This window comes from Mesorhizobium sp. P2_C7 (genome assembly GCF_056404515.1).
The window spans coordinates 389,781-505,123 of the sequence record NZ_JBFUDW010000001.1; the positions used below are offsets into that span (position 1 = coordinate 389,781).

Here is a 115,343-nt window from a genome sequence, read left to right on the forward strand (position 1 = left end):
AACAGGAACAATTGTGAGTGGAAGCTGACCGTCATGGCGATGACCGCCGTGGCGCGGGAGACTGTTTTTGCCCTGCGCCGCCAGATCGCGAAGATCGAGGGAACGCTACCCGAGCGCCTGCAGGCGCCGGCCGCCGCGGCCCCCGATGTTCGTGTCGACGTCGGTCCCAGCATCGATGTGACAATTGTCCGCCGTGGCATTGCCGCGGCGCTGCCGGATGCGTTCCTGTCCACCGGTGTCGAGCGGCTCGATGCCGCCCTGAGCGGCGGCCTGCCGAAAGCCGCCTTGAGCGAAATCCATGGCATTGAAACCCGCGATGCCGGAGCCGTCGCCGGTTTCGCTCTGTCGCTCACAAGCCTGATCCTCAAGCAGACGCAAGGGTTGCCGGTGCTGTGGATCGGCACATCGGAGATTTTTCGCGAGGCCGGCTTTCCCTATGCCAGGGGGCTTCATGCCTCGTTCGGCATCGAACCCGAGCAATTGCTGTTTTCCGAGACGGCAAAACTTGTCGATGCGCTGTGGGTCGCCGAGGAGGCCGCCCGGATGACGGCGCTCGCCGCCGTCATCCTTGAGATCCGCGGCAATCCGCAGCGGCTCGACCTGACCGCGACGCGCCGGTTGCATGCCCGGGCACAGAGTGCCGGCCGCCCGGTGTTCCTGCTGCGGCAGGCCGCCGAGCCCGAACCGACGGCCGCACCCGTTCGTCTCATCGTCGCGTCGGCACCGGCGGTGCCGCGCGACACCATCGCCGGGCCGCTCGCCGGCTCGATCGGCCGCCCAGCCTTCACCCTCACCATCGGCAAGAGCCGCACGGCCCTGCCTGGACAATTCACACTGGAGTGGAACCCCGATGAACGCGCATTCGAGGAAAGATGGGGCGAGGAAAGAGCAAAGAATCCTGTCGCTGTGGTTTCCCTATCTCGCGGCCGAAAGGATCCTGCGGCAGCGTCTGGGGCGGTCCTGGCGTTCCCGGCCGTCGGATCACCTGCCGCTGGTGATCAGCCACCGCAAGGGCAACGCGCAGCGCATCTCAGCCCTCGACGAGCGGGCTGAGGCACTGCACCTGAAGCGCGACATGGGCATCGCCGATGCGCGCGCCATGCATCCGTCGATCGACATCGTCGAGGCCGATCCGCAGGCCGATCGCCGCCTGCTCGAAGGCCTTGCCGACTGGTGCGACCGCTACACCCCGCTGGTGGCGCTGGACGCAACGGACGGCCTGTTTCTCGACGTCACCGGCTGCACCCATCTTTTCGGCGGCGAACGCGCCATGCTGGACGACATCCTGTCGCGCTTCTTCCATCAGGGTTTCGATGTCCGCGCCGGGCTTGCCGCGACACCAGGGGCGGCCTGGGCGGCGGCACGCTTTGCCAGTGACCGCATCGTCGCAGGCGGCGAGGAGGAGGCGCTGCTCGCACCCTTGCCGCTGGCAGCCCTGCGCATCGAGCCCGCGACCCGCACCAGCCTGGAAAGCGTCGGCCTGCGCACGGCGGGCGCCGTCATGGCGGCACCGCGCGCGCCGCTTGCCCGCCGCTTCGGCGCCTCGTTGCTTTTGCGCCTCGACCAGGCGCTTGGCCGTCTCGACGAGGCGGTGTCGCCGCGCCTTCCCGTCGCGCCGCTTTCGGTCGAACGTCACCTCAGCGAGCCCGTCACCCTGACCGAGGACATCGAGCGGCTGGTGGGCATGCTGGCGGCGGCATTGAAGACCGACCTCGAGCGCCGTGGCGAGGGCGCCAGGATGCTGGCGCTGCTTTTGTTTCGCGTCGACGGCGCCGTCAGCCGCATCGCCATCGGCACCTCGCGGCCGATGCGCGAACCCCCGCTGATCCAGAAATTGTTCCATGAAAGGCTGGCCGCGCTCGAACAGGATATCGATGCCGGCTATGGCTTCGATCTCGTGCGGCTCTCGGTGCTGTCGGCCGCCGCCTTCGACATGCAGCAGGCCGACCTTGCTGGCGAAGGGACCGATGACGGCGCCGATATCGCGCTGTTCGCCGACCGTATCCGCGCCCGGCTCGGCGAGGGCGCGGTCCTGCAACCGGTCACTGTGGAAAGCCATCTGCCGGAGCGCGCCGTCGCCACGATCCCCTTCACCGAGGCCCCGCGCCGGACCACGCCGCCGAAGAAGCCGGACCGGATGCAGGCGCCGATGACCATCTTCCCGCCGGAACGGCCGATCCGGCTGTTCCGCTCGCCCGAGCCCATCGAGGTGCCGGCCACCGAAATGCCGGAGGGCCCGCCGCTGAACTTCCGCTGGCGGCGCGCGCTCTACAGGGTGACGCGTGCCGAGGGACCGGAACGCATCGCGGCGGAATGGTGGCGCGAGGCCGCTAGCGACGAGGCGGCATCGACACGCGACTATTTTCGCATCGAGGATGCCGACGGCCGCCGCTACTGGCTCTACCGGCAAGGCCTCTATGGCGGCTCCCAGGTGCCGCCACGCTGGTTCCTGCATGGGGTCTTCGCATGAATGCGCTGACCGTCATTCCCTATGCCGAATTCGGCATCCAGTCGAATTTCTCCTTCCTGCGCGGCGCCTCCAAGCCGGAGGAACTGGTGGTCGCCGCCAAGCTTTTCGGCTTTTCCGCGATCGGACTTGCCGACCGCAACACGGTGGCCGGCGTGGTGCGCGCCTGGCAACAGGCCAAGGTCGAGACGCTCTCCTACCATCCCGGCTGCCGGCTGGTTTTCGGTGACGGCACCCCTGACATTCTCGCCTATCCGCAGGACCGCAAGGGCTGGGGGCATCTCTGCCGCATGCTGACGCAAGCCAATCTGCGCGACGAGAACGAGAAGGGCGCCACTCTTCTCCAGCGCAGCGACTTGCTCGAATGGGGGGACCTGATGTCGCTGGCGGTCCTGCCCGATCTGACGGCAGGGGCGGAAGACAGTCTCGCCTTGCTTCGCCAGCTCAAGGATCGTTTCGGAAGAAATCTCCGTCTGGCCGTTTCGCCGGACTATGCTGGCAATGACCGTTTCCGGATCGAGCAGGCAGCGGCGTTTGCCGAGAATGCCGGCATCCCGCTGATGGCGACCAACGACGTTCTCTATCACACGACTGAGCGGCGCCCGCTGCAGGATGTGCTGACCGCGATCCGCCTCAACACGCCCGTCGCCGAGGTGGGGCTGCAGCTGGCCGCCAATGCCGAGCGCCATCTGAAGCCGCCGATGGAGATGGCGCGCCTGTTCCGCAGGCATCCGCAGGCGCTGGCCGAGACCTTGCGCTTTGCGCAGGAGCTGACCTTCTCGCTGAGCGACCTCCAGTACAACTACCCCGACGAGCCGACGGAGTCCGGTCTCGGACCGCAGGCCGAGCTGAAACGGCTGGCGCGGGAGGGGGCAGCCAATCGTTATCCGGCGGGGGTGCCTGCGTCCGTGACCAAGCGCATAGAGGAAGAGCTCGCTCTGATCGAGCGGCTGAACTACGCCCGCTATTTCCTGACGGTCTACGACATCGTCAAGTTCGCCCGCAACCAGGACATCCTCTGCCAGGGGCGCGGTTCGGCCGCCAATTCGATCGTCTGTTTCTGCATCGGCATCACCGAGGTCGGGCCGGACAGGATCGACACGCTGTTCGAGCGCTTCATTTCCGAGGAGAGGAACGAGCCGCCCGACATCGACGTCGACTTCGAGCATGAGAAACGGGAGACCGTCATCCAGTACATCTATACGAAATACAGCGCCAAGCGCACCGCACTCGCCGCCGCCGTCATCAGCTATCGCGGCCGCTCGGCCTTGCGCGAAGTGGCGAAGGCCATGGGCCTCTCCGAGGATGTCAGAAGCGCATTGTCGAGCACGATCTGGGGCTGGTCGACCTCGGAACTTGGCGAGAAGGAGGCGCACGCTGGCGGCATCAACCGCGCCGACCCGCTGGCAAGACTGGTGATTGAGCGCTCCAACGAGATCATGGGCTTTCCCCGCCATTTGTCGCAGCATGTCGGTGGCTTCGTCATCACCAGGGACCGACTCGACGAGATCGTGCCCATCGTCAAGACGGCGATGGACGAGCGCAAGATGGTCGAATGGGACAAGGACGATCTCGACGCGGTGAAGATCCTGAAAGTGGATGTGCTGGCGCTCGGCATGCTGACCTGCCTGCAGCGTGCCTTCGCCCTGCTTAAGGATCACTATCCAAACGCGCGAGATAAATATGGCCAACCCTATGTGCTGGCCACCCTGCCGCCGGAGGATAAGCAGGTCTACGACATGATCTGCCGCGCCGACACGCTCGGCGTTTTCCAGATCGAATCCCGCGCCCAGATGTCGATGCTGCCGCGTCTCCAGCCACGGGATTTCTATGACCTTGTCATCGAGGTGGCGATCGTGCGGCCGGGTCCGATCCAGGGCGACATGGTTCACCCTTACCTGCGCCGACGGCAAGGCAAGGAAAAGGCCGAGTATCAAAAGCCGGAGCTGGAGGCGATCCTCAGCAAGACACTTGGTGTGCCCCTGTTTCAGGAACAGGCCATGAAGATCGCCATCGTCGCGGGCGGTTTCAAGCCGGGGGAGGCCGACGAACTGCGCCGCGCCATGGCCACCTTCAAGCGCACCGGCACCATCGGCAATTACCGCCAGCGCATGATCGACGGCATGATTGGTAAGGGCTACACGAAGGACTTCGCCGAGCGCTGTTTCAAGCAGATCGAGGGTTTTGGCGAATACGGCTTTCCCGAAAGCCACGCCGCGTCCTTCGCCCTGCTCGTCTATGCCTCCTGCTGGTTCAAGACCTTCTACCCCGACGTGTTCTGCGCCGCGATCCTGAATTCGCAGCCGATGGGGTTTTACCAGCCGGCCCAGCTCGTCCGCGACGCGCGCGACCATGGCGTCGACATCCGCGACGTCGACGTCAATTTCTCGGTCTGGGACTCCACTCTGGAGAAAGCATCCTTCGATCCGGACCGCATCCTCCCACGCCATGCCGAAATGCGTGGTGTCATCAAGACAAATCATGCGCTGCGGCTCGGCTTGCGCCAGATCAAGGGCCTGTCGGAGGAGCGCATGGACGCTTTCGTCAAGCAGCGCGGTTCAGGCTACGAGTCGGTCAGGGATGTCTGGCTGCGCTCCGGCCTCGATGTCGACGAGATCGAAAAGCTGGCGCAGGCCGACGCCTTCCGTTCGCTTGGCCTCGATCGTCGTGAAGCCTTGTGGGCGGTGCGCGCGCTCGACGGCAAGAGTGCTGCCGAAAAGCTGCCGCTGTTCGACCAGCCGGCGATCCGTCTGCGCGAGCTGGAGCCGGAGACGAAGCTGCCCAAAATGCCGCTCGGCGAGCATGTCATCCATGACTACCGTTCGCTCGGCCTGTCGCTGAAGGCGCATCCGGTCGCCTTCCTGCGCGAGCGGCTCGACCGGGCCGGCGTCACGCCCAATGCCGAATTGCCATCCGTGCGCGATGGCAGGCGTGTCTCGGTCGCCGGCCTCGTGCTGGTGCGGCAGCGCCCCGGCAAGGGCAACGCGATCTTCCTGACGCTGGAGGACGACAAGGCCGTCGCCAACATCATCATCTGGCAGAGAACCTTCGACCGCTACCGGCCCGTCATCATGGGCGCCAGGTTCGTCCGCGTCACCGGCAAATTGCAGTCGGAATCGGATGTCATCCATATCGTCGCCGAGAAGATCGAGGATTTGACCCCCTGGCTGACCGTGCTCCTGGAAAAGGTCAGCCAAGCCAACCTGACAGTCGCCGGCCCTGCGGAACACCCCGTCAGCGGTACGGATCGCGACCCCGCGCCACGCAACGCGGCGATCCGACCGGACCTCGCAACGCTATCGGAAGAGGCGGAAAGTGTCATGCCCAAGGGACGCAATTTTCAGTAGCACAGGGGGGCGTTGTCCCGCCAGCCGCTGCCAATCTCGCCACCTATCAAGACGGCCCACTCAAGCGTGGCGGCGACAACACATCCTCCACGGAGAGCGTCCGCGCTTCCGAAGGCAGCATGATCGGGATGCCATCGCGCACCGGATAGGCGAGCTTGGCGACCCGGGAGACCAGTTCGCCGCGCTCCGGATCCCAAGTCAGCGGCCCCTTGGTCAGCGGGCAGGCAAGCAGCTCCAGCAGCTTGGGGTCGACATTGACCTTCTTCCCGTCACGCCCATCCGCCGCCATCGTGTCCTCTTCTCAGTGTCCGACCCAAGATGTGTCGAGAGAAAGGTCAGGCCGCCAACGCAGGAAATTTGTCGTTTGCAGGCCGGCTAGGTATCGACGCATCTCATTGCAGGCTCGAACCAAAATCCTCATTCTCGCGCGCCAGCGCCATTTCGGTGATGGCGATAAGCGTTTCGGCCCGTGTCTTCAGATCCGCCGCCTCGAGCAGCGCCTGTTTCTCGGCCGGCCCATAGGGCGCCATCATCGACAGCGCGTTGACCAACATGGCGTTTTCGGCCCGGCTGACGCTTTCCCAATCGGCTTCGAGGTCATTGGCCTGCAGATAGGCGCGGAACGCCTTGAGCAGCGATGGCCGGTCGATCTCGTTCGCCGCCTGGTCCTCGTCGAGATCGGCCAGGAAGGGCGCCAGCTTGCACTGGCGAAACGGCGTCTTGACCGTCAGCTCGTGGGCGATGCGGAACCGGCAAACGCCTTGCAGCGAAATCAGATAGCGGCCGTCGCCGGTTTCGGAAAAGGCGATGATGCGCCCGGCGCAGCCGACATTGCAGAGCTCCGGCTCGCCGTCGTCGCGCAAGGCGCCGTCGAGGCTGGGCTGGATGATGCCGATGAGCCGCGAGCCGGCAATGGCCTCGTCCACCATCTGCAGGTAGCGCGGCTCGAAGACGTTGAGCGGCATGCGGCCTCCCGGCAGCAAAAGCGCACCCTCGAGCGGAAAGATCGGGATCGTCGACGGCAAATTCTTGGCGAGCCGGTAATGCGCGTTTCCCGCTTGCACCTCAATCCTCCGATCGCTTCCATAGGGAAGCGGGTGTTGCTTCTATGCATATCCCTTTCGCAGAGCCGGGGCCACTTTTGCGCGACATGCATGGGTCACTGGTAATGTGGCGCGATGGCCGCCGGCCGCAAGCCTGCGCGACCAAAACAATCGCTAACCGGCTCAGGAAAACAGCAGCGACGACAATTTGCGGCGCGCCGCAAGCGTCGCCTCGTCGGTCATGCCCCAGGCCTCGAACAACTGCAGCAATTGCGTCTTGGCGCCGTCCTCGTTCCAGGCGCGGTCGGCCTTGATGATGGCCAGCAGATTGTCGGCCGCCGCCGTGCGATCGCCATTGGCGTTCTGGATCATGGCCAGATCGAAACGCGCCTGATGATCGCCGGGGTTCTCGGCCAGGCGCCGTTCGAACTCGGCCGGGTTGCCAAGTGCTGCCGCTTGCGCCGCCAGCGCCATCTTGGCGCGCAGGGCGGCCAGCGGCGGCGCATCCTTCTTGGCCTCGGGCGCCGTTGCCAGCAAGGACTCGGCGCCCTCGATGTCACCAGCCTCGAACAACAGGTCGCCCAGCCCGCCAATCGCCTCGACCGTCTCCGGCGCCTGCGCCAGGATGGCATCGTAGATATCGGCCGCCGTCTGCATGTCGCCGGCCGCGCGCGCCTCGTTTGCCGCGGCCAGGGCCTCGGCCACCGGCGGCGCACCATTGCCCTTGCCGCCCACCTTGGTGATGAATTCGGCGATCTGGCTCTCGGGGATCGCGCCCATGAAGCCATCGACCGGCTGGCCGTCCTTGAAGGCGATGACCGCGGGGATCGACTGGATGCCGAGCTGGCCGGCGATCGAGGGATGGTCGTCGATGTTCATCTTGACCAGCTTGACCCTGCCGCCGGCGGCCTTGACGGCCTTCTCCAGCTGCGGCGTCAGCTGCTTGCACGGCCCGCACCAGGGTGCCCAGAAATCGACCAGCACCGGCTGGCGGCGCGATTCCTGGATGACGTCGGCGGCAAAGGCGGCAGTCGTCGTGTCCCTGATGACATCGGTGGCCCCTGGGGCGGCCGGCGGCGCCTCGCCAAGCGCGACTTTCGCGCGCGGAGCCTCGGTTCCACCATATTGCACGGTGGTGGAATATTGGCCGCCATGGCTTCCAAACGGATTGTTGTCGCTCATCTCTTTACCCTTCCGTGGCGCGGCCGCCGGCGGCCAGGCGCTTTCAGACAATCTGACTTAGGCCATCCATGTGGCGATCACGCGGAGACTTTCAAGATAGCAGCATCGTGGCCGGTTGCCTCGACGAATCTGATCAGGTCCGCCGCTGCGACCGACGTCGTCGCCTCATTGGTCAGCGGATGCGCGTTGATCACCGCATGGTCCATCAACGCCTTGTCGAGAACCACCTTGACCCGGCCCGCAACGTCGTTGATCAGGCCGAAGACCGTGACCGCCCCCGGCGTCACGCCGAGCAGCTCCATCAGCATCTCCGGCTTGCCGAAGGAAACGCGGCCGGCAGCGCCGATGACCTGGTGGATCTGCTTCAGGTCGACGACCGCGTCCTCGCCGACGCTGACCAGGAAAAAATTGTCCTTCTTGTCCTTCAGGAACAGGTTTTTGGTGTGGCCACCGGCGATTTCGCCGCGCAGCGCCTGCGAATCGGCAACCGTGAACAGCGGCGGATGGCGCCGCGTCGAGGCAGCGATCCCGAGTTCGGCAAGAAATTCCATCAGCTCAGCTTCGGTCTTCGGCATCGGTTTTGTCTTCGTCCCGTTTCCTGCCAAGCCGTTTACGGCCAATGGGGCAGCCGACACAAGACCGTCATGCGACATCGCGGCGAGCGCGCCCGCCGCATAGCAAAATGCCTGACATTTCCCTGTTGCAATCGCCGCGCTCTTCAGCCATATAGGCCCGGCTTGCGGCCAAGACGCCGTGTGAGCGGGTGTAGCTCAGGGGTAGAGCACAACCTTGCCAAGGTTGGGGTCGAGCGTTCGAATCGCTTCACCCGCTCCAGTTTCCTTCGGGAAATCAAGCGACTAAAAGGCGCCCTTTGGGGCGCCTTTTGCTTACATGGCCTTGCCAACCGGCAATGCAGCGGCGCAGGTCTATTGGGCGACTTGGGACACGGCTGACATCAGCTCCTGCGGGCTTGGCGCCCCAAACATGTATCGCCCACCCTCTGGAACCTCCGTGAAGCTCCAGCGGACGATCCCTTGCCGGTCCAGCAGGAACTGACCGACCAGTTGTCCGTGCCCGGTTGCCAACATCTGCTCATCGGCTTCGGTCAGTTCGTAATGGTCCCTCTTGTCGAGGATTTCGCCGGCCGCCAAAGGATCCAAAGGACCAGGCAACTCGCCTGGCATCTCAATCCGCATATCCTTTACCGCTGCCATCGAGACCTTGTACGGCCAGTTCGTCTCGTTTTGGGTGAATTCGAGATTGGGCAGTCCAAAAGCACGATGTGAAGCGCGTTCAGGGTCGGAGGCCGCAAGCAGATTCGGCATCGGGTGGTAGCGGAAATAGAGGCGCGCCCGTTCGATCGGCGTGTTGACCACCGTCAGGCTCTCCACGCCCTTTTCGCGCAGCTCCGGATCAAGCCGCGCCTGGGCGGCGATATGGCGCCGGCAAAACGCACAATGCAGACCTCGAAACAAGCCGACCAGCACCGGTTTTTGTCCGCGGAAGTCGTCTAGCGCGATCTTGCCTTCCTGGGTAATGGCGTCGAGTACCACGTTCGGCGCGCGGTCGCCCGGTTGAAGCGGTACCAAGTCACGAGGCGCGGACATTTCAACCTCCCACCCGGCTAGTCGAGAAAAGGCAGCACCACAAGCGCTTCCGGGTCGAGCCCGTGCTGGGCGCATATACCCTGCGCCAGGGAAAAGTAGCGTTCGGCCTCGGCCAGATTGTCGATGTCGAGATTAAGCGTTGCGAGACCATCATAGCACGGAAACAGCAGTTGGGGTTCGCCCGTTTCGCGGGCTACGTCCAGGGCTTCGTGGAACAAGCCGACCGCCAGTTCCGGACGGCCGTTGCACTGGTGGATCTGCCCAAGCACGATCAACGGCACCGGCAGGTGCTCGCGCTGGTCGAGCGCCCGGTCGATCTCGATGGCCTTCTCGGCAGCAGGGACGCCCTCCGTTGGACAGCGATCCGTGAAGGTACAACAAGCGACCGCCAGATTGGCGAGGAGGCGCGCCTGGAAACCCAGGTCACCAATATGGCGCGCCACTTCGAGACCGCGCCGACAGACCGCCATCGCCTGTGTCGGATCGATGGTCGTGTAAAGCACGCCGAGATTGGTGTAGCCGCGGCAGGCCGCCCCCAGCAGACCGGCGGCTTCGGCCAATTCGATGCTACGCTCGACCTGACCCACGGCTTCCCGGTTTCGCCCAAGGCGAGCCAGCGCGACTGCCTTGGTATTGAGGGCCTCGGCGGTCACAAGAGTGGCATCACGCCCGGCCTCGGAGACATGCTCCGTTGTCAGGGTACGCACGCAATCCAGCGCCGCGTCCGCCCATTTTGCCGCGAGAGCGTGATCCCCGCTACGGAACGCCTGCCGGCCACGCTCTTGCCACAGATGCGCCTGCTCGATCGGGGCATCCGCTCCATCGAGGAGCGCTGCCGCTTCGGCATAGCGCGATTCTGCGTTGTCGCGCTTGCCGACGTCCCAGAGCAGCCGACCGATCTTGCGCAAAACGCGCGCCGAAGCGACCCGATCGGCTGACTCGCGGTATGCCTGCAACACCGTCTCGTAGTGGTGGTGCGCGATCTCGCGGCGGCCTGCTGGGCCGCTCAAATCGGCAATGCGCTCTGCAATCGCCAGTTTGAGCTGTGTTTGCCCGGTCGCACCCAACGCAGTCAGTGCCCGCTCGTAGAAACGAAGGGCGTCGTCGTTGGCGTAGATCATGCGAGCGCGATCGCCCGCCGCCTGCAGATAGTGCGCGCCCTTCTCCCGCTCGGCGCTCTGTGCGAAATGATGACCGAGCACGGTCAAATCCTCAAGCCGTTCCGGTCTGGCGCCGCACAATTGCTCCAAGGCAGCACCGACCCGCCCGTGGATGTCGGTCCGGCGCTGCAGAAGCAGATTCTGGTAGATCACGTCCTGCAGCAAAGTTTGCGTAAAACGGTAGCTTTGCGACGAGACCGAGCCTGATCCGGCAACTTCCTCGATGATTTCCGCATCGCAAAGCAGTTCGCAGCCGGCTTCCAGCCGGCCGGGGTCGGCTGTCACGGCTTTCAGAAGTGTGGCATCGAAGCGCGGGCCGATCACCGCGGCTTCCTGGGCCAAACGGCGCACCTCCTGGGGCAGCCGGTCGACGCGAGCAAGCAACATTGCCTGGATGGTGGCGGGAATGCCGGTTGCGGCTTCGCCTGCCACAGTGCGCCATTGCTGGCCCTCGCGCACCAGGACACCGCGATCGATAAGGCCGCGAACGATCTCCTCTATAAAAAGGGGGTTGCCGCCCGCGCGCTCGAGGATCTGGTCAAGAAGCGTTCCTGCTGAGTTTACCCAGCTCTCGCCGAAAAGCGCCGCCAGCAGGCTGCGTCCGTCATCGCGGCTGAGCGGCGAAAGCCTGAGCGCGGTGTGACTGACCCGACTTGAGTCGAGCTGGCCGTGGTCCGGCTCCGGACGATGCGTGACCAGCAACATCAACCGCGTGCGTTCCAACCTGTCCATCACGAAACGCAGTGCTTCGAGCGACACGGCGTCGGCCCAATGCAGGTCTTCGACGACGATCAACAGCGGCGACAACGCAAGCCGCCGTTCGATGATCGTGCGGACTGCGTAGAGAATTTGCCGCCGCAACTGCTCGGGCTCGACATGCTGCAAGGTGGCATCGGGGTCGCCAAGGCCAAGCACATGATAGAGCAGAGGCATTAGCCGCTTCGCCTCCTCGCCCTGCAGGCCAAGATCGGTCAACAAGCCAGCGAGCTTGCCCCGCATTTCGTCTCCAGTGTCGTTCTGCATCATCCCGGCAGCGCTGCGCACCACCGCGCCCAAGGCGCCAAATGATCGTTCGCCCAGCGGTGAGCACGTGGCCTGCCGCACGGCGAGGTTGCGAAAACGATCCTCATCGCCGACGCGGGCGACGAACTCCTTCACCAGCCGCGATTTCCCGATACCGGCTTCTCCAACGAGGCGGACAAGTTGGGCCGAGCCGCCGCACGCCTGGTCAAGGCTCGCCAGCATTCTATGCAGCTCCGCATCACGGCCTATCATCGGTGCGCTGAGGCCGAGCGCCTCAAGCCCACGTGCCGCACGCGGCGCCGCGAGCGGTGCATCCAGACGATGGACGAGCACACTGCCAGCCTTGCCGCGAAGCACGACATCACCCAGCGGCTCGTAAGAGAAGGCATGCCGGGTCAGCCTGTGAGTGAGCTCGCCCACCAGCACCTCACCCGGTGCAGCCAGTGATTGCAGGCGTTGCGCCGTATTCACGGTGTCGCCGGTCACCGAATAGGATTTGGCGGTGCCGATGCCCAATCCGCCAGTGACGACCGGGCCGGTGTTTATGCCGATGTGGAGCAACAGGGGCGAGCCGGAGTGGGGGGCGCTTTCGCCCAGCCGCGCCGTCCGGGCGATCATGTCGAGAGCGGCGCGAAGCGCACGTTCCGGATCGTCCTCATGCGCGACCGGCGCACCGAACAGAGCGAGCAGTGCATCGCCGATGAATTTGTCGACGAAACCACCGAAGTTTCGCACGGCCGCCGTCAATTCCTTGAACAGTTCGTTCTGCAGTGCTTGCATCACCTCGGGGTCGAGCTGCTCGCTGAGTGTCGTGAAGCCGCAAAGGTCGGCGAAGAGGACCGTCACCGTCCGGCGATCGGCGTCGGAGACGGGATGCAGCCCATCGTCGCTCTCGATGTTCGCAAGCAGCGACGGCGTTCGAGAAGGCGGCACGATGGTCCGGCTCTGTGTCGGAGCAGGCCGTTCGACAGCTTTTGCGGCCGCACCGACGCTTGCCCCGCATTTCGGACAGAACTCGAAATCAGGTGCGCAGGGGTAACCGCAACTGGCGCATGGCACGGGCTGGCGCTTGCCACACCTCGGACAGAAAGCGAATCCGCTCTCAACCTCGAAACCGCAGCCCGAGCAGTCCATCGACAAGACCTCACCAATGCATGTCGCCCAAAAGTGGACCCGGTTTTGGGACAACGACATGCATAAAAACAAAGACCTAAAGCGGCCGCGGCGGCGTGATTCCCCACGCACGTCACGGCCAGGGTATTCACAAGGATGAACCGTTAGTCGTCGACCAGCAAGCGGCAGCGCAAATCGGCATCGAGCGATCCGGGTGGATCCCGGGCGGAGCGCTGGCGATTCGGGCGGCTGCATAGCCGTCGTTTGCGAAAGTTCCCTCCTACCCTCCGTCTTCCTGCTATTGTGGGGACGAGGAGACGGACCGATGAGCGAGAATCGCAAGCTGGCCGCAATCCTGGCAGCGGATGTCGTCGGATACAGCCGGCTCGCGAGCGCGGACGAAGATCGTACCTTGGCGAGGTTGCGAGCCCTGCGCAGCGACCTGATCGACCCAATCATCGCCGTGCACAACGGGCGGGTGATCAAGCGCACCGGGGATGGGGCGCTGGTTGAGTTCCGTAGCGTGGTGGATGCCGTGCGCTGCGCCGTTGAGGTTCAGAATGGCATGGTCGAGCGCAATGCCGGCGTGCCGCAGGACCGCCGCATCGAGTTCAGGATCGGCATCCATCTGGGGGATGTGGTCGAGGAAAGCGACGGCGACCTGATGGGCGACGGCGTCAACATCGCCTCGCGTTTGGAGGGCGTCGCGGCACCCGGCGCCATCTGCCTGTCCGAGGATGCCTATCGCCAGGTCAAGGCGAGGCTCGACCTCTCGGTCAGCGATCTGGGCAGCACCCAGCTCAAGAACATCGCCGAGCCGATCAGGGTCTATTCGCTGCAAGTCGGCAGCGCCGGGACCAGGGCGGCCGCGACCTCGGAAACCGCGAGCCGACCGGCGACGGCAGCGCCGCCGAAGCTGTCGATCGCCGTCCTGCCGTTCGCCAACATGAGCGGTGACGCCGAACAGGACTATTTCGCCGACGGCATCTCCGAGGACATCATCACGGCGCTGTCCAAACTGTCGCAGCTCTTCGTCATCGCACGCAATTCGTCGTTCACCTTCAAGGGCCAGAACGTCCAGGTGCAGGAGGTGGGCACGAAGCTCGGCGTGCGGCATGTGCTTGAGGGCAGCGTACGCAAGTCGGGGAACAGGGTGCGCATCACCGCGCAGCTCATCGATGCAACCTCGGGCGGCCATCTTTGGGCGGAGCGGTTCGATCGCGAGCTGACCGACATATTCGCCGTGCAGGACGACGTGACACAGCAGATCGTCGGTGCGCTGGCGCTCAATCTGACTGAGGGTGACCGTCAGCGGCTGGCGCCTGAGCACCCGCGCAACGCGGAGGCGTATGACTGTTTCCTGCGGGGCCGGGAGCTGTGGCACCGGCTGACAAAGGAGACCAACGTCGCAGCCCGTGACGTCTTGCAACGTGCCATCGACCTGGACCCGAACTTTGCCGCTGCCCATGCTTTCCTCGCCCTCACGCACGGCCTCGATTACCTGAACAGGTGGAGTGCCTCGCCACCGGAATCGATGGCGCAAGCGGAAGAGGTCGCAACGCAAGCTGTAACGCTCGATGGCAGCGATCCCTGGGCGCACTGGGCGTTGGCTATAGCCAAGCTGTACACACGACGGCACGATGGGGCCATCGACGAGGCCGAGCACGCGATCGCCCTCAATCCGAACTTCGCCGAAGGGCACGTCATTCTCGGCGAGGCGCTGTACTATTCGGGCAGACCCGAGGAGGCGCTTGAGAGTTTCGCCCGGGGCAAGACCTTGAATCCGTACTTTCCCGATGTGCTTCTGCACTTCCAGGCTTTGGCCGCGTTTCATCTGGGAAGGTACGAAGAGGCCGTCGACCTCTTGCAGCAACGGCTGGCTCGCAACGCTGTCACCGACGTCTCGCGTGCGCTTCTGGCCGCCTGCTACGGCCATCTCAGCCGTTTCGCCGAGGCCCGCGCGGCATGGCAGGAGGTGCTTCGCCTCAATCCCGACTATTCGCTGGAATACCGTCGCAAGGTCTTGCCCTACAAGAATCCTGCCGATTTCGAACTCGTGGTGGATGGGCTCCGCAAGGCCGGGGTCGTGCAATGACATTTGCGGCGATGTCAGGTCGCCCTGATGCCTGCCTGGCCGATCTTGCGCCATCGGGCGTTTTCGCGAACCAGTTTCAGGTCGTCGGTCGTCTCGGCAAAGGTCCGCAATCGGTATTGCCGCAGCAGGTCCGGGAAAAGCGCCCCTTCCGGCAGGCCGGCGAGTTGCTCGCGGACCGAGATCTTTTCATCGATGACCCGCATGCCCCAGGCATTTTCCCGAACCTGCAGCTCCGCAGCCAGATCGCGCTCCTCCGGCGCGTTTTCGTCTAACGCTGCCAGCAGGATCGAGTGGAAAAGCGCTACATAGCCGATCTGCCTCAGGCCGCCCACGACCCGCACGCGCGGCAAGATGGCAAGGACGAGGAACATCAGCAACAGGTTCGGCAGCAGCACGCCGTCCAGCAGCGCCTGCCTGAGATACGGCCGTTCGAACGGGATGGAGAGACCATGCGGCCTGTCAGGCTCGATCAACTGCCCGTTCTCGAGCACGAGCTTGCGCACGCGTTCCTCGCGGATGCCCCAGAAATAGGCCGTGCTATTAGGCAGGAATCTGCCAAATGGGCCCGATGCCGCCTCTTGCAAGGCACGGTCGAGACGCTGGCGCCTTGCCGGCTCGACGAGCAGCCTGCAAAGAAGGTTGCCGTCGTGTTCCAGATGCCGCGCCATGGCGGCCGCGGCGAGCCGATCATCGATGAAGACCGGCCGGGCCATACCGGAACGATCCCAATCGGCGACCAGATCCTCGTTGAGGGCGGTCAGCGCATCGGCGGCGGTCCCAAATGCCTTGTCCTGGCTGGCAAGCAGCGTGCCCAGCCAACGGCTGGCATCCGTTTCATCGCCCACCGCCTCGAGCGCGCGCGTGTTGAGAGAGACGGGACCGGCCACGCAGGCGCTCTTGCGGCACAGTTTGTGGCGCCCCATGCCAAACAAATTGACCTTGTCGTCGCCGACATCGAGCCACCCCGGCCCCTCCCGGCCGTTTGTCTCCATGGTCATCGTTGTTCCCATGAAGCCGACGAAGGCCGACAGACCGTTTTCCACCGCGCCGAGCCAGGCAAGCAGGAGGGCATCGAAGGTGATCCGGTCCATCAGCAGCAGGCAGTGCAGGCCGGACTGGATCACTGGTCTGCGCTCGAACTCTTCGAGGGCCTTGCCGATCTCTTGAGGCTGCATGATCGCACCAAGGCGCTGATGCAGGACGTCGCGCAGGATCGAGCGGGCAGCGATCGCCGGACCCGACGCAGGCCTCGCCACCGGCCGCCACAGATGGCGGGCGTATTCGGAAACCGGTGCATTCCAGTTCTGCTCGATGTCACGCACGACTTCCGGGCAGAGCAGCGACAGCACAGCTAGAATTTCCGCCGGAGGCGTAGCAGTTGGGTCAGAGACGGCGGTCATTGATCCCGTCTAGCCGCTCGCGGTGCAAACGCCAAGGGAGACCCGACTTGCTGGACACGGCCGGCCCACACATAGATCGTCAACTCGACCAAAACGGATAAGTCTCCAAACAGCGGATCTCAAAACCGCAGTCGGGCCATGCTCAGCAGGTCGTGGTACTGCCCGTCGGTAAAACCCGCCTTCACATGCCGACCTTCGACCTCGAAGCCATGGCTTGTGTAGAGACGGACGGCCGGTTCGTTGTCGGCATAGACGGTCAATTCGACCCGCTTCAGGGCGCGCCAGTTGTCGGCCACGTCAAGCAGGGCGCCAAGGATGGCAGAGCCGATGCCCTCGCCGACAAAGCCATCGTCAAGGCCGATATTGATCTCGCCGATATGCGACCGGCGTGGCGACCCCTGCACGACCAGGCTGCCATGGCCGACGACCTTGCCGTCCAGCTCCGCGACGATCCAGGTGGTTTCCTGGCCGGCCTTGGCGATGCGCCGCTCCACCTGCTCCACCATCTCGAAGGGCATCCTGAGCGTGCCCCAGCGGAAGCCCGGCATGTTGAAGATAGCGCAAAGCGCCTCCGCGTCGCTTGGCCGGACGGCGCGGAGCTGCGGCTGGATTTTCTCGGAGGATGGCGAGGTCGTGCTGGTCATGGCGTTCCCGGCGAAGGCAATAGGCCCGGCACGATGCACCGGACGTCACCTGAAAATCCAGCTATCTCTGCAAGCTATGCTGCCGATTGCGCGCTGAAATAGCGGGAGGCGGCGGAGAGTTTGAAGACGCCGCTGATGCCGATCCAGCCGAAAAGGGCAAGCCAGCACAATGTTTTGGGCGCCGTCCAGTCGATCCGATGCACCGCAGCGTCGGTGATGACGAGACCAAGGATGGAAAGCAGGCCAACCAGAAACTGCGCCAGGCCAAGCACCAGCAGTTCCTCGCGCGGCGCGCTCTTCCAGACCAGATATGCGCCGCTAGCGCCAGCGAGGAAGATGGCGCTGTAGACTTGGGCGTGGAAAGGATCGACCGGCCATGGCCAAGTGCTGCTGACCATCACGGGAAACAGCAACATGCCGACGCCATAGAGCCCAAGGATCGCCGTTTCCGCCAACATGTAGCCGCGCCATGCGGGGTTTAGGGTCACGCCTCTTGCTGAAGGACGGGCCCTGGCCCGCCACAGGAACAGCCCGGATACCGCGGCCGAGGCAAGATAGACCAGGAACCAGAGCCAGGCCGCTTTGCGCTCGAAATTGAAATAGCCGAGATTGATCAACGAAACCGCCGACACGATGACGGTGAAGATGAAGGCCATGACGAGCACCAGCCTGCCGGGCGACCAGCGATTCCAGAACAAGAGCGCCGCCATCACCGCCATTTCGGCGGTGTAGAAGCCGCCGAGGAAGCGGGCACTGAATGGCGTGACGGGCCAGGGCCAGCGCGGCTTGACCAGTGCCGGTGCGAAAAACAGGCCGGCGCCTACGATCAGGACGATGATAACCCCTGCGGAGAAAAGGCGCAGAGCCGCGGGAAATGGCGGATTGTCGGATGTCGGCACGGGAGAAGCCCCAAAAATGAATGCCCAATGTACCATCATAGTGCCGCTTGCGGCCGGTGAAAATCTGGTGAATGGAAATTAGACTGTCACCAGTCTTGTCTATTCGAATGGCCGTACGGTCAGTTTCGCAGTAAAATGGCGACTCGGACCAAAGAGCGGTCCGGATCAACACGCCTCGGGGGCGCATTTTCCGGAGCCTGCACGATGAACGAAGCTCAGGATCTGTTCTCGCTTCTGCGGCAATCGACCGATGTCGATCCGCAGGCAATCGACGCGATCAAGCAAACTATCGCAGAGGGCCAGGACCGCGAACTTTGCCGCATCAATGCGCCAGCCTTCGCCGGCAAGCTTGGCCTCGACGAGGAACGCACCATAGGCGCCTTTCTCCACGCGGCACGGGTGGGCATCTTCGACATTTCCTGGAATGTTCTGTGCCCCGGCTGTGGCGGCGTGCTCGACACCAATGCCACGCTGAAAACCCTGCAGAAGGACGAATACACATGCGCGTTGTGCGCCGAGGGCTATCCGCCGACCCTCGACGAGATGGTCGAGGTGACATTCACCGTCAGTCCCCGCGTGCGTAGGATTGCTGCCCACAATCCACACGAACTGCCGTTGCTGGAATATTTCCGCCAAATCTACTGGGCGTCCGGCGTCGATCTGCCGGAAGAAGATTTCGCCAAAAAGATGGAAGCGTTCTTGCTGGAAGGTATCGAGCTTGCGCCCGGTGAAAAGGCGGTTCTGCCCATACGGCTTCCGCCCGAGTTCATTATCGTCTTCGAGCCAGTCACCCATTCAGCGCAGTTCATCGACGCGAAGGGCGAACCAACAAAGGAGCGCCGAAGCCTCTCCTTGGTCTTCGACCGCGACCATGTCCAGAGCCAGACGCTGGAGATGCAACCCGGCCCGATGCGCATTTCGCTGGAAAACAGGACCGACACCCGCGTGCTGCCGACGGTGTTCATTGCCGGACCGGCATTGCATGATTTGCTGAGCAAACGCCGGCCCTTCCTGACGGCCAAGCGCCTGCTCACCAACCAGACGTTCCGCAATCTCTATCGCGCGGACACGCTCGACATCGACCAGCGCCTGAAGATCACCAGCCTGACCTTCCTGTTCACCGACCTACGCGGATCGACCGCGCTCTACGAGCGGGTGGGCGACCTTTCAGCCTTCGATCTCGTGCGCGAGCATTTCCAGGTTCTGCACGAGATCGTCGCGGCGGAGGCAGGCGCGGTGGTGAAGACGATCGGTGATGCGGTGATGGCGACCTTCGCGACGCCCGATCGTGCGATTGCCGCGGCCCTCAGGATGCGCGATGCCATGCGTGCGCTCAACGACAAGAGCGGGCGCGAAGATCTGCTGCTCAAGATCGGGGTCCATGCGGGCCCCTGCATCGCCGTGTCCATGAACGAGCGCCAGGACTATTTCGGCCAGACGGTCAACATTGCTTCGCGGGTCCAGAACCTTGCCACCGCACAGGCGATCTTCGCCACTCGTGCGGTGGTCGACGACAATCTGACAGCCGATCTGTTGCACAGGAAAGCGCTGACGCCCGTGCCCCACGAGGTCTCGCTGCGCGGCATTGAGCGCGAGATAGCAGTCTATACGATCCCCTGAATACTTGCAGCAATTCCAGGAAAAGTGTGAAACGGTTTTCCCGGGAGAGGCGCGTGGCGCTTTCCCTGGAGAATTGCGTTAAAACAAAGAGATAGAGCGGGTTCGGCGTTTCCGTGAAACGGTGAACCGCTGCACTGCATGTCGCCCAAAAGTGGCCCCGGTTTTGGGGCAACGACATGCATACAAACAAAGACTTAAAGCGCGTCGTCTGAATCCGTTCAACGCGACGCGCTTTGGGTCGTCTCGGCCCCTCACACACGCCTATAGACAAATAGACGATCGGTGGGTACCGAAGGCGGCGGCGGAAGGCGTTGCAACTGCGGGTGATGGAGCGGTATGCCGCTGACCGCGAAGCCACCGACGCGAAGCAGGCGCGCGATCAGATCGGGAAGCCAGCTAAGGGTCACCACATCGCGATCTTCATGGCCGGTTCCGAGGTCGGCATTGACAAGAGCGGCATCGATGCCAATGAACCTGGGCGCCGTCTCGCTTATCTCGCCGAGCACGAGGTTTTCAGCGTCGGGAATTGAGCTGTCGTGTGCGGCAAGTGCGCGGTCGAACGCCACGATCCGGCGTCCGGGCAGGCGCTCGCGCAGGTGGTGGAACGTCCGGCCATTGCCGAGGCCGAGTTCGAGCACGGGGCCCTCGATCTTCGCCACCTCGACACAGACTTGATCGAGAATGTCGCGCTGTGCGGTCATCCTGCGGATGAAACTCTCGAGGCGACTCATATGAAATTGTACGTCCTGAACCAGCCCAAGAAATCGGCGACGCCCGCGACCAGGGCGGTTCGCGGCTGAAACCCGAGGGCACCTGCCAAACCCCGATCGAATTTCGCCGCGTATAGAGGCGAACGGTAGACATTGCAACAACCGGACAGGCCGCCTGCAAGGGTCATACCGGGGTGGCGCAGGCGGCACGAAGCGCGGTGGGATAGCGATCTCACTTGTAGGGGTCCGCGGCGTCCCGCAAGCCATCGCCGAGGAAGTTGAACGCCATGATGACGAGAACGACGGGGAGCATCGGCAAAAGCAGCCATGGATAGAACGCGATCACGTTGACGCTGCGCGCCTCGGTGAGCAGGATGCCCCAGCTGGTTATCGGCGCCCTCAGGCCAAGCCCAAGGAAGCTCAGTGCCGTCTCGCCCAGGATCATGCTGGGTATGGAGAGCGTCGCCGTTGCGATCAGATGCGACATGAAGCCGGGAATGAGGTGCCGCCCGATGATGCGGCTGCTGTTGGCCCCCATCAATTGCGCGGCTAGAACGTAATCCTCCTCGCGCAACGCCAGAAGTTTTGAACGCACTGCCCGCGCCAGTCCGGTCCAGTCGAGCAGCCCGAGGATGACGGTGATGCCGAAATAGATCACCGCCGGACTCCAGGTGATCGGCATGATCGCCGCCAGAGCCAGCCATAGCGGAATGCTGGGGATCGATTGCAGAACTTCGATGATGCGTTGAACGATCAGGTCGAAGATACCGCCGTGATAGCCGGCCAGTCCGCCGATGACGATGCCGAGCAGGAAGCTGAAACTGATGCCGACGAGGCCGATCGTCAGCGAAATGCGTGCGCCATAAATGATGCGCGAGAGCACATCGCGCCCCAGCCTGTCGGTGCCGGCCAGGAAGAGCTGGCCGTTTTCGGCAGGGCAGACCAAATGCCTGTCACCTTCGATCAGGCCCCAGAATAGGTAACTGTCGCCCCTGCAGAAGAAACGGAGCCGCTGAACATCGTCGTGGTTCTCAATGTAGTTCCGCTTGAGCGTGTCCATATCCAGCGTCATCTCGCGGCCATAGACGAACGGCCCGACGAACTCGCCGTTGTGGAACAGGCGCACCCGCTGCGGCGGCGCATAGATGAAGTCCATGTTGCGCGTGTGCAGATTGTAGGGCGCCAGGAACTCGCAGATCAGTATCCCGGAATAAAGCACTGCCAGGAATATGCCGGATACAAGGGCAAGCCGGTGTTTTCGGAATTTCCACCACATCAACCGCAACTGCGACGCCTGGAAGACCTTCGACTGCTCCGGCGTCATCGCCTCGACCGACTGCAGGTCAAGGGGCGCGGTGGAAACGTAGTGTTGCAGTGGAGCACCCGGAGCGGGCAGCGGCGAATGCGTGTTCATTTGGTGCTACCGCCCTGCAAACGAATTCGTGGATCAAGCAGCGCCAGCGCCAGGTCGGAAATCAGGACGCCGATGACCGTCAGGAAGGCCAGGAACATCAGGAACGACCCTGCCAGATACATGTCCTGGCTTTGCAGCGCCTTGATCAGCATCGGCCCGGTCGTTTCCAAAGACAGCACGATCGCCGTTATTTCGGCGCCGGAGATGATGGCCGGCAGGATAGAGCCGATGTCGGAAATGAAGAAATTGAGCGCCATGCGCAGCGGATATTTGACCAGCGCCTTGAAGGGATGAAGGCCTTTGGCGCGCGCGGTGACGACATATTGCTTGTGTAGCTCATCGAGCAGATTGGCGCGCAGCCGCCGGATCATGCTTGCCGTGCCCCCGGTGCCGATGATCAGGACCGGGATCCAGAGATGGGCGAGGATCGACTTCGCCTTGGCCCAGCTCATCGGCTCGCCGAGATACTGCTGGTCCATGAGATGGCCGATGGATGTGCCGAACCAGATGTTGGCGAAATACATCAGGATCAGCGCCAGCATGAAATTCGGAATGGCAAGGCCGAGAAGGCCGAAGAAAGTCAGGCCGTAGTCGCCCCAGCTGTATTGATGCGTGGCGGAGTACATGCCGATCGGAAAGGCGATGAGCCAGGTGAAGATGATCGTGACGAAGGAAACCAGCACGGTCAGCCACATTCGGTCCCCGACGACATCGCGAACCGGCAGCTCATATTCGAAGGAATAGCCGAAATCGCCCTGCAGCATCCCGCCGACCCAGTAGAAGTAGCGAACGACCACCGGTTTGTCGAAACCATATTCCTTGCGCATCATCTCGATGCGGTCGGAATCTACCGCTTCGCCCTGAGCCCGAAGCTCGGCAACATAGCTGTCGAAATAGTCGCCTGGGGGAAGTTCGATGATCGTGAACACCAGCGCCGATATGATCAGCAGCGTTGGAACCATCACAGCGATACGCCAGACAAGATATCGAAACACGCTCAGGACTCTCCAAGCCAGAATGTATCCGGCATATAGACACCGAAATAGGAAGTCGGGTCGTAGCCGTAGAGCGCCTTGTCAGGCAGATTGCGCAGCCGCGAGGATGCCAGAACCGGCTGATGCGTTCCGTTCACCGTGCCGATCGAAAACACCTGATCGGTATAGATCGACAGCATTGAAGTCCAGATTTCGGCGCGCTCCGTGCTTTCGGTCGATGCGTTCCAGCGCGCGAGTAAAGCCATCAACTCGACCACAGGCGGAAGATCGGGCGCCTCACCCATCTTGCCATGAGACAAGTAGTGAGCACCCCAGAGCGGCCATTGCAGCTGGTCATCCATGGTGGGGGCCAACTGGTACGGGTTCATATCGGGGGTCGGCACGCCATTGTCGATGCCCGACCACATCGACATCATGATCTGGCCGCCAACCGCGCGGCTACGGAAGATGTCGCGCTGCGAAGTCCGGATGAACAGGGCGATGCCGATCTTGCGCCAGTGATCGGTGATGAGTTCGAGCGCGTCGGTTTCCAGCGTGCTTTCGCCGGCCGTTTCCACGATGATTTGCGCCGGGCGTCCATCGGGAAGTATCCGCACCCCGTCATCGCCACGCTGCTGAAGCCCGGCCTCGTCGAGCAGGGCATTGGCCTGGTCGGGATCATGGGCGACCCAGGCTTTCGCGAATTCCGGCCGGAAGAGCGGGCTCTCCGGCAGCACCGTATCGGCACTTTCCTGCGCCAACCCGTAGAACACGGCCAAATTGATCTCGCGCCTGTCCACAGCCAGCGAAAGTGCGCGGCGCACGCGCACGTCACGGAAAAGGCCACGCCACACCAGGTCGGCACAATTCAGATTGGGCAGCAGCGCCAGCCGCGAACCCTGTGTGCGTTTCCACAGATGCATCTTCACCGGGTAGCGCTTCTCCGCATCCTTCAGGAAGGAGTAATCGGTGAAGTCAATTCCCAGGCTTTGCAGGTCGCTCTCGCCCGCACCGGTCTTGGCGGAAATGATCGTCGACGAGCTGACATTCATGACAATCCGGTCGACATAGGGCAGTTGCCGGCCATTCTCGTCTATTCGATGAAAGAACGGGTTGCGCTCGAAGACGAACTGCTCAGCCGGCGGCTTGGTCCGGTTCTGCCAGGGATCGAGCGTCGGCAGGTCCGGGTTCTCCGGGCGATACTGCCGCGACATGCGGATATGCAGGAGCGTCCATTTCCGGGCCCGGTTCTCCTTCATGAGGCCGGCGAGCCGGAACGGATCCTGGTATTTCTTGTGGAACTGCTTGAGGTAGGCGGCCGGCAGGACAAGCGATAGCGGCGCAGCAGCGGCGAGCTTGGGCAGGAAGTCGGGATTGGGCGCATCCCAACTATAGCGGACCGTCAACGGATCGACGATCTCGAAGCGTGGCGGCTTGCCGTCCGCCAGCAGGGCCGGGGCGAGCCCGCCTTGCGAAAGCTCATCGTTGAGCCAGACATCTTCCCAGCAATAACGAAAATCCTCCGGCGTCAGCAGGCTACCGTCAGACCATTTGTGCCCTTCCCGTATCTTGAAAGTGAAGACGCGATCATCCGCCACGTCGAAACTCTCGAGAATGTCGGCTTGCATGTTGAGCTTTTCGTCATAGCCGACCAGGCGGGCATACCCGTAGATCGTCATCATCCGGATATCTTTCTGGCTGCCGATGATCGTACGCAGCGTGCCGCCATACTGGCCTGGCTGTCGGCCCATCGCAGCGAGATTCACCGCGCGTGGGCTCTTGGGCAGGCGTTCGGCGAGTGCCGGCAGCGCCCTGGCCTTCAGCTCCGGCTGAAGAAATTCCGGCTCCAGATCGCCGGCGCGCGACGTGCCCGGCAGAAATGCCGAAGCCATGAGGCCAAGGATGGTGCGCCGGCTGATCAATGGCGTAGCTCGCTGACATCGGCCGAACGTCTGGCCAGCACCAAGTGGCCGCCGCCAAGATCGAGCGGCGACAGCACATCCTCTTCGCCCTCGTCGCGGAACTGCGGTCCCCATGCGCTGGTGTCGGAAGCACCGCTGAGCTTCAGCGTCTTGAAATCCATCGGCCTGTCGAGATCGGGGAAAGGCACTGCGGCGACCAGTGAGCGCGTGTAGGGGTGGACTGGTTTCCGAAGCAGAATTTCGCGCGGCGCAAGCTCGACGATACGCCCGCCGCACATCACCGCGATGCGGTCCGCCATGTAGTCCACCACTGCCAGATTGTGGGATATGAACAGGTAGGTCAGGCCCAGCTCCTTCTGCAGGTCCTTCAGAAGGTTCAGGATCTGTGCCTGGACAGAGACATCGAGCGCCGAAACCGGCTCGTCGCAGATAAGGAGTTCAGGCCCCAGCGCCAACGCCCGCGCGATGCCGATACGCTGGCGCTGCCCGCCGGAGAAACTGTGCGGATAACGCTTGATGAAGCGCGGATCGAGCCCGATTGCCTGCATCAGGCTCTTGACCATGGCGAGCCGCGACGCGGCATTGCCACGTTGATGGATTTCGAGCGGCTCGCTCAAGATGTTCTCCACCGTCATGCGCGGTGAAAGCGACGAAACCGGATCCTGGAAGACCATTTGGATTTTCGCGCGCAGCATGCGCAGGGCGTTTCCCTCGGCTTCCAGGACCTCGATCGGTCCATCGCGGCCGTTGAAGATCACCGAGCCGCCGCTGGGGGTGACAGCCCGCATGAGGATCTTGCTGACGGTGGTTTTGCCGGAGCCGCTTTCGCCGACCAGACCCAGGCACTCACCCCGCCTGATATCGAAGCTCACGCCGTCCACGGCGCGAACGGAGGTTTGATGACCCCCGCTGAACCATCCGGACTTGCGGGTGGTGAAAGTCTTCGTGAGATCCCTGACCGACAGCAGGATGTCGTCCGGCCCCTTCGACGTCGGCGCCGTCTGCTTGCCAAGCAGGTTCTCGACATTCACCGGCACCTCGCGGAGCGCCTTTAGCCTTTCGCCAGGCTTCAGGTCGAAATGCGGAACGGCTGCCATCAGGCCCTTCAGGTAAGGGTGACCTGGCCGGCGGAATATCGCCTCGACAGGTCCCGCTTCCATGATCTCGCCATGGTAGATGACCACCACCTCGTCGGCGACATTGGCGACCACGCCGAGGTCGTGCGTGATCAGCAGCATCGCCATGTTCAGCTTGGTCTGAAGCTCGCGCAGCAACTGCAGGATTTGCGCTTGGATGGTGACGTCCAACGCCGTCGTCGGCTCGTCGGCGATCAGCAAGGCCGGCCGGCAGATAAGCGCCATGGCGATCATGGCGCGCTGACGCAATCCTCCCGAAAGTTCAAACGGATACATGTCATAGGCGCGCTTGGGATTGGGAAACCCGACAAGGCCGAGCATTTCCTCGGTCCGCGCCTTGCGCTCCGCCCGAGCCATGGGCGTATGAATCTGCAGGGATTCGCTGACCTGGTTGCCGATCGTGTGCAGCGGCGACAGCGACGTCATCGGCTCCTGGAAGATCTTGCCGATGCGGCTGCCTCTCAATGCCCGGATTTCAGGTCCGTCACGCGGCATCTGCAGGATATCCTGCGTCGTGCCGGGCTTTTCAGGATCCGAAAACAGGATACGTCCGCGAACATGGGCAGTCTTCGGCAAGATGCCCATCACGGCCTGGCTGAGAACCGATTTTCCCGAACCGGACTCGCCCACAAGCGCTGTAACCTTGCCTGGTAGGACGCGGAGATTCGCACGCCTGACGGCATGCAACGGTCCCCCGACAATGGCAAAAGAGATGCCAACATCTTCGATCCGCAGCAGGTCAAAACCCGAATTCATACCCGAATTCATTCTCACACCAGCCCCACTCTGGCGGCCTGCCTGGCGACAGGCCCAGAAAAGCGAGACTAGCGCATTGCCAGCCTAGAGCAACTTGGATTCTAAATAGTCGCCAGTTCCCTGACGGAACCGGCGACCGGACTGCAGACCAAAAGCGTTCGGATCAGATCGTGGCGGTTACTGGAGCTTCCGCCGGTCGCCCGCCGACAGCCGGGCGGCATCGCGATGAAGCAGCATGACCTGCTCGGCGTCCGATATCCGATCGTGAATCGGCTCCATCGCACCGTCTTCATCAAGCGCGAGAGCGCCCGACAGATCGGGTGAAAGCACCGTCAGCTTCTTGATGCCCGCCAGTTCCTCGTTGCCGAGCGTCAGCCAGCTGTTGGTGCCGCAATAGCTGGCGAAGTCTTTGCTGGCGAGAACGCTGTGCGGATATTTCTTGGTCAGCGTCTGGAGGCGCTGGACCTCGTTTACAGCAGAGCCGAAGACAGAGAATGTCAGCCGGTCGGTAAGGCCGACATTGCCGAACATCACATTGCCGACATGCAGGCCGATACCAAAGCCGATGTCGCTCAACCCTTGCTGCTTCCTGCGCAGATTGAGATCCATCATGCGCGCGCTGGCCTTGTGCGCCGCCGCAAGAGCAGCCTGGCAGGCGATCTCGGACTGCGAGCGGTGCCTTTCGCAAGGGTAGACGGCAATGAAGCCATCTCCAATGAAACTCATGATCTGCCCGCCTTTGCGATTGAAAGGTGCGGCAACGGCGTCAAAAAACTGGTTCAGGGTATCGATATAGATTTCGCGGCCGGAGGTTTCGGCAAGCCTTGACGACCCGCGCATATCGGCCATGACCAGTGCGGCCCGGATTGTATCACCCTCACCACGCTTGATCTGGCCGTCCAGCACGCGCCTGCCGGCGTCGCCGCCGAGATAAGTGGTCATCATGTTGTCGGCGAGCTTGGTGAGGACCGCCATCTTGGTTGCGATAGCGAGATGGTTCTGGATGCGCAGCAGCGCCGAAATCATGCTGTCGCTGAAGCCTGCGGCACTGTCGGTCGACCAAGACCCCATCATGCCCTGCGTGGTGTTGCCGCTGAAGGGATGGACGAAAGCCATGTAATCGGTGACGCCCATAAGCCTGAGTTCATCGAAAACAGGAAACTCCGACGGCACCGACGGGTCGAACCGGCGCCGCAGATGGTCGAGCTTGTTGCTGAGCAGATGGTAATATGGGCTGGTCACGAACCTGTCGGACGGCACGCCGCCCTCGTTGCGGAAGCCTTCTACTTCGAGGCCCTGGCCGCGAAACCAGGTGAAGCCAAGCGCGTCATAAAGCGGATGAAGCATCGAAAAGCTCAAATGCACCCGCTTCAGTGGCAGGCCGGCGGCAGCCAGCCGCTCACAAAAGCCTTTTACCAACGTTTCCAGGTCGTTGCCCTCGAGCGCCGATTGGGTCAGCCAATCGGCAACCTTATCCACGAGAATGGTGGAAATTTCTGTGCTCATGCTATCTCCAAACCCGTCCAAGATGGGCCACCCCTTTGATCCGCCACAACACAGTCCGCCAACGATCCAAGGATAAGGCCCTCGAAGTCAATGAAGCCGGCTTCGGCGGAAAAAGCCGGCGAAGAATTTCCCGAATGACTGTCGTTGCAGGCAAGGAGCGGGCGTAACTGCGTTTGTCTGTTGCGCCATCATGTGGCGAGGCTGCCGGCGGAGTGCAACCACGATCCTGACATCGGTCGAAAAAATTCGCCGGCAAGACGTCGTCAGGCCTTCACCACCGTTTCCCGGGCTAGTCCGAGACGGCCAAAAACATTGCGCGTGTCGACGATCAGATAAGCGTGATCGGCGATCGCCTGATAGTCGATCGCGTCGTGGTCGGTTGCAACGACCACAGCATCGAAATCCTTCAAGGCCGCCTCGGTCAATTCGACCGAGCGACGCCCCTTGATCGCCATATGCTCCCGTGTGCTGGGAATCTCAGCCACATGCGGATCGTGGAATTCCGCCTTGCCGCCCCATTCCTCGATGAGTTCAATGAGCCGCAATGACGGGCTTTCTCGGATGTCGGGCACATTCTTCTTATAAGCGAGCCCGATGACGAGAATGCGCGAGCGGCTGAGCGCCTTGCCGCAGCGCCGGTCCAGTGCCTTCGCCAGTTCATCGACCACATGACGCGGCATGGCCGTGTTGATCTCCGCCGCCAGTTCGATGAAGCGGGTCGGCAGTTCGTATTCCCGCGCCTTCCATGTCAGGTAGAAGGGATCGATCGGAACGCAGTGCCCGCCAAGTCCGGGGCCAGGATAGAAAGGCATGTAACCGAAGGGCTTGCTCTTTGCCGCCTCGATCACCTCCCAGATGTCGATGCCCATCGCACCGAACACGACCTTCAACTCGTTGACCAGGGCTATGTTGACCGAGCGGAAGATGTTTTCCGTCAGCTTGACTGCCTCTGCGGTCGCCGTGGTGGAAACCGGAACGACGGTCTTGACCACGCCCTGGTAGAAAGCCTGCACGAGCGTCGCCGCTTCAATGCCGTCGCCTGCCACGACCTTGGGGATCGTCGCGACTTCAAAGCTGCGGTTGCCGGGATCCTCTCGTTCGGGCGAGAAGCCGAGGAAGAAGTCTGTCTTCGACAGCAACCCGGTTTCTTCCAATATGGGCTTGATCACGTCGTCGGTGGTGCCGGGATAGGTGGTCGATTCCAGCACGATCAGCTGGCCGAGACGCAGGTGCTTGGCGATGGTGGCTGCCGTGTCCCTGACGAAGGAGAGGTCCGGCTCGCGGTGTTTCGTCAGCGGTGTCGGGACGCAGATAATGATAACATCGCAGACCGCCAGTTCGGCAAAATCCGCAGTGGCCCGGAACCGTCCGCTTGCCACCTGGCCGGCGAGGGCTGTCGACGTCACCGCCTCGATGTAGGATTGGCCGGCGTTCAGGCTCTCGACCTTCCGGGCTTCGATGTCGAAGCCGGAAACCGGGAAGCCGGCGCGTGCGATCGCAACCGCCAGCGGCAAACCGACATAGCCCAGTCCGATCACGCCGACTTGCGCGGTGCGCGTCGAGATACGGCTCAGAAGACGGTCATATGTCGATTGTGAGGCGTCCAAGAATCTACTTTCCCGTCAATTCGGACAGGCTGTCCGCTCCCATGGCCGAGGCATATTGCGGAAAAACGATTTCCGCAAGCCGTCGTCAGACCGGCACCTTCGCCTTCAGGCTTGCGGCAGCCATCGCATAGCCGCCCGCGGCGCCATCGATGAAATGAAGATGATCGCGCTGCAGCGGCGAGGCGACGAGGCATGTCATCAAGGCCGATTTCTGGCGGTGCAGGCCATAGTTGCAGATGCCCGCCTCTTCCGCCTGTTTCAGGCGGTTCTCGATCCGTTGCAACACATCCGCGTCAACGTCGATGGTCATCTTCAAGCCGTCGTCGAACTTCCGGAAATCCGAATTGCTGGCCACTTCGCGTTTGTAGACCTTCGGATCGAAACGGCCGATCGTCCAGCCAAATCGATCGGTGACAGCCGTAAGCGTCATCAGGAAGACTATCCACAGCTTCGACGCCCACCGCCATCCTGCCGGCGCGGTGGCCCGCGCCTCGATATCGAGGCCGGCGGGCAGCAAACTGTAGCCCGGTCCGTTCACCGGCACCGGGTGGCCATCGCGTTCCTCCCTGCCGGCAAGGGCGATGATGTCGGAAGCCAGGAACTGAAAACCGCGCAAGTCGCGCGACGCCCCCGGTGTGGCTATGATCGAGACGATTTCGCCATGGCGGGCTTCGATTGGGTTCCAGCGGCAGGAGAGGCCGGTCAGATCCGGCCGCGCGCCGGCCGGCGCAGGATCGATGCGGTAGCGCCCCGCTTTCATCTCGGCTTCCGCCCAACTGCCGCCACCGCCGGCGAACATGGCATAGAAGACTGCTTCGGAGGCCTGGAACCGCGCCACGCGAACGTCGAAGCCGTGCGCTCTTACATCCTTTATCGGCACGATCGCGGCACGCAAGGTCAGGTCCAGTTCGTCCGCCACCCATCTCTGGACAGCCGCCAGCGCGTTGCGGGTGATCTCCAGCGCCGAGCCGGGAAACGCCACGAGCGCGCCGTCGCCGCCGAAGACAAAGGGAAGATCTTGCCGGCCCAGCGCATTGAGCAGTGCCGAGATGACGCTGGCGCCGGCCATATTGACGGTCTTATAGCGCCCAGCCTCGATCGCCTTGGTCGAGCCGACGATGTCGGCGGTGGCCAGCGCCCAGCCATCGGGCAAAGGCCGATAATTGTCGATATCGGCAACGCTTTCGAACTTTGCGAAGACCGGCAAGGACGCGACAAACGGGTCGGGCGCGGTAGCTGTTTCCATAACCATCAGATAGCACATTCCACTGCTTGAAGGTGAAGTCGATCATGCTACGAAATTGACTTGCGCAGGCTTTCCGATGATAGGGTCGCGCGATGCGAATTGCCTTCTACGCGCCGCTGAAGTCGCCCAATCATCCGGTTGCCTCCGGCGACCGCCAGATGGCGCGGATGCTGGTCACGGCGCTGGAGCATGGAGGGCATAGCGTCGAACTGGCATCCGAACTGCGCTTCTATTTACGCGAGCCGGAGCCGAAAAGTTTCGATGCGCTCCAGATCGAAGCCCGAGAGGAAGCCGCGCGGCTGACAAAGCTTTGGGATCGTCACGGCAAGCCCGATCTCTGGTTCTCCTATCATCCCTACTACAAGGCGCCCGACCTGATCGGGCCCGGGCTGGCATCGGCCTTTGCTGTCCCTTATGTGACCGCGGAAGCCTCCTATTCGAGGCGGCGTAACGCCGGCTTGTGGGCCGACACGCAAGCGTTGGTGGCGCGAGCCGTCGAACAGGCGGCGCTGAACATCTGCTTCACGCAAAGGGATCGCCAAGGACTGGCAGATGCGATTCCCGACGCCGCTCTCGGTATGCTTTCGCCCTTCATCGACACATCGGCATTCCGGGAAATGCCGGCACGGGGTAATCCGACGCGCCTCGTTGCCGTCGCCATGATGCGCCCGGGCGACAAGGTCGAAAGCTATCGCATGCTGGCGCAAGCGCTCGGTCCGATCCGCCACCTGCCCTGGACCATGTCGGTCGTCGGGGACGGGCCCGCCCGTGACGAGGTCAAAGCGCAATTCGCCGGCTTGCCCGCCGACCGTATCGAATGGCTTGGCGCAATCGAGCCGGCTGCCGTGCCTGATGTCCTCTACAGGGGGGGAATTTACGTCTGGCCGGGCTACGGCGAGGCCTATGGCGTTGCCTATCTTGAAGCACAGGCCGCCGGCCTTCCGGTGGTGGCTCAGGACATCGCCGGCGTGCCGGAGGTCGTGCGGGATGGTCAGACCGGGTTTCTCACCCCGCCGGGCGATGTGGCGGCGTTCGCTTCCGCCATCGAAAGGCTTCTGGCCCGTAACGACGAAAGAACCATCATGGCCGAAAAAGCCAGACGTTTCATCCTCGAAGAACGCTCCCTCGGTGCTGCTGCCGCGCGTCTGGCCGAACTCCTTTCGAGGATCCCCGTTTCATGACACCCGATCGGATCTGGCAACCCTTGGTGGAAGAACTGGCGCGTTGGCAACGGGAGGGCCGCAAGGGGGAGTTCTGGCTGCGCGACGATGACGCCGTGGAGCCGACGCCTGAGCTTGATCGGCTGCTCGCCCTCACAGGTGAATTCGCGGTTCCGGTCACTCTGGCCGTCATTCCGGCCCTGACGGATGAGAAGCTTGCCGCCCGGCTCGACGAGGCGCCGCACGCCACGGTCGCCATCCATGGCTGGGCGCATCGAAATCATGCGCCCGGGGACCAGAAAAAGCAGGAGCTCGGCGCGCATCGGCCACGCGCGGCGATGCTGGATGATCTGGCTCGCGGGCTGTCGCACCTGACCGGCTTGCACAGCGCACGTGCCGTTCCGATGCTGGTGCCACCCTGGAACAGGATCGACGCCGGCCTGGTATCCGACCTTGGATCGATAGGATTTGCGGCATTGTCGGTCTATGGGCCGCCAAAGCCGGCTTCACTGGCGGTCATCAACAGCAATGTCGACATCATGGATTGGCATGGCACGCGCGGCTGCCACGATCATGGCCTGTTGGTTCAGGCGATCGTCGCGCAATTGCAGCATGCATTCGACGGCGGCGAACCGGTCGGCCTGCTCACCCACCATCTCGTCCATGATGAATCGGCCTGGCTTTTCCTCGAACGGCTGTTCACGCTCACCGCACGGACTGAAGCCTGCGCATGGCTTCCGATCAGGACATTGATTGGGCGCAGCGCCGGTAGAGGAAAATAGCTCAGCGCTTCTTGTGCAATGAGACTGGGAGTTTGAGCGTCTGGCCATCGCGCGCGGCAAAAGCGCCGGCAAACCTGTCCTTTGCCAGTTTCTCGATCTCGTCCAGTTGCTCGTCGGTGCGTGTCGGATCGTGGTGAAACAGGGCGAGCCCCCGCGCACCGGCCGCCTCACAGAGTTTGACGCCCTGTTGCCATGTCGAGTGCCCGTGACCGCGGCGGCGTTCCATTTCCTCCTCGGTGTAGGTGCAATCGTAAACGACGAGGTCGGCATCTGCGATCAGGCCGAGCACCGCCTGATCGAGTTTATCCGGCTCATGCTCGGTGTCTGTGATCACCGCCACGACGCGGCCGCCCCATTCGACCCGGTAGCCTATGCAGCCGCCCGGATGGACAAGACTGCCGGTTCGGACCACCACCCCTTTGCGCGGCCGAAGCACGTCTCCGGATACGAAATCGTGGTAGTCGAGGCTTGCCTTGCAGATATCCAGTGTCACCGGAAACCACGGCGGCCGTATGAACTCATCGACCATCTGCCTGGTCGTCATGCGTCCTGCAAGATGCCCGGACCAAAGCGCAATCTTGATGCTCCGGTCATAGATCGGCGCAAACACCGGCAGCCCGATGATGTGATCGAAATGGCAGTGGGTGAAAAACAGGTCGAAATCGGTCACGCCCGACGCCCGAAGCGCCGCGCCGGCAGGTCGTAGGCCAGAGCCCGCGTCGAACAGAAGCGTATGCTTGCCGCATCGCATCTCGATGCAGATAGTGTTGCCGCCATAGCGAGAGAATTCTGGGCCCGATACCGAAATGCTGCCGCGCACCCCCCAAAACCTGACCAGGAAAACATCGTCGTCCATGCTAGCCCTTCGTACTCCCCGTCACCCATCGTAGCCAAACAACGGCTGCTAGGCGAGACAGGTTTTCTCCGGGTGGCCCTCTCAGAGGCCGTGCCATCGCGACGGCGAGGATTGATTGCGCGCCATTCGTTATTTAGCGCTTCGTGCGTCGATCAGATCCGCGGTCGTATGGCTTAGGCGGTCGGCAAGAACCCGCAATATCTCGATGGTCATTTCCGGGTACTCCCGCATAAGCCTCAGGAAATGGTCCTTGCGGATTCTCAGGGCTTCCACCGGACTGGCCGCTCTGACGGTGGCTGTGCGCGAGCTGTTGCACAGTATGGCGATCTCGCCGACAATCGAATTTGGCACCATTTCGGCAATTTTTATCGGTCCGCTGTCGGAATCGACCAGAATATCCGCGCTGCCTGAAAGGATGACATAGGCGGCGTCTCCCTCGTCGCCCTGACGGAAAAGGATCTGGCCGGCGCTGTAGCTCACGCGGTCGGATGTGAACGCAAGCAGCTTGAGCTTTGTCGACTCGATGCCGGAAAACAGGGGAATGCGTTGCAGCATTCCAACTTCATCCTTGAGCAGCATTGTCGCAAACCTCCCAAAATTCGCGTTTGCCAGACTAGAGCAACGAATGCCCAGATGGAATCAATTCTGTTTCCGGGATGGCGAAGCGAACCACGCGATGGCGAGCCTGATGTCGTGCGATCGGGCGATGCCGCCTGACAAATTCCCACCGGCAGAATGATCCCATCTGAATGTCCATCCCTCTATGACAGCAGTTCCTTGAAGATACCGTTGCTTGCCAAAAGTGTCTCGTGTGTTCCGTCTTCCACCAATTGACCCGAGTCGAAGACGACAACGCGATCGAACATCGCCGCCATTGCCGGACTCGTCACGACCCACACTATTGCCGGCGAATGGCCGTCGCACCTGGCTGCCTCGAGCACGTTTCGCAGCACCTTCTCCTGCATGCGATGGTCGAGCGCCGACAGCGGCCGGTTTAGAATGAGAAAATCGGGACGCTTGAGCAGGGCCCGGGCAACATCGAGCTTCTGTCGCTGTCCACCGGTCAGCCGCCTGCCGCCGGAGCCGACGTTGAAGTCGAGGCCGACATCCAGCAGTTCGGCATAGAGCCCAAGTTCGTCAAGAATGTCATAGACGATGGAGCGTATGCGGTCCGGCGCGTCGGGATGGCTGTTGCCCACACGCCCGAACAGGACATTGTCCATGACGGTGGCCGCGGCAATGTATTTGGCGGGATCATACCGTTCGATCGCATCTTGCAGCTCGGGCGGCAGGTTTTCATAGAAATGGTTGCGCGCGGCGACGATCTTGCTCATCAGCTCGTCGCTCAGCAGGCCGAAGCGGTGCCGGGGCTCGATATAGGCAAAGCTCAAGGTGACGATCATGGCGCGGTCGTTCTCGGAAACCGCCTCGTGGGGACGGTTCTTGAGCCGTTGCAGCAAGGTTTCGTAGGCGGGTATCTCCTCGGCGCTCATGAAGGCGAGCTGCTGGAAGAACTGGTGGTCGGCCGGCAGGTCGGCAAACAGCTCGATCGCCTGTCCGGCGATCTCCATGCCCATTTCGTAGAGCGTGCGGTCGAGGCCGGCTTCTTTCAGCACGGAAGCAAAATAGGGATTGGCAGCCAGAGCCCTGTCGGCCAGCTTGGGGCCGGCGGCAGCGCCGAAGAGCAGGTTTTCGCCGATCGTTGCTTCCTTGTTGTAGGCGCCCGGTTCGAAAGGAACCACCAGTCCGCTCAGCCCTTCCTGCTCCAGCCGGGTTCGCAGCGCCGCACGCAGTTCGACGATCCGTTTGGCAAGCTCCGTGTGACGCGTGAGGTCGGCCGAAGAGCGCAAGCCAAGATCCAGAATGTCGCGTGATAGCACAACCGCGTCGAGCACCCTGCGCACGGCTTCAAAGAGGTCGTGCGGGCCGGTAGCGCCGGCGGAAGCATAGTTGATCCAGTCGCTCTGGATATCGAGATCCGGATTGCCCGACCGGCGCGCCTCGTGCATGTTCCAGCGGTGCTGATCTGCCGCGGCGCCCTCATAAGTCACCGGCGTCAGCGGCGCATGCTTCAACCCGTAGAGCAGGTTGTCGCGAAGGCTGGCCTGGAACAGGAAAACATCCGACGAGGCATAGGACATGCGCCGGCCGGTCACTGCTTCGGGCAGTTCAAGCAGGTCATCGGCTCCCGAAGCGACCTTTCCGCTGGCCGGCCAGTTCAGCCGCGCGAAAGCTTCTGCAAGCGCCTCCGCGCCACCTGTTGCGGTGCTGACCAGCGCCACCGTCTCACCCGGCTTGACCTGCAGGGAGATACGGTCGAGCAGCATGGCACCGCCATCGTCCGCGATGGACACACCGATCGCCGACAGGGGGTTGGTCATCGGGCCGGGATCGTCGATCGTCAATGCCCCGATTTTCGGCTCAATGAGACCGTCAACGGTGAACTGTTCAACGACCTGCTGATATTTGACCTGGACATCCTGCCGCGCCTGATCCCAGTCGATCAGCTCCTTCATCGGTCCGGGCAGATCCTTGTAGGCGCTGATCACGGCCACGAGCTGGCCGACGTCCAGTCGTCCCTGGATGACCAGATACCCACCGATCATGTAGAACAGAAAGGGCGTGAGCTGCGCGAGAAAATTGTTGAGGAACTTTACCATGAATTTCCATTGGTAAAGGTCGAAGCGGATCTTGAAGATATGCCCGAGCCGGGCAGCTATGTCGGCGCGCTCGTAGTTTGACGTATCGTGGACGTGAACCGCGCCGATGCCGTCGACGATTTCGCCAACCCGGCCCGAAAGCGCACGCGCCGTCAACTGCCGCTCGCGCCCGAGCACGATCAGCCGCCGCCGCATTCGCGGGATGAGCACGATCTGGATCACCACGATCACGACCGCTATCATTCCGAGCCAGACGTTCTGGACCATGATGAACAGCATGGCCGTCAATGCCTGGCCGCCGAGCAGTACCGGCTGCAGGAAGGCATCGCCGATGAAGCCGCCCAGCGGCTCCACCTCGTCCTTCACCATGGTCGCCACTTCGGCGGATTTCACCCGCTTGAAGTAAACCGGCGGAAACCGCAGCACACGATCGACCAGATCGAAGCGGATACGCCGCAGCATGCGTTCGCCGAGGCGGCCCTTGTAGGTGTTGATGTAGAGTTTGAACAGGCCGTTGATGACGACCAGCAAGAGGAACACAAGGCTCAGGGCAAACAGCGTCTCCTTGCGGTCTAGCTGAAAACCGGAGAAGAACTGGACCTCTCCAATGAACGGCACGTTGTAGTGTAGCTTCATGAATGGCCGGGTCGCGCCGGGTTGCTCGAAGCCGCTTCCTTGGATCGGGCCGTTGACGATCAGCTTCGGCAGGTCGAAGGACATGAAATACGGGATCATCGAAAGCAAGACGATGATCAATATCCAGACCTGCTGCTTCTTGGTGTGCGTCCAGATATAGCGGGCTAGGCTGGGTTCCATATGCGACTGTGGACCTTCAGTTGGAAGGATGCAGGATGTAAGGGTACCTGCTGGCGAATGGCGGATCGGCGATTTCTTCGTCGCCAGCGACAAGCTCAAAGCTGCAGTGGACGGCGATTGTCCTGCGCTCGACTCTGTAAGGAACCTGTAAGGCGGCCCGTTCCAGCACGAGGCCGCAGTTGTGCGGCTGGCGCTGGCGGATCGACGCCGATGGTCCGGACAGACGCAACAGGCTCTCTCCGGCACCGGGCAATGGCGAAGCGGCTTGCAGCATAATCACGTCCGCGAATCAAACGGCCTTGCGGGAGGCAAGATTGCGTTGTGTCGCCCGAAATCCCAACATACAAGACGAATATGATGGATGTTACGCAACCGCGCAATGCCGGCATGGACTGGCACGAGCAAGCCCTGGACCTCACGCGGGGAATTGCTGCCTATGTCAACAGCCCTCTCGTGGCAGGGCTGGCGCGCGTCGTCGCCAAGCATCCGGAGGCCGATATCGCCAATGCCTTCAACCACAAGCAGGTCGCCTGCAAGATGTGGGCGCGCGACAGGCTGTTCGAAAGCTTCGGCGGCCGGTTCGGCCGCATATGGGTTCTGGGTGGATGGTACGGCGTCTTGCCGGCGATGCTTCTCAACGACGCCCGCTTCGACATCGCGGCGGTCGATAGCATCGACATCGATCCCGAAGTCGCGCCGGTCGCCCGGACCCTCAACCGGGAAGCCGGCGACCGTTTCCGGGCGGTCACAGCGGATATGTACGCACTCGACTATGCGGCCGCGCGGCCCGATCTGACGGTCAATACGAGCTGCGAGCACATAGCCGATCTGGGCGCCTGGCTTGCCCTGCTTCCGCGGGGCACAAATGTACTGCTGCAATCGAACGATTATTTCAGCGAGCCGACGCACATCAACTGCGTAGCTTCACTTGCAGCCTTCGAAGCAATGGCGGCGCTGCGGGAGGTGCGGTTCTCCGGCGAACTGCCGACAAAAAATTATACGCGCTTCATGCTGATTGGAACTGTTTGATGGCATAGCGCGTAGCGCCTTCCCCTGGGGGAATTGCGTCAAAACAAAGAGATAGGGCGGTCCGTGAAACGATGAACCGCCCTAGGATCCGTGAACTTTTCCGAAACCAGGCCCCGCTTTCAGGGACCAGATTCGATACCGCTCGCGCAGGATTTGCGCCGCGTGGCGCGCACCTTCCAGGTCGAGACGATGCGCGGATGGCGTCGGTCCCACAAGCGCCTGTTCGATCGCTTGCGCCAGACCTTCAGGCGTTAGGTCCTTTTCCGTCAGCACTGTTGCAAGACCGAGGTCTTCGAGCATCAGGGCGCGAACCGTCTGTTCGGTTTCGCCGCCGGCTGCAAATGGAACGAGCAGGGAGCGACAACCCGCGCGCAGCACATCGCAGACCGTGTTGTAACCCGCCTGCGAGACTGACAGGCGGGCGCCGGTCAGCAGGCTGGCGAAATCCTCGCGGAACCGGAAGATGGACAGGCCCGGCGTGGCATCGCGTGCGATCGCGTCAAACTCGTCTTTCGGCAGGTTTGGGCCGGTGATCAAACACCATTTCCAGCCTTTGTTGGCATTGCGCGCCGCTGCTATGGTGGACCTGACAAGGCTCTTTCCGGCAGCCCCGCCGCCAACCGACACCAGAACGTCGAAGCGCTCGGAGGCCGCGGCCGATGGCGGCGCGGCAACGAGCCCTGTGTAGGTGACCTCGGCCCTGATCGCTTCAGCCAGTGGAAATGTCTTGTCGATGGTTGCGAAAGCCGGATCGCCGTGGACCATGACAAGGTCGAAATGCCTGTTGATGAGATCGACCGTTTCTTCGTTTCGGCCCGCCTTGACACGCTCCTGAAGGATATCACGCACGGACGTCGCCAGCAGCGGTCTGGGCGACGTCGCGTCGATGGCCTCGATCAGCGGCAACAGTTCGAAACGCATCTGCCGGCGTCCAAATGGAAACGCCTCGACAATGACGATATCAGGCCTGCACTCCCGGAATGCCTGCAGCAGCATCTCCGAGCGCCGTTTCTTGAAATCATCGTCGATGGGTTTGCCCTGCAGGTCGACAAGTCCGGAAAATCCTTCATCGCCGGAGGTGACGGGTGGCAGGGTGACAGATTTTACACCCGGTCCCGGAAACCCGGCAATCGGCGCTCCGCCCGTTACGACGGTTACGTCAAACACGTCATCGGCCAGAGCCGCCGCAATGCGGCTGGCGCGCGCGAGATGGCCGATGCCGAGCAGGTGTTGGACGTAGAAGAAAGCGCGCAGCCGCTTCATTCGGCGGCCCGCCACTCCCGCTCGAACAGTTCCTTGAGCTGTCCAATGCTGGCCGTATGATCGAAATCGCCGCGCACGCGCCGCTCCGCGGCATCGCCGAGGCGGGCGCGCAGCACGGGATCACGGATCAGGCGCTCCAGCGCCTGTGCCAGGGCGATTGGGTTTTCCGTCGGAACCAGCAGCCCGGTATCTTCAGGCGATAGCAGCTCCGGCACGCCGGAAATATCGGTCGACACGCAGGCAAGCCGCTGGCTGGCCGCCTCCACCAGGACATTCGGCAGACCGTCCCGGTCGCCATTAGCGGTGATCCTGCAGGCCAGGGCGAAGATGTCGGCGCAGCGGTAGTGCTCAAGCACCTCCTCCTGCGCAAGCGCGCCTTTCCAGGAGACGCGACCATCCAGTCCGAGCTTTTGCGCCAGCGCCTTGAGCCGTCCCAGTTCCTCGCCGCCGCCGATATGCTCGAAACGCCACGCCAGATCACCAGGCAAGAGGGCAAGGGCCTCCAGCAAGGTATCGTAACCTTTCTTTTCGACGGCGCGCCCGACACTCAGGACGACAACCGGTTCGTCCGGCACCGAGCCGTCATGCTGTTTTCGCGCCTCGCCGAAACTGCCGAAGCGATCAAGGTCGAGCCCATGATAGCTCAGATGCACGGACGAATTGCCGTTGGAGAGTCTTGTCAGACGGTCAAAGCCGGTTTTCGTGCAAGTGACCGTCCAGCGCGCCGAGGAAAGCTTGCCGGCCAGATCCCAGTCCGCCGAAGTCCAGATGTCCTTGGCATGGGCCGAGCAACTCCAGGGCAGGCCGCGAAGCAGGCTGGCATAGCGCGTCACCGATGCCGGCGTGTGCGCGAAATGTGCGTGCAGCCAGCCCGCGTCTTCCGGCCATTCGGCCGCCAGCACGAGCGCTTGCCCGAAACGGCGCGCGCGATTGCGCGTAAAGTCGCGGGGGATATCGGTCGCCAGCGATCCGAGCGCGCGCCAGAAGCCCGGCCGCAGCAGATGAGCAAACAGCGAGCGAACCACGCGCAGCGGCTCTTCATGCAGATATTCCGGCAGATAGTGGACCGGCGCTTTGATTTCGTCATGCACGGGGTGGCGTTTTGCATCGGTCGGCCGCCTGAGCGCGAACAGTATCAGGTCGAACCCCGCACGCTCCAGACCGAGCAGTTCCTGCGCGATGAAGGTTTCCGACAGCCGCGGATAGCCTTTCAGAACCACGACGATCTTGCGATGTTGCAACTCAGTTCATGCCTTCAATGACCGAAAGGTGATGGCCGGCACGCCGCTCGAGCAGTTCCGCGACGATTTCGGAAATATGAGGCAGCCCTTCCAGCGTCAGATGCGGATTGCTCTGCGATGGGCGGGGCCGGTCCGGCAGCACCTTCAGTGCATCGGCAAACCGCTGGGAATCCTTGGCTTCTTCCGGCAAGAGCATCTCGATGAGGCCGAGTTCAGCTGCGCGCCGTGCGCGGATCAGCTGTTCCTCGCGGGGCTTGACGCGCGGCACGATCAGCGCCGGCTTGTCGAAAGACAGGATCTCGCAATAGGTGTTGTAGCCGCCCATCGCCACGACCGCCTTGGCGCCGGCAATCAGGTCTTCCATGCGGTTGTCGAACTCGATGATCTTGATATAGGGGATCTTGGACCCCTTCCTGACCAGCTTGTTGCGCTTGCGCGCCGGCATGTAAGGCCCAAGCACGATCAGCGCCCTATGCTGCAATTGCGGATCCTGCTGATAGGCATCGAAGACGTCGTGGATCAGTTCGGCGCCGTCACCGCCGCCACCGGTGGTGACGAGGATATAGTCGCCCTCGGGCCGGTGGCCGGGCATCTCGTTCCGCTGCAGGCTCCGTTGCAGGAAACCGACGAACTTCATCTTTGCTCCGACAGCCGACGGCACATCCAGGCCCGTCAACGGATCGTAGAAATCCGGCGGACCATAGACCCAGACCTTGTCGTAGAACAGGCCTATCTTGCGCATTACATCCCTGCGTGCCCACTCTGCTTCGAGCAGATTCGGCGCGTCCATCACCTCTCGCAAGCCAAGCACGAGCGTGGTGCCCCGCGTCTTGAGGTAGGACAGCGTGTCCTCGATCTCACCGCGCAGGCCGAGCGGTTCCTTGTCGACGATGAAGATGTCCGGCCGGTAGGTCTCGGCTGTGTGGCGGATGATCGACTGGCGCATCCTTAGCGTCTCATGCAGATCGATATGCTTTTCCAGCGAGGTGTATTCGCCGTTGCGCAACTTGATGACGCTGGGGATCTTCACGAAGTCGACACGGGCGCGGTAGTCGAAGGCGCCAGCGATGGTCGCGCCCGAAATGATAAGCACCTGAAGTCCGCGGAAATCCCCGACCAGCGAATGCGCGATCGTCCGGCAGCGCTGCAAATGGCCGAGCCCGAACGTGTCGTGGCTGTACATGAGAATTCGAGCGTTTTGTACGTGCTGGGTCATTGTTGAACGTCTTCTAGAATTCTCGCCTTGAGGACCGTGGCGACCTCGCAGGCTTCGAAACTTGCGGGGCTACCGACCTGTTTTGAAACATGAGGGCGCAATTTTCAATTTGAATTACTAAAGAGGGTCCATCTGCTGAAGCCAGGAAGCTGCGTCTGCTCGGCTGCCCGCTTGCCACATGTCCAAGCGCAATGGAAGCAGTCGGAATAGCAAACGGGGTGCCAGTCGGATATCAGGGCGAAGCCAAGATTGGTCGATTTATAGCAAACTCCACGATTTATCGCATCATAGCGGAGATTAGGATAGGGCGGCTTCGGCAGAAAATGGTGTTGCCAGGGTTGGGGTCGAGCGTTCGAATCGCTTCACCCGCTCCAATTCTTCCTCAAATTTGAAAAGCACCAGGGGCGGGGCAACCCAGCCTCTTTTGCTGTCTGGTGCCGGGGAGCACGTTTCCGGGCCGTGATCCGATCCTGCCATTCGATAGCCGAAGAGAGCGTGTGGCAAAACGGCCAGAGCGCCACTGACCAAACACCGGTCAGTAGGCTTCGACTGTCAGAAGTGCGTTCTCGAACCGCTTGGCCGCAAGGTCCTCGGGCGTGATCCAATATTGAAGCGGCCCCATCTCGCCAACGGTCCAATCGACCGCCATATCCGGCCCGATCTGGAGCAACAGCAGGTAGCGGTCCTTCATCTCGTCGGCTGCGACCTGGATGACTTCACCCTTGCCAAGCATCTGATGGCCACGGGGTGAGTGGCGGTGAGACAGGGCGGCTACGACTTCCCGGCCTATCAACGCCGCACCGTCCGGATCTGTCAGTCCACCCTCGGCGCCCCGGATCGCCGCGATTGAAAGCCAATGGTTCATCACCTGCGGAAGTTGGTGATGATGCGGCCGCCGCGCCGGAGAAGATGACGGCATGCCGTTGGCGCGCAAGTCTTCCAGGAAGGCAAGGATCTGCTGCTTCACCTCGGCTGGAGGTGCGTCATATTCCTTCAGTCCGGCATTGACCGTCGGAAAGAAAGCGTTGAACATCTTCGACCCGAATGCCGACAGTTCGCGCTGCACCAGCCGTAGTCGCTTGGCCTTCGGATCGTCTTCGACAACATCACCAAGCGCCTTCAGCTGTGCCGTGACGTCGGCCGTCTCTTCGCGGTGATATGCTTCCACGAGCTTTCGAACGATCCGCGCAGTATGCCAATTGGCCGGAAAACCCGGATATGGCGTCCAAAGCGTGTCCTTCAGCGCCTGATGAGCGGAAAGCAGCGGATCGGGGGTAACAGGCGAACCGTAGAAGGCCTCAACCCTTTCGGCGCGAATCTTGTCCGCGACCTCGAAGGCATGACCTTCGTCCGCACGCGCCGCGACTTCGGCGTCGGTCGGCTCCTCGATCCAGGCAAATTCGACCTCGACCCGATCATAGTGGGTTCGCTTGCCCCGCAGGATTTCGTCCGTCGGATCCGATCCCAGAATCTTGGCGGTGAAGGGCATGTCGAGCGGCTGCCACTTCTGCGTCACCCGGCGCGGTTCATACCGGGTCACGAAGTGCAGCGCGTCCGGCCCAAACGTGTCGGACATCGGCGCGAAGAAATAGAGGTAGCCCTTGTCGGGCAGCAGGTCGCGGCCGGGTCCCGGTGGCAGATCCGAACAGTCGATTTGCACCATGAAATTGAGGCGCTCGAGCAATCCCTGCCGATTGTGAACCGTCGGCCAATCGAATTCATCGGGGACGATCGGAAGCCCGCCAAAATAGCTCATGCCGCGTTGGGGAAGACGCGGCGGAAAGACGTGCTTGATCGCGATGCGCGCGGCTTGCCCCCGTTCGATCGCTTCGCGGCCATCGACGGAAATCGGCGGGGTCTTGCGCTCGACATGCGCTTTGAACTTCGCCTTGCGCTGGTCGTCGCTGTCCTTGGCTTGCTGCTGCAAGTCGGCGATCAGCTTTACCGCTGCAGGGTTGGGCCGGGGCGATGCGGCGTGGGCCGCTTCGGACGATGCCGGCGTGCGCTGACGAGCCTTGCCGACCGGCAAGGCCGAACTGTCCTGTGGTTTGCCTTTCGAAGCCGAACCGGAAAACAGCCTGCCAATGCCGCGATAGATCAGGCTGCCAACGATCAGGAGCATCGCCCCGACCACAAGCAGCGGCATCAGATTCGCCATGACGCTTACCCCCCATCGTCAGCGACGTCGCCTCCTCCGGCAGCCGAATTATTGCCGTTATGTGAGGCCTTGCGCAAGCAAGGGGCCATGCCGATCCTCAATCCGTCCGCCTACCTCTGTCGGATCGTGACGTTCCCGAGCGGCTTTCGCTAATTCCGGGCGTCGATCGGCTGCGACGTTGGCGCCGAGGAGGTAAATCAGATAGAACTAAATCAGGCAGAACGATTGTCTGCGATTTCAGGAGACGACATGTCCGAGGAGCATGTTGAGCGTCGGCTGGCGGCGATCCTGGCCGCAGATGTGGTCGGCTATAGCCGTCTTATGGAGGTTGACGAAGAGCACACGCTCAATCTCCTTCGGCAGCATCGACGGGAGTTCTTCGATCCGACCGTCACCAAGCATGGTGGGCGCATCTTTAAGGTGATGGGTGACGGCTTCCTGGTGGAGTTCGGCAGCGTGATCAATGCGGCGCGCTGCGCGGTCGAGATCCAACGCGGCATGTCCGAGCGGAATGCCGGCATCCCCGAGGACCGGCATTTCAAGTTTCGCATGGGCATCAACCTTGGCGATATCATCGTCGACGGTGATGATTTCCACGGCGACGGCGTCAATCTTGCGGTGCGGCTGCAGGGCCTCGCGATACCCGGCGGCATCGCCTGCTCGGAAGCGGTGCGCCATGCGGTCGGCAACAAGCTGGGCGTCGACTTCGCCGATCAGGGCGCCAGGACCGTCAAGAACATTGCTCAGCCGCTGCACGTCTATTTCGCCAACTGGGACCAGGGCGCCGCGCATGTCGAGACGCATGTTGCGGCCGGGAGCGTCCAGACGCTGGTGCGGTCCGACAAGCCGTCGGTGGCGATCCTACCCTTCGCCAATCTGAGCAATGATCCCGACCAGCAGTATTTCAGTGACGGCATCACTGAAGATATCATAACCGACCTCTCGAACGTCTCCGGCCTGTTCGTGCTCAGCCGCAATACGGTCTTCGCCTTCAAGGGCAGGACCGACAAGATGGAACGCATCGCCAGGGAGCTTGGCGTCGGCTACATTGTCGAGGGCAGCGTCCGCAAGGCGGGAAACCGGGTCAGGATCAATGCCGAGCTGATCGAGGGCGCCACAGACGGACACGTCTGGGCTGCTCGCTACGACCGCGACCTCACCGACATCTTCGCCGTGCAGGACGAAATCGCCAAGGCGGTCGTGGCGCAGCTCAGGGTCAGGCTCCTGCCCGAGGAGAAGAAGGCTATTGAGAAGGCGCCGACGGACAATGTGGACGCCTATACGCATTATCTTCGAGGCCGCGATTACAGCCACATCGCGACCAGGGCGAACCACCTGATGGCCAGACAAAGTTATATCAGGGCCATCGAGCTTGATCCGGGATATGCCCGCGCATATGCAGGCTTGGCGGTCAGCGACGTACGCCTTCAGTCGATGTATGGCTCACCGATCCAAGTGGACGACATTTTCGCGACCGCCGATAAGGCCCTGGCTCTGGACCCGAATTTGGCCGAGGCGCATTCAGCCAGGGGCTTTGCCCTGTCCCTCGCCGGCCGCCGTTCCGAGGCCGCCGCGGCGTTCGAACAGGCTCTCGCGCTCGACCCCAATTGCCACGAGGCCAACCGCTACTATGCCGAGTTCTGCGTAACCGGCGGCCAGTTCGAGCTCGCCGCGACGTACTTCAAGCGTGCGATGGAGATCAAACCGACCGACTACGGCGCACCGGTCATGCTGGTGAACGTCTTCCGCACTCTCGGCCAGCAGAACGACGCGGAGCTTTATGCGCGGATCGCGATGGAGAGAGCTGAAGAGGAACTCCGTCTGCATCCGGAGAACGCCAATTGTGCCTGCCTGGGCGCGATCGTGCTGGCCTTCCTTGGTGAAGGCGATAGGGCAGCGAAGTGGCTTGACCGGTCTCTGGCGATCGACCCTAGCGATATGAACACCCAATACAACGCCGCTTGTACCTATGCGTTGCTGGGGGAGTTCGAACGCTCGATCGACCTTTTGGAGGCGTGGCTGCCGCAGGCTGGCGCCGAGATGAGACTCTGGTTCAAGAACGATTCCGATTTCGCCTCTGTTCGCAGTCATCCTCGCTACCAGAAGTTGCTCCAGCTCCTGCAGTAGCGATACGCGTTGTTCTTGAGGCAATTTTACTGCCGACAATCAAGAACCGGCCTTCAGGAAGATTTACCCGACAAACCAACGCCCTCGCCATTCCACGGATATTATGTTATGTTACTAATATAACCGAGAGGTGGGGGAATGGGTACCCGGTTCAGGCTGTTCGTTCAGCCTCCGTTTGAAGACCCTGCGTCAAGCCCCGAGATCATTACGGTTTCTTCGCCGCGAGGCAGCGTCGGACCTGGCCCATCCGACGATCTTATGTATGTCGTCGAGCCGGTCGACAAGACGCTGCCCTATGGCGTCAATCACGGCCCGCTGGGTACGCCCTTCATCTCCCTGCCGCCCTGGACGCGAGCGATCCTCGATCCGGCCGTTCCCGACGAGGAGGGCAATTTCGATCACTATCAGCCCTCGACGCCTGGCTTCGAAGCAGCGCACGCGTTCGGTTGCGTGCGCTTCACACTCGACGTCTGGGAGCGTTACATCGGCCAGCCGCTCACCTGGCATTTCCGCGATCATTACGACCGTCTGGAAATCTCGATCCTGCCGGGTTGGGATAACGCCCAATACGGCTATGGCTTCCTCGAGCTCGGCAGCCAATTCCTGAAAGACGGGCGCGCGCTCCCCTTCAGCCTCGACTTCGATATTATCGCGCACGAGGTTGGCCATGCGTTCGTCTACAGCGTCCTCGGCATACCTGACCCGGGAGCTGAGTTCCCCGAATATCTGGGCTTTCAGGAGGCCTTTGCCGACTGCGTTTCGTTGATTGCTGCCATGCATTTTCCCTCGGTGATCGAAAATGTTCTGACGACGACGCGCGGGAATCTCTACATAGCCAACCAACTCTCTCGCTTCTCGGAATTCTCGCCGCACCGCCAGATTCGCCAGGCCAACAACAAATTGACGATGGCCGATTTTGCGGACGGCTGGACCGACGAGCATGCACTGTCGCAACCTCTCACGGGCGCCGTCTTCGACATTCTGGTCGATGTCTTTCACGAGAGCCTGGTGGCTCGAAGACTGATCTCGCCGGAGGCCGAAAATCTTGCCGACCTCGCCGAGATCGATCCAGCTGCCGAGCTGCCGATGCAGGAAGTCTTTGACCGCGATTTCGCTCTCAATCCGGAAGGTTTCGTCGAAGCGCTGCTCGACGCGCGGGATATCGTGGGTACCTATCTCGCCGAGACGCTGTGGGCTCTCGCCCCGGATTTCCTGGACTACCGCGACGTGGCGAGAACGATGCTCGCAGTCGACGACAGTGTGACCGGGGGAGAACTATCGAGGATCATCTTCCGGGATTTCGACCGGAGAGGGATTTTTCGCTACCGCGCCGGGCCTCGCCTGACGAAACCAAGCCGAAAGAGCCATTTTCACGAGGGCCGAATCGCTCTTCCGCTGGACCAGGCGCGTCTGCCGGACATGAGCTATTTCGAGAAATATTGGATGTCCAGAAGTGGCGCCGATCTTTGATCGACATGCAGAAGATGGGGGTGATCCATGATAACCGAAACCATTCTAAATACCTCAGCCATACATTTGTTCGGTAGAGTTCTTGAAGATCTGAAGCTCAAGAGGAGGGCCGATGGGGGACGACCTCCAAGGGTTGGCAACAACAGATTCCTGCAGAACCAGATCGACGCCTCCGGTAGCCTGCTGGCAAGGATCTATGCGTTCACCTTCGAAGCGCAGTTCTACGAGCTGGCCCGACCGACCATACTTCTTGTCCATGGGCCTGGCACTGCCGTTGATTATCCAGCCCCGGGGGACACCGATCTCAAGGTCATGAGCCGTGGTCCAAGCGACCCTGCCTATACCGGACTGTCATCGCAGATAGGCTCGTTTGCACGAGGAATGCAGGTCTGGGTCTACGACAAGAGTGACCTAACCATGCGGCTGGAACTCGACACCGGAACGCTCGAAGATGTCCTGTTGAGTGCGGAGCTGGACCCGCATTCGTTTGGTCGATCGGGTGGAGCAATGGGCCGATCCGGCGGTGCGATGGGGCGATCAGGCGGTGCGATGGGACGGTCCGGTGGTGCCATGAACCGCAACGGGCGCGGCGATTTCGACTAGCGTTTCCGATCGTTAATTGAGGATGCCGAAGGGAGATGGGCCATGGCAAGAGTAGATATAGTACGTGTCGATACACCCGAAGGGGCTGCTGTAAGAGGCGGAGATCCGGTTATGGTCAGCGTGACGGTAGCCCCAGACCGTGGCTGGTTTAACGACACACGATACCTCGTAATTGACTTTATTCACGCTGACACCTCAGACATCGTGGAATATCTTGTGGTATACGAAAACGATGTAACTATCGAGGATACGACAACAATCAACTTCAGGGTCAAAGCAGAAGCTGGTGCGGCAACCGGAGAATATTATGTTAGGATAACGAATGAATACTTCTGGGAAACCATCGTAAGTGACTCTGATGATGGAACTATCACTGTGTCCCCGAAGTTGGTCTCCTCCAAGAAGAAAAACTGTGACTAACGCAAAGTCACATCGGTATCAGCGAATCTGCCCTCATGCCGGCAAATTTTGCCATGGTTCATGATATTTTGCGGGTCGAGCATCTGCTTGATCATGGTTTCCGCAGCTGCCTCCCCAAGTCTTTCATCTCGCCTCCTTGTTACGGACGAACTCGAGGGCCAGCGAGAAATCAGCCCGCCGGCAGCCCCGCCTTCCGCAGCGACGCCTGGTGGACCAGCGACGTCCAGCTGTTGGTCGAGGCGAGATGGCAGTAGAGCAGGCCGAGCGCGCCTGATTTGCGCAGGTCGAGAAACGCCTCGTCGCTCAGTTTGTTGAAAGCCGGCTCATCAATCACCTGGAAGTCGGTGAGGTTGAGCACCTCGCCGCCTTCGAGCGTCACCTTGCTCTGGCGCGGCGCGAACAGGCCGTGCTCGTCGATCCTTTCGATCATCACGCGGGTGGCGTTGAAATCGAGCTGGAATTGGTTGCAGAAGGCGAGCGCCTGCCTGGTCGCTTCGGTCGGCTCGGTGCCCTTGAAGAACGGCAGGATCTTTTCGTCGCGGAAAGGCGCCAGCAACTGGTCGACGACGCGGTCGCTTGCCCGGTCGATGCACAGCGTCAGCCGGCCGGGCGACTTCGGATCCTCGGCCAGGATGAAGGGATAGCGGCGGACATAGGCCGGGATGTAGTGCGGCCCGGTCCACTTGCCGTCGGCATCGACGAACAGATTCTCGTCCTTGCGCACGCCGGTGATGATCACCGGCGCCTTGGCCGGACCGATGAAGACGATCGGGTAGGAGCGCATCGCTGCCGGCATCTCCGAGGCCACCACCGGAATGGCGTGCGCCGAGCGGGCGAAGCCGAAGTCGCTGCGCGCCGCCAGGCCGAGCGAGCCATGCCGCACCGGGTTGAGCGCCTGCGGCGTCGAGTAGAACAACGGCATCGTATCGCTTGCCACTTCCGTCTTCGCATCTGCCATCGTCGGTCCCTTCTCCCGCAGGCCGATCAGGCCGCGACCATCAGACCCCGAAAGCCGGGATCTGTTCTTGTTGCGCTGACCTTGGTTTGGAAACAATCCCGCGCAGCAACAAAGTACTACAGCGTCTCTTGCGCGCATAAAAGGACAGGCGGTGCTGTATTTTGGGGTTTGTGCCGACGAAATGACTTGGCGCGAGGCCGGTGCCGGCCGGGACCCGCTGGACAGCTTGCGGCGAAGCGGCGACAGTGCCGCCGGCAGCAGGCAGAGTGAGGCGAATTGCATGGCGTCGGCATCGGATTTCGAACAGGCGGTCGGGTCGGTTTTCACTGCCGAGATTGGCGGCAGGATGGTTTCCCTCGAGCTGACCGCGGTCCACCAGATTGCCGCCAGCCCGCGTCCCGGCGGCGGTTTCACGCTTTTGTTCAAGGGGCCGAGCGACATAGGGCTGCCGCAGGCCATCTACCACCTTACCAGCGATGCCATCACCGACGACATCTTCATCGTCCCGGTTTCGGGTGACGCGACCGGCTATGTCTATGAGGCTGTCTTCAACTGATTCTTGATTTTCGGCGATCGGCCGGTCGAGGCAACGATCGGAGCACTCCGAAGGTGGGGACAGCTGGACAGATGATCGACCATTTCGAGATCGCGGGCGTGCTTGCGGAAGCGGCATGCAGCGCGCTGTGCGCGGAAATGCGGGCGGCTGGCGGTCGGCCGGCCGGCCTGATGGGGCGTGACGACCAGAAGCCGGCATGGCCGGAAGTCCGCCGGACCACGCGCGTCGAGGTCTCGCCGGCCACCGAAGGGCTGGTGAATGCCCTGTTGGCGCAGCAGAAGGCGGCTCTGGAACGACATTTCGGTCTCGCTCTCGGCAACGTTGAAAAACCCCAGTTTCTTCACTATCGGGAAGGCGATTTCTTCGTGCCTCACCAGGACGGCAACACGCCACTCATCCACGACGAGTCGCGGTTCAGAAGGATCTCGGCGGTGATCTTTCTCAACCGCCAGTCGGACGATCCTTCGCCGGCAAACTATGCCCGCGGCTCGCTGGTCCTGCATGGTCCCTACAGCGGTCCGCATCTGCGCGTCGCCATGCCCTCATTGCCGGGCTCCCTCGTCGCGTTTCGTTCGGAAACAACGCACGAAGTCACCCCGGTCACGCGCAACGAGCGTTTCACCATCGTGTCGTGGTATCGTGGGGCGTGACGGTCGGCGTCGGCGTCACGGCCGCTCGAATGCACGTCGCGTTGAACCGAACTCAGGACACGCTTCAGGCGTAGGCGCTGCCCCTCACCTGCCTGCCGGCATCCTCTCCGTATAGGGACGGGGAGAGGGGCGCTGTCATCGACGGTTCGCCAACCGCCAGCGTTGCAGAAAAAGCGACAGCGTTGCGGCCAGCCTCTTTCTCCCCGTCCCTATACGGGGAGAAATGTTCGGCAGGACAATGAGGGGCGGCGCGCACCAACGATCCCTTGTTCAACGCGTTTGCGCGAGGTTTCACGCGACGCGCTTTGGCTAGCGCGGCGGTCACTCCATAGATCGTAAAAGTACGTGAGCATCGGAGGCGGAGGAAGTCGCCATTCGCAGGCCGGCATCGCCTGAATCTCAACTCGCCTTACGGCGAACACTCCATCAGGTCGTAGACGCCCTTGTCCTCGGTGACGACGAATCCCAGCCTCGTATAGAGCCGCCTGGCCGGATTGTTCTTCTCGACATGGATCGACACCGTTTTGCCGGCGGCACTTGCCTCGTCGATGAGGTCGGTGAGCAGCGCCGCGCCGAATCCCTTGCGGCGAAACGCCGGCAACAAGGAGATGTCGATGATGCAATACTGGTTCCGCCAACGCTCGACATAGAGGCGGCCGATGTCTGCCGCGCCAGACATCACCACCAGCCAGTCGGCTTGCGAATAATGCTTGATGTAATGTGTGTGCTGCGCCCGAAACTGCATGTCGAGGAAGGCGGTCTTCTGCGCCTCGGTCCAGGATGTTACGGCCAGTTCCTCGGCACGGGTCGAGGCATAGACCCGTGACAGGAACGGCAGATCGGCATCAGTCACTGGACGAAACGTCAGCCCGGCCCCAGCCGCCCGTACCCAACCGGCCGAAACCGCCACGTGAAAGTCGTTCATCGCAAAATCAGGGGCGCGACGGGTACACCCCCTGCAGCGCGATGCAGAAATAGCAGGTGAGATAGGGCTGCATGTTGTTGTGTGGCTGTCCGCCACCGGCAGGCGCGAGCGCTTCCGGCGCCAGTTGGACATTAACGGCTGGGTTTGAGCCCAGGTACATCTGGTTGCCCGCCGCCACGAAGTTGCCTTGGGGCGTCTTGAAGGAGCCATCGTCTTCAGCGCCCAGCATGGTGTGCGCATGAGACGGCATCTCGCTCTCAAGCAGCGTCACGGTCTCGGAACCGCCAGTTTCACCAAGGTCATGCAACGACAGGCCGGGGCCTTGCCCCGGATGCATCGGCGCGTTGCCCTGGAGGTCCGGCAAGGCAAAATTGCTCTTGCCGTTGCCGCCATAGGTGGTGCCGAGCAGTGAGAACAAAGCGGTGTTCTGCGACAGCGGCAGCAATTGCCCGTCGCACCACGCCCAGCCATTGGGCGCGAAATTGAACGGAAAGATGCGGATTTCGGCGACGAACGGGTTGGCCATGGACGGACCTCTTTAAGTCTGCGAGGGGAAGATCCCGAACAGCGAGATGATGAAATTGACACAAAGGTAGGGTTGGAAATTGTCATGCGGCTGGCTGCCGCCCGTGCTCGAGATGGCATTGGCCGCCATGGGTGACGCGTTGTCAGCCAGATTGTAGTAGGTCTGAGCATGCGTGTTGGCCAACACCGAACTGGTCGGCAGCTGCGACGTTGCCGTCGCCGTGGACCCCAACGGCGGATGCGAATGCGCCGGAATCTGGGCGACTGTCAGCGTGACCGTTTCGACGCCGCCGGTCTCGGCCAGGATGAAGCCGTTGCCCTGATGGATCGGAAGGCGGCCTTGCAGATCCGGCAGTGCGAACGTGCTCTGACCGTCGCCGCCATAGCTCGTGCCGATCAGTTGGAACAGCGTCTCGTACTCCGAGATCGGCAGAAGTTGTCCGCTGCAGAACATCCAGCCGGCCGGCGCGAAATTACCGGCAAATATACGAACTTCGCCTACATAGGGTTGTCCCATGGTTGCGCTCCCTCAATTCGGCGACGGAAAGATGCCCTGCAGGGCAATGCAGAAACTCAGCGTCAGAAACGGCTGCATGTTGATATGCGCCTGGCTGCCACCGGTATTCGAGACCGAAGCCGGCGCCATGGCCACCAGCTGAGTGGCTGTGCCGTAGGTGTTGGCAGGAGCTTTGGTGAGGATCGCGCCATTCGGATTGGCGACCCCTCCGGGATTGCTATTGGCATTGATCATGTGCGTGTGCGTGGGCAATTCCGAGATCGATAGCGTATGGGCCGGCTCGCCGCCGCGCTCGCCGAGCGTGTGACCGCTGCCGACGTGGATCGGCGTACGTCCCTGATAGTTGGGCAGCGCGAAATTCACGCGGCCGTCACCGCCGAACGTCGTTCCCAGCAGCGAAAACAGCGCCTGGTTCTGGTTGATGGGCAGCAACTGCCCATTGCAAAGCGCCCAGCCCTTGGGCGCGAACACAAAAGACATGATTCTGATTTCGGAAAGAAATGGTTCCGACATCGCCGCTCCCTCACATTTGGTCCATACTAAACAGATACTGCTAATTTACGCAACGTCATGCAAGAGGCAACTAAAAGAATTTGTTTAACTTGCCTTTTATTAAATTTCGCCGGCAAACAACCATGGGCGCCGCGCAGCACAAAACAACAGCGCTGCCAGTGACCTAATGGCCAACGCTCCTATCATGACAGGGCGCTGGCCGTCCCGATTCGGTTCCTCGGGACAGCCTACGCATGGAGGCGAACTACCCTCAGAAACCACCGGTCGGCAAACTCGGCAGCGTGACGGAACCGACGGTTCCGAACGAACCGGTCTGCGAGACCGTATCGCCATTGTTGTTGCCGCTAACGGCGCCGACGCCACCCTGGATGTTGAACGTGCCGTTCAGCTGCCGCAGCCGGATTTCGCCGAGTGTCGATGCACCCAAGGTCGTGTTGTTGCCGGAAATGTTAAGGTTGAGCGTTTCGCCGTCGCCGGCGCTGCTGTTCAGGACATCCAGAACGTGGCCGCCGGTTGTGCTGTTGTTGGTAAACACATTGTTGAGGATCGTGGCGTTCAGGACCGCTGTCGTCCCCGACGCCACTGTGCCGCCTATGTTGGTGATATCCAGTGTTGCGCCGGTGGCATTATTGGCGTTGTTGACGGCGATGTTGCCCTGGATCAACAGATTGTTGACCATGTCTGCACCGCTCGTAAACGTATCGAAATTCGTTTCGAACTCGATGGCCGAACCGCTGTCGACGTTGCCCTCGGTGCCGACTGGCGAGGTGTCGCCGATGTGGTTGTTCTGGATGGTCCAGTTGGCATCGTTCACGCTGCCGCCGCCGACCGAGACAACCGAGATGTGAACGCCTTGCTTGGAGACGTTGTTGATCGTGTTGTCGGAAATCGCGACGGCAAGCTTTCCGAGATCGTGTGAGTCCGCCTCGACCTGGACGTCGATGGCGCGGCGGCCGTTCACGAAGCCGGCGTCGTTGCTGATGGTGTTGTTGCGGATGGAGCCGTTGATCTGCCCGCCATCGGGTGTCGCGGCGCTGCCACCGGCCGCGTCCACCTGAACCACGCCGGCCAGGGTCGTCAACCTTGCCAGATTGTGGAAGATGTTGCCGTCGGCCGCGGTCGGTCCGCCAATGGTGAAGTTGAGAATGCCGTTGGCGGAATTGGACAGATAAAGCGTGTTGTTGCCGTCGCCGCTTGTATTGTCCGCGTCGTGGAAATTGTTCTTCTGCACGATGGCGTTGACGGTGCCCGAACCCTGGTTGCTGATCTGCACGCCGTCCTGATCGATCAGGGTGAATTCGCTGCTGGTCACGTTCACCGTGCCGGAAGTCGTCCCGAACAGGTTGGCGAGGAAGCCGTCCGCGCCGGTCGCAGAAGTCGTGAACAGCGCATGGTCGACCGTGAACGAGGTGAAGTTCGTGTTGGTGTTGAAGAGAAGGACGCCGTTCGACTGCGACGACTGCCAGCCGGAAACCTTCGAGTTGTTGTCGAAGGCGTTGACGCCGGTGATGTTCTGGGCAAACCAGCCATTGCCGCCGCCAAAGCCTGCCGGATTGCCGCTCGATCCATCGGACGCCGGGTTGGACGCGCCGGGATTGGTGATGTTGACGGCCGACAGTTTGATGTTGCCGCCGCCGATGCTCTGCACACCGTCCAGGCCGGCATTGGTGATGTTCATCTGGCGCAGATTGACGTTTGACGCGTTGGTCAGCACCACGCTGTCGCCGGTTGTGTTCTGGATCGTGCCGCCGGTGCCATTGAGCACGAGGAAGCCGCCTGATGTTGCGCCATCGCCGGTCACGGTCAGCCCGTTGGCGCCGGTGTTGTTGAGCACTATGCCGTTGACGGCGCCGTTGGCCGAGATACTCCGGAATGTGAGGCCGCTTGCGCCGATTGTGGTGTTGGCAACGTTAAGCGCCGTGCCCGTGGTCGAGGTTATCGTGTTGACGCTACCCTGTACCGTCACCGTGCCGCCGCCGGTGGCGTTGAAACCGATGCCGCTGGTGCTGTTGATGGCCAGGCCGCCGCCGGTAAAGTCGACCGTCGCGCCGGTGTTGTTGGTCAGGCTGACGCCGGCAGCTGTGCCCGAGCTGATCGACTTCGACGCGCCGGAGAAGGTGATGGTGCCGGCGGCATTGCCGTCGAGGAAGATGCCGGTCTGGCCCGCCACGCTGTGGCTGATATTGCCCGACAGCGTGATGTTTTGCGCAGTCAGCGCCCGGTCCTGGATGTCGATGCCCCGTCCGGTACCGCTGGTGATGGTGCCGGCATAGGTGAGACCCGCGGTGCCGCCGGTGTTGGCGCCGCCGGCGCCATCGCCGATACGGATCACGGCAGCATTGCCGCCGACCAGCGAGCCGCCGCCGAGGCTGACCGTCCCGGCACCGGTGACCGTATCCATGATGACGGCGCTGCCGCCGCCGGCGCCCTTGGTGGTCGTGGCGAAATTCACACCACCGGCGGCGACGATGACCGTGTCGAGATTGACGGCGATGCCGCTGGTCGTCGTGATGGAATTGCCGGCGCCTGTCACCGAGACCGTGCCACCGCCCGTGGCATTGAACCCAGTGCCGGAGGTGGTGTTGATCGCCAGCCCGCCATTACTGAAGTTGATCGTCGCGCCAGCGTTCGTCGCCAGGTCGACCGCCGTACTGGCGCCGGTGGTCAGCGTCTTGGTGCCGCCGCTGAAATTGAAGGTGCCGCCAGTGTTGGCGTGGACGAAGATGCCGTTGTCGAAGCCGCCCGTGGCGGTGAGATTGCCGGCCAGCGTGATCGTGCCGCTGGTGACGCCGGAGATATCGACGATCTTGCCTGCCGCGGCGGTTTTGCTGATCGTACCGTTGTAGGTGACGTTTGACGTACCGCCGGCGACGAGGAAACCGACACCGCTCGGATTGGTGATCGAAGTACCGCTGGAGAAGCTGAACGTGCCGCCCGAGCCGTTGACGATGTCGACGCCGGCATCGCCGCCATTCAGCGTCGTCGTGCCGTTGAAATTGTAGGTGCCGTCTGCATTGTCGAACTGCAGGCCGGTGCCGTTGGTCGCCGACAGCGTGCCGGTCTGGAAGGTGAGCGTGCCGGTGGCGTGGCCGCCCGAAACGCTGACCAAGGCGGCATTGTTCGCCTGGGTGATGTTGCCGCCATAGGTGACGGCGGCGGTGCCGCCGACGACGTTGAACGCGGTTCCGGTCGGGCTGGTGATCGAGGTGCCGCTGCCGAAGCCGAAACTGCCGCCCGAGCCATTGAGGATGTCCACGCCGGCGTCGCCGCCATTCAGCGTCGTCGTGCCGTTGAACAGATAGGTGCCGTCGGCATTGTTGAACTGCAGGCCGGTGCCGTTGGTCGCCGACAGCGTGCCCGTCTGGAAGGTGATCGTTCCGGTGGTGTGACCCGTGACCGCGACCAGCGCGGCGTTGTTGGCCTGGGTGATGTTGCCATTGTAGGTGACGCTCGCCGAGCTTGTGTCGACATTGAACGCCGTGCCGGTCGGGCTGGTGATCGAAGTGCCGGCGCCGAAGCTGAAGGTGCCGCTCGACCCGGTGAGGATGTCCACGCCCGCATCGCCGCCATTGAGCGTGGTTGTGCCGTTGAAATTGTAGGTGCCGTCCGCATTGGCGAACTGCAGGCCGGTGCCGTTGGTCGCCGAAAGCGTGCCGGTGTTGAAGGTCAGCGTGCCGGTGTGTCCGGCCGAAACGCTGACCAGGGCGGCATTGTTCGCCTGGGTGATGTTGCCACCATAAGTGAGAGCGGCCGTGCCGCCGACGACATTGAACGAAGCACCCGAAGCACCGCTCAGCGCGCCGGAGCCGAGGCCGATGGTGCCGCCGACACTGGTCAGGCTCACATTGTTGACGCCGCCGGCCGACGAGGTCGAGTCCAGCGCGATGCTGGCGACAACCCCGGAGAGGTTGATCGCCTGGCCACCGGTGGCATTCACGGTCTCGGCGGCCGCGGAAGCGGTGATGCCCATCGTGCCGCCCGTGCCGGCGATGCCGGTACCAGTGGTGGTGTCGATGGTCAGGCCACCGGTGAAGCTGGTGGTGCCGCCGCCCTGCGAGAGACCGATGCCGCTTGTCGTGTCGATGTTGGCGAGGCCGGTGACATTGAGCGTGCCGGATGCAACGTGGATGCCGCCGCCGGTTGTCGAGGCGTTGTTCACCGTCACCGTGTTGAAATTGAAGGTGCCGGTGTTGGTGTTGATGGCATCGATGCCGAAGCCCGTCGTGTTGGAAACGCTCGTCGCACCGGTGACGGTGAAGGTGCCGGCAACGCCGTCGAAGGTGATGCCGCTTGCGACGCCGTTGACGACGGCGCTGACGCTGGAGAACGTCATGTTGACGGTCAGCGGATCGAGATCGAATGCCGCGCCGTTGATGGTGGTGACCACGCCGGCGCTGCTGTTCAGCGTGAACGTGGTGGTCTTGGTGTTGGCGATGACACCGGTGCCACCAGTGTTGGCGAGGCTGAGCGTGCCCAGATCAAAGGTGCCGCTGGTGTTGGTGAAGCTGAGGCCATTGCCCTGGATCCGCGTGCCGGGAGTGCCCATGCCGAGCGTGCCGGCACTGACGGTGCCGCCGGCGCCGTTGGAATCGAATCGGACATTGTTGAAGACGATGCCGCCGCTGCCGGCGCCGCCGGTCACTTTGTTGCCGGCAAACGACCTGATCGAGATCGAATTGTCCGTCGCATTGATGTTCTGGCCGACGAAGGACGCCGCCAGTCCGGACGCGGTCGACCTCAGCGTGTTGCCGTCGATCGAGAGGAGAAGCTTGTCGGCTGTCGCCGCGCCGCTCGTCGAGAAGTCGAGTGCGTTGCCGCCGGCGGTGATGATGTTGTTCTTGAGCACGAAATTGGAGGCAAGTGTGGCATTGGCGAAAATGCCCGCGCCGCTGCCGCTGTTGATGGCCGTGACGTTCTGGACGCCAGCGGTGATGACGCCTGTGCCGCTGAATGGCAGGTTGATCGTCGCGGCCGCGCCGCTGCTGGCCAGGATCGGGTGTGAATTGTCGAGGCCGCCGGGGTTCGTGACCACCGTCGAAGCCTGGATGGTGGTGAAGTGGAAGGAGGACGGCGCGCCAAGGCCGCCGCCAACGCCGAGCGGCCCCACGTCGATGTCCGCATCGCCGGACATGAATGAGATCACCGCTTGCCCGTCCTTGAGGTCGAGCGAACTGTTGCCGATGTTGATGGTCGCCTGGTTCGTGTCGACAGTCTTGTCGATCAGCACGAAGACATTGGCGCTGGAAGCCTCCGCCTGGGCGACGCTGCCCGGATTGAGGAAGCTGCCGTCACCGGTGCCCGAAATCTCGCCGGCTGCGTCGATGTAGTAGACGCTGATCGCCGACAGGTTCGAGATGTCGCCGACGAACGTGACGTCGTCGAAATCGTAATTGCCGCTGAGCGGCAAGGTGTCGGTGGCGTGGATGACCTGGCCGCCGGTGGTCGAGATCAGCGATTCGGCCGGTCCCGCGCCGTCACCGAACACCAGCGTCGCATTGGTCGTGCTGGAGAACTGGATGCCCTGCGCGACATTGGTGATGGTCGACGTCTGGGTGCCGCCGGGGTTGACGGTGTCGCCGAGCTGGATGGTGGCCGCGCCGGTGGTCCCGGCCATGTCGATGCCGAGCGTGCCGGCAAAGCCGCCGCCGGCGACATCGAAATCGCCGGCGTTGATGCCGGTGCTGATGACCGCGCCGTTGAGATCGAGGCCGATGGCGTTTGCGCCACCGAGCCCGATGTTGAGGCTGGTGATGCTCAGCGCCGAGCCGAGCGTGCCTGCGACATCGAAGCCACGCGAGGTGATGCCTTGCAGGTTGACCGTGCCGAGGATGATGCCGCCGCCGCCGACATTGTTGAGCGAGACGCCGGGGGCGGCGCCATTGGCGGAGATGGAGCTGAAGTTGACGCTGCCCGCGCCGACCGTCGCGTTGTCGAGCTTGAGCGCGGTGCCGGTCGTCGTGGTGATGGTGTTGTTGGAGCCGTTGACGGTGACCGTGCCGGCGCCGAAGGTGCTGGCGGTGAAGCCGGCGCCGCTGGTGGTGGTGATGCCCAGGCCGCCGCCGGTGAAGGCGAGCGTTGCCGTGCCCTGTCCCGGGCCGATGCTGGGTTGCTTGACGACAGCGTCGTTGGCGCCGGTGTTGAAGGTCTTCGTCGCCCCGGAGAAGGTGATCGTGCCTTCCGACGAACCATCGACCAGGACACCGGTGCCGCCTGTGTGATTGATGGTGCTCGAAATGTTGTACACGCCGTCGGCGTTGCCGCTGAAGACGAAGGCCGTCGACGCTGTCGTCGAAAGCACCGAACCGCTGAGGTTGAGGGTGGCGAGGTCGCCACCGCCGGCGCTCACCACGCTACCCGCATTGACCTTGACCGAGCCGTTGTAGTTCAGCGTGCCACCGGTATTGCCGCCGACAGCGATCGCAAAGTCGCTGGTACTTGTCGTCGCGCCGATGCTGGCGGTGCCGCCATTGCCGCCGATGTTGACGGTGCCGCCCATCACGCCGTTGAAATCAATGCCGCGCGTGCCGCCGTCGATGGTCAGGCTGGACCCGGCGACATTGGCGATGTTGACCGTTGCAACCTGGCCACTGAACTGGAAGCCGGAAGTGTCGACGTCGATGTTGGTCGTTCCGGTGAAGTTGACGGACTTCCCGGAGCCGGTCGTCACTCCGGACACGGTGACGCCGATAACACCCGTATTGGTCAGCCCGCCGATGTTCACATTGCCGGCGAGGTTGACGTTGTTCAACAGCACGCCACCGGTAGTGGTGGCGACCGACGAAATGTCGTCGAAGGTGATACCGCCACTGCCGACATTGGTAGAGCCCACCAGCAGCCCGTCACCGCCGGAAGCGATGGTGTTGTTGGTGCCGGTTACGCTGACGCTGCTGCCGAACGCGACGAAGCCCGCCCCGCCTGTCGTCGTTATGTCGAGACCGCCATTGGTGAAATTGATCGTGCCGTTCGTGTTGGGGGCCGGAGTACCCGCCGGGAACGCGCCGAGGATGCCGAGGCTGACGGCGTCGGTGGTGCCCGAACTGATCTGCTTGCTGGCGCCGGAGAAGGTGACGGTTGCCGCCGTGCCGTTGTCGATGTTGCCAACGACGATGTTGCCGCCGGCCGCGGCGTTGCCGTCGGTCAGGTTGCCCGACAGCGTCACCGAGCCGCCGGTGAGTTCCCGGATCGAAACCGCCGCACCGGACCCGTTGCTGGCGATGGTGCCGCCATAGGAGATGACCGCATTGCCGCCGCTCGCATTGGTGGCCGAGCCGACGTTGAAGGCCGCGCCCGCACCGGTGTTGGTCAGCGTGCCGGTGCCGAGATTGAGCGAGCCGGTCAGGTTCTGCAAATTGATGCCGTTGCCGGCGGCGAAGCTGGCGCTGACCGAGGTGAAACCGCCGCTGACGGTCGCGTTGCTGATGCTGACGCCGGTGCCGTTGGTGGTGGAAACCGTGTTTGTGCCGGACAGCGCCACCGCGCCATGGTCGGCAGAGAAGCCGACGCCGCCGCTGTTCTGGATGGCGAGGCCACCCGAGAAGGTCAGCGTGTCGGTGCTGCCGGCCAGGCGCTGCCACTCGACGCCGCCGCCGGTGGCGTTAGTGATCGAGACCGCGCCGGCGAAGGTCACCGACGCCGCGGCAAGTGTGGTGTTCTGGATCTGGATGGCGTTGGACGTCGTGCCGTCGATCGTCACCGGGCCGTTGAACAGAAGCGCCGGCGACGCGGCGAGGTCGGACAGCAATATACCGTTCTGGCCGCCACCGCTCGAATTGATGGCGCCGAACTGCGCTGAGCCGCCGGAACCGTTTTCGACCCTTGTGCCGTTGCTGAACGAGATCGCCGGCAGGCCGGTGGTCGTCACCGTGTTGCCGGCCGCGCCGAAGAACAGCGTGCCGCCGAGATCGGACACCAGGCCGGCCGCCTCGGCGGTGTTGACAGTGACCACGCCCGAGAAGCCAACACGGTTGCCCGGGATGATGCTCGCCCACAAGGCACTGTTGAGCCCGGCGCTGGCGCCGGTACCGTCGATATTGAAAGTGGCCGTGCCGAGGTCGATGTTGTTACCGCCTCCCACCGCACCGCTCGCGACGACACCGATGGCGCTCGGACCGGGGAACGTTGTGCTGGTCGCCGTCTTGACCGCGACATTGGTCGTGTCGAATTTGATGTCGCCAGCCACACCGACCAGCAACAGGCCATAGCCGCCGACGCGGTTCGCCGTGGTGCCGGCGACAAAGGCGCCGCCATCGACCTGGTCGATGCCGGGGGTGGCCGCATTGGCGTCGAAAATGGCGGTCGTCAACAGGAAGCCGCCGACTTCGCCCTTGTTGCCGAGAAGCGTGATGTCGGAGAAGGCGCTGACCTTCATGGTGCCGGCGCCAGCCGTGCCGTCGACCGAAGCGATGTTGCCGCCCGTGGCCGAGAGGGTGAGGTTCGACAGCGCGACCTCGCTGTTGGCCGCGCCGTCGACGATCGACAGTGCGCCACCGTCGCCACCGGCGATCGTCGCCCGGTTAAGCACAAACTCGGTGATGGCGGTGCCATGCACGCCAATGCCGGTGCCGGTGTTGCTGATGATGACGTTGTCGATGCTGGCGCGGCCGCTGAAATCGACCGTGTTGCCGCTCGCCGTCGTCAGCGTCGGCAGCACGGTGTCGACGCCGTCAGGCGCATCGATGATGCTCGACGAATTGATGTTGCTGAATTTGAAGTTGCCGCCGAGCGTGCCGCCGACACCGCCATAGGGCGCGGTGTCGATGGAGTCGCCGGCCTTGAGGCCGATCAGGATCTGGCCGTCGGCGAGGTTCAGTGTGTTGTTGCCGCCGCCATTCTGCTGCGCCAGCATCATGTTGATCAAATTGCTGGTGCCGTTCTGCGACCTGTCGATCAGCGCGATGATCTTGGCTCCCGACGCTTCGGCGCCGGCGATCGAGCCTGGATTGTCGGCCGTGCCGTCGCCGGTGCCGTTCGGGTCGACATAATAGATGGTCGAGCCCTGCGCTTCGGAGATGTCGCCGATGAAGCCGCCCGTAGCGCCGTTGACATCCTTGAAATTGTAGGTGCCGCCGGCCGGGAAGCCGCCGGTCGAATTCAGGATGTCGACCGCCTTGACCGTCGACAGCTTGTCGGCGGCACCCTCGCCGTCGCCATAGATGAAGTTGACCGCGGTCGTGTTGCTGAACTGGAAGCCGATGCCCGGGCCATTGCCAGGCCCGCCGATGGTCGAAGCGGTCGTGTTGGCCGGTGCGCCGGGATCGCCGAGCTGGATCGTGCCGGTGCCGGTGGCGTTGGACAGGTTGACCGCCGTCGTGCCGGTCGAACTCGCGCTGGTCAGGTCGAAATCGCGCGCGGTGATGGTGCCGTTGACCACCGCATTGGCAAAGGTGATGCCGGTCGCGCCATTGCCGGTCATGGCGATGCCGAGGCTGGCGAAGGACAGCGTGCCCGAATTGGTGCCGGCAACGCTGACGCCGGTCTGGTTCAGCCCGACATTGGTGACGTTGGTGGCGCCGAAGGTGACGGTGCCCGAATTGCCCGACAGGCTGATGCCCGTCGCGCTGCCACTGGCCGTGACCGCGCCGAACGTCGCCGTGCCGGCGACATTCGAAACGGCAAGCCCGGTTCCGGTTGAATTGGTGACGGAGAGCGGAGTTGTAGCGCTGAAGCTCGCGCTGGCGCCAAGCCCGCCAATCACGGCGCCGCCGCCGCCGGTCGCTGTCAGCGCCGGCCCGGTGAAGCTGATCGCGCTGTTGGTCGGCGCCGTCGTGGTGCCGATGCCAAACAGATTGCCCGTGCCGGTCGAGGTGACGCTGCCGCTGAAGGTGACCGAGCCGCCGGTGGTACCGTCGATCTTGACCGCCGTGCCTGGTGCGCTTGCCGAACTGGATATGCCGGCCGAAACCGTGATCGCCGCGCTGCCGCCGGAAACGACGACGCCATCGCCGCTGCCGGAATTGGTGATGGTGCCGCCGATGCCGATCGTGCCGGTGTTGTTGGTCAGGCTGACGTCGGCGCCCGAAACCAGCGTCGTCACCAGGTTGCCGACATTGACGGTCGCGCCGCTGCCCTGCACCACGAAGCCGGGGCCGTTGCCGACAACTGTCGCGATGCTCGTCGTGCCGTTGAACGTGTAGATGCCGCTGGCGACATTGGTCAAACGGATGGCATCGCCATTGACGCGGCTGATGTCGACGGCGCCGAAGGTGACATTGCCGCCGCTGGTGTTTGCTATGACGATACCGCTGGAAACGATACCGCCCGAGCCATCCACGGTGACGCTTGCGAAGTTCACCCCAGCCGCGCCGATGGTCATTCCGGTACCGCCGATGAGAATCCCCTTCTCATCCGGCCCGGCGCCGGTCGCCACGGTATTGCTGGCGCCGGTCACCGTCAGCGTACCGCCATTGATGGCGCTGAAGCCGTAACCGCCGTCGGTGGTCAGGTCGAGCCCGCCGGTGAAGTTTATCTTCCCGCCGGTGTTGCCGCTCAGGTCGATCGCGTTGGCGGCGCCGGTGCTGGCGGTGATCTTGCCGGTGAAGCTGGCGCTACCGCCGGTCATCGCGTTGATCTTCACCGCGCTTGCCGCGCCGGTCTGGTTGATCGTGCCGTTGTAGGTCAGGTTCGGCGCGGACGCATCGATGTTGACGGCGGTGCCTGAAGTGGTGCTGATCGAGCTCGCCGCGCCGAAGGTAAGGGTTCCGCTCGAACCATTGAGGACCGCGACACCCGAGCCGCTGCCGCCGGTGACGTCGAGATCGTTGAAGCTTGCTGTGCCGTCGAAATTGTTGGCCAGCACGGCGTTGACGCTGCTGCCGGTAATTGTCGTGTTGCCAGTGAAGTTGACGCTTGCGGCCGAATTGGCGAGCACGATGCCGGTCTGGCCTGGGGCCTGGATGTGCAGATTGTTGATTGTAACGGTGCCCGACGCGCCGTCGAGGACGAGACCGGTGGCGGCACCCGCGATCGTCACGCCACCGACGTTCAGGCCGTTGACCCCAGTTCCATCGATGGCAACGCCTATGCCGTTGCTGACGCTGAGGTTCTTGACGAGGTTGCCGTTGGCGAGGTCGATGGTGCTGTTGGTGGTGTTGTTGAGCGTTGCCCCACCGAAGCCGAACGGATCGGCCTGCGTCGCGCCGGTAACGACATGGGTGCCGGTGACATTGGCGGGTGGCCCGCCCAGGGTGACGGTACCGCCATTGGCAAAGGAAACGATCGACTGGCCGCTGGCCAGCGTGAAGCCGTCGGCGTCGGTGTCGGTGGTCTGGACGGCTGCCGTCTTGACCAGCACGAAGATCGTGCTGGCGCTGGTGGTCAGATCATCGGCGGCGGCGGCATTGATCAAATTGCTGGCGCTGGAGCCATCGCCGAGGGGGCCGGTGCTGGTGGCGCCGACATAGATAACATTGGCGGCGTCGAACAGCTGCGGCCCGTTCAGCACCGTGTCGTGGAAGGCATAAGTGCCGCTGCCCGGGTTCAGGCCGCGCATGTCGAGCGAAGCCGTCGTGCCGGTGATCGATCCGCCGCCGAACCAGAAGGTCGTGTCGGCGGTGGCTCCAGCCGCGCCATGCGTGCCCATTTGCACGCCGGTGCCGGCTGAAATGGTGCCGGTGCCGATCGTCACCGAGCCGCCGGTGGTGCCGGAAAGATCGATGCCGGTCGAACTGCCGGCGCCGGCGATGTCGAGCGAGGTGGCGGTGAAGGTCGACTGGCTGCCCGACAGGTCGAGCCCGGTCCGGCCGGTGGGCAGGCCGGTGATGTCGATGTTGCCGAAGCCGATCGTGCCGTTGCTGCCCGAAACGTCGATGCCGTTCTGGGTCGGCTGGCTGATGCTCACATCGCCGAACGTTACAGCGCCGGAATTGCCGCTGAGCAGGATGCCGTTCACACCAGCCTGGTTGATCGTCACCTGCCCGAACGTGACGGCGCCGGTATCATTTTTGAGCGAGATGCCGTCGCGGGATGGATTGGTGATGGTGACCGCGCCACCGAAACCAACCGTGGTGGAGCTGTCCCAGATGGTAATGCCGTCGAAAAGGGCGTTGGAGACCGTCGTCGCGCCGGTAACGGAGAAATTGCCGGAGGTGTGGAACAGGCCGACTCCACCCTGTCCGCCGGACTGGCTCAGCGCGTCCAGTGTGACATCGAGCTGGGTGCTGTTGGCAAGCCCGAGACTTTGGACTGTGAAGCCTGCCAGGCCGTTGCCCGAAATCGTGCCGCCAGTGATCGTCAGCTTTGCGGCGCCGATCGAATTGACGAAGACGCCATCGCCGCCATTGTCCTTCGCGTCGAGCGTCTCGAAACCATAGGTTCCTCCGCCGACGACGAACAGGCCGTGGCCGGTGTTGTTCGAGAGTGTCGTCGTGCCGGTGAAATTGTAGGCTCCGGCGCCGTCGATCGGCGGGCCGCTGCCGTCGATCTGCAGGCCGTCGCTCGTATTGCCGGTCGAGCTCAAATTGTTGGCGGTGACGCTGTTGACGCCATCGAACAGCAGACCATCGAGAGCGGCGCCCGAAACATTCAGGCCCGAAATCGTGACATTGCTGACGTTGCTGCCGTGGACACCGTTGGCGCTGCCGCCGGCGATGTTGAAATCGCGCAGCGAGCTGTTGTTGGCCAGGGTGACGACATCGCCGCTGCCGGAATCGGTCAGCGTCGCAGCACCCCCTGCATCCGAGACGACGCCGCTGTGTGTGATGTTGTCACCGGTAATGTTGACCGGGATACCGCCGAGCGAGAAGGTCCGCCCGTTGCCGAACGAAGCCAGCGTCTGCCCGGCGCTGAGCGAGAAGCCGTCGGCATCGTCGATGGCCGTGCCGCGATTGACCAGCACGAAGATCGCATCCGCGTCGGTGTTGGCATCGGCCGTCGCGATCGTGGCCAGGTCCAGCAGCGAGGAGCCGTTGCCCGAGCCGGTCGCGGAAGCGCCGACAAAGATCAGATTCTGGACGTCGAACAGTTGCGGGCCGCTGAACGTGGTCGAGCCGAACGCATAGTGGCCGAGCGTCTGGTTGAGGCCACGCGCGTCGAGCGAAGCGGTGATGCCGGCAATGGAGCCGCCGCCGAAGCTGAACTCGGCATTGGCCGAATTGGCCGGGGAGCCGGCAATGCCGAAGCGCACGCCGGTGTCGACCCCGGCGATCGTACCGCCATTGGTGATGGCGATCGTTGCGCCGCCCGAGGTCGGCGACGAGAGATCGATGCCGATCGACCCGGCAGCACCGGTGCCGGTGACGTTGAGCGACAGTGCGGTGAAATTCGTATGGCTGCCGGAGAAGTCGAGGCCGGTGCCGACGCCGAGGCCGGAAATGACAATGTTGCCGGCGACCACCGCTGCATTGACGCCGGCAAACGAAATGCCGTCGCCGCCGGGGGCCGTGATCGCGACATCGCCGAAGCGGATCGCCGCCGGCGAATTCGAAATGGCGATCGCCGGTCCGGTCGTGTTCGAGATCGTCGTCGCGCCGTTGACGGTGAAGCTGCCCGAGACCTGATCGAGCACGACGCCCGACGTGCCGCCGGACTGGGTGATCGAATCCAGCACCACATGCGCGGTGATCGGATCGATGAAGACGGCGGTGCCGCCATTGCCCGACACGGTGCCGCCGCTGGTGGTGAAGCTGCCTGATGTCGCGGTGCCCTGCACGGTAATGCCACGGTCGGCATTGTCCTTCGCATTGAGCGTCGCGAATGTATAGGTGCCCTTGCCGGTGGCATCGAGCCCGTCGTCGCCATTGCCCTGCAGCAGCGTCGTGCCGGTGAAATTGTAGGTGCCGTCGCCCTCGATATGCAGGCCGTCGAGGCCGTTGTTCTTCGCCGTGAAGTCCGAGCCCTTGATGCCAGTCGAAGTGCCCGTGAAGTCGGCGCCATTGCTACCGGCCCCGGTCACCGTGACATTGGTCAGCGTGGCGCCGGAGATGTTGTTGCCAAAGATGCCGTTGGCGCCGCCGGTGATGGTGATGCCGTTCAGCGTGTTGCCATTGCCCAGCGTAATGACGTTGTTGGCCGGATTGGTGCCCTGGATCGTGCCGTTGCTGCCGCCCAGGTTGAAGCTGCTGGTGCCGCCGCCGAAAAGCAGGGCGGTGACGCTGCTGCCACCGCCGATGACGGTCTGGCCATTGGTCAGCGTCACGCCGCCGGTGGTGATGTTGCCGCTGCCGCCAAGCGCCACGACGAAGCCGTTGCCGGCCTTGGTCACCGCATCGTCCAGCGTCGTCGGATCGCCAATGGTGCCGAGGCCGAGCGAGTTACCGCCGTCGGCGAAGAAGAACTTGCCGAAAGCAGCGCCCGTGGCGGCATTGATGGCGAGGCGCGTCGTCGTGCCGCCGTTCACGTCCTGCGACTGGATCCTGACGCCGATATCGCCGCGCACGCGCTCGTTGACGCGCTTGCGCAGGCCTTCGCTGACCGGATAGACCGGCTCCGGCCCGCTGTCGGCCCCATTGTCGGCATTGTCAGAGCCGTGGCCGGGGTTGAACGGGATGTTCAGCCGGACGCTGCCGGCGAACTGGGTGTCGTCGCGATTGTCGTTGCGGACCTCGCCGGCGAACACCAGCGAGGTGTTGCTGCCGAAGACATCGCCGATCGTATACTCGAACCCAGCCTTGGCGCCGGTGACGCTGTGGTCGTCGCCGTGCGGATCCTCGAAGTGGTAGCCGCCGATATCCAGCCGCAGCGAATGCTTGTCGGGCAGGTTGATCGGCACCTGTGCGCCGACCTCGCCCTCGATGCCCCAGGCCGCGTATTGGCGATGATCGATCACCGATATCTGCTCGAGCAGCTGGTTTCCGACCATCGACAGCGTCGAGTCGGTGGAGCGGTCTTTGTAGTCGCCCTTGATCGGCAGATAGACGTTCACATGCGCGTCGAAATGCGGCGTGATCGCCTCGGCGCCGAGCGTCGCGGCGGTGAACTGGTTGCTGTTGAAGTTCTCGACGTTGAGATAGGCGTAGCCGCCGATCATCAGGTCCGGATTGACGATGCGGCGGACGCCGAGGCCGACATCCTGGCCGAAACCGTCCTTGAAATCGTGCTTGGCCCTGACATCCAGGAACAGCACCGATTCGGCCGTCTGCTTCAGCGGAATGAAGCCTTCGAGCGCGGCGTTGCCGCCATTGTTGTCGGCGCCGACGATGGCGCGCACCTGCGGCTGCCACAACCCGTTCGGGTCGGCATAGGCCGACATGCCCGAAAGGCCAAGCGCCAGCGTCGTAAGCGCCGTCGTCTTCCACAGATGTCTGGCAATTTGCGAACGGCGATAGCCGGCGCGCACGCGGAAGTCCTCCCCACGCGCCGCCATCTCACCAACTTGCCGAGATTTCTCGGTAGTTCCCATCCCAGGCGAGTCCTTCTGGGACTGCACGTCCCGCGTGTTCAAGTCTTACGCAGATTGTATTGTATAGCGAGTCTCGGCTCCTTCGATTTCTAGAGGTTTCCTCCAATTTTCTTTCGTGTGTCCGAAAGGTCACAGTACTTTTGCCGGCTTTCTTGGCGCCGGCCTAGCTTCCGAAACAGTCCCGAGTGTTGTATCAAACCCCACCGATGAAAATACCTGACGAGGAAAGAAAGAATGCGGGGCCTAAAGAAAATGTCATCAAGTTTAGCTCTTGCTAATCTAATGATCACAAGTTCAGCCGCCCTGTGGCTGGTCCTGTCGGCGGCAGGACCGGCCCTTGCCGAAGACGCCAAGCCGGCCCAGCCCAAACCGACTGATTCCAATGCAAAACCTGCCGATGCCAATCCGTGGGCGGTAAACTGCTCTAGTGGCTCGGCAACCGCCGAGCTTCAGTGCCAGGTGTCGCAGAACCTGACCGAAGCCAAGTCCGGACAGCGCGTGCTGACCGTGACCGTGCGCCGCGACAACGGCAATGGCGGCCTGGCCATGCTGCTCGCGCTGCCACATGGGCTGTTCCTGCCGTCCGGCGCCTCGTTCCAGATCGACCAGGGCCAGAAGACAGTGCTCGCCATCCAGACCAGCGACCAGAACGGCGCCTATGCCGCCACGCCGCTGTCAGCGGATATCATCAAGACCATGAAGTCGGGAACCAACCTGAACATCGGCATGGAATCGGTCACCCGCAAGCCGGTCACCATCCCGGTATCGCTCGCTGGCTTCACGGCTGCCGTCGCCAAGCTGGAATCCATCAAGTAGCGGGGGTGCTGTCGCGCCAACATCACGCAAGTCCGCACACCTCTGCCCCCATGAAACCGGGCTTGATTGTCTCTACCCGGAATGCTCCGTTGCCGCTTCGGACATCCGGAGAAGAATTCATGACGGGGTTTGTCGACCGCCTGCGCGCGACGCAACTGATGGAACGCGCCGGCCTGCAGGCGCTGGTGCTCTGTGCGCCCGAGGCATTCCACTATGCGACCGGTGCCTGGATCGGCCCGGCGGGACTGTTCCGGCGAGCCGGCGCCGGCTTCGTCGTCATCCCGGCCCGGCAAGACCTGCCGATCGGTGTCGTGGTGGCGGATTTCAACGCGGCTCAGCTGCAGGCGGCATTGCCGGACGCCGTGGTCCGCAGCCACCCAATCTGGATCGAAACCGCCACGCTCGACGTCTCGACCATCGGCCATACGCTGGCGCAACGAATCGAGGCCGGCCTCGCATCCTCTGGCCGGTCGCCCGACTTTTCCCGGCCAGCGACATTCGACCTGGCCAGTTCCGCCCGCGGGCTGAAGCAGATCCTGACAGGCTTCGGGCTTGACCGCGCGACCATCGGCGTTGATCTCGATTTCATTGCCGTCGCAGATTTCTCGGTCCTGCAGGCGATACTGCCGGGCTGTTCGATGGTCGACGGTTCGGCGGTTCTCGATCGGTTGCGGGCAGTGAAGTCGCAACGCGAGATCGAGCTTCTCCAGCAAGGCATCATCCTGTCGGAAGCCGGGCTGGACCGGTTGCAGGTGGACGCCATGGCCGGCATGCGCCAGGCCGATCTCGTCGCGCTCTACCGAGACGGCGTTGCCTCGGCCGCGGCCGGCCTATCGCATCCGGTTGCTACCGCCGAATACGTTACGCTGGGCGCCCGGGCCAAAGGCGCCGATGCCAAGGCAATGGCCGGCGATCCGCTGAAGTGCGACATGGTCTGCACCGTCGGCGGCTACGCCTCAGACATGTCGCGCAACTTCATTTTCGGGTCGCCATCCGCCGAACAGGCCGAACTGCATGCCATCGCCGAGCGGGCCTTCGAGGATGGGCTGGCAGCCCTTGTTCCGGGAGCCTCGCTGGACCATGTGCACCGCGTCGCCAGCGACAGCCTGGCGCGGCAAGGGCTGCGCTCCTACCGCCGCGGCCATTTCGGCCATGGCGTCGGCCAGTCTGTCTTTTCTGAACAGTGGCCGTTCATTGCGGCCGGCAGCGATGTCGTGGTCGAAGCCGGCATGGTGTTGGCCTTCGAAATCCCGCTCTACATCGATGGCCTCGCCAGCTTCAATCTCGAGGACCAGTTCCTGATCACGCTGGACGGGCCGGTTGCCATGAACCGCTTGCCAAGGCGGCTGGAGGCGATCGGGTAGCGAGGGCAGGTTTGGTCCTGGTCGTTGCTCACTTCGGGAGTAGCGCTCCACAGCGCGATGCGCCAAGGTCGATAATTGAGTTTTCGCGCCGTGTTCGGCGCCTTTGCGGCAAGAGGGAAGAAATGCTCGACATGGCACCATCGAAACAGGCGGCCGCATGGCTCGGGTCCTTTGCCAAGGCGCTCGCAGCGGGTGACGTGGCGGCGGCAAGCAACCTGTTCGTCGACGATTGCTACTGGCGCGATCTCCTGACCTTCACCTGGAACATCACGACCATGGAAGGCCGCGAGGCGATCGCTGGCATGCTCGCGTCGACGCTGGCGGCAACGAAGCCGGCCGCATGGCAGCTGACCGGCGAGGCGACCTCGGACGAGGGCACTGTCGAGGCCTGGTTCAGCTTCGAGACCGCATCGGCGCGTGGCCAGGGCGTCATGCGCCTGCGCGATGGCCGCTGCCGCACGCTGTTCACCGCGATGACCGACCTCAAGGGGTTCGAGGAGCGCAAGGGACCGGCGCGGCCGCTGGGCGTGCGCCACAAGGCCGACCCCGGCCGCGAGACCTGGACGGAGGCGCGGGCGCGCGAGACGCGCGACCTCGGCGCCGGCGAACAACCCTATTGCCTCGTCATCGGCGGCGGCCAGGGCGGCATCATGCTGGGGGCGCGGCTCAGGCAGCTCGGCGTGCCCACCATCGTCATCGAGAAGAACGCGCGGCCCGGCGATTCCTGGCGCAACCGCTACCGCACGCTCGTGCTGCACGATCCGGTCTGGTACGATCATCTGCCCTACATTCCGTTCCCGGAAAACTGGCCGGTGTTCACGCCCAAGGACAAGATGGGCGACTGGCTGGAAATGTACACCCGCGTCATGGAGCTCAACTACTGGGTCGCCACGAAGTGCCTCAGCGCGTCCTATGACGAGGCCGAACAGGTCTGGACCGTCGTCGTCGACCGCGTCGGCCGGCACATCACGCTGAAGCCGAAGCATATTGTCTTCGCCACCGGCGCCTACGGCCCGCCGCGGCGGATCGATCTGGCTGGCGCCGATCAATTCAAGGGCGAGTTGCTGCACTCCAGCCAATATTCCAGCGGCGAGAAATTCCGCGGCAAGAAGGTCGCCGTCATCGGCGCGGCAAGCTCTGGCCATGATGTCAGCGTCGATCTCTGGGAAAGCGGCGCCGAGGTGACCATGATCCAGCGCTCGCCGACCACGGTGGTCAAGTCGGACACGCTGATGGAAGTCGGTTTCGAGATCTTTTCGGAGAACGCGCTGGCGCGCGGCATCACCACCGAGAAGGCCGACATGATCGTCGCCTCGACGCCCTTCGCGCTGGTGCCGAAGGGCCAGCAGGCGCTCTACGAGGTGATCAAGGCACGCGACGCGGCCTTCTACGACCGCCTGCGCGCCGCCGGCTTCGCCATCGATTTCGGCGACGACGAGACCGGCCTGCTGATGAAGGCCTATCGCACCGGCTCCGGCTACTACATCGATGTCGGTGCCTCCGACCTGATCATCGACGGCGAGATCGGCGTGCGCAGCGGCATCGCCATCAAATCGTTGACGCCGACCGGCATCCTTTTCGAGGACGGGAGCGAGCTTGCCGCCGACGCGATCGTCGCCTGCACCGGTTTTCAGTCGATGAACGAGACGGTGGCCGCGATCGTCTCGCGCGAGGTCGCCGACAAGGTCGGCCCGTGCTGGGGGCTTGGCTCCGGCGTGAAGGGCGATCCCGGACCCTGGCAAGGCGAGTTGCGCAACATGTGGAAGCCGACTGCTCAGCAAGCGCTGTGGTTCCACGGCGGCAATCTGGCACTGTCTCGCTTCTATTCGAAATATGTGGCGCTGCAGATCAAGGCGCGCATGGAGGGGATTGAGACGACCGTCTATGGGGCTTTCAGCAACGCCGGACGGTGACGCCCGATCTCCCCCACGTGGGGGAGATTGGCTCTCATCACTCGTGCCGATGCCCAAAGTGCCGCGACGCCACCTCGACATGCGTATGCGCGGGATGCGCCTCAAAACGCTCGGTCTCGCTGGCATCGTTGATCGCCTCGTTCGGCCACCAGGTGCCGCCGATGGCGATGCCTTCGCAGACCAGCCGCTGGTCGGCGACCAGCGAGGCGCCGACCGCGTCGACAAAGGTAAAGCGACCTGGGCGCTGCCGCAGCACGGCGACGTCGCCGACGGTGCCGACCGCCAGCGTGCCGAGGTCGGGCCTGGCAATCGCCTGCGCCGGGGCTTGTGTCGCCGCGCGTAGAACCTCGACCAGCGGCATACCGAGCGCCAAAAGCTTCGACATGCAGACCAGGATGTCGAAGGCTGGCCCGTCGACGCAGTAGAGATGGACGTCGCTGCTGATCACGTCGGGCGCCAGCCCTTCCTCGAGCATGGCCCGCGCGACCGCGAAATCGAACGAGCCCATGCCATGGCCGAGGTCGAAGATGACGCCGCGCTCGCGCGCCAGCCGCATGTCAGGCCGCACCGCGCCGGAGGCGAACACCGGCGCGTTGGGGAACGGCCGGAAGCAGTGGGTGAGGATGTCGCCCTTGCGCAGGCGCGGCAGCACTTCCGAGCGGCCGGGCGGCGGCTCGTCGATATGCGCCATCAGCGGCAGGCCGGCCTGGTCGGCGGCCTCCAGCGCCAAGTCGACCGGGGCGATGCCGCTGGTGCCGCCGGCGTGGCGACCTGAGCGAACTTTGACACCGACCACGACATCGCGGTGTTCGCGTGCCGCGGCCACGACCTCGCGCGGCTCGCACAGCCTGAGATCGCTGCACTCGCCGACCGACACCGTCTGCGAGAAGCCGAAGATGCCGGCAAAGGAAATGTTGACATAGGCCAGGATGCGCACCTTCGAGCGCTCCATGACATGGCGGCGGAAGCCGAGGAAATTGCCCGCGCCCGCACTGCCCGCATCGATGAAGGTGGTGGTTCCGCTTTTGGCGGCCAGCCGGTCGGCATCGACGCCGAGCGAGGTGCCGCCCCAATAGACGTGGCTGTGCAGGTCGACGAGGCCCGGCGTGATGATGCAGCCGGTGGCATCGACGACCTGCGCGGCGCGGTCGGCCGGGATATCGGCATCGACCGCGGCAATGCGGCCATTGGCAATGGCGACATCGCGCGGCGCATCGAGCCCGGTGGCCGGGTCGATCAGCCGTCCGCCCTTCAGCAGGAGGTCGAATTGCATTGAGGTAACCTCCGTCTCGTTGTCTTGCCGCCTCGGGACTTAGACCGGCCGGTAGGCGACGGCCTCGACTTCGATCTTGATGTCGATCATCAGCCGCGACTCGACTGTGGTGCGGGCCGGCGGGTTCTTCGGGAAATGCCTGGCGTAGGCCGCGTTGAAGGCGCCGAAATCGCGCGCGTCCTCAAGCCAGACCGTGGTCTTGACGACATCGTCCAGGGTGCAGCCGGCCAGCGCCAGCGCGGCCTTTACATTGGCGAGCACCTGTTCGGTCTGTTCCGTTATGCCGCCCTTGACCACGATGCCGTCGCTGCCGACGGGAACCTGGCCCGAGACATAGACGAAATCGCCGGCGCGTACGGCCGGCGACAGCGGCACATGCGACGTTCCAAAACACTGCTTCGGCAAGGGATGGCCTCCTCTGATGGCGTGACGGAGCGCCATGGGGAGCGCTCACTTCGATCGACATCTACCGCGATCGGGGCGATCCTCATAGGGGCTCTGTTGGAAAGCAACATTTTCACGGAATCCGTGTTGCTTTATTACAGAAGCGCTTGCATCGTGCGCGCCGTCAGGCTGCTTTGAAGCCGAGACGATAGACGCATTTGTGACCCGGAGAGAGTGAAAAAATGCCCTACGACAAGAACCCGTTTCCGGCCGGCGATGCCGACCGCCACGCGCTCTGGGAAATGCTGGTGCGGCGCGACATCGACGCCTTCATCGGCCAGGACTGGTCGATGGTCGAGGATGATTTCGTGGCCTCGAGCTTCTTCGGCATGCATGCGCATTTCCTTAGCAATGCCGACGCCTGGAGGCTGCAGTTCCCGCGGCTGGAGGTCTATCGCGACGAGTGGTTGCGCCAGGCCAAGGAGACCGCGGCGACGAAATTCGCCGAGCCGCTGCGCGAGGCGCTGTTTCGCGTCACCAACATGCGCGACATCGATGTCGACGGCGATCGCGCCGTGCTGCACAAGAAATTCGACGGCACCGTCGCCAAGGCGGACGGCAGCGTCGACAGGCTGAAATGGCAGACGCTGTATTTCTGCTCCAAGGTCGAGGGAAGCTGGAAGATCGCGGGCTTCGTCGGCTACATGCCGCATCCGCTTGGCAGCTCGTAGCGCTGGTTGAGCGGCGCTGCGCCGCTGATCAGTAGATCGTGACGAAGGCCGGGAACAGCAGGCCGGTCGCCCGGAAATGCTCGACCAGTTCGATGGCCGGGAAGATGGCGAGGAAATAGAGCCCGTCATAGAACGTGCGCTTCAGCGCCAGCGTCGAGAACTGCATTTGGTCATGGTCATGATACAGAAGCGGATTTGGCCAGAACCGGGGGGTGTTCTTGACATAGGCAAGGTAGGTCGGGCCAAACTTGCCAAGCAGGAATCCGGCTTCCTTGCGCGCCGTGACGCGGAAGATGAAAAAGCTGGCAAGGCCAAGCGCGACGGCCGCCAGCAACGAGCCGTAGAGCAATCCGACGCCGACCGCGCCGACCGTCGAGAAGAAGTAGAGCGGATTCTGGGTTATCGAAAACGGTCCCGTCGAGACCAGTTCCTCGTTCTTCTTGCCGCCGACGTAGAGGATGCTCCACAGCCGTCCGGCGACGCAGACCAGCACCAGGCTGAAGCCGAACAGTTCGAGCGTCTCGTGCCCGTTCGAGCCCTCGCTGAGCGCCGGTTTGGTGAGAAACAAAAGCAGCACAGCCAGCACAGCCGCCACCCGCACGAAGATCAGCCGCTTGCGTTGGTTGAAGGCCCGAGAAACCGGCTTTAGGGTAGCGTAGGTCATCGTGTTTCCTGGAGCGCTGGCAACCGGGCGTCCGGCAACCTGGGGGCACTGGGCCACCCCATTGATGGCGGATGCAAGGCGCCCGGTCTTCTATCAGCGCACCGCGAGGCGTTCGTAAAGGCTTTTCGCGCGGCCCCAGCCCATTCTTACGAATTTGTAAGCCGCCGGACAGGCGAGCGTGAACTCGCTTCCCTACTGTGCTGGTGTCGGATCGGCCACCACCGGGCCGAATTCAATTGCCGCAACCGGCATCAAACAGGGAAACATCTCATGAGCCGATTAGCGCTAGCCATCGCACTGGTCACCCTCGCCTTGTCCAGTTCGGTTTCCTCCGTGTTTGCCGCCACCGCGCCTTGCGAGGATACGCTGAAGACCCTTCGTGCGGCGGAGGCGGCGGCCACGCTCAGCGCCGCGGACAAGGCGAAGGTCTCGGAACTGGAGGCCAAGGGCATCGAACGCTGCAACGCCGACGACGACAAGCGCGCCGACGAGTTCTTCGCCCAGGCCATGAAGGTCATGGGCAAATAGTGCCGCGAACCACCAGCCGCAGGACGTCCGCCATGCTTTCTCCCACTACGCCAAATCCCGCAGTTCCCAGCCACAACAGGGTCCCGGAGGTCACGGTCGATTTCTGGCTGATCAAGCTGATGGCGGTGACCATGGGAGAAACGGCGGCCGACTATCTCGCCGTCAACCTCGGCCTCGGCCTGACCGTCACCTCGCTGGTCATGACCGGCATCCTGGTCGTCGCCCTTGTCCTGCAGTTCGCGCAGAAGCGCTACGTGCCCTGGGCCTACTGGCTGGCGGTGGTGCTGATAAGCATCGTCGGCACGCTGATTACAGACAATCTGGTCGACAATTTCGGCGTACGCCTGCAGACGACGACCATCGCCTTCTCGGTGGCGCTCGCCGCGACATTCGCCGTGTGGTACGCCAGCGAGCGAACGCTGTCGATCCACACCATCGTCACCACCAGGCGCGAGATCTTTTACTGGCTGGCGATCCTGTTCACCTTCTCGCTCGGCACCGCCGCCGGCGACCTTGTCGCCGAGAGCTTCGACGTGGGCTACCTGACGTCAGGCCTGCTGTTCGGCGGCGTCATCGCGCTCATCGCGCTTGCCTGGTACCTGCTTCATCTCGACGGCATCCTGGGCTTCTGGCTCGCCTATATTCTGACACGGCCGCTTGGCGCCTCCTTCGGCGATCTCTTGTCGCAGCCGGTCGAATATGGCGGCCTGGGTTTCGGCACCATTTTCACCAGCCTGATCTTCCTTGGCTGCATCATTGGTCTCGTTCTCTACATGACGCTCAAGAAAACTGCCGACGAGGCCGACGAAATCCTGCTGGAATCGGACTAGGCGAAGTCTTGTCGGGTCGCTTGCATTGACGGTCCACATACCTGGGCGATCAGCCGGAACGCCCATCGCTTCGTCATCCACGGGCGGAGCAAGGAGCGCAGCGACGCAGCGCAGACCCGAGCATCCATGCCGCGAGATTGGCCGAAGGATGCAGCGGAGCAGAATTCCGTACCGCTACATCGATTTGGCGGCGCGGTATGGAAGCAGCCTCGCGACATCCTAGGAACGGGCCCATGCCGGTGCTAGCCTCTCACCGAAATCGGCCACAGACCGGAACAGCCATGCGACTTCTGCTTGTCGAGGACGACCACAGGACGGCCGATTACATCGTCCGGGGATTAACCGAGGCCGGCCATGTGTGTGACCTGCTGCGCAACGGCCACGACGCGCTCTTCGCGGCGACCACCGGCAGCTATGACGTGATCATAGCCGATCGCATGATCCCGGATCTCGACGGCCTGTCGATGATCAAGGCGGTACGCGCCGCAGGCGTGCGCACGCCGGCGATCTTCCTCACCTCCGTCGGCGGCGTCGACGACCGCGTCGAGGGACTCGAGGCCGGCGGCGACGATTATCTGGTCAAGCCCTTCGCCTTTTCCGAGCTTCTCGCCCGCATCAACGCACTTGGCCGCCGGCCGGCCGCGCAGGAGCAGAAGACCGTTTTGCGGGTTGCCGACCTCGAAATGGACCTGATCATGCGCCGTGTCACGCGCCAGGGCCAGCCGATCGACCTGCAGCCGCGAGAGTTCAGCCTGCTGGAGGTGCTGATGCGCGGCGAAGGACGCGTGATCACCCGCACCATGCTTCTGGAGCGCGTCTGGGATTTCCATTTCGACCCCAAGACCAGCGTCGTCGAAACCCATATCAGCCGGCTGCGGGCCAAGATCGACAAGCCTTTCGAAACCCAGCTTATCCACACCGTCCGCAACACCGGCTACAGTCTGCACGCAGCGCCATGACCGGAGCATGGCCCCGCCTGCTGCGCAGCACGCCGTTCCGGCTCGCCCTGACGTTCGCCTTCCTGTTCATGCTCGCCTTCGTGCTGTCGGGCGCCATCGTCTACCAGATGATGAGCGCCGATCTTGCCGAGCAACTCGACGACACCATCAAGGAAACCTACGCGGTCATCGCGGCGACCTATGCCGACAAGGATCTCAAGGAGCTTGTCGAGACCATCGAAAGCCACTCCATGCGCAGCCCGAAGAAGGAACAGCTCTTTTCGCTGACCGACGCGGCCGGGAACCGCAAGGCCGGCAATTTCACGGCGGCTGGACTTCCCGACGGCTTCTCGATGTTCAACGCCGAAATGCCCGGCGTGCCGCCCGGCGCTGAATACCGTGCCTATTCCGGCTCGATTGGCGGCAACAATCTGACGGTCGCCTTCAGCCTGTCCGAGACCGAGGAACTGGAAACGATCATGCTGATGAGCTTCGGCTGGGCGACGCTGATCATCACCGGGCTGGCGGTCGCCGGCGGCGCGCTGCTCGCCTCGCGCGTCCAGCGCCGGCTCGACGGCATCGCCGCCACCATGGTGGATGTTTCGCATGGACGGTTGGATACCCGCATCCCGCTGACCGGCAAGGACGACGACATCGACATCGTCTCCCGCCAGGTCAATGCGGCGCTCGACCGGCTGTCGGCATTGGTCGAAGGCATGAAACAGGTCAGCGCCGACATTGCCCACGACCTGAAGACGCCGCTCAACCGCCTGCAGATGATCCTGGAAGGCGCCGCCGCCGGGGCCGCGCAGGGCCGGGAGGTCTCCGACGATCTGGCCGAGGCGCGCGCTGAGGGTCACCAGATCAACGAGACCTTCGATGCGCTGTTGCGCATCGCCCAGATCGAGGCCGGCGCCCGCAGGGCGCGCTTTACCGATGTCGCTCTCGGCGAAATCCTGCAAACCATCGCCGAGATCTACACCGACGTGGCCGAGGACGACGGCAAGGTGCTGTCGTCGACCAAACTGAACGAAACCGCGAACCGGATCCATGGCGATCGCGAGCTGTTGACGCAGATGTTCGCCAATCTGGTGGAGAATGCGCTGCGCCATTGCCCGCCCGGCACGACGATCAAGCTGTCAGTGACCCGCCAAGGCGATCGCGTTGTCGCCAGCGTCGCCGACAATGGACCCGGCATCCCTCCGGAAGAACGCGAGAAAGTGTTCCAGCGGCTCTACCGGCTTGACCACAGCCGGTCGACGCCGGGCAGCGGCCTCGGCCTCAGCCTAGTGCGCGCCATAGCCGATCTGCACAGCGCGTCGATCGCTCTCGACGATTGCCGGCCGGGCCTCGCGGTGGTGGTGAGCTTTCCGCTGGCATTTGGTTAGCCGGCGATCCAGCTTGGGCCCATCAGCGGTCAATGCGCGTCGACAGGATGATCGACGACAAGGTTCGCTCGACCCCGTCCATGGCGCCGATCTGGTCGAGCAGCATATCGAGGTCTCGGATCGATGGCGCATCGACGATGACGATCATGTCGAAATTGCCGCTGACCGAATGCAGCGTCCTGACCGGGGGCAACGCTTGCAGGCCGCGCACCACCTTGTCGGCGAGCTTCGGCGTCACGGTGAGCAGCACATGCGCCCGCACCAGCCCCTGCTCGTAGTCCGGCGCCAGTCGGACGCCGTAGCCGGTGATGATGCCGCGCTGCTCCAGTCGGTCGATCCGGCTCTGCACCGTTGTGCGCGAGACACCGAGCTTCCGCGCAAGCTCGGCGGTCGAGGCACGCGCATTGTCGCGCAGCAGGGAAAGCAGGGCCTGTTCGGCTTCACTGAGCATTTCGACGATTCTCTCCGGCATAATGCACAATCAGAGTTTCGTTTCGAACAATTCCACGCTTCCTTTCGACGGGCAAGCTGCGATTCTGATGCATATCTCCCAAAAGTGCGCAGCGGTTTTGGGACAAACGACATGCACAAAACTATGTGCTCAGGTTCAGCTTTTGGGTGAGGGACGTTTCATGAAGAAAATTGTTGTTGTCGGCGCCGGCAAGATCGGCTCGACCATTGCCGAAATGCTCGCCGCCACCGGTGACTACCACGTCACCCTGGTCGACCGCTCGGCGGTACAGCTCGCCGCCGCCGAACTGCCGGCCACGGTTGCCACGCTGGAACTCGACATCGAGGCATCGGGCACGCTCGAGGCGGCCTTGGCCGGCAAGTTCGCGGTGCTCGGCGCCGCCCCCTTCCACCTGACCACGCGCATCGCCGAGGCAGCGGCAAACGCCGGCGTGCACTATCTCGACCTCACCGAGGATGTTGTCAGCACCAGGCGGGTCAAGCAGCTGGCGCTCTCGGGCAAGAGCGCCTTCATCCCGCAGTGCGGGCTGGCGCCGGGCTTCATCTCGATCGTCGCCAACGATCTCGCCAGCCGCTTCGACACGCTGGAAAGCGTGCGCATGCGCGTCGGCGCGCTGCCGCAGTATCCGTCGAATGCCTTGAACTACAATCTGACCTGGAGCACCGACGGCGTCATCAACGAATATTGCGAGCCTTGCGAGGCGATCGTCGAGGGCGAGCTGATCGAAGTGCCGCCGCTGGAGGAGCGCGAGGAGTTCTCGCTCGACGGCGTCACCTACGAGGCGTTCAACACCTCGGGCGGGCTGGGCACGCTGGCCGAAACGCTGAAGGGCAAGGTGCGCACGCTGAACTACCGCACCATCCGCTATCCCGGCCACGCCGCGATCATGAAGGCGCTGCTCAACGACCTTGGCCTGCGCCACCGCCGCGACGTGCTGAAGGACATCTTTGAAAGCTCCTTGCCGGCGACGCTGCAGGATGTCGTGATCGTCTTCGTCACCGTCTCAGGCCGCAAGAACGGCCGCCTGCTGCAGGAAACCTACGCCAACAAGATCTATTCCAAGCGCGTCGGCGACGTCGTGCGCAGCGCCATCCAGATCACCACCGCCTCCGGCATCTGCGCCGTGCTCGACATGCTGGCCGACGGGACTTTGCCCGCGACCGGTTTCGTCAAGCAGGAAGACATCGCGCTCGACGCCTTCCTCGCCAACCGTTTTGGCCGCGCCTATGCGCAGCACGAAATGGTGAGCCGGCTCGCAAGCTGAGATTTCGGGCCGTTCTTGCCTTCTCCCCTTTCGGGAGAGGGTGGATCGGCGCGCAGCGCCGAGACGGTTGAGGGGTGTTGGACGGAGAGCTGTCGGTGCCACGCCGGAGCACCCCTCATCCGTCGCCTTCGGCGACACCTTCTCCCACAAGGGGAGAAGGGAAAGCCGCCGCCTCATATATGCAGCGCGTGCCCCAGCGCCTTGAGCGCCGCTTCCTGGAACCCTTCGCCTTGCGTCGGATGGGCATGGATGGTGCCGGCGATATCCTCCAGCCGCGCACCCATTTCCAGCGCCAGCCCAAAGGCTGCCGCCAGTTCCGACGCGCCCTGGCCGACTGCCTGGATGCCGAGCACCAGATGATTGTCGGCGCGGGCGACGACGCGAACGAAACCGTCTTCGCCGAGTTTCGTCATCGCCCGGCCGTTGGCGGCAAACGGGAACATACCGATCTTGATCTCGCCGCCCGACGCCTTGGCCTCCTCCGGCGACAGGCCGGCCGTCACCAGCTCGGGATCGGTGAAGCAGACGGCGGGAATTGAGCGCTTGTCCCAGCTGCGCTTGTGGCCGGCAACGATCTCGGCGACCATCTCGCCTTGCGCCATCGCCCGGTGCGCCAGCATCGGCTCGCCGGTGACGTCGCCGATGGCGAAGATGCCGCGCATCGACGTGCGGCACTGGTCGTCGATGCGGATGAACTTTCCCGCCATCTCGAGGTCGATCTGGTCGAGCCCCCAGCCTTCGGTCACCGGCTTGCGGCCGACCGTCACCAGGATCTTGTCGGCGGCGACCTTGGCATTCTTGCCGTCCGATGTCTCGACCAGCAGCGCGCCGCCCTTGGTCCCCTTGGCCTTGGCGCCTGTCATCACCTCGACGCCGAGCGCGGCGAGCCGCTTGGCCACCGGCCGCGTCAGCTCGGCATCGTACTGCGCCAGCACGCGCGGCAAGGCCTCGACCACGGTCACCTCAGCGCCCATCTTGGCGAAGGCAATGCCGAGTTCGAGCCCGATATAGCCACCACCGACGACGGCGAGCTTCTTCGGCACTTCGCTCAGGGCCAGCGCCTCGGTCGACGAAATCACCGTGTCGCCGAACGGCAGGAACGGCAGCTCGACCGGCGCCGAGCCGGTGGCGATGACGATCGTCTCGGCGCGGATCACCTGCACGCCGGTCTCGGTCTCGACCGCGACCGTCTTGCCGTCACGAAACGTCGCCCAGCCATGCACGGTCTTGACCCCAGCCTTCTTGAGCAGGCCGGCGACGCCACTGTTGAGCCGGCTTACGATGCCGTCCTTCCAGGCGACGGTCCTGGCAAGGTCGAGCACGGGAGCGGTGACCGAGATGCCGAGCGGGCTGTTGCCGCCCACCATGTGCGACACCTTCTCGAACTCCTCCGCCGCATGGATAAGCGCCTTGGAGGGGATGCAGCCGACATTGAGGCAAGTGCCGCCCGGCTTGCCAGCCTCGACAATCACCGTATCGACGCCGAGCTGGCCGGCACGGATGGCGCAGACATAGCCGCCGGGGCCGGCGCCGATGACGAGCAGCTTGCAGGAGATTTCTTTCATGTCAGCTGCATCCTTCCAGTAAGAACTGCCGGCCACAGTGTCCATCCGGCGGCGTCGTGCTGCCCCTCATCCGCCTGCCGGCACCTTCTCCCCGTATAGGGACGGGGAGAAGGGAGACCGCCGCGACCTCGGCGCCTTCTTTGCAATGCTGGCGATTGGCGAAACCCCCAATGCCAGCGTCTTTCTCCCCGTCCCTATACGGGGAGAAATGCCCGGTAGGGCAATGAGGGGCAGCGCGACGCTGCAAGGCAGGTGGAGCAAAACGCTGAGAAGGCATGTCACCCCCTCAATCCACAAAAATCAGCGCCGGCGTTTCCAGCAGCGTCTTGATGTGCTGGATGAAGACGGCGGCGTCCCAACCGTCGATCACCCGATGATCGAAGCTGGAGGACAGGTTCATCATCTTGCGCGGCATGAACTGGGTGCCGTCCCACATCGGCCGCACCATCATCTTGTTGACACCGATGATCGCCACTTCCGGATGGTTGATGACAGGCGTCGTCGCCACGCCGCCCATGGCACCGAGCGAGGTGATGGTGATGGTCGAGCCGGACAGCTCGTCGCGTGTCGCAGTGCCGGACTTGGCCGCCTCGGCAAGCCTGATCACCTCGGCGCCGCACTCCCAGATGTCGCGTGCCTCGGCATGCTTGACCACCGGCACGACCAGCCCCGACGGCGTCTGCGCGGCTATGCCGATATGGATGCCGCCGTGCTGGTGGATGACGCCGGCCTCGTCGTCGAACAGCGAATTGAGATTGGGCTGGTCTGCTATCGCCTTGACCATCGCCCGCATCAGGAACGGCAGCAGCGTCAGCTTCGGCCGCTCCCCCTTGACCACTCGCTTTTCCTTGTTCAGCGCCGCACGCAAGTCCTCCAGCGCCGTGACGTCGATCTCCTCGACATAGGTGATGTGCGGGATGCGCGATTTGGACAGCGTCATTTTCTCGGCGATCTTGCGCCTCAGGCCCACCACCTTGATGTCCTCGACCGCGTCGTTGCGGGCGAGGCCTGATGTTTTCGCAACTTGGGGTCCGCGCGCCAAAAAAGCTTCGATGTCCTCATGACCGATGCGGCCGGCCGGGCCGCTTCCGGCAACTTGCCTGAGATCGATGCCGGCCTCCTTTGCCCGCAGGCGGACCGCGGGCGACGCCAGCGGCTTTTCGCCCTCCTGACGCGGTGCGCCGGAGACGGAAGGCTGCCGCGGGCTTTTCGAGACGGCGGGCGCAGGTTTCACGTCTGTCCCGCTCGCCTTTGGCGGCGCCTTCGCGGCTGGCGCGGCGGTCTCGGGCTTCGGGGTCGGCAGCTTCGCCGGCGGCTCAGCGGCCACCACTTCAACCTCACCGCCCTGCGGCTTCACATTGCCCTCGCCTGCCACCTTCAACCGCACGATCGGCGAGCCGATCGCCACCGTGTCGCCGATCTCGGCGCCCAGCCAAAGGATTTCGCCATCGACCGGCGACGGAATCTCGACCGTCGCCTTGTCGGTCATCACCGCGGCAAGCACGGTGTCCTCGCGCACGATATCGCCGATCTTGACGTGCCATTCGACGAGCTCTGCCTCGGCGACGCCTTCGCCGACATCGGGCAACTTGATGATGTGTTCGCCCATCCTAAGCTCCCATGGTTTCCAGCAGCGCCCGGCCGACGCGCGCCGGACCGGGGAAATAGTCCCACTCCTGGGCATGCGGGTAGGGCGTGTCCCAGCCGGCGACCCGCGCCACCGGCGCCTCCAGATGGTAGAAGCAGTTTTCCTGCACCAGCGCCGACAGCTCGGCACCGAAACCGGAGGTCAGCGTCGCCTCATGCACGATGACGCAGCGCCCGGTCTTCTTGACCGAAGCGACGATGGCGTCGAGGTCGAGCGGCAAGAGGGTCCGAAGATCGATGATCTCGGCATCGATGCCGGTTTCCTCGACGGCGGCCTGCGCGACATAGACCATGGTGCCGTAGGCCAGCACCGTGACCGCCGAGCCCGGCCGGCGGATCGCTGCCTTGCCGAGCGGCACCGTGTAGTGGCCGTCGGCGACCTCGCCGAGCGCATGCTTCGACCACGGCGTCACCGGCCGGTCGTGGTGGCCGTCGAACGGCCCGTTGTAGAGCCGCTTCGGCTCGAGGAAGATCACCGGATCGGGATCCTCGATTGCCGCGATGAGCAAGCCCTTGGCATCATGCGGGTTGGACGGCACCACGGTCTTCAGCCCCGACACATGGGTGAACAGCGCTTCGGGGCTCTGGCTGTGCGTCTGGCCGCCAAAGATGCCGCCGCCGGTTGGCATGCGCACCACGATCGGGCAGGTGAAATCGCCGTTCGAGCGGTAGCGTAGCCGCGCCGCTTCCTGGGTCAACTGGTCGTAGGCCGGATACATGTAGTCGGCAAACTGAATTTCCACGCATGGCTTCAGCCCGTAGGCGGCCATGCCGATGGCCGAGCCGACAATGCCGGATTCGTTGATCGGCGCATCGAAGCAGCGGCTGTTGCCGTACTTGGCCTGCAGGCCTTGCGTGCAGCGGAAGACACCGCCGAAGAAGCCGACATCCTCGCCGAACACGACGACTTTGTCGTCGCGCCCCATCGACACATCCATGGCGTCGCGGATCGCCTCGATCATGGTCCGTCTTGGCATGGTCAGACCCCCGCCTGCTGGCGCTGGCGCCGCAGATGCGGCGGCATCTCGGCATAGAGCCCCTCGAACATGTCGCGCGTCGACGGCTTGCCGCCGGCATGCAGCGTGCCGTGGCTCTCGGCTTCTTTCTGCGCCGCGATCACCGTGTCGAGGATTTCCGCCTCGGCCTGCGCATGCCGCTCGTCCGACCAGACGCCGAGCTGGATGAGGTGGTTCTTCAGCCGCACGATGGGGTCGCCAAGCGGCCAGGCGTCGGATTCGGTCTTTGGCCGGTAGGCCGAGGGATCGTCCGAGCTGGAATGCGCGCCGGCGCGGTAGGTGACATATTCGACCAGCGTCGGCCCGAGATTGCTGCGCGCCCGCTCGGCCGCCCATTTGGCCACCGCATGGACGGCGAGATAATCATTGCCGTCGACGCGCAGCGACGGAATGCCGAAGCCGAGGCCGCGGGCAGCGAAGGTGCCTGAGCCGCCACGCGCAATGCCCTGGAAGGTCGAGATCGCCCATTGGTTGTTGACAACATTGAGCACCACGGGCGCCTTGTAGGTGGAGGCGAACACCAGCGCCGAATGGAAGTCGGATTCTGCCGTCGAGCCGTCGCCGATCCAGGCGGCGGCGATCTTCGAATCGTTCGAGATCGCCGAGGCCATCGCCCAGCCGACCGCCTGGATATACTGCGTCGCCAGATTTCCGGAGATCGAGAAGAAGCCGTGCTCCTTCGACGAATACATGATCGGCAATTGGCGGCCCTTCAGCGGGTCGGCCTCGTTGGAGTAGATCTGGTTCATCATCGTGACCATCGGATAGCCGTCGGCGATGAGCAGCCCTGCCTGCCGATAGGTCGGAAAATTCATGTCGCCGGGGGCAAGTGCCTTGCGGAAGGCGCAGGCCACCGCCTCCTCGCCCAGATGCTGCATGTAGAACGACGTCTTGCCCTGGCGTTGCGCCATCTGCATGCGCGCGTCGAAGGTTCGCAGCGTCATCATGTGGCGCAGGCCGGCCAGAAGCTCGTCGCTGGAAAGCAGGCCGGCCCAGGGGCCGACTGCTTCGCCATTGCGGTTCAGCACCCGGATGATCGAGAAGGCGTAATCGCGGATGGTGCGCGGATCGACATCGATGTCGGGGCGCGGCACTGAGCCGGCCTTGGGGATGGGCACGTTGGAAAAGTCGGGGGTTCCGCCCGGCCGCACTTCCGGTTCCGGAACGTGAAAACGCAACATCCCAGCATCGGCCATGACCTTTGTCCTCCAACGTTGCCTGGCCCCAAATTTCCCTGGCCCAAACTTCCCCGGCCAAGGATATTTGCATATCTGCGCCACCAGACCAGTGCGAATTCGACGGGGCAGGCCTTTCGGGCCTCGATCCAAGATCCAGCCTCCCCGGCACAACATGAAGATATCTCCGCGAAATTTCTTGTCGATATTGGGCGGCGGCGCGCAATTTGGGGCAAGGTTGCCGGAGGTTTGCCGGAAGATAAGGTGATTGGGCGGATCAAGCGACTGGTGCTGCGGCAGGAGCCGCCAATCTGCCCCCTCGTGGGGGAGATGCCCGGCAGGGCAGAGCAGGGCGTGAAGGATCACCACTTTGGTGTGTTAGAAACAGGCGAAAACAGGCCTTGGGGCAAATCGCAGCCGACAGAGAGGTCGGCGGGACAGCGCCCCCCTCTGTCCTATCGGACATCTCCCCACAAGGGAGGAGATCGCGCTCTCCACCGTTCACTCCGCCCCGGCATCATGCTAACCACCCCCCATGGCACAGAAGAAAGCTTTCGAGGTCGATTCCTGGCTGGCCCGTCCGGACCAGCGCATCTCGATCGTCCTGCTTTACGGCCCCGATCGCGGGCTCGTCGCCGAGCGCGCCAAGGCCTTTGCCGAGAAGACCGGCCTGCCGCTCGACGATCCGTTCTCCGTGGTCAGGCTCGACGGCTCCGAGGTTGACCGCGACGAGGGCCGGCTGCTCGACGAGGCGCGCACCGTGCCGATGTTTTCCGACCGGCGCCTCTTGTGGGTGCGCAACGCCAGCGGCCAGAAGGCGCTGGCCGACGACGTCAAGATTTTGACTGCCGAGCCGCCACGCGACGCCATCATCCTGATCGAGGCCGGCGATCTCAAGAAGGGCGTCGGGCTGCGTGCTTTGGTCGAGGCGGCGGACAATGCCATGGCGCTGCCCTGCTATGCCGACGAGGCCCGCGACATCGATGCCGTCATCGACGACGAATTGCGCAAGGCCGGCATGTCGATGACGCTGGAGGCAAGACAGGCGCTGCGCCGAAATCTCGGCGGCGACCGGCTGGCCTCGCGCGGCGAGATCGAAAAGCTGATTCTCTACGCCCATGGCCAGAAGGAGATCGGGCTGGAAGAGGTCAGGGCGATGTCGGGCGACGTCTCAGGCGCCTCTTTCGATGACGCCGTCGACGCACTGCTCGAAGGTAAGGTCGGCGACTTCGACACCGCCTTCACCCGCCATTGCCAATCCGGCGGCCAGCCATTCCTGGTGCTGTCATCGGCGATGCGGCAGTTGCAGGCGATCCAGGCCATGCGCGGCCAGATGGAGTCTGCCGGCCGCAACGCCGCCTCGGTCGTTGCCGCCGCCCGCCCGCCGGTTTTTTTCTCGCGGCGCAAGCTGGTGGAGAAGGCGCTGGAGCGCTGGAGCAGCGAAGCCCTCGGTCGCGCGCTGACCCGGCTGCAGACCGCTGTGCTGCAGACGCGGCGGCGCCCGGATCTCTCCGTCGCTCTGGCGCGGCAGGCACTGCTTGGCATTGCGGTGGAAAGCAGCCGGCTGGCGCAGCGGTAGTTTTGGGACTGACGGCTCAGCCGTCGAGGTCAGCGCCACCCCTCATTGCCCTGCCGGGCATTTTTTCTCGTAGAACGGGGAGAAAGGGGCTGGCTGCAACGCTGGCGCTTTCCTGCGACGTTGGCGATTGTCGAAACCGCTGATGACAGCGTCCCTCGCCCCGTTTACGGGGAGAGGATGCCGGCAGGCAGGTGAGGGGCGGTGCTGGCGTGCCAAGCACTTGGAATGACAAGCGGATTCGAGTTAAGTAGGCTCTCGGGAATTAGCCGCCACCAGGATATTCGCCGGCTAACTACCGCTCCTGCTTCAGCCTGCGGCACAGCTCGTCGAGCTGCTCCAGCGACCGATACGCGACACGAAGCGTGCCGCCTTTGCTCTTGTGGTCGATCGACACAATCATCCCGGTCGTATCGGTCAACAGCTTTTCCAGCGCCAGCGTGTCGGCGTCCTTCTGTTCAGGACTTGCCGCCGGCTTGGCTTCCTTTGCCTTGCTGCCGGCCGGCATCTGCGCCAGCGCCTCGGCCTGGCGCACCGAAAGCCCTTCTTCGACGATGCGCTTGGCAAGCCCGGCCGGATCCTCCGCCGTCACCAGCGTGCGGGCGTGGCCCGCCGACAGCGCGCCGTCGACCAGCATGTCGCGGATCACATCCGGCAGTTTCAAGAGCCTGAGCGTGTTGGCGACATGGCTGCGGCTCTTGCCGATCACCTGGCCGAGATCGGCCTGGGTGTAGCCATGATCGTCGATCAGCTGCTGGTACCCAAGCGCTTCCTCGACCGCGTTGAGGTCGGTGCGCTGGACGTTCTCGATGATCGCCAGTTCCAGCGCGGTGCGGTCGTTGACCTCGCGGATGATGACCGGGATCTCGTTCAGCCCGGCGCGTTGCGCCGCACGCCAGCGCCGCTCGCCGGCAATAATCTCGTAGCGGCCGGCCTGTGTCGGCGACGGCCGCGCCACCACCGGCTGTACGACGCCATGCTCGCGGATCGAGTGGGCGAGGTCGGTGAGTTCGGCCTCGCCGAAATGCCGTCGCGGATTCTTCGGATTTGGGGTCAGGAACTCGATCGGCACCTTGCCGTCGGCGCTCATCCCAGGCTTTTCGGGTGCCGCAGGACGATCGATCTCGCCGATCAACGCTGCCAGTCCCCGCCCCAGTCTTTTTCTCGAAAGGTCTTCGCTCATAACACTTCCAGTTACATTCCAGATCGTTTCGGTATCGAATCGGCTCTTAATTAAGCATTTGGCTAATCAAGCGGCGCGCAATTTGCGCTCACGGCGGATCACTTCCGACGCAAGCTGCAGATAGGCCTGGCTGCCTGAGCATTTCAGATCGTACAGGATCGCCGGCTTGCCGTAGGACGGCGCCTCGGACACCCGCACATTGCGCGGAATGATGGTCTCGTAGACCTTGTCGCCCATATGCGCCCGCACATCCTGCACCACCTGGTTGGCGAGATTGTTGCGGCCATCGTACATGGTCAGCACAATGCCCTGGATGGTGAGATCAGGATTGATCGAACGACGCACCTGCTCGACGGTTTCCAGCAACTGGCTCAAGCCTTCGAGCGCGAAGAATTCGCACTGCAGCGGCACCAGCACAGAATCGGCCGCGGCCATCGAGTTCAGCGTCAAAAGATTGAGCGAAGGCGGGCAGTCGATCAGCACATAGCCGAAACCGGCCGAACGGTCGGCCGAGGCACGCAAGGCGTTGCGCAGCCGTAGCACCCGGTCTGGCGCCGAGGCGATTTCCATCTCGATGCCGAGCAGGTCGAGGGTCGACGGCACGATCGACAGGCCGGGCACCGCCGTCGGGATCGCCGCGGCTTCCAGATCCAGTTCGCCTGTCAGCACGTCATAGGACGAGACCGTCCGATCCTTGCGGTCGATGCCGAGGCCGGTGCTGGCATTGCCTTGCGGATCGAGGTCGACGATCAGCACCTTTTCACCGATCGCCGCGAGCGCAGTAGCCAGATTAATGGCGGTGGTCGTCTTGCCGACGCCGCCCTTCTGGTTGGCTACGGTGATGATTCGGGGGCCATTCTTCATCATGGATCTATGCCAGAAATTCATTTTTGGGTCGCCTGGAGCAAATCAGACAGGTCGAAGATTCGACAGTTCGAGGATGACGCCATGTGGGTCGGTAACGCTTGGATGTTCTACCAGATCGAAGGCCCATCGGTGAACGCTTTCTTGCACTTCGGCGCGGTAATCCCGGCCTTTGTGGAACAGGCCACGCGCGCCTGAGGTCAGCCAAGGCGCCGACAGGTCCAGCAAGGTGGAAAGTGAGGCCAAGGCACGCGCCGTGACGATCTGCGGCGCCGGGACCAGCGCATGACTGTCTTCAATGCGGCGCGCCACCACCCGCGCCGGCAGACCGAACTGGCCGATGACTGTCTGCAGGAACGACGCCTTTTTGCGATTGCTTTCAACCAGATCGATGCTCGCCCCATCGCGCTCGGCAAGCAGGAAGGCCATGACAAGACCCGGGAATCCGCCACCCGAACCAATATCGACCCAGCGATTCGCGGTCGGCTCGATACGCCTGAGCTGCGCGCTGTCCAGGATGTGACGCTGCCAGACATCGCCTGTCGTCGACTGCGCAACCAGGTTGATGCTGCGGTTCCATTTCTGAAACATCTGTTCGAACGTCACCAGGCGGTCGAATGTTTCACGTGAAACCGGACCGGCCGCGTCTTGCAGGCTCTTCCAGGAGAAAGAGTTCACGCAACGTCCCTCTCAGGCCTCTGCGCATTCTCCTCATGGCGCACATGCGCGACGATGATCGCCAGCGCGGCCGGCGTCATGCCTTCCATGCGCTGGGCATCGGCGATGGAGCGCGGCCGCCGCGCCTGCATCTTCTGCTTCAGCTCGTTGGACAGCCCGGGCACTCCGGCGAAATCGACCGTCTCCGGGATCAGCCGGCTCTCTTCATGCCTGATCTGCGCCACATCCGTCTTCTGCCGGTCCAGATAGACCGAATATTTCGCTTCCGTTTCGAGGCGCTCGGCCGTTTTGGCATCAACCGTCGCGAACTTCGGCTCGACGCCGGCCAGCCAACCGATGTCGACACCGGGATAGGCAAGCAGTTCATAGCCGGAGCGGCGCACGCCATCCCGGTTGATCTCGAGCCCATGCCGCGCCGCCTCGTTCGGGGTCATGGTCAGCGACAACGCCAGCTGACGCGCTTCGTCGAGCTGCTGCATCATATCGCCGTAGCGCTGCATCCGCTGCGCCGAGGCGATCCCCAGCTTCGCAGCGAGGGGCGTCAGCCGCTCATCGGCATTGTCGGCGCGCAGCGACAGCCGGAACTCGGCCCGCGAGGTGAACATCCGGTACGGCTCGCTGATGCCGCGGCTGGTCAGATCGTCGACCATCACGCCGATATAGGCCTCGGTCCGGCTGAGCACGATCTGCTCGCTGCCGGCAGCACAACGCGCCGCATTGAGGCCGGCGAGCAGGCCTTGCCCCGCTGCTTCCTCATATCCGGTGGTGCCGTTGATCTGCCCGGCGAGAAAGAGACCACTGACGCGCCTGGCCTCTAGGCCCGTAGTCAGCTCGCGCGGATCGACATGATCATACTCGATGGCATAGCCAGGCTGCAGCATGACGGCTCGCTCCAGCCCTGGGATGGTTTTCAGGATGTCCAGTTGCACATCCTGCGGCAACGACGTCGAGATACCATTGGGATAGACAGTGTCGTCGTCGAGCCCTTCCGGCTCGAGAAAAATCTGGTGCCCGTCCCGGTCGCCGAACTTGACGATCTTGTCCTCGATCGACGGGCAGTAGCGCGGCCCGACACCTTCGATCGACCCGGAATACATTGCCGAGCGGCCAAGATTGGCGCGGATCAAATCATGCGTCGCCGCAGTCGTGCGGGTGATGCCGCACTCGATCTGCGGCGTCTCAATGCGATCGGTCATCAGCGAGAACGGCACCGGATCTTCATCCGCCGCCTGGCGATCCAGCAACGCCCAATCGATGGTCTTCCCGTTCAGCCGTGGAGGCGTGCCGGTCTTCAGCCGGCCGAGCTGGAAGCCGACGCGGCTCATGGTCGCCGACAGGCCGATGCTCGCCTGCTCGTTCATGCGGCCGGCGACGATCTTCTTGTCGCCGATGTGGATGAGGCCACGCAGGAAGGTCCCGGTCGTCAAAACGACGGCGCCACAGGCGAGCCGCAGGCCGTTGGCCAGCAGAACAGCCGCAATTCGCCCATCGACGATCTCGAAGTCGAGAACCTCACCCTCGATCACGTCGAGATCGTTCTGGAGCCGAATCGCTTCTTGCATGGCAAGGCGATAGAGTTTGCGATCCGCTTGGGTGCGTGGCCCGCGCACCGCTGGCCCCTTGCGACGGTTGAGCAGGCGGAACTGAATGCCGGCGGCATCAGCCACCCGACCCATCAACCCGTCCATGGCATCGATCTCGCGAACCAGATGGCCCTTGCCGAGACCGCCGATGGCCGGGTTACACGACATCACGCCAATCGTGTCGAAGCGCAGTGTCACCAGCGCGGTGCTGGCGCCGGCGCGCGCCGCTGCGCTCGCCGCCTCGCAACCCGCATGGCCGCCGCCCACCACAACCACATCATAGTGATCGGTCATTTCCAAAACGTCCTGGACTAGAAAAAGATTGAGCGACACATGTCCCCGCAAGGCGATGCTGTCAAGAAAACTCCGCGGCTCGTTTCACGTGAAACAAACTCTGTGGCGAGTCTTTGCCATGTTTCACGTGGATCCGCGCTCCAAACAGCAGGGGCAATCACAGCTTCGCTCTGCCAGCGTCGGCGACTGTGTTTCACGTGAATCAAGGAGGTCGCCACAGCGATGCGCTGCCAGTGTTTCACGTGAGTCATTTCCCAATGCAGAATTGCGCGAAAATCACGTCCAGCATGTCCTCCACGTCGATGGCGCCGACGATTCGGCCGAGCCGGTCGGCGGCAAGCCGCAACTCCTCGGCCCGCAACTCCTGTCCGATGACCCGGCCGTCAACCGCCAGGTGCAGATGGTGGTTTGCTTCGCCCAGTAACTCTACATGGCGCAGGCGCGACGGCAGAATGTCGCCGGCACTCCCGGCAGCACGCGCTGCCCGCCAGCCGATTTCCGCCAACAACGCGTCAACGCCGGCCCCATCGACCACCGAGATGACGTGATCATAGCGCTTGGCCGCACTGGCAGCCGCTTGGCTATCCAAAAGGTCTCGCTTGGTGCCGACCTGCAAGGCCGGAATCGCCGACGGGATCGAAGCCAACGCCTGCGGCTCAGCGACGTCCTGCAACAGCAACAACAGATCGGCTCTATCAGCCTTGGCCCTTGCCTTCTCGATGCCGATCGCCTCGACCTTCCCAGCCGCCTCGCGCAGCCCGGCGGTGTCGGTCAACCTGACGCGCAGCCCCTCCATATCCAACACCACCTCGAGCAGGTCGCGGGTTGTGCCCGGCTCATCCGTTACAATAGCGGCATCGCGCCGCGCCAAGGCGTTGAACAGACTCGATTTGCCGGCATTGGGCGCACCGAGAATCACGACCTCGAACCCTTCGCGGATGATTTCGGCGGCGCGAAATCCAGCAACGTGCCGGTCGATCTCTTCGATCATCGCCCGTACGTCAAACCAGACCGTATCCGAAACGGAACCTGGCACATCATCCTCGTCGGCAAAGTCGATCTCGGCCTCGATCATGGCGCGGGCGTGGATCAGCCGGCGGCGCCAACTCAAATAGAGCTCGCTCTGAACACCTTCCGCATTCTGGATCGCAAAGCGCCGCTGCGCCTCGGTTTCGGCGTTGACGAGATCGGCCAGCGCCTCGGTTTCGACCAAGTCGACCTTGCCACTGAGGAAGGCGCGACGGGTGAATTCGCCGGGATCAGCATGCCTGACACCGTCGAAGCCGGTGATCGTCTCCAGCATCCTGGCCACCACGGCGCGCCCACCATGAACGTGGAATTCCGCGACGTCCTCGCCGGTAAAGCTTGCCGGGCCGGGAAAAAAGACAATCAGGCCGTTGTCGAGCACGCTTCCATCCCGCGCTCTGAACTTGCGCAAAACTGCCGCCCGGTCCTTAACCCTATCGCCGGCAATCGTTTCGACTACGAATCGAGTCCGTGGCCCGGAAATGCGGATGACTGCGACACCAGCGGGCAAGCGGCCGCTCGACAGCGCAACGATCGAATCCCTTGAAATCATTTGCCCGCTCTGTTGAACCGCCCTAGCTTCCCTTTCAGTCCTTGTCGGGTAGCCTCATCGTGACATTGCCTCCGCAAAACCTGCTTGCTGAAGAAGCCAGCCCCTACCTGCAGCAGCACAGCGGCAACCCCGTCCATTGGCGGGCCTGGTCGCCGGCTTCGCTTGAAGAGGCGAGGGCGCTAGACAGGCCGATCCTGCTCTCGGTCGGCTATGCCGCATGCCACTGGTGCCACGTCATGGCGCATGAAAGCTTCGAGAATGACGACGTCGCCGCCGTCATGAACCGTCTGTTCGTCAATATCAAGGTCGACCGTGAGGAACGGCCGGACATCGACCAGATCTACATGGCCGCCCTGTCCTCGATGGGCGAACAGGGCGGCTGGCCTCTGACCATGTTCCTGACGCCGGACGGCAAGCCGTTCTGGGGCGGTACCTATTTTCCGCGCGAGCCGCGCTACGGCCGCCCGGGCTTCATCCAGGTGATGCAATCGGTAGACAAGGCCTGGCGGGAGAAGAGGGCGAGCCTGAACCATAGCGCCGACGGCCTGACCACGCATGTCGAGGCGCGGCTCGCCGGCTCGCATGCCAAAACAGTGCTTGATCGCGACACGCTGGAAGGCCTTGCCAGGGGCATCGACGGCATGATCGATCGCGATCTCGGCGGCTTGCGCGGCGCGCCGAAATTCCCGAATGCGCCGTTCATGCTCACGCTTTGGCTGTCCTGGCTGCGCGATGGTAATTCCACGCATCGTGATGACGTCCTGCTCAGCCTCGACCGGATGCTGAGCGGCGGCATCTACGACCATGTCGGCGGCGGGCTGAGCCGCTATTCGACCGATGCCGAATGGCTTGTGCCGCATTTCGAAAAGATGCTCTACGACAATGCCCAGCTCGTCCGCTTCTGCAACTGGGCCTACGCGGCGAGCGGCAATAATTTGTTCCGGGTACGAATCGAAGACGCAGTCGACTGGCTGTTGCGTGAAATGCGTGTCGACGGCGGCGCCTTCGCCGCCAGCCTCGACGCCGACAGCGATGGCGAGGAGGGACTGTTCTACACCTGGAGCAAGGAAGAGATCGAAGCTGCACTTCGCAACGATTCCACTTTGTTTTTCAAATACTTCACGCTCTCGAGCCCGCATGGCTGGGAAGGCAAGCCGGTTGTCCATCAAACCAGCTCGCAGCAAGCCCAAAGTGTGGTCGATCGCGACCAACTCGTGCCGCTCAAAGCGAAACTTCTCGCCATAAGGGAAGGGCGGGTCAGGCCGGGCCTCGACGCAAAGACCCTCACCGACTGGAATGGACTGATGATTGCAGCCCTGGCCGAGGCTGGCCGGTCGTTGTCGCGTCGTGACTGGGTCGACGCGGCGGCAAGGGCCTTTGCCCATATCAACGCCGCCGGCCGCGACAACCGTTTGCCGCATTCGATGCTCGGCGCGAGGAAACTGTTCCCGGCGCTATCCAGCGACTACGCCGCCATGGCCAACGCGGCGATCGCGCTGTTCGAAGCCACCGGCGAATGGAGCTACGTCGAGCAGGCCAGCCGGTTTGTCGAACAGCTCGACCTCTGGCACGCCGACGCCGACAGCACCGGCTACTATCTGACCGCTTCCGACAGCACCGACGTGCCGATCCGTATCCGGGGCGACGTCGACGAGGCCATTCCTTCCGCCACCGGACAGATTATCGAAGCGCTGGTGCGGCTCGCCTCCGTCACCGGCGACCTCGGCCTGCAGGAGAAAGCCTGGAATGTCGCCGAGCATGCCGCCGGCCGAGCCGCGCAGCAGGCCTATGGCCAGGCCGGCATCGTCAACGCCTGCGCGCTGGCGATCGAGCCGCTTAAGCTGGTGCTAATTGATAATCCGACCAATCCTGAACTTGTTCCGGTTGCGAATCGAAACCCCGATCCGCGTCGGGTCGACATTATGGTTTCTATCGGTTCGGAAGCGAATCGACCCGTGCTGCCCGGTGGATTCCTGCCGCCGACCGACAGGCCGGGTGCCTGGCTCTGCACCGGTCAAGTCTGCCTTCCCGTTGCGACGAATCCCAAAGGGCTCGAACACCTCTTGCGTCGCCAATAGGATCAGGAAACCTCGCCTTCCGCCAAAAGGGGGGGTCCGCAGCCACCAACGGCCACGCCGTATCGGGAATGCGACCTGATCCCGGACAATGAAAAACCCCATCCCGGTTTTGCCGGAATGGGGTTTGATGCATAGGCCGGAAGGCTTCGATGAGACCGTTACGTGTTCATCGAATCGAAGAAATCCGCGTTGGTCTTGGTCTGCTTGAGCTTGTCGATCAGGAACTCGATAGCGTCCGTGGTCCCCATCGGCGCCAGGATGCGGCGCAGCACGAAGATCTTCTGCAGGTCCTGCTTGGAGACCAGAAGGTCCTCCTTGCGGGTGCCGGACTTCAAGATGTCCATGGCCGGATAGATGCGCTTGTCGGCAACCTTGCGGTCGAGCTGGATTTCGCAGTTGCCGGTGCCCTTGAACTCTTCGAAGATGACTTCGTCCATGCGGCTGCCGGTGTCGATGAGCGCAGTCGCGATGATGGTCAGCGAGCCGCCTTCCTCGATGTTTCGGGCGGCGCCGAAGAAGCGCTTCGGCCGCTGCAAGGCATTGGCGTCGACACCGCCGGTCAGCACCTTGCCGGATGACGGCACAACAGTGTTGTAGGCACGGCCGAGGCGGGTAATCGAATCGAGCAGGATCACGACGTCGCGGCCATGCTCGACCAGGCGCTTGGCTTTCTCGATTACCATTTCGGCGACCTGGACGTGACGCACCGCCGGCTCGTCGAAGGTCGAGGAGATAACCTCGCCCTTCACCGAGCGCTGCATGTCGGTGACTTCCTCCGGTCGCTCGTCGATCAGTAGGACGATCAGATAGCATTCCGGATGGTTGGCAGTAATCGAGTGGGCGATATTCTGCATCAGAACCGTCTTGCCGGTACGCGGCTGCGCGTTGATCAACGCGCGCTGTCCCTTGCCGATTGGCGCCACCAGGTCGATCACGCGCGGCGAGATGTCCTTGCTGGTCGAATTGTCGATCTCCATCTTCAGCCGCTTGGTCGGATAGAGCGGCGTCAGATTGTCGAAGTGGATCTTGTGACGGATCTTTTCGGGATCGTCGAAATTGATGGTGTTGACCTTGAGCAGGGCGAAATAGCGTTCGCCCTCTTTCGGGCTGCGGATCGGCCCTTCGACCGTATCGCCAGTCTTCAGCGAAAAGCGGCGGATCTGCGAGGGCGAGATGTAGATGTCGTCGGGACCGGGCAGATAGTTGGCATTGGCGGAGCGCAGGAAACCGAAACCGTCCTGCAGCACCTCGACAACACCGTCACCGATGATCTCGATCTCCTGGGCGGCCAGTTTCTTCAGGATAGCGAACATCAGCTCCTGCTTGCGCATGACGCTGGCGTTCTCGACCTCGAGCGATTCGGCATAAGCGATCAGCTCTGGTGGCTTCTTGTTCTTGAACTCTGCGAGTTTCATTTCTTGCATAGACGGACTCTGAATCTGCTTTGGGGAAAATATATCGGCGGGATGCGACAAATGCCGGGCGCGGCCGAAAGCAATAAAGGGCGGCGCATGACGGGAAGGAAGACCCGTCTTTTATCGTCGCTTGGGTGAAAGAGCAAGCTGCGTTTTATGTGCCCTGGTAAGAGCTAAAACGGCTTGACGACAACCAGGATCACGATTGCGATCATCAGTAATGTGGGGATCTCGTTGATCATCCGCCAGTGCCGGGCCGGTTTTTCGTTGCCGTCCTCGGCAAATTTGCGCACCGCGCCGGCCAGGTAGCCATGAACGGCGGACAATAGAAGCACGGCACCGATCTTGGCGTGCAGCCAGCCACCGTGGAAACCAAAGCCTTTCCAGGCGAGCCACAGACCGAAAACCCAGGTGGCGATCATTGCCGGATTGATGATGCCGCGCAGCAGGCGGCGCTCCATCACCTTGAAGGTCTCCGACTGCACCGAGCCCTTCTCGGCATCCACGTGATAGACCAGCAGCCGCGGCAGATAAAGCATACCCGCCATCCAGGAGATGACGGCAAGGATGTGGATCGCTTTCGCCCATAGATAGAAGCTGTCGGGCGCGACGAAAAACAAAAGTGCCGTGAGAACGACCAGCACAGCAATGCCGATCACCATCCGCATCATTGCCTGGCCGGTGCTGTTGGTGCTGCCAGTGCTGTTTGAATGAGTCATCAGCGGGTCGCGCTCCTCACCAGTTTCACCATTGTCTCGACATGCGCTATCGGCGTCTCCGGCGTGATGCCGTGACCGAGGTTGAAAATCAGCGGCCCGTCGCCCAGCGTTTTAAGGATGGCCTCGACACCATCGGATAGGGCTTTGCCGCCAGCAACGAGCCGCAAGGGATCGAGATTGCCTTGGACCGCACCCAAGCGCTGCAAATCCTTCGCCGCCACCAGGGGCACCGTCCAGTCGATCCCCAGGGCCGTTACTCCGGTCTTCTGGCGATAGGTTCGGTACCGCGCACCGGCCCCCTTGGGAAAACCAATGATTGGAACATCGGGATGAACCGCCCGGACCCGGCCAACGATCTCGGCCACCGGCTGAACGCAGAACAGATCGAAGGATGCATCATCGAGAACGCCCGACCAGGAATCGAAGATCTGCACCACATCCGCACCGGCCTCGATCTGGCGGATAAGATAGGCGGCCGAATGATCGGCAAGCACTTTCAGCAAATGTTGAAAGGCTTCCGGCTCGCGATAGGCAAACAGCCGCGCCGGCCCCTGGTCGGGCGTGCCATGGCCGGCAATCATATAGGTCGCCACCGTCCAAGGCGCGCCGCAGAAGCCGATCAGCGTTGTCTCATCGGGCAGTTTTGCCCGCAGCCGGCGGACCGTCTCGTAGACCGGTTCGAGATTCACGTGAAACGTTTTGCTTTCCAGAGCCGCAATCTCTGGCGCCGTGATCGGCGTCAGCAGCGGGCCGCGCCCCTCTTCGAAGCGTACGTCCCGGCCAAGCGCGTGCGGAACGACGAGGATATCCGAGAACAGGATCGAGGCATCGAAGCCGAAGCGCTCGATCGGCTGCAAGGTCACTTCGACGGCAAGGTCGGGATCGTAGCAAAGGTCGAGGAACGAACCGGCCCGCCGGCGTGTCTCGCGATATTCCGGCAGATAACGCCCGGCCTGACGCATCATCCAGAGGGGAGGCGGAAACACCGTCTTGCCCTTCAGGACGTCCAGCATGATCCGGTTCTGGGGCATCGAGCGCTCGCTTCTCCAAGCCTCTCTATAATCAAAGATTCTTATATCTAAGATTCTTCTGATTCTAAGAGTCTGTTGGTTGTGGTGGTTGTCACCTGTCCCGCTTTGCCCGCAAAAACACCAGCCAGCATATTGTCGCGCGCTCGCCTCTCCAGACTGTAGGGTTCTGGGGAAAGTCCGGAATCCATGACTGGAGTCAAGGCGTTAGGAACCGCAGGGAAAAGCCGTCCCTGTGGACAGGCGAGAGACAAAAGACGCCGTCCCCAAACTTGTCCCCAGCCGTCCGGCGAAGCTGACAGTGCGACGAATTGTGGACAAACTGCCATCTGATACAGTCACCCGTGACCGGCCCGTCTTTCCATCCCGCTTTATCCACAGCCGCCCACAGCCTGGAGTGACCCCTTGTGAACAAACCCCAGAGCTTCTTCCACCTGCATCTAATTTCCGACGCGACCGGCGAAACGCTGCTCGCCGCCGGTCGGGCGGCTTCGGCGCAATACAAGGACGCGCGGGCCATCGAGCATATCTACCCGCTCATCCGCACCGAAAAGCAGGTGGCCAAAGTGTTCGAGGACATCGAGGAGGAACCGGGCATCATCCTCTATACGGTCGTCGACCAGAAGCTGGCGCGCGGCATTGACGAGCGCTGCGCGACCATGGGGCTGCCCTGCGTGTCGGTGCTGGAGCCGGTGCTGACCGTGTTCCAGTCCTATCTCGGCACGCCGGCCGGCCGCCGCGTCGGCGCCCAGCATGTTCTCGACGCTGAATATTTCCGCCGCATCGACGCGCTCAATTTCACCATGGAGCATGATGACGGCCAGCTGCCGGCCAATATGGACGATGCCGACATCGTGCTGATCGGCATCTCGCGCACGTCGAAGACGCCGACGAGCATCTATCTCGCCAACCGCGGCATCAAGACCGCCAATATCCCGATCGTGCTCGGCGTGCCGGTGCCGGAGAGCCTGGTCAACGCCAAGACCCCGCTGATCGTCGGGCTGATCGCCACCGCCGAGCGCATCTCGCATGTCCGGCAAAACCGCATCCTCGGCAACAGCAGCACTTACGAAGCGAGCGACTATGTCGACCGCGCCGCCATCACCGAGGAGCTCGCCTACGCCCGCCAGATCTGCACGCGCCATGGCTGGCCGATGATCGATGTCAGCCGTCGCTCGATCGAAGAAACGGCAGCGGCGATCGTTGCCCTGCGCGGCAAGTCGAGATAAATGAGCGAAAAGTGAGTTTTCCGAGTCTTCTCCAGGCGAAATCTAGCCGAAAGTCGGTGCTGCCCCTCACCTGCCTGCCGGCATCCCCTCCCCGTATAGTGACGAGGAGAGGGGCGCTGCCATCGATAATTTCGCCAATCGCCAGCGGTGCTGGAAACAGCGCCGGCGCTGAAGGTGCCCCTTTCTCCCCGTCACTATACGGGGAGAAATGTCCGGCAGGACAATGAGGGGCAGCGCCACTTTACCGACTAGAGCTGCTCATACTCCAACCGCGCCTGTGCCTGCGCCCGAGTGCAAAATGACCGAAAAAATCATCCTCGCCTCTAGCAGTCCGTTCCGCAAGGCGATGCTCGTCAATGCCGGCGTCGATGTCGAGGCGGTTGCGGCCGATGTCGACGAGCGGGCGCTCGAGGCGCCCTTGCAGGACAGCGGTGTCTCGCCCGAGGATGTCGCCCTGGTGCTGGCCGAGGCCAAGGCGACCGAGGTCAGCGGGCGCCGGCGTGGTGCACTGGTGCTCGGCTGCGACCAGACGCTGTCGCTCGGCGACGAAGTGTTCCACAAGCCGGCCGACATGGAGGGCGCGCGCCGTCACCTGCTGGCGCTGTCGGGCAAGACCCATCAGCTCAACAGCGCCGCCGTGCTGGTCCGCGATGGTCAGGTGCTGTGGCGGCATGTCGGCATCGCCAGCATGACCATGCGCAAGCTCGACCCTGCCTTCATCGGCCGCCATCTGGCTCGTGTCGGCGCCAAGGCACTGGCCAGCGTCGGCGCCTACCAGGTCGAGGGCGAAGGCATCGAGCTCTTCGAGAAGATCGAGGGCGACCATTTCACCATTGTCGGCCTGCCGCTGCTCCCGTTGCTGGCCGAACTTCGTGCCCTTGGAGCGATCGATGGCTGAGGCGACCAAAAAAGCTTTCGTCACCGGCCATCCGATCAAGCACTCGCGCTCGCCGAAGATCCACGGCCACTGGCTCGCCCAACATGGCATCGTCGGCAGCTACCAAGCCATCGACGTGGCGCCGGAGGACTTTGCTCAATTCTTGGCGACGCTGCAGGCGAACGGTTATCGCGGCGGCAATGTCACCATTCCACACAAGGAGGCGGCCTTCGCGCTGGTCGACCGGCGAGACGAGGCGGCCGAAGAGATCGGCGCTGTCAACACGCTGTGGTTCGAGGACGGCATCCTGTGGGGCGGCAACACCGACGGTCACGGCTTTGCCGCCAATCTCGACGATAATGCGCCGGGCTGGGCAAGCAACGGCCCGGCTGTCGTGCTTGGCGCCGGCGGCGCGTCGCGCGCCATCATCCATGCGCTGAAGCAACGCGGTGTCGCCGACATCCGCATCGTCAACCGCACGCTGGCCCGGGCGCAGGAATTGCGCGATCGCTTCGGCGCCGGCGTTACCGCGCACGGCATGGCGGCGACCGGCGAACTGCTTGCCGATGCCGGTCTGCTGGTCAACACCACGGCGCTCGGCATGCACGGCAATGAGACCCTTGCCGCCGATCCCGCCTTGCTGCCGGGCCACGCCATCGTCAACGACATCGTCTATGTGCCGCTGGAGACGCCGCTGCTTGCCGCGGCCCGCGCAAGGAGGCTGAAGGCCGTCGACGGTCTCGGCATGCTGCTCAACCAGGCCGTGCCCGGCTTCGAGCGCTGGTTCGGCGTCAGGCCGCAGGTTACGGCCGAATTGCGCGCGCTCATCGTCGCCGACCTGGTGCCGAAACCATGATCGTGCTCGGTCTCACCGGCTCGATCGGCATGGGCAAGTCGACAACGGCCAGGATGTTTGCCGAGGCCGGCGTCCCGGTTCATGATTCCGACGAGGCGGTGCATCGCCTCTATGCCGGCAAGGCCGCGCCCTTGGTCGAAGCGGCCTTTCCCGGCACCACGGACGCCGGCGTGGTCGATCGCACAAAGCTGGGCGAACGCGTGCTTGGCGACGCCAGCGCGCTGAGGCGGCTGGAGTCCATTATCCACCCGCTGGTGCGCGCCGATGCCGATGCCTTCCTGGCGCGCAACCGGGCCGACGGTGCGCCGCTTGCGGTGCTCGACATTCCGCTGCTGTTCGAAACCGGCGGCCGCAACCGCGTCGACAAGGTCGTCGTCGTCACCGCCGCGGCCGAAGTGCAGCGCCAGCGCGTGCTGGCGCGACCGGGCATGACTGAGGAAAAACTGGCATCGATCCTGGCCAAGCAGGTGCCGGATGCGGATAAGCGTCGTCAGGCCGATTTCATCATCGACACCGGACAAGGGATGGACGCCGCCCGCGCGGCGGTCAAAGCCATCGTTGCGGATCTGACCGGGGATAAGTCAAGGAATGCCATCTCCTGACGCCAGGCCGTCAGCATTGCCCATTGCCATTTTGTTCCCGTCTTATGATTCTGCTCGCCTGGAGTGACTGATTCGATGCGTGAGATCATCTTCGACACGGAAACCACCGGCCTCGATTCGCGTGACGACCGCGTTATCGAGCTGGGCGGCATCGAGCTGGTCAACCGCTTCCCGACCGGCAAGACCTTCCACCACTACATCAACCCTCAAGGGCGGCCGATCCACGCCGAAGCGCAGGCGGTCCACGGCATCAGCGCCGCGGACCTCGCGGGCAAGCCGACCTTTGCCGAGATTGCCGAGGAGTGGCTGGCCTTCATCGACGGCGCCAAGCTGGTCGCCCACAACGCCACGTTCGACGTCGGTTTCCTCAATGTTGAATTCGGCCGGCTGGGCCACCCGGTCATCGACAATGGCCGTGTCGTCGACACGCTGGCGCTGGCGCGCCGCAAGCACCCGATGGGCCCCAATTCGCTCGACGCGCTCTGCCGGCGCTACGGCATCGACAACACAAGGCGCACCAAGCACGGCGCCTTGCTCGATTCCGAACTGCTGGCCGAAGTCTATATCGAGCTGATCGGCGGCAAGCAGGCTGCCCTCATCCTCGACAGCGCCACCGCGCCGGCTGGGGGTAACGAGAATGTCCGCCAGATTGAAATCACCATCAGCCAGCGCCCGGCCCCCTTGGCGCCGCGCCTGACCGAAGCCGAGCGCGCCGCGCACGCAGGCATGGTCGTCACACTCGGCGAAAAGGCGCTGTGGTTGAAGGTTCTTGGGAACTAAGGTCGTTCCGTAAGCGATCCGCCGGCATCTCCAAACAAAAAAGCCCGGCGCAAGGCCGGGCTTTCAAACGCTACCGCAACAGTAAGCCTCAGCTCACCTTGACGTTGGACGCGGCCTGGTCTTCCGCCAGTTTCTGCTGGAACATCTGCGCGAAATCGATCGGGTCGAGCATCAGCGGAGGGAAACCGCCGTTGCGCGTCGCTTCGGCGATGATCTGCCGGGCGAAGGGGAACAGCAGGCGCGGGCATTCGATGAACAGGATCGGCAGCATGTGTTCCTGCGGGAAGCCGCTGATCGCGAACACACCGCCATAGATCAGCTCGACATTGAACAGCACTTCCTGGTCGAAGGAGGCCTTGGCGTTCAGCGTCAAATTGACGTCGAACTGCTTGTCGGAGAGCGGGTTGGCGTTGACGTTGACGTTGATGGCGATGCCGGGCGCCTTGTCGCGGCCGCGCAGCGAGTTCGGCGCGCCGGGGCTTTCGAACGACAGATCCTTCACATACTGCGCCAGGACGTTGAGCGACGGCTGTGCCGCATTGCCGTTTCCGTTGGCTGCGCCGGGCGCCGCGTCATCTTTGCTTGCCATAAGCCTTTGTCCTCTTGCCTGGGCAGCATCGCTGACCGAATTGAAATCGGGCGTTCGCTACCATGGTCGGCATGACAAGACAAGGTTTGCCACCTTATGCATGTCGCCCAAAAGTGCGCAGCGGTTTTGGGACGACGACATGCATCAAAGCAAAATTTCAGGTGCGCTTCAAACGCACGTCGCCTTGCTCAGGCCTATTCGTCCTTGAGGCGGCGCCAGGGAGAGTTGTGGTCCGGTCCGCGCGCATAGTCGTCGCTGCGCGAATAATCGCCATCGTCGAGGTCGATGGTCTTGTCGCGCTGCCGGCCGTGGAACCCGCCGGTGCTGAAATTGGTGGCCAGCACGACGCGGCCCTTCAACGCCCGCCAGGCGAGATCGCGGACCGGCGGCAGGAACAGCAGCAGGCCGATGATGTCGGTGATGAAGCCGGGTATGATCAAGAGGATCGCCGCTAGCACGATCATCGCGCCATGCGCGAGCTGGCGGCTCGGATCGCGGCCGGCGTCCATTTCGGCCCGGATCCGCGTCATGACGCTGAAACCCTGGTGCCGGAGCAGCAGCGCACCGGCGATGCTCGATGCCAGCACCAGGCCGACCGTCGCCAGGGCGCCCACCTGGCGTCCGACAACCACGAAGCCGGCGATTTCCAGCAGCGGCAGCGCCAGGACAAAAAGGGGAAAGAACGAAATGCGCAAGTCTTGCCAACCCTTTTCGATCGTTTTGGCCGTTGGCGATCAATCGCCGCTGGCACTGGGCCTGTTAGATAGGTATGCCTGCCTTTGATTTGAATGATTGCGCCTTGCGTTCTATATGCTTTGGATGTTGAACGCTATGAGACCGTACCCCTCGGGGCCGGCGGTCCGGCTACAAGGCAGGGATTGATTGGCGGAAGATATGGGATTCTTCGACTTCGGCACGATTTTCTTCCTGATTGCGGCAGTGGTCATCTTTTTCCAGCTGCGCAATGTGCTGGGCCGACGCACCGGCAGCGAACGGCCGCCGTTCGACCCCTACACGGCCGCCCGCAGCGGCGACAAGGATGCCGCGCAGAAACCTGAAAACGTCGTCTCGTTGCCGCGCAAGCGCTTGCCGGGCGAGCCTGCGGCCGAGACTTATGCGGCGATCGACGCCTTCGCCAAGCCCGACACCGACCTCAACAAGGGATTGCGCACGATCAAGGACAACGATCCGTCCTTCGAGCCGAAGAGCTTCGTCGACGGCGCCAAGATGGCTTACGAGATGATCGTCATGGCCTATGCCGACGGTGACCGCAAAACGCTGAAGAACCTGTTGTCGCGCGAGGTTTATGATGGCTTTGTCGCCGCCATCGGCGAGCGCGAGGCCAAATCGGAAAAGATCCAGTCCTCCTTCGTCGGCATCGACAAAGCCGACATCGTCTCGGCCGAGATGAAGGGTGGCGAGGCGCATGTCACGCTGCGTATCATCAGCGAGCTGATTTCGGCGACCCGCGACAAGGCCGGCGCCGTCATCGACGGCGACCCGGAAACCGTCGCCGAGGTCAAGGACGTCTGGACCTTCGCCCGCGACACGCGCTCACGCGATCCGAACTGGAAGCTCGTCGCCACCGAGGAAGAAGACTGAATCCGGTAGAAGTGGCGAGGCTCCGGTGTCGCTATCGCCTCTTTTTGTCGGGAAATCCTTCGGCGCCTTGCCCGGCTGGGATGAGGACGACCATCTCTCTGCCTTCGCGGCCTTTCGCCGTTCCGCTTTCCATGTCCTGATCAAGCCCTATCGCAGCGGTTCGCTTGGTGTCGACTTCAACGCCTTTGCCGAACCCTACGCCGAGGCCCGCATCGTTTCGCCGGCGAATCGGTCGCAGGCCCGCGACTTTTTCGAGCGTCATTTCATCCCGATGAATATCCGCGCCGAGAATGGCGGCTCCGGTCTCGTCACCGGCTTCTACGAACCGCAAGTCGAGGCATCGCCGGTGCGAACGGAGCGGTTTTGCGTGCCGCTGCTGTCGCGCCCGGCCGATCTCGTCGATATCGACGAGGCCAATCGGCCGCCCAGCATGGACCCCTACCTCGCCTTTGCCCGCCACACGCCGCATGGACCGGTCGAATATCCCGACCGCGGCGCCATCGAGCGTGGCGCGCTTGACGGCAAGGGTCTGGAAATCGCCTGGCTGGCCGACAAGGTCGATGCCTTCTTCATCCATGTGCAGGGGGCGGCCAGACTGAACATGACCAACGGCCGGCTGCGCCGCGTCACCTACGCCGCCAAATCCGGCCAACGCTTCACAGGGCCCGGTAAAATCCTCAGCGAAATTGGCGAGATCCCGCTGGAAAAGGTGACGATGCAGTCGATCCGCGCCTGGTTCAAGGCGCACCCGGACCGCGTCGACGAGATCCTTTGGCAAAACCGCTCCTACATCTTCTTCCGAGAGGCCGATGTCGAGGACGCCGCCCTTGGCCCGATCGCCGCCGCCAAGGTGCCGCTGACGCCGGGCCGCTCCATTGCCGTCGACCGCCTGCTGCACACATTCGGCACGCCGTTCCACATCGATGCGCCGTCGCTGACAGCTTTCGACGCAAAACCGTTCCGGCGCCTGATGATCGCGCAGGACACCGGCTCCGCCATCACCGGGCCGGCGCGCGGCGACCTGTTCGCCGGCTCGGGCGATGCGGCAGGCGAGATCGCCGGCGTGGTGCGCAACGCGGCCGATTTTCATGCGCTGATCCCGCGTGCGCTTGTTCCGGGTGCGAATCGATGACCCGGCGGCCAGCCAGACCGAGCGAAGTCAAGCTCAGCGAGGACGACCGGGTGCTGTGGAACCTGGTGGCGCGCACGGCCAAACCGCTCAAGGGCAGGATGGCCGTCGACATCCCCGATATCCCGGCCGAGGCCAAGCCGATGCAGACGCAAGCGGCCCAGCCCGTTGCCAACCAGGCAGGCGCGGCAAAGCCGAAGACCCAGCATGTCGCGCACGCACTGGACGAACCGACGCTGGACAAGCTGTCGAAGGGGCGGCTGCCGATCGAAGGCCGGGTCGATCTGCACGGCCTGACCCAGGACGAGGCCTATTCGCTGCTGTTCTCGTTCCTGCACCGGGCGCATGCCGGCGGCATTCGCTACGTGCTGGTCATCACAGGCAAGGGTTCGTCCTCCGGCGGCGACGGGGTGCTGCGGCGCGCCGTGCCCGCCTGGCTGTCGACGCCCGCCTTCCGGCCGCTGGTTTCCAGCCACGACCATGCCGCCCGCAACCATGGCGGCTCCGGCGCGCTCTATATCCGGCTGCGGCGGCACCGCGCATGAGGATGCGGGCATGACGCCTTTCGGCGAGAAGCTGCGGACGCTCAGAAGCGAGCGTGGTGTCAGCCAGAAGGACATGGCGGCGGCGATCGGCGTCAGCGCCGCCTATCTGTCGGCGCTGGAGCATGGCAGGCGCGGCGCGCCGACCTGGACGCTGATCCAGAAGATCATCGGCTATTTCAACGTCATCTGGGACGATGCCGAGGAACTGGCGCGGCTGGCCGAAGCCTCGCATCCGCGCGTGAAGCTCGACACGTCGGGCCTCAGTCCCGCAGCCACCGAGCTTGCCAACCTCTTGGCCGAGAACATCGAGAGACTCGACGAGGCGGAACTGCGCAGCATCACCGCCTCGATCCGCGCGGCACTGGGCCGGCAGCCGTAGCGAGGCCGGAGGCGCGAGTTTCATACGCGCGTCCGCTTTTGCCTGAAGAGCTGCCCGCCGGCGGTCCGCTGTGTCGAGATCATTTCTTGCCGGTCGCGCCGCCCTTGTCTCCCCGCCCGCCATTGTCATTGTGGCCTCGACCGCCGTTTCCACCGCCCAGACAGTTCGAGTCGCCATTGCTGCAACAGCGCCCGCCCCATAGGTCGTTGGTCGATGTCTTGGCGCAGCCTGGGATGGTCTGATCGGCCAAAGCGGATCCGGCCAGCGCCGACACCGCGACGGCGGCGAGAAGGGTATTTCGCAAAAGTACAGTCATCGGAAGTCTCCATGGTTGGTTTCTATCCACGGCCATGTGTCGTCGGCCGGGAGGGAATGGTTCATGGAGAATGCGGAATTGTTGGAAGGCCACATGATGCGCGCGGCGCTGGGCAAATAGCGAGACGCCGGCGGGACAGCGCCCCCCTCTGCCCTGCCGGGCATCTCCCCCTCAAGGGGGGAGATTGGCGGCTTTGTGCTCGCTGCTTTTTTTCTTCAAAGTTGAAAATTGACGAAAGCGCAGGTGACAAACGATCTCCCCCCTTTGAGGGGGAGATGTCCGGCAGGACAGAGGGGGGCGCGAAGGATCGCCGACCTCCGCCGAAGCCCCACTGTTTGCTAGGGACCTACTGAACCGAACCGACCAGGACCTGCTGGCCGCCGCGGATCGAGACCCAGCGGCCGGTGTTGTCGATCGCCTGCCGCTTGAGGAAGCGGTAGCCGGTCAGGTCCCACGACTTGACCTTGTCGTTCAGATTGTCGAGCACATAGTCGCCCTTGTCGGTGCGCACCGTCAGCACCGCGTGGCCCTCGCCGTCGGGCTTGCGCACGACGGTGATCAGAAGGTCGGCAAGCGTGATGCCCATGCGCGAAAGCTGGCGCCGCTTCTCCAGCACATAGTCCTCGCAGTCGCCGACGCCCTTGTCGGGGTAGGCCCAGACCTCGTCCTTGCCGTAGATTTCCATGTCGCTCATCGGCTTGACGGCGGCGTTGACCCTGGCGGTGACGTTGATCAGCTTGCGCATCAGCCCGTCGGTCATCGCGGCCGGCGCCAGATTGCTGGGGCGGATCGAGCATTCGCCCGGATGGAGCTTGCAAAAATCATAGTGGCCGATCGGCTGCGAGGTGAGGCCCCCGGTCGCCATTGCTCCAGCCGCCAAAGCCGGTGCCACCCAGCCTCCCGTTGCTGCCAGCCCGGCCGCTACGTACACGCGCAGCCTTCGCGCCATCGATGAGGATATCATTGTCCCCGTCCACCCTTAGTTATTAACGAAAGGTTAAAGGGGATTTACAGTCCGTGTCAATTACGACGACGGTCGGATTGATAGCATGGTTACCCGAGGGGCAGGACAGCGGCACTTGTGCAACAGAATCGGCTGCACAGAATTGGCCGGCTGGCCAGCCAATTTCCAGGATTTTCGCTGCGGCGACCTATCTTTTGGCGACGCGGACCAGCTTCGGCTTCACCGCAACGCGGTTCTGGCGACCATAGCTGGTGATGAAGTCGACGATGCGCGGCACGATTTCGGAGCGGAAGCGCGAGCCGTTGAACACGCCGTAATGGCCGACCGCCGGCTGCATGTAGTGCGCCTTCTTGTCGGCAGGGATGTTGGGGCACAGATCGTGCGCCGCCTTAGTCTGGCCCAGGCCGGAAATGTCGTCGTTCTCGCCTTCGACCGTGAACAGCGCGACGTTGCGGATATCGGACGGATCGATCCGGGTGCCGCGATGCGTCATCTCGCCCTTGGGCAAGGCATGGCGCACGAAGACGGTGTCGACGGTCTGAAGGTAGAACTCCGCCGTCAGGTCCATCACAGCCAGATACTCGTCGTAGAAATCGCGGTGCTTCTCGGCATTGTCGCCATCATGCTTCACCAGGTGCATGAAGAAGTCCTTGTGGGCGATGATGTGGCGGTCGAGATTCATGCTCATGAAGCCTGACAGCTGCAGGAAGCCCGGATAGACCTCGCGGCCGAAGCCCGGCACCGGCCACGGCGCCCGCATCACGACATTCTCGCGGAACCAGTCGATGCCCTTTTCCTCGGCCAGGAGATTGACCGCGGTCGGGTTGCAACGGGTGTCGATCGGCCCGCCCATCAAGGTCATGGTCGAGGGCACGAAAGGGTCGCCGCGCGTCTCCATCAGCGCCACGGCCGCAAGCACCGGCACGGAAGGCTGGCACACCGCCATCACATGGGTGTCGGGGCCGAGCGCGTGCAGCATGTCGATGATGTAGTCGATGTAGTCGTCGAGATCGAAACTGCCGTCGGCGAGCGGCACCATACGGGCGTCGACCCAGTCGGTGATGTGCACGTCGGCATAGGGCAGCATCGCTTCGACCGTGCCGCGCAGCAGCGTCGCGTAGTGGCCCGACATCGGCGCCACGATCAACAGCTTCGGATCCGCCCGGCGCCCGGCGGGCACGGCGCGTTCGAAGCGCAGGAGATTGCAGAACGGCCGCGACCACACGGTCTTCTCGGTGACCTCGACGCTCTTCCAGTCGACCACCGTCTTGTCGAGGCCGAATGTCGGCTTGCCGTAGCGGCGCGTGGTGCGCTCGAACAGTTCGGCGGTCGCGGCGACCGAGCGGCCCCATGATGTATGCGAAAACGGATTGAGCGGATTGGTGTAGAACATGCGCACCGCGTCGGCATAGAGACGCGCGGGCTGCATGGCGGCGTGGTTCATTTCATAGAGCTGGTAGAACATCGAGAACCCCGCTGCTGCCTGCGACTGAAGGGACGACGAGCAGCGTCATGCCTTGAATGTCTCGCGGGGAGGTTAACAACTAATTGCTGCGATGCAATACGTCATGTGGGGTGACTAACGCTTCTTTCGTCCAAAGCCTTGAAAATCCGGCCTGAACGGCGCAGCCGGCTCACTGTGCGGCGCGAAGTGTGTAAGAAATGTGTCTGGCTTTGGTGCCGGACACCCGACCATGATTCCCGAAAAGTGGATTGCGGTTTTCTCGGACAAACGGAAAACCGTTTTGTCCAGAGATCATGGTCCAGGCAATAGCAATATCAGACGCGCGCCATGCAGACGGCGGTATGGCCGGAGCCGATGAAGCCGAGCTGGCCGGCGGCACCCTTCGACAGGTCGAGCACGCGACCCCTGATGAACGGGCCGCGATCGTTGATGCGCACGATGACGCTGCGACCATTGTTCTGGTTGGTCACCCGAAGCTTGGTGCCGAAAGGCAAGGTCCGGTGGGCGGCGGTCATCGCCGACGGGTTCATGCGCTCGCCCGATGCGGTTTTGGAGTGCAGGGCGTACCAGGAGGCACGGCCGCACTGGCCAGCGGCGGCTGCCGAAGATGCGCCGGCCATCAGGCCAGCAACCAGCGTTACCGCGACAAGCGCGGTCTGTTTTGTCGTATTCATATTTGGGGGATGGCTCCGTTTTTGACAGACCCCAGCCGTTAGGTGTCGAATAAGGCGTGAAATGCGGCAATCATCTGGCGGTTCCGTGGCAGTGGCACACGTTTGGAGTCGCCGGGTAACAGTCTGTTAGGGATTTTCGGCAGACCGATGATCAATTGTCGATGATCTTCGTGCCGATATCGGCGACTTGTTTGACAAGATCGAACGACAATATCCAAGTAGAGGCCGAAGCGTTCGGGCCATTTCCTTTGGCTCTTTCATAGCGCTCACCACGCCGCCACCGATCGACTTCGAAAGGGAGATCCGTCAATGAGACTGACCAAAAATCTGCTGGCGTTAATTGTGTTTGCCGTCGGCGCGGTATGGTCGCTACAGGGCATCGGCGTGGTCGGCGGCAGCTTCATGACCGGTCAGTCGCAATGGCTCTATACCGGCCTCGTCACCATGCTGGTCGGCCTGGTCGGACTGGTGTGGGCGAACCGTTCAACGGGGTGAGTTGCCCTTCACTGAGACCAATATTGCCAGGCCCAGCAAAAACTCTCGTCACGCGGTGGCAGGCGGTCGCGCGCGGCGTCCCAGCGCACCGGCGCCGGCGATCGCGGGTCCTCGTTTGTCCGTTTGTCATTGGACGCCAGGCCCAGCAGCCAGGCGCCGAAATGGCGGAACAGCACGGCGGTGGGATGGGTCATCGTCATTCCCCCTTTTCCGATCATTCCCTTCCCGCCTTGAGGTCGTCGGCCATGGCCGGACCGAGGAAGGCGGCACCGGCACGGGCTGCCGACGAAAGCAGAATGATGCGTCGCGAAATGGTGGACATGAAGGGCTCCTGGCAAAGAGAAAACCGGAATGCCCTATGATAGTCCGCTAATTCTATCGCTCTTGTAGAGTTAAATCCTTCCAGCCAGGACGGGCTTGTTAGAATAAATGCATTGGTGGCGCGGTGCCGCAGCGGACAAGCGGGCTGTCTTTCGAGATTGGGTGAAGCCCACCAGGTTCGTCATCCCTGGGGCGGAGCAACGCGAAGCGGAGCGCAGACCCTGGGATCCATGCCGTGATGCCAGAGCGCTGCTACGATGCAGAAGAGAAGAAGAAGAAGGGGATGGCGACAGAACGGACGTTGATTCTCCTCCGTTGAATTCTTCGACGGATGTCACGGCATGGATCCTCGGGTCTGCGCGACGAGCTTCGCTCCTGTTCCGCCGTGGATGACGAAGTCGGGGGCCGCCTCAACAGCTTGGACGCTGGGAACGAACGAGAATTCCCGCCGCGACCCTCCCCAGGCAAATCCATGCCTCAAACAGCCGTGGATTTGAAAACCCGTTCCGCGTCTTCGGGGGTAAGTATAGTAACCTTATCGACATTGGGAACTGGAGGCGACGATGAGCGGCCACCGTATCGCGATGATCGCTGACAACGCACTTGGGCTGTCAAAGCCGTGCGGTTGTGTCCCTGCGGGCACAAAAGCCTGCCAAAATGGCTATTGCGCCTGAAAACGAAGCAAAATCAACAGCTGTTGGCTTGTACATCATGTCACTAGAATTTATGTGTCATGGCAGCTTGGACGCGGCGGGGTCGCAGGTCGGGCGTTTGGCAACCGATGGTTTCGCGCCGTCGCATGACAGAGAAATTTTGATTTCATGCTCACGAAAAAGGGCAAGTACGGCCTCAAGGCGCTCGTACACCTCTCGCGACTGCCGGTCGGACAGCTCGCTTTCGTCAACGACATCGCCACCGGCAACAACATCCCGAAGAAATTTCTCGACGCCATCCTCGGCGAGCTGCGCAATGCCGGCTTCGTCCAGAGCCGCAAGGGCAAGGAGGGCGGCTATCGCCTGGCGCGGCCTGCCGACGAGATCAAGGTCGGCCACGCCGTGCGCGTGCTCGACGGGCCGCTGGCGCCGATTCCTTGCGCCAGCCGCACCCAGTACCAGCGCTGTGAAGATTGCAACGAGGCGACATGCCAAGTCCGACATCTGATGCTCGAGGTCCGGCAGGCGATCGCCGAGGTGCTCGATCAGCGCAGCCTCGCCGAGATGCGCGACATGGCTGTCGACGACCTGCCGGTGGTGGTGAAGGTCCAGGCCTGACGCGCGCACTTCGCACGAGGCCGGGCGCATGACCGGGCGCGCCAACTCGATCATCATTGTCGGTGGCGGCGCCAGCGGCGTCGTGATGGCCGCGCATCTCTTGAAATCGCCCAATCCCGATCTGCGCGTTACGCTGATCGAAAAGCGCCCGCATTTCGGCCAGGGCATCGCCTATTCCACGCTGCTGTCGGCGCATGTGCTGAATGTCAGTGCCGCCGGCATGAGCGCCTATGCCGACGATCCCGGCAATTTCTGGCGCTGGCTGTTGGAGCGCGGCCTGGCGACATCGGACCAGGCGCCGGTCTACGCGCCGCGCAGCCTCTATGCCCGTTACCTCAAGGAACTGCTCGAAGAGCTGGAAACGCGCGAACGCGAAACCGGCCGGTTGCGCCTGATCCGTGAGGAGAGCCTCTCGATCACGCCGACCACGTCCGGCGTCGAGGTCGCGCTCGCCAACGGCACCAGCGTCGTCGCCCATCTCGCCGTGCTGGCGACCGGCCATGACGAGGAGCCGGCGCAGGGGCACGCGATCAGGATGGGCTCTGAAGCCGACACGGCACTTGCCCCCGACAGCCGCGTCATGGTGCTCGGCACCGGTCTCAGCATGGTCGATGCCTTTCTCTCCCTGGAGCAGCGCGGCCATCGCGGCGACATCGTCGCGGTGTCGCGGCGCGGCCTGCTGCCATCGCCGCATCGCAAGGGCAATCCGATCAAGCTCGACGTCGCCGACATCCCGCTCGGCACCCAGCTGTCCTATTTCGTCGGCTGGTTCCGCGACCTGATCAAGCAGAACCAGAAGGCCGGCATTGACTGGCGCGACGTCGTCGACGGCTTGCGGCCGTTCAACCAGAAGATCTGGCAGAACTGGCCCGCATCCGCCAAGCGCCGCTTCGTCGAACACACCAAGGCCTGGTGGGACATCCACCGCCATCGCATGGCGCCCGAAGTCTATGCCCGCGTCACCGAGGCCGTGCAATCCGGCCGCATCCGCCTGGTCGCCGGGCGCGTCGTCGACATCGCCCGGAACGGCGACTTCACGGTCCAGGTCCAGTCGCGCCACACGCAGCGCCTCGAAACCTTCGAGGTTGCCCGCATCTACGATTGCTCGGGCATCGTCAGGGACATCTCGACCTCGTCGAACAGCGTCGTGCGCTCGCTGGTCGACCGCGGCCTGGCGCGGCCGGACCCGCTGCGCATCGGCCTCGACGTGTCAGCCAATTGCGAGATCATCGCCGGCGACGGCGGCGTGTCCGCCAAGATCCTGGCCGTTGGCCCGCTGACCCGCGGGACCTTCTTCGAGATCGACGCCATCCCCGACATCCGCGTTCAATGCGCCAGGCTGAGCAAGCGATTGCTGGGCTAGGAGCCTAGCCGCCCAGCGCCTCGCAAACGGCGCGTGCGGTCTCGGCGCCTGAAAAATTCTGCTGGCCAGTGATCAGATTGCCGTCGCGCACGGCAAAAGGCCGCCACAGTCCGGCCTGGATATAGTTGGCGCCTAGGGCCTTCAGCTCATCCTCGATGCGCCACGGCATCAGATGCTTTCCGCGCTCGAGCGCGCCCATCTCCCAGGTGGCTTTGTCGGCAAAATCCTCCTCGGCATTGGCGAAGCCCGTCACCGTCTTGCCGGCCACGAG

Annotated in this window: 92 protein-coding genes and 1 tRNA gene (1 of these 93 only partly in view); 38 read left to right on the top strand and 55 right to left on the bottom strand. The window is 63.1% G+C overall.

The window, feature by feature from the left end; translation table 11 throughout:
• The first annotated feature begins 33 nt into the window (after nucleotides 1-33).
• Genes AC1D2G_RS01970 through AC1D2G_RS01980 form a run of 3 tightly spaced genes read left to right on the top strand, consistent with a single transcriptional unit; the run spans nucleotide 34 to nucleotide 5,814 of the window.
• Nucleotides 34-1,053 (top strand): ImuA family protein, encoded by a 1,020-nt coding sequence (locus tag AC1D2G_RS01970; RefSeq protein WP_477411689.1) that lies wholly within the window; start codon nucleotides 34-36, stop codon nucleotides 1,051-1,053.
• Entirely contained in the window at nucleotides 995-2,470 is a 1,476-nt protein-coding gene (locus tag AC1D2G_RS01975; protein ID WP_477411690.1) for a DUF6504 family protein, read from the top strand. The genes AC1D2G_RS01970 and AC1D2G_RS01975 overlap by 59 nt, the downstream gene beginning before the upstream one ends.
• Nucleotides 2,467-5,814 carry an error-prone DNA polymerase gene (locus AC1D2G_RS01980; RefSeq protein WP_477411691.1) on the top strand — a complete coding sequence of 1,116 codons (3,348 nt, stop codon included), beginning with the start codon at nucleotides 2,467-2,469 and terminating at the stop codon, nucleotides 5,812-5,814. The genes AC1D2G_RS01975 and AC1D2G_RS01980 overlap by 4 nt, the downstream gene beginning before the upstream one ends.
• Before the next feature lie 46 nt (nucleotides 5,815-5,860).
• Here AC1D2G_RS01980 and AC1D2G_RS01985 read toward each other — a convergent pair whose 3' ends face one another.
• From AC1D2G_RS01985 to AC1D2G_RS02000, 4 genes are all read right to left on the bottom strand, one after another.
• A complete protein-coding gene (locus AC1D2G_RS01985) occupies nucleotides 5,861-6,103 on the bottom strand; it encodes a Trm112 family protein (protein WP_095083950.1) in 243 nt (80 codons plus the stop codon).
• A 103-nt stretch (nucleotides 6,104-6,206) separates the two neighbouring features.
• Complete coding sequence (locus tag AC1D2G_RS01990; RefSeq protein ID WP_095083949.1) at nucleotides 6,207-6,878, bottom strand: LON peptidase substrate-binding domain-containing protein; 672 nt, start codon at nucleotides 6,876-6,878, stop codon at nucleotides 6,207-6,209.
• Nucleotides 6,879-7,040: 162 nt separating this feature from the next.
• Nucleotides 7,041-8,039, bottom strand: coding sequence for a thioredoxin (trxA, locus tag AC1D2G_RS01995; RefSeq protein ID WP_477411692.1), 999 nt, complete (start codon nucleotides 8,037-8,039; stop codon nucleotides 7,041-7,043).
• A 77-nt stretch (nucleotides 8,040-8,116) separates the two neighbouring features.
• A complete protein-coding gene (locus tag AC1D2G_RS02000; RefSeq protein ID WP_477305432.1) occupies nucleotides 8,117-8,614 on the bottom strand; it encodes a prolyl-tRNA synthetase associated domain-containing protein in 498 nt (165 codons plus the stop codon).
• Between the two features lie 184 nt (nucleotides 8,615-8,798).
• Between AC1D2G_RS02000 and AC1D2G_RS02005 the strand changes: the two genes are divergently transcribed.
• Nucleotides 8,799-8,873, top strand: a tRNA-Gly gene (locus AC1D2G_RS02005).
• A 92-nt stretch (nucleotides 8,874-8,965) separates the two neighbouring features.
• Here AC1D2G_RS02005 and AC1D2G_RS02010 read toward each other — a convergent pair.
• Both AC1D2G_RS02010 and AC1D2G_RS02015 read right to left on the bottom strand, forming a co-directional pair.
• Nucleotides 8,966-9,646, bottom strand: a complete 681-nt coding sequence (locus AC1D2G_RS02010; RefSeq protein ID WP_477224751.1) for a redoxin domain-containing protein — start codon at nucleotides 9,644-9,646, stop codon at nucleotides 8,966-8,968.
• A 17-nt stretch (nucleotides 9,647-9,663) separates the two neighbouring features.
• On the bottom strand, nucleotides 9,664-12,963 hold the full coding sequence (locus tag AC1D2G_RS02015) for an adenylate/guanylate cyclase domain-containing protein (RefSeq protein WP_477412421.1): 3,300 nt from the start codon (nucleotides 12,961-12,963) through the stop codon (nucleotides 9,664-9,666).
• A 304-nt stretch (nucleotides 12,964-13,267) separates the two neighbouring features.
• Between AC1D2G_RS02015 and AC1D2G_RS02020 the strand changes: the two genes are divergently transcribed.
• A complete protein-coding gene (locus AC1D2G_RS02020; protein WP_477411693.1) occupies nucleotides 13,268-15,037 on the top strand; it encodes an adenylate/guanylate cyclase domain-containing protein in 1,770 nt (589 codons plus the stop codon).
• A gap of 14 nt (nucleotides 15,038-15,051) precedes the next feature.
• Here the strand turns inward: AC1D2G_RS02020 and AC1D2G_RS02025 are convergent, their stop codons facing one another.
• The 3 genes from AC1D2G_RS02025 to AC1D2G_RS02035 form a co-directional block, all read right to left on the bottom strand.
• Nucleotides 15,052-16,437, bottom strand: a complete 1,386-nt coding sequence (locus AC1D2G_RS02025) for a hypothetical protein (protein ID WP_477411694.1) — start codon at nucleotides 16,435-16,437, stop codon at nucleotides 15,052-15,054.
• A gap of 119 nt (nucleotides 16,438-16,556) precedes the next feature.
• Nucleotides 16,557-17,081: a GNAT family N-acetyltransferase gene (locus AC1D2G_RS02030; protein ID WP_477411695.1), complete on the bottom strand. Its 525-nt coding sequence runs from the start codon at nucleotides 17,079-17,081 to the stop codon at nucleotides 16,557-16,559.
• Between the two features lie 74 nt (nucleotides 17,082-17,155).
• Entirely contained in the window at nucleotides 17,156-17,980 is an 825-nt protein-coding gene (locus AC1D2G_RS02035) for a hypothetical protein (protein WP_477392528.1), read from the bottom strand.
• Between the two features lie 204 nt (nucleotides 17,981-18,184).
• Between AC1D2G_RS02035 and AC1D2G_RS02040 the strand changes: the two genes are divergently transcribed.
• Nucleotides 18,185-19,600 (top strand): DUF5939 domain-containing protein, encoded by a 1,416-nt coding sequence (locus AC1D2G_RS02040; protein WP_477411696.1) that lies wholly within the window; start codon nucleotides 18,185-18,187, stop codon nucleotides 19,598-19,600.
• Between the two features lie 251 nt (nucleotides 19,601-19,851).
• Here AC1D2G_RS02040 and AC1D2G_RS02045 read toward each other — a convergent pair whose 3' ends face one another.
• From AC1D2G_RS02045 to AC1D2G_RS02080, 8 genes are all read right to left on the bottom strand, one after another.
• Complete coding sequence (locus AC1D2G_RS02045; RefSeq protein WP_184872685.1) at nucleotides 19,852-20,331, bottom strand: class I SAM-dependent methyltransferase; 480 nt, start codon at nucleotides 20,329-20,331, stop codon at nucleotides 19,852-19,854.
• 211 nt (nucleotides 20,332-20,542) lie between these two features.
• Entirely contained in the window at nucleotides 20,543-21,724 is a 1,182-nt protein-coding gene (locus tag AC1D2G_RS02050) for an ABC transporter permease (RefSeq protein WP_477224757.1), read from the bottom strand.
• Complete coding sequence (locus AC1D2G_RS02055) at nucleotides 21,721-22,719, bottom strand: ABC transporter permease (RefSeq protein WP_457155012.1); 999 nt, start codon at nucleotides 22,717-22,719, stop codon at nucleotides 21,721-21,723. Before AC1D2G_RS02055 ends, AC1D2G_RS02050 begins: the two co-directional genes overlap by 4 nt.
• A gap of 2 nt (nucleotides 22,720-22,721) precedes the next feature.
• Nucleotides 22,722-24,620 (bottom strand): ABC transporter substrate-binding protein, encoded by a 1,899-nt coding sequence (locus AC1D2G_RS02060; protein ID WP_477411697.1) that lies wholly within the window; start codon nucleotides 24,618-24,620, stop codon nucleotides 22,722-22,724.
• Nucleotides 24,617-26,512 (bottom strand): ABC transporter ATP-binding protein, encoded by a 1,896-nt coding sequence (locus tag AC1D2G_RS02065; protein ID WP_477411698.1) that lies wholly within the window; start codon nucleotides 26,510-26,512, stop codon nucleotides 24,617-24,619. Before AC1D2G_RS02065 ends, AC1D2G_RS02060 begins: the two co-directional genes overlap by 4 nt.
• Nucleotides 26,513-26,689: 177 nt before the next feature.
• Nucleotides 26,690-28,018 carry an adenylate/guanylate cyclase domain-containing protein gene (locus AC1D2G_RS02070; RefSeq protein WP_477305448.1) on the bottom strand — a complete coding sequence of 443 codons (1,329 nt, stop codon included), beginning with the start codon at nucleotides 28,016-28,018 and terminating at the stop codon, nucleotides 26,690-26,692.
• Between the two features lie 263 nt (nucleotides 28,019-28,281).
• Nucleotides 28,282-29,625: a nucleotide sugar dehydrogenase gene (locus AC1D2G_RS02075; RefSeq protein ID WP_477411699.1), complete on the bottom strand. Its 1,344-nt coding sequence runs from the start codon at nucleotides 29,623-29,625 to the stop codon at nucleotides 28,282-28,284.
• An 85-nt stretch (nucleotides 29,626-29,710) separates the two neighbouring features.
• Nucleotides 29,711-30,889, bottom strand: a complete 1,179-nt coding sequence (locus AC1D2G_RS02080) for a DUF3095 domain-containing protein (RefSeq protein ID WP_477411700.1) — start codon at nucleotides 30,887-30,889, stop codon at nucleotides 29,711-29,713.
• 74 nt (nucleotides 30,890-30,963) lie between these two features.
• On the opposite strand from AC1D2G_RS02080, the gene AC1D2G_RS02085 reads away from it, so the two are divergent.
• Together AC1D2G_RS02085 and AC1D2G_RS02090 are read left to right on the top strand one after the other, a co-directional pair.
• Nucleotides 30,964-32,052, top strand: coding sequence for a glycosyltransferase family 4 protein (locus AC1D2G_RS02085; RefSeq protein ID WP_477411701.1), 1,089 nt, complete (start codon nucleotides 30,964-30,966; stop codon nucleotides 32,050-32,052).
• The gene (locus AC1D2G_RS02090) at nucleotides 32,049-32,813 is read left to right on the top strand and encodes a polysaccharide deacetylase family protein (RefSeq protein ID WP_477411702.1); all 765 of its coding nucleotides are present in this window, start codon (nucleotides 32,049-32,051) and stop codon (nucleotides 32,811-32,813) included. Before AC1D2G_RS02085 ends, AC1D2G_RS02090 begins: the two co-directional genes overlap by 4 nt.
• A gap of 1 nt (nucleotide 32,814) precedes the next feature.
• Here AC1D2G_RS02090 and AC1D2G_RS02095 read toward each other — a convergent pair whose 3' ends face one another.
• From AC1D2G_RS02095 to AC1D2G_RS02110, 4 genes are all read right to left on the bottom strand, one after another.
• Nucleotides 32,815-33,669 carry an MBL fold metallo-hydrolase gene (locus tag AC1D2G_RS02095; protein ID WP_477411703.1) on the bottom strand — a complete coding sequence of 285 codons (855 nt, stop codon included), beginning with the start codon at nucleotides 33,667-33,669 and terminating at the stop codon, nucleotides 32,815-32,817.
• Between the two features lie 129 nt (nucleotides 33,670-33,798).
• Nucleotides 33,799-34,248 carry a cyclic nucleotide-binding domain-containing protein gene (locus AC1D2G_RS02100; RefSeq protein WP_095083929.1) on the bottom strand — a complete coding sequence of 150 codons (450 nt, stop codon included), beginning with the start codon at nucleotides 34,246-34,248 and terminating at the stop codon, nucleotides 33,799-33,801.
• Between the two features lie 182 nt (nucleotides 34,249-34,430).
• Entirely contained in the window at nucleotides 34,431-37,145 is a 2,715-nt protein-coding gene (locus AC1D2G_RS02105) for an ABC transporter transmembrane domain-containing protein (RefSeq protein ID WP_477411704.1), read from the bottom strand.
• Between the two features lie 16 nt (nucleotides 37,146-37,161).
• Complete coding sequence (locus AC1D2G_RS02110) at nucleotides 37,162-37,419, bottom strand: hypothetical protein (RefSeq protein WP_477411705.1); 258 nt, start codon at nucleotides 37,417-37,419, stop codon at nucleotides 37,162-37,164.
• An 80-nt stretch (nucleotides 37,420-37,499) separates the two neighbouring features.
• Here AC1D2G_RS02110 and AC1D2G_RS02115 point away from each other — a divergent pair, with 80 nt between their 5' ends.
• Nucleotides 37,500-38,174, top strand: a complete 675-nt coding sequence (locus AC1D2G_RS02115) for a class I SAM-dependent methyltransferase (RefSeq protein ID WP_477224765.1) — start codon at nucleotides 37,500-37,502, stop codon at nucleotides 38,172-38,174.
• 81 nt (nucleotides 38,175-38,255) lie between these two features.
• Here AC1D2G_RS02115 and AC1D2G_RS02120 read toward each other — a convergent pair whose 3' ends face one another.
• The 4 genes from AC1D2G_RS02120 to AC1D2G_RS02135 all read right to left on the bottom strand — a co-directional run bounded on the left by AC1D2G_RS02120 (nucleotide 38,256) and on the right by AC1D2G_RS02135 (nucleotide 44,052).
• Complete coding sequence (locus AC1D2G_RS02120) at nucleotides 38,256-39,437, bottom strand: glycosyltransferase family protein (protein WP_477411706.1); 1,182 nt, start codon at nucleotides 39,435-39,437, stop codon at nucleotides 38,256-38,258.
• The gene (locus tag AC1D2G_RS02125) at nucleotides 39,434-40,678 is read right to left on the bottom strand and encodes a glycosyltransferase family 4 protein (protein WP_477411707.1); all 1,245 of its coding nucleotides are present in this window, start codon (nucleotides 40,676-40,678) and stop codon (nucleotides 39,434-39,436) included. The genes AC1D2G_RS02120 and AC1D2G_RS02125 overlap by 4 nt, the downstream gene beginning before the upstream one ends.
• A 1-nt stretch (nucleotide 40,679) precedes the next feature.
• Nucleotides 40,680-41,894 (bottom strand): glycosyltransferase family protein, encoded by a 1,215-nt coding sequence (locus AC1D2G_RS02130; RefSeq protein WP_477411708.1) that lies wholly within the window; start codon nucleotides 41,892-41,894, stop codon nucleotides 40,680-40,682.
• A gap of 535 nt (nucleotides 41,895-42,429) precedes the next feature.
• Entirely contained in the window at nucleotides 42,430-44,052 is a 1,623-nt protein-coding gene (locus AC1D2G_RS02135; protein ID WP_477411709.1) for a PqqD family protein, read from the bottom strand.
• Between the two features lie 249 nt (nucleotides 44,053-44,301).
• Here AC1D2G_RS02135 and AC1D2G_RS02140 point away from each other — a divergent pair, with 249 nt between their 5' ends.
• The 4 genes from AC1D2G_RS02140 to AC1D2G_RS02155 all read left to right on the top strand — a co-directional run bounded on the left by AC1D2G_RS02140 (nucleotide 44,302) and on the right by AC1D2G_RS02155 (nucleotide 48,672).
• Nucleotides 44,302-46,179: a TPR end-of-group domain-containing protein gene (locus AC1D2G_RS02140; RefSeq protein ID WP_477224770.1), complete on the top strand. Its 1,878-nt coding sequence runs from the start codon at nucleotides 44,302-44,304 to the stop codon at nucleotides 46,177-46,179.
• Nucleotides 46,180-46,317: 138 nt separating this feature from the next.
• Nucleotides 46,318-47,649 (top strand): gluzincin family metallopeptidase, encoded by a 1,332-nt coding sequence (locus AC1D2G_RS02145; RefSeq protein WP_477411710.1) that lies wholly within the window; start codon nucleotides 46,318-46,320, stop codon nucleotides 47,647-47,649.
• Between the two features lie 27 nt (nucleotides 47,650-47,676).
• Nucleotides 47,677-48,252, top strand: coding sequence for a hypothetical protein (locus tag AC1D2G_RS02150; RefSeq protein WP_477411711.1), 576 nt, complete (start codon nucleotides 47,677-47,679; stop codon nucleotides 48,250-48,252).
• A gap of 42 nt (nucleotides 48,253-48,294) precedes the next feature.
• The gene (locus AC1D2G_RS02155; RefSeq protein ID WP_477411712.1) at nucleotides 48,295-48,672 is read left to right on the top strand and encodes a hypothetical protein; all 378 of its coding nucleotides are present in this window, start codon (nucleotides 48,295-48,297) and stop codon (nucleotides 48,670-48,672) included.
• Nucleotides 48,673-48,841: 169 nt separating this feature from the next.
• On the opposite strand, the gene AC1D2G_RS02160 is transcribed toward AC1D2G_RS02155, so the two are convergent.
• Nucleotides 48,842-49,630 carry a SapC family protein gene (locus AC1D2G_RS02160; protein WP_477411713.1) on the bottom strand — a complete coding sequence of 263 codons (789 nt, stop codon included), beginning with the start codon at nucleotides 49,628-49,630 and terminating at the stop codon, nucleotides 48,842-48,844.
• A 280-nt stretch (nucleotides 49,631-49,910) separates the two neighbouring features.
• Between AC1D2G_RS02160 and AC1D2G_RS02165 the strand changes: the two genes are divergently transcribed.
• A complete protein-coding gene (locus AC1D2G_RS02165; protein ID WP_477411714.1) occupies nucleotides 49,911-50,186 on the top strand; it encodes a DUF6916 family protein in 276 nt (91 codons plus the stop codon).
• Nucleotides 50,187-50,257: 71 nt separating this feature from the next.
• Entirely contained in the window at nucleotides 50,258-50,836 is a 579-nt protein-coding gene (locus AC1D2G_RS02170; RefSeq protein WP_477411715.1) for a 2OG-Fe(II) oxygenase, read from the top strand.
• A 409-nt stretch (nucleotides 50,837-51,245) separates the two neighbouring features.
• Here AC1D2G_RS02170 and AC1D2G_RS02175 read toward each other — a convergent pair whose 3' ends face one another.
• From AC1D2G_RS02175 to AC1D2G_RS02195, 5 genes are all read right to left on the bottom strand, one after another.
• Entirely contained in the window at nucleotides 51,246-51,761 is a 516-nt protein-coding gene (locus AC1D2G_RS02175; RefSeq protein ID WP_477411716.1) for an N-acetyltransferase family protein, read from the bottom strand.
• A gap of 7 nt (nucleotides 51,762-51,768) precedes the next feature.
• The gene (locus tag AC1D2G_RS02180; protein ID WP_477224777.1) at nucleotides 51,769-52,287 is read right to left on the bottom strand and encodes a phage tail protein; all 519 of its coding nucleotides are present in this window, start codon (nucleotides 52,285-52,287) and stop codon (nucleotides 51,769-51,771) included.
• A gap of 12 nt (nucleotides 52,288-52,299) precedes the next feature.
• Nucleotides 52,300-52,803: a phage tail protein gene (locus tag AC1D2G_RS02185; RefSeq protein WP_477411717.1), complete on the bottom strand. Its 504-nt coding sequence runs from the start codon at nucleotides 52,801-52,803 to the stop codon at nucleotides 52,300-52,302.
• A 12-nt stretch (nucleotides 52,804-52,815) separates the two neighbouring features.
• Complete coding sequence (locus tag AC1D2G_RS02190; protein WP_457150723.1) at nucleotides 52,816-53,316, bottom strand: phage tail protein; 501 nt, start codon at nucleotides 53,314-53,316, stop codon at nucleotides 52,816-52,818.
• Nucleotides 53,317-53,566: 250 nt separating this feature from the next.
• Nucleotides 53,567-68,614, bottom strand: a complete 15,048-nt coding sequence (locus tag AC1D2G_RS02195; protein WP_477411718.1) for a hypothetical protein — start codon at nucleotides 68,612-68,614, stop codon at nucleotides 53,567-53,569.
• Between the two features lie 318 nt (nucleotides 68,615-68,932).
• On the opposite strand from AC1D2G_RS02195, the gene AC1D2G_RS02200 reads away from it, so the two are divergent.
• From AC1D2G_RS02200 to AC1D2G_RS02210, 3 genes are all read left to right on the top strand, one after another.
• Nucleotides 68,933-69,466, top strand: a complete 534-nt coding sequence (locus AC1D2G_RS02200) for an invasion associated locus B family protein (RefSeq protein WP_457150725.1) — start codon at nucleotides 68,933-68,935, stop codon at nucleotides 69,464-69,466.
• 119 nt (nucleotides 69,467-69,585) lie between these two features.
• The gene (locus tag AC1D2G_RS02205) at nucleotides 69,586-70,830 is read left to right on the top strand and encodes a M24 family metallopeptidase (RefSeq protein ID WP_477411719.1); all 1,245 of its coding nucleotides are present in this window, start codon (nucleotides 69,586-69,588) and stop codon (nucleotides 70,828-70,830) included.
• A 122-nt stretch (nucleotides 70,831-70,952) separates the two neighbouring features.
• Nucleotides 70,953-72,743, top strand: coding sequence for a flavin-containing monooxygenase (locus AC1D2G_RS02210; RefSeq protein ID WP_477411720.1), 1,791 nt, complete (start codon nucleotides 70,953-70,955; stop codon nucleotides 72,741-72,743).
• A 37-nt stretch (nucleotides 72,744-72,780) separates the two neighbouring features.
• Here AC1D2G_RS02210 and AC1D2G_RS02215 read toward each other — a convergent pair whose 3' ends face one another.
• Both AC1D2G_RS02215 and AC1D2G_RS02220 read right to left on the bottom strand, forming a co-directional pair.
• Entirely contained in the window at nucleotides 72,781-74,016 is a 1,236-nt protein-coding gene (locus tag AC1D2G_RS02215; protein WP_477411721.1) for an amidohydrolase/deacetylase family metallohydrolase, read from the bottom strand.
• Nucleotides 74,017-74,055: 39 nt separating this feature from the next.
• Complete coding sequence (locus tag AC1D2G_RS02220) at nucleotides 74,056-74,457, bottom strand: RidA family protein (RefSeq protein ID WP_477305485.1); 402 nt, start codon at nucleotides 74,455-74,457, stop codon at nucleotides 74,056-74,058.
• A gap of 185 nt (nucleotides 74,458-74,642) precedes the next feature.
• On the opposite strand from AC1D2G_RS02220, the gene AC1D2G_RS02225 reads away from it, so the two are divergent.
• Nucleotides 74,643-75,131, top strand: coding sequence for a hypothetical protein (locus AC1D2G_RS02225; RefSeq protein ID WP_477411722.1), 489 nt, complete (start codon nucleotides 74,643-74,645; stop codon nucleotides 75,129-75,131).
• Between the two features lie 28 nt (nucleotides 75,132-75,159).
• Here the strand turns inward: AC1D2G_RS02225 and AC1D2G_RS02230 are convergent, their stop codons facing one another.
• Nucleotides 75,160-75,795, bottom strand: coding sequence for a methyltransferase family protein (locus tag AC1D2G_RS02230; RefSeq protein WP_477411723.1), 636 nt, complete (start codon nucleotides 75,793-75,795; stop codon nucleotides 75,160-75,162).
• Between the two features lie 270 nt (nucleotides 75,796-76,065).
• On the opposite strand from AC1D2G_RS02230, the gene AC1D2G_RS02235 reads away from it, so the two are divergent.
• From AC1D2G_RS02235 to AC1D2G_RS02250, 4 genes are all read left to right on the top strand, one after another.
• Nucleotides 76,066-76,323 (top strand): hypothetical protein, encoded by a 258-nt coding sequence (locus AC1D2G_RS02235; RefSeq protein WP_477411724.1) that lies wholly within the window; start codon nucleotides 76,066-76,068, stop codon nucleotides 76,321-76,323.
• 32 nt (nucleotides 76,324-76,355) lie between these two features.
• Nucleotides 76,356-77,153, top strand: coding sequence for a COG4705 family protein (locus tag AC1D2G_RS02240; protein WP_477411725.1), 798 nt, complete (start codon nucleotides 76,356-76,358; stop codon nucleotides 77,151-77,153).
• Nucleotides 77,154-77,434: 281 nt separating this feature from the next.
• Nucleotides 77,435-78,112 carry a winged helix-turn-helix domain-containing protein gene (locus AC1D2G_RS02245; RefSeq protein WP_477411726.1) on the top strand — a complete coding sequence of 226 codons (678 nt, stop codon included), beginning with the start codon at nucleotides 77,435-77,437 and terminating at the stop codon, nucleotides 78,110-78,112.
• Nucleotides 78,109-79,479: a sensor histidine kinase gene (locus AC1D2G_RS02250; RefSeq protein WP_477411727.1), complete on the top strand. Its 1,371-nt coding sequence runs from the start codon at nucleotides 78,109-78,111 to the stop codon at nucleotides 79,477-79,479. The genes AC1D2G_RS02245 and AC1D2G_RS02250 overlap by 4 nt, the downstream gene beginning before the upstream one ends.
• 22 nt (nucleotides 79,480-79,501) lie before the next feature.
• Here AC1D2G_RS02250 and AC1D2G_RS02255 read toward each other — a convergent pair whose 3' ends face one another.
• Entirely contained in the window at nucleotides 79,502-79,930 is a 429-nt protein-coding gene (locus tag AC1D2G_RS02255; RefSeq protein ID WP_477411728.1) for an Lrp/AsnC family transcriptional regulator, read from the bottom strand.
• A 181-nt stretch (nucleotides 79,931-80,111) separates the two neighbouring features.
• Here AC1D2G_RS02255 and AC1D2G_RS02260 point away from each other — a divergent pair, with 181 nt between their 5' ends.
• Nucleotides 80,112-81,215: a saccharopine dehydrogenase family protein gene (locus AC1D2G_RS02260; protein ID WP_477411729.1), complete on the top strand. Its 1,104-nt coding sequence runs from the start codon at nucleotides 80,112-80,114 to the stop codon at nucleotides 81,213-81,215.
• 173 nt (nucleotides 81,216-81,388) lie between these two features.
• Here the strand turns inward: AC1D2G_RS02260 and lpdA are convergent, their stop codons facing one another.
• From lpdA to AC1D2G_RS02280, 4 genes are all read right to left on the bottom strand, one after another.
• Nucleotides 81,389-82,780 carry a dihydrolipoyl dehydrogenase gene (gene lpdA, locus AC1D2G_RS02265; RefSeq protein ID WP_477411730.1) on the bottom strand — a complete coding sequence of 464 codons (1,392 nt, stop codon included), beginning with the start codon at nucleotides 82,778-82,780 and terminating at the stop codon, nucleotides 81,389-81,391.
• 286 nt (nucleotides 82,781-83,066) lie between these two features.
• Nucleotides 83,067-84,389, bottom strand: a complete 1,323-nt coding sequence (locus AC1D2G_RS02270) for a dihydrolipoamide acetyltransferase family protein (RefSeq protein ID WP_477411731.1) — start codon at nucleotides 84,387-84,389, stop codon at nucleotides 83,067-83,069.
• A 1-nt stretch (nucleotide 84,390) separates the two neighbouring features.
• Complete coding sequence (locus AC1D2G_RS02275) at nucleotides 84,391-85,404, bottom strand: alpha-ketoacid dehydrogenase subunit beta (protein ID WP_457153072.1); 1,014 nt, start codon at nucleotides 85,402-85,404, stop codon at nucleotides 84,391-84,393.
• Nucleotides 85,405-85,406: 2 nt separating this feature from the next.
• Nucleotides 85,407-86,639, bottom strand: coding sequence for a thiamine pyrophosphate-dependent enzyme (locus AC1D2G_RS02280; protein WP_477224795.1), 1,233 nt, complete (start codon nucleotides 86,637-86,639; stop codon nucleotides 85,407-85,409).
• Nucleotides 86,640-87,153: 514 nt separating this feature from the next.
• Here AC1D2G_RS02280 and holA point away from each other — a divergent pair.
• Nucleotides 87,154-88,197 carry a DNA polymerase III subunit delta gene (gene holA, locus AC1D2G_RS02285; RefSeq protein WP_477411732.1) on the top strand — a complete coding sequence of 348 codons (1,044 nt, stop codon included), beginning with the start codon at nucleotides 87,154-87,156 and terminating at the stop codon, nucleotides 88,195-88,197.
• Nucleotides 88,198-88,489: 292 nt separating this feature from the next.
• Here holA and AC1D2G_RS02290 read toward each other — a convergent pair whose 3' ends face one another.
• The 5 genes from AC1D2G_RS02290 to mnmE form a co-directional block, all read right to left on the bottom strand.
• A complete protein-coding gene (locus AC1D2G_RS02290; RefSeq protein WP_477224796.1) occupies nucleotides 88,490-89,377 on the bottom strand; it encodes a ParB/RepB/Spo0J family partition protein in 888 nt (295 codons plus the stop codon).
• 66 nt (nucleotides 89,378-89,443) lie between these two features.
• Nucleotides 89,444-90,244, bottom strand: coding sequence for a ParA family protein (locus tag AC1D2G_RS02295; RefSeq protein WP_095084379.1), 801 nt, complete (start codon nucleotides 90,242-90,244; stop codon nucleotides 89,444-89,446).
• A 42-nt stretch (nucleotides 90,245-90,286) separates the two neighbouring features.
• Nucleotides 90,287-90,919 carry a 16S rRNA (guanine(527)-N(7))-methyltransferase RsmG gene (gene rsmG, locus AC1D2G_RS02300; protein WP_457152310.1) on the bottom strand — a complete coding sequence of 211 codons (633 nt, stop codon included), beginning with the start codon at nucleotides 90,917-90,919 and terminating at the stop codon, nucleotides 90,287-90,289.
• Nucleotides 90,916-92,796, bottom strand: coding sequence for a tRNA uridine-5-carboxymethylaminomethyl(34) synthesis enzyme MnmG (gene mnmG / locus AC1D2G_RS02305; protein ID WP_477411733.1), 1,881 nt, complete (start codon nucleotides 92,794-92,796; stop codon nucleotides 90,916-90,918). The genes rsmG and mnmG overlap by 4 nt, the downstream gene beginning before the upstream one ends.
• 247 nt (nucleotides 92,797-93,043) lie before the next feature.
• Nucleotides 93,044-94,375, bottom strand: coding sequence for a tRNA uridine-5-carboxymethylaminomethyl(34) synthesis GTPase MnmE (gene mnmE, locus AC1D2G_RS02310; RefSeq protein WP_477411734.1), 1,332 nt, complete (start codon nucleotides 94,373-94,375; stop codon nucleotides 93,044-93,046).
• A gap of 59 nt (nucleotides 94,376-94,434) precedes the next feature.
• On the opposite strand from mnmE, the gene AC1D2G_RS02315 reads away from it, so the two are divergent.
• Nucleotides 94,435-96,453, top strand: coding sequence for a thioredoxin domain-containing protein (locus tag AC1D2G_RS02315; protein WP_477411735.1), 2,019 nt, complete (start codon nucleotides 94,435-94,437; stop codon nucleotides 96,451-96,453).
• Between the two features lie 158 nt (nucleotides 96,454-96,611).
• On the opposite strand, the gene rho is transcribed toward AC1D2G_RS02315, so the two are convergent.
• The 3 genes from rho to hemE all read right to left on the bottom strand — a co-directional run bounded on the left by rho (nucleotide 96,612) and on the right by hemE (nucleotide 99,618).
• On the bottom strand, nucleotides 96,612-97,877 hold the full coding sequence (gene rho, locus AC1D2G_RS02320; RefSeq protein ID WP_095083886.1) for a transcription termination factor Rho: 1,266 nt from the start codon (nucleotides 97,875-97,877) through the stop codon (nucleotides 96,612-96,614).
• Between the two features lie 164 nt (nucleotides 97,878-98,041).
• Nucleotides 98,042-98,587 (bottom strand): protoporphyrinogen oxidase HemJ, encoded by a 546-nt coding sequence (hemJ, locus tag AC1D2G_RS02325; RefSeq protein WP_477411736.1) that lies wholly within the window; start codon nucleotides 98,585-98,587, stop codon nucleotides 98,042-98,044.
• Nucleotides 98,587-99,618, bottom strand: a complete 1,032-nt coding sequence (hemE, locus tag AC1D2G_RS02330) for a uroporphyrinogen decarboxylase (protein WP_477305517.1) — start codon at nucleotides 99,616-99,618, stop codon at nucleotides 98,587-98,589. Before hemE ends, hemJ begins: the two co-directional genes overlap by 1 nt.
• Before the next feature lie 404 nt (nucleotides 99,619-100,022).
• Here hemE and AC1D2G_RS02335 point away from each other — a divergent pair, with 404 nt between their 5' ends.
• From AC1D2G_RS02335 to dnaQ, 5 genes are all read left to right on the top strand, one after another.
• On the top strand, nucleotides 100,023-100,844 hold the full coding sequence (locus AC1D2G_RS02335; RefSeq protein ID WP_095083883.1) for a pyruvate, water dikinase regulatory protein: 822 nt from the start codon (nucleotides 100,023-100,025) through the stop codon (nucleotides 100,842-100,844).
• A gap of 298 nt (nucleotides 100,845-101,142) precedes the next feature.
• Nucleotides 101,143-101,742, top strand: a complete 600-nt coding sequence (locus tag AC1D2G_RS02340; protein WP_477411737.1) for a Maf-like protein — start codon at nucleotides 101,143-101,145, stop codon at nucleotides 101,740-101,742.
• The gene (locus tag AC1D2G_RS02345; protein ID WP_477411738.1) at nucleotides 101,735-102,577 is read left to right on the top strand and encodes a shikimate dehydrogenase; all 843 of its coding nucleotides are present in this window, start codon (nucleotides 101,735-101,737) and stop codon (nucleotides 102,575-102,577) included. The genes AC1D2G_RS02340 and AC1D2G_RS02345 overlap by 8 nt, the downstream gene beginning before the upstream one ends.
• Nucleotides 102,574-103,179 carry a dephospho-CoA kinase gene (gene coaE, locus AC1D2G_RS02350; protein ID WP_457152996.1) on the top strand — a complete coding sequence of 202 codons (606 nt, stop codon included), beginning with the start codon at nucleotides 102,574-102,576 and terminating at the stop codon, nucleotides 103,177-103,179. Before AC1D2G_RS02345 ends, coaE begins: the two co-directional genes overlap by 4 nt.
• A gap of 75 nt (nucleotides 103,180-103,254) precedes the next feature.
• Complete coding sequence (gene dnaQ, locus AC1D2G_RS02355; protein ID WP_457152995.1) at nucleotides 103,255-103,959, top strand: DNA polymerase III subunit epsilon; 705 nt, start codon at nucleotides 103,255-103,257, stop codon at nucleotides 103,957-103,959.
• A gap of 88 nt (nucleotides 103,960-104,047) precedes the next feature.
• Here the strand turns inward: dnaQ and secB are convergent, their stop codons facing one another.
• Nucleotides 104,048-104,548: a protein-export chaperone SecB gene (gene secB, locus AC1D2G_RS02360; protein WP_095083878.1), complete on the bottom strand. Its 501-nt coding sequence runs from the start codon at nucleotides 104,546-104,548 to the stop codon at nucleotides 104,048-104,050.
• A gap of 194 nt (nucleotides 104,549-104,742) precedes the next feature.
• The gene (locus AC1D2G_RS02365) at nucleotides 104,743-105,243 is read right to left on the bottom strand and encodes an FxsA family protein (protein ID WP_477411739.1); all 501 of its coding nucleotides are present in this window, start codon (nucleotides 105,241-105,243) and stop codon (nucleotides 104,743-104,745) included.
• 199 nt (nucleotides 105,244-105,442) lie between these two features.
• On the opposite strand from AC1D2G_RS02365, the gene AC1D2G_RS02370 reads away from it, so the two are divergent.
• The 4 genes from AC1D2G_RS02370 to AC1D2G_RS02385 are packed head-to-tail and all read left to right on the top strand — an operon-like array spanning nucleotide 105,443 to nucleotide 108,203.
• Nucleotides 105,443-106,150, top strand: a complete 708-nt coding sequence (locus AC1D2G_RS02370) for a Tim44/TimA family putative adaptor protein (RefSeq protein WP_184872745.1) — start codon at nucleotides 105,443-105,445, stop codon at nucleotides 106,148-106,150.
• Between the two features lie 25 nt (nucleotides 106,151-106,175).
• Nucleotides 106,176-107,282, top strand: a complete 1,107-nt coding sequence (gene mltA / locus AC1D2G_RS02375) for a murein transglycosylase A (protein ID WP_477411740.1) — start codon at nucleotides 106,176-106,178, stop codon at nucleotides 107,280-107,282.
• Nucleotides 107,279-107,824 carry a Smr/MutS family protein gene (locus AC1D2G_RS02380; protein WP_477411741.1) on the top strand — a complete coding sequence of 182 codons (546 nt, stop codon included), beginning with the start codon at nucleotides 107,279-107,281 and terminating at the stop codon, nucleotides 107,822-107,824. The genes mltA and AC1D2G_RS02380 overlap by 4 nt, the downstream gene beginning before the upstream one ends.
• Nucleotides 107,825-107,834: 10 nt before the next feature.
• The gene (locus AC1D2G_RS02385; RefSeq protein WP_477411742.1) at nucleotides 107,835-108,203 is read left to right on the top strand and encodes a helix-turn-helix domain-containing protein; all 369 of its coding nucleotides are present in this window, start codon (nucleotides 107,835-107,837) and stop codon (nucleotides 108,201-108,203) included.
• A gap of 79 nt (nucleotides 108,204-108,282) precedes the next feature.
• Here the strand turns inward: AC1D2G_RS02385 and AC1D2G_RS02390 are convergent, their stop codons facing one another.
• From AC1D2G_RS02390 to AC1D2G_RS02405, 4 genes are all read right to left on the bottom strand, one after another.
• Entirely contained in the window at nucleotides 108,283-108,519 is a 237-nt protein-coding gene (locus AC1D2G_RS02390; protein ID WP_477411743.1) for a hypothetical protein, read from the bottom strand.
• Between the two features lie 346 nt (nucleotides 108,520-108,865).
• Nucleotides 108,866-109,483, bottom strand: coding sequence for a transglutaminase-like cysteine peptidase (locus AC1D2G_RS02395; RefSeq protein ID WP_477411744.1), 618 nt, complete (start codon nucleotides 109,481-109,483; stop codon nucleotides 108,866-108,868).
• Between the two features lie 187 nt (nucleotides 109,484-109,670).
• Entirely contained in the window at nucleotides 109,671-110,948 is a 1,278-nt protein-coding gene (locus AC1D2G_RS02400; protein WP_095083871.1) for a polyhydroxyalkanoate depolymerase, read from the bottom strand.
• A 314-nt stretch (nucleotides 110,949-111,262) separates the two neighbouring features.
• A complete protein-coding gene (locus AC1D2G_RS02405; RefSeq protein WP_477280679.1) occupies nucleotides 111,263-111,622 on the bottom strand; it encodes a septal ring lytic transglycosylase RlpA family protein in 360 nt (119 codons plus the stop codon).
• A 309-nt stretch (nucleotides 111,623-111,931) separates the two neighbouring features.
• Between AC1D2G_RS02405 and AC1D2G_RS02410 the strand changes: the two genes are divergently transcribed.
• Nucleotides 111,932-112,117, top strand: coding sequence for a hypothetical protein (locus AC1D2G_RS02410; protein ID WP_477411745.1), 186 nt, complete (start codon nucleotides 111,932-111,934; stop codon nucleotides 112,115-112,117).
• An 8-nt stretch (nucleotides 112,118-112,125) separates the two neighbouring features.
• Here the strand turns inward: AC1D2G_RS02410 and AC1D2G_RS02415 are convergent, their stop codons facing one another.
• Nucleotides 112,126-112,317: a hypothetical protein gene (locus AC1D2G_RS02415; RefSeq protein ID WP_477411746.1), complete on the bottom strand. Its 192-nt coding sequence runs from the start codon at nucleotides 112,315-112,317 to the stop codon at nucleotides 112,126-112,128.
• 942 nt (nucleotides 112,318-113,259) lie between these two features.
• Here AC1D2G_RS02415 and AC1D2G_RS02420 point away from each other — a divergent pair.
• Nucleotides 113,260-113,709, top strand: coding sequence for an RrF2 family transcriptional regulator (locus AC1D2G_RS02420; protein ID WP_477411747.1), 450 nt, complete (start codon nucleotides 113,260-113,262; stop codon nucleotides 113,707-113,709).
• Nucleotides 113,710-113,737: 28 nt separating this feature from the next.
• Entirely contained in the window at nucleotides 113,738-115,072 is a 1,335-nt protein-coding gene (locus AC1D2G_RS02425; protein WP_477411748.1) for an FAD/NAD(P)-binding protein, read from the top strand.
• 4 nt (nucleotides 115,073-115,076) lie between these two features.
• On the opposite strand, the gene AC1D2G_RS02430 is transcribed toward AC1D2G_RS02425, so the two are convergent.
• Nucleotides 115,077-115,343, bottom strand: the final stretch of a protein-coding gene (locus AC1D2G_RS02430; protein WP_477411749.1) for a type 1 glutamine amidotransferase domain-containing protein. Its footprint extends 504 nt past the window's final position; 267 of the gene's 771 nt are visible here — the last part of the coding sequence; its start codon lies off the right edge, out of view; its stop codon occupies nucleotides 115,077-115,079.

Excerpts from the sequence above, each read along its gene's own strand:
- AC1D2G_RS01970 (WP_477411689.1), top strand. The coding sequence starts at position 34 with ATGGCGATGACCGCCGTGGCGCGGGAGACTGTTTTTGCCCTGCGCCGC.
- AC1D2G_RS02010 (WP_477224751.1), bottom strand. The coding sequence starts at position 9,646 with ATGTCCGCGCCTCGTGACTTGGTACCGCTTCAACCGGGCGACCGCGCG.
- mnmE (WP_477411734.1), bottom strand. The coding sequence starts at position 94,375 with ATGATTTCAAGGGATTCGATCGTTGCGCTGTCGAGCGGCCGCTTGCCC.
- AC1D2G_RS02170 (WP_477411715.1), top strand. The coding sequence starts at position 50,258 with ATGATCGACCATTTCGAGATCGCGGGCGTGCTTGCGGAAGCGGCATGC.
- AC1D2G_RS02080 (WP_477411700.1), bottom strand. The coding sequence starts at position 30,889 with ATGTGCTATCTGATGGTTATGGAAACAGCTACCGCGCCCGACCCGTTT.
- AC1D2G_RS02065 (WP_477411698.1), bottom strand. The coding sequence starts at position 26,512 with ATGAATTCGGGTTTTGACCTGCTGCGGATCGAAGATGTTGGCATCTCT.
- trxA (WP_477411692.1), bottom strand. The coding sequence starts at position 8,039 with ATGAGCGACAACAATCCGTTTGGAAGCCATGGCGGCCAATATTCCACC.
- AC1D2G_RS02045 (WP_184872685.1), bottom strand. The coding sequence starts at position 20,331 with ATGAGTCGCCTCGAGAGTTTCATCCGCAGGATGACCGCACAGCGCGAC.
- AC1D2G_RS02160 (WP_477411713.1), bottom strand. The coding sequence starts at position 49,630 with ATGGCAGATGCGAAGACGGAAGTGGCAAGCGATACGATGCCGTTGTTC.
- AC1D2G_RS02400 (WP_095083871.1), bottom strand. The coding sequence starts at position 110,948 with ATGTTCTACCAGCTCTATGAAATGAACCACGCCGCCATGCAGCCCGCG.
- AC1D2G_RS02180 (WP_477224777.1), bottom strand. The coding sequence starts at position 52,287 with ATGGCCAACCCGTTCGTCGCCGAAATCCGCATCTTTCCGTTCAATTTC.
- AC1D2G_RS02120 (WP_477411706.1), bottom strand. The coding sequence starts at position 39,437 with ATGAAGCGGCTGCGCGCTTTCTTCTACGTCCAACACCTGCTCGGCATC.
- AC1D2G_RS02390 (WP_477411743.1), bottom strand. The coding sequence starts at position 108,519 with ATGACTGTACTTTTGCGAAATACCCTTCTCGCCGCCGTCGCGGTGTCG.
- AC1D2G_RS02195 (WP_477411718.1), bottom strand. The coding sequence starts at position 68,614 with ATGGCGGCGCGTGGGGAGGACTTCCGCGTGCGCGCCGGCTATCGCCGT.
- AC1D2G_RS02250 (WP_477411727.1), top strand. The coding sequence starts at position 78,109 with ATGACCGGAGCATGGCCCCGCCTGCTGCGCAGCACGCCGTTCCGGCTC.
- AC1D2G_RS02030 (WP_477411695.1), bottom strand. The coding sequence starts at position 17,081 with ATGACCAGCACGACCTCGCCATCCTCCGAGAAAATCCAGCCGCAGCTC.
- secB (WP_095083878.1), bottom strand. The coding sequence starts at position 104,548 with ATGGCAAGCAAAGATGACGCGGCGCCCGGCGCAGCCAACGGAAACGGC.
- lpdA (WP_477411730.1), bottom strand. The coding sequence starts at position 82,780 with ATGAAAGAAATCTCCTGCAAGCTGCTCGTCATCGGCGCCGGCCCCGGC.
- AC1D2G_RS02340 (WP_477411737.1), top strand. The coding sequence starts at position 101,143 with ATGACCGAAAAAATCATCCTCGCCTCTAGCAGTCCGTTCCGCAAGGCG.
- AC1D2G_RS02405 (WP_477280679.1), bottom strand. The coding sequence starts at position 111,622 with ATGAATACGACAAAACAGACCGCGCTTGTCGCGGTAACGCTGGTTGCT.
- rho (WP_095083886.1), bottom strand. The coding sequence starts at position 97,877 with ATGCAAGAAATGAAACTCGCAGAGTTCAAGAACAAGAAGCCACCAGAG.
- AC1D2G_RS02135 (WP_477411709.1), bottom strand. The coding sequence starts at position 44,052 with ATGGCGAATCTGATGCCGCTGCTTGTGGTCGGGGCGATGCTCCTGATC.
- AC1D2G_RS02215 (WP_477411721.1), bottom strand. The coding sequence starts at position 74,016 with ATGCAATTCGACCTCCTGCTGAAGGGCGGACGGCTGATCGACCCGGCC.
- AC1D2G_RS02020 (WP_477411693.1), top strand. The coding sequence starts at position 13,268 with ATGAGCGAGAATCGCAAGCTGGCCGCAATCCTGGCAGCGGATGTCGTC.
- AC1D2G_RS02025 (WP_477411694.1), bottom strand. The coding sequence starts at position 16,437 with ATGACCGCCGTCTCTGACCCAACTGCTACGCCTCCGGCGGAAATTCTA.
- AC1D2G_RS02185 (WP_477411717.1), bottom strand. The coding sequence starts at position 52,803 with ATGGGACAACCCTATGTAGGCGAAGTTCGTATATTTGCCGGTAATTTC.
- AC1D2G_RS02100 (WP_095083929.1), bottom strand. The coding sequence starts at position 34,248 with ATGCTGCTCAAGGATGAAGTTGGAATGCTGCAACGCATTCCCCTGTTT.
- AC1D2G_RS02190 (WP_457150723.1), bottom strand. The coding sequence starts at position 53,316 with ATGTCGGAACCATTTCTTTCCGAAATCAGAATCATGTCTTTTGTGTTC.
- AC1D2G_RS02345 (WP_477411738.1), top strand. The coding sequence starts at position 101,735 with ATGGCTGAGGCGACCAAAAAAGCTTTCGTCACCGGCCATCCGATCAAG.
- AC1D2G_RS02295 (WP_095084379.1), bottom strand. The coding sequence starts at position 90,244 with ATGATGAAGAATGGCCCCCGAATCATCACCGTAGCCAACCAGAAGGGC.
- AC1D2G_RS02290 (WP_477224796.1), bottom strand. The coding sequence starts at position 89,377 with ATGAGCGAAGACCTTTCGAGAAAAAGACTGGGGCGGGGACTGGCAGCG.
- hemE (WP_477305517.1), bottom strand. The coding sequence starts at position 99,618 with ATGCCCCAGAACCGGATCATGCTGGACGTCCTGAAGGGCAAGACGGTG.
- AC1D2G_RS02040 (WP_477411696.1), top strand. The coding sequence starts at position 18,185 with ATGAACGAAGCTCAGGATCTGTTCTCGCTTCTGCGGCAATCGACCGAT.
- AC1D2G_RS02280 (WP_477224795.1), bottom strand. The coding sequence starts at position 86,639 with ATGGCCGATGCTGGGATGTTGCGTTTTCACGTTCCGGAACCGGAAGTG.
- holA (WP_477411732.1), top strand. The coding sequence starts at position 87,154 with ATGGCACAGAAGAAAGCTTTCGAGGTCGATTCCTGGCTGGCCCGTCCG.
- AC1D2G_RS02425 (WP_477411748.1), top strand. The coding sequence starts at position 113,738 with ATGACCGGGCGCGCCAACTCGATCATCATTGTCGGTGGCGGCGCCAGC.
- AC1D2G_RS01985 (WP_095083950.1), bottom strand. The coding sequence starts at position 6,103 with ATGGCGGCGGATGGGCGTGACGGGAAGAAGGTCAATGTCGACCCCAAG.
- AC1D2G_RS02095 (WP_477411703.1), bottom strand. The coding sequence starts at position 33,669 with ATGGACGACGATGTTTTCCTGGTCAGGTTTTGGGGGGTGCGCGGCAGC.
- AC1D2G_RS02205 (WP_477411719.1), top strand. The coding sequence starts at position 69,586 with ATGACGGGGTTTGTCGACCGCCTGCGCGCGACGCAACTGATGGAACGC.
- AC1D2G_RS02000 (WP_477305432.1), bottom strand. The coding sequence starts at position 8,614 with ATGCCGAAGACCGAAGCTGAGCTGATGGAATTTCTTGCCGAACTCGGG.
- AC1D2G_RS02415 (WP_477411746.1), bottom strand. The coding sequence starts at position 112,317 with ATGACGATGACCCATCCCACCGCCGTGCTGTTCCGCCATTTCGGCGCC.
- AC1D2G_RS02115 (WP_477224765.1), top strand. The coding sequence starts at position 37,500 with ATGATGGATGTTACGCAACCGCGCAATGCCGGCATGGACTGGCACGAG.
- AC1D2G_RS02245 (WP_477411726.1), top strand. The coding sequence starts at position 77,435 with ATGCGACTTCTGCTTGTCGAGGACGACCACAGGACGGCCGATTACATC.
- mnmG (WP_477411733.1), bottom strand. The coding sequence starts at position 92,796 with ATGACCGATCACTATGATGTGGTTGTGGTGGGCGGCGGCCATGCGGGT.
- AC1D2G_RS01980 (WP_477411691.1), top strand. The coding sequence starts at position 2,467 with ATGAATGCGCTGACCGTCATTCCCTATGCCGAATTCGGCATCCAGTCG.
- AC1D2G_RS02015 (WP_477412421.1), bottom strand. The coding sequence starts at position 12,963 with ATGGACTGCTCGGGCTGCGGTTTCGAGGTTGAGAGCGGATTCGCTTTC.
- AC1D2G_RS02240 (WP_477411725.1), top strand. The coding sequence starts at position 76,356 with ATGCTTTCTCCCACTACGCCAAATCCCGCAGTTCCCAGCCACAACAGG.
- AC1D2G_RS02050 (WP_477224757.1), bottom strand. The coding sequence starts at position 21,724 with ATGAACACGCATTCGCCGCTGCCCGCTCCGGGTGCTCCACTGCAACAC.
- AC1D2G_RS02085 (WP_477411701.1), top strand. The coding sequence starts at position 30,964 with ATGCGAATTGCCTTCTACGCGCCGCTGAAGTCGCCCAATCATCCGGTT.
- AC1D2G_RS02175 (WP_477411716.1), bottom strand. The coding sequence starts at position 51,761 with ATGAACGACTTTCACGTGGCGGTTTCGGCCGGTTGGGTACGGGCGGCT.
- AC1D2G_RS02210 (WP_477411720.1), top strand. The coding sequence starts at position 70,953 with ATGCTCGACATGGCACCATCGAAACAGGCGGCCGCATGGCTCGGGTCC.
- AC1D2G_RS02385 (WP_477411742.1), top strand. The coding sequence starts at position 107,835 with ATGACGCCTTTCGGCGAGAAGCTGCGGACGCTCAGAAGCGAGCGTGGT.
- AC1D2G_RS02105 (WP_477411704.1), bottom strand. The coding sequence starts at position 37,145 with ATGGAACCCAGCCTAGCCCGCTATATCTGGACGCACACCAAGAAGCAG.
- AC1D2G_RS02275 (WP_457153072.1), bottom strand. The coding sequence starts at position 85,404 with ATGCCAAGACGGACCATGATCGAGGCGATCCGCGACGCCATGGATGTG.
- AC1D2G_RS02230 (WP_477411723.1), bottom strand. The coding sequence starts at position 75,795 with ATGACCTACGCTACCCTAAAGCCGGTTTCTCGGGCCTTCAACCAACGC.
- AC1D2G_RS02200 (WP_457150725.1), top strand. The coding sequence starts at position 68,933 with ATGATCACAAGTTCAGCCGCCCTGTGGCTGGTCCTGTCGGCGGCAGGA.
- AC1D2G_RS02150 (WP_477411711.1), top strand. The coding sequence starts at position 47,677 with ATGATAACCGAAACCATTCTAAATACCTCAGCCATACATTTGTTCGGT.
- AC1D2G_RS02070 (WP_477305448.1), bottom strand. The coding sequence starts at position 28,018 with ATGAGCACAGAAATTTCCACCATTCTCGTGGATAAGGTTGCCGATTGG.
- AC1D2G_RS02220 (WP_477305485.1), bottom strand. The coding sequence starts at position 74,457 with ATGGCGCTCCGTCACGCCATCAGAGGAGGCCATCCCTTGCCGAAGCAG.
- AC1D2G_RS02370 (WP_184872745.1), top strand. The coding sequence starts at position 105,443 with ATGGGATTCTTCGACTTCGGCACGATTTTCTTCCTGATTGCGGCAGTG.
- AC1D2G_RS02165 (WP_477411714.1), top strand. The coding sequence starts at position 49,911 with ATGGCGTCGGCATCGGATTTCGAACAGGCGGTCGGGTCGGTTTTCACT.
- coaE (WP_457152996.1), top strand. The coding sequence starts at position 102,574 with ATGATCGTGCTCGGTCTCACCGGCTCGATCGGCATGGGCAAGTCGACA.
- AC1D2G_RS02155 (WP_477411712.1), top strand. The coding sequence starts at position 48,295 with ATGGCAAGAGTAGATATAGTACGTGTCGATACACCCGAAGGGGCTGCT.
- AC1D2G_RS02235 (WP_477411724.1), top strand. The coding sequence starts at position 76,066 with ATGAGCCGATTAGCGCTAGCCATCGCACTGGTCACCCTCGCCTTGTCC.
- hemJ (WP_477411736.1), bottom strand. The coding sequence starts at position 98,587 with ATGACTCATTCAAACAGCACTGGCAGCACCAACAGCACCGGCCAGGCA.
- AC1D2G_RS02270 (WP_477411731.1), bottom strand. The coding sequence starts at position 84,389 with ATGGGCGAACACATCATCAAGTTGCCCGATGTCGGCGAAGGCGTCGCC.
- AC1D2G_RS02410 (WP_477411745.1), top strand. The coding sequence starts at position 111,932 with ATGAGACTGACCAAAAATCTGCTGGCGTTAATTGTGTTTGCCGTCGGC.
- AC1D2G_RS02255 (WP_477411728.1), bottom strand. The coding sequence starts at position 79,930 with ATGCTCAGTGAAGCCGAACAGGCCCTGCTTTCCCTGCTGCGCGACAAT.
- AC1D2G_RS02140 (WP_477224770.1), top strand. The coding sequence starts at position 44,302 with ATGTCCGAGGAGCATGTTGAGCGTCGGCTGGCGGCGATCCTGGCCGCA.
- AC1D2G_RS02130 (WP_477411708.1), bottom strand. The coding sequence starts at position 41,894 with ATGACCCAGCACGTACAAAACGCTCGAATTCTCATGTACAGCCACGAC.
- AC1D2G_RS02145 (WP_477411710.1), top strand. The coding sequence starts at position 46,318 with ATGGGTACCCGGTTCAGGCTGTTCGTTCAGCCTCCGTTTGAAGACCCT.
- dnaQ (WP_457152995.1), top strand. The coding sequence starts at position 103,255 with ATGCGTGAGATCATCTTCGACACGGAAACCACCGGCCTCGATTCGCGT.
- AC1D2G_RS02380 (WP_477411741.1), top strand. The coding sequence starts at position 107,279 with ATGACCCGGCGGCCAGCCAGACCGAGCGAAGTCAAGCTCAGCGAGGAC.
- AC1D2G_RS02260 (WP_477411729.1), top strand. The coding sequence starts at position 80,112 with ATGAAGAAAATTGTTGTTGTCGGCGCCGGCAAGATCGGCTCGACCATT.
- AC1D2G_RS02090 (WP_477411702.1), top strand. The coding sequence starts at position 32,049 with ATGACACCCGATCGGATCTGGCAACCCTTGGTGGAAGAACTGGCGCGT.
- AC1D2G_RS02110 (WP_477411705.1), bottom strand. The coding sequence starts at position 37,419 with ATGCTGCAAGCCGCTTCGCCATTGCCCGGTGCCGGAGAGAGCCTGTTG.
- AC1D2G_RS02225 (WP_477411722.1), top strand. The coding sequence starts at position 74,643 with ATGCCCTACGACAAGAACCCGTTTCCGGCCGGCGATGCCGACCGCCAC.
- AC1D2G_RS02395 (WP_477411744.1), bottom strand. The coding sequence starts at position 109,483 with ATGATATCCTCATCGATGGCGCGAAGGCTGCGCGTGTACGTAGCGGCC.
- AC1D2G_RS02420 (WP_477411747.1), top strand. The coding sequence starts at position 113,260 with ATGCTCACGAAAAAGGGCAAGTACGGCCTCAAGGCGCTCGTACACCTC.